94 protein-coding genes, 3 tRNA genes, 3 rRNA genes and 2 pseudogenes (1 of these 102 cut by a window edge) are annotated in these 115,343 nt (G+C 60.0%); 25 read left to right on the top strand and 77 right to left on the bottom strand.

Features of this window, described 5'->3' with window-relative positions; all coding sequences use genetic code 11:
• Together C1725_RS07470 and C1725_RS07465 are read right to left on the bottom strand one after the other, a co-directional pair.
• On the bottom strand, positions 1–29 hold the 5' end (the start) of the coding sequence (locus tag C1725_RS07470) for an ElyC/SanA/YdcF family protein (RefSeq protein ID WP_102411011.1). It extends 565 nt beyond the left edge of the window; 29 of the gene's 594 nt are visible here — the first part of the coding sequence; the start codon lies at positions 27–29; its stop codon lies off the left edge, out of view.
• Positions 30–49: 20 nt separating this feature from the next.
• Positions 50–232: a hypothetical protein gene (locus C1725_RS07465; RefSeq protein WP_102411010.1), complete on the bottom strand. Its 183-nt coding sequence runs from the start codon at positions 230–232 to the stop codon at positions 50–52.
• Positions 233–673: 441 nt separating this feature from the next.
• Between C1725_RS07465 and C1725_RS07460 the strand changes: the two genes are divergently transcribed.
• From C1725_RS07460 to C1725_RS07425, 8 genes are all read left to right on the top strand, one after another.
• Positions 674–1,732 carry a methionine ABC transporter ATP-binding protein gene (locus tag C1725_RS07460; protein ID WP_346026449.1) on the top strand — a complete coding sequence of 353 codons (1,059 nt, stop codon included), beginning with the start codon at positions 674–676 and terminating at the stop codon, positions 1,730–1,732.
• Entirely contained in the window at positions 1,698–2,360 is a 663-nt protein-coding gene (locus C1725_RS07455; RefSeq protein WP_102411008.1) for a methionine ABC transporter permease MetI, read from the top strand. Before C1725_RS07460 ends, C1725_RS07455 begins: the two co-directional genes overlap by 35 nt.
• 53 nt (positions 2,361–2,413) lie before the next feature.
• Positions 2,414–3,202, top strand: coding sequence for a MetQ/NlpA family ABC transporter substrate-binding protein (locus C1725_RS07450; RefSeq protein ID WP_102411007.1), 789 nt, complete (start codon positions 2,414–2,416; stop codon positions 3,200–3,202).
• Between the two features lie 225 nt (positions 3,203–3,427).
• Positions 3,428–3,871, top strand: a complete 444-nt coding sequence (locus tag C1725_RS07445) for a LytTR family transcriptional regulator DNA-binding domain-containing protein (protein WP_102411006.1) — start codon at positions 3,428–3,430, stop codon at positions 3,869–3,871.
• 6 nt (positions 3,872–3,877) lie between these two features.
• On the top strand, positions 3,878–4,303 hold the full coding sequence (locus tag C1725_RS07440) for a DUF3021 family protein (protein ID WP_102411005.1): 426 nt from the start codon (positions 3,878–3,880) through the stop codon (positions 4,301–4,303).
• Positions 4,290–5,225, top strand: coding sequence for an ATP-binding cassette domain-containing protein (locus tag C1725_RS07435; protein WP_102411004.1), 936 nt, complete (start codon positions 4,290–4,292; stop codon positions 5,223–5,225). Before C1725_RS07440 ends, C1725_RS07435 begins: the two co-directional genes overlap by 14 nt.
• Positions 5,203–6,051 carry an ABC transporter permease gene (locus C1725_RS07430; protein WP_102411003.1) on the top strand — a complete coding sequence of 283 codons (849 nt, stop codon included), beginning with the start codon at positions 5,203–5,205 and terminating at the stop codon, positions 6,049–6,051. Before C1725_RS07435 ends, C1725_RS07430 begins: the two co-directional genes overlap by 23 nt.
• Positions 6,052–6,128: 77 nt before the next feature.
• Positions 6,129–7,439: a glycoside hydrolase family 125 protein gene (locus tag C1725_RS07425; RefSeq protein WP_102411002.1), complete on the top strand. Its 1,311-nt coding sequence runs from the start codon at positions 6,129–6,131 to the stop codon at positions 7,437–7,439.
• Between the two features lie 86 nt (positions 7,440–7,525).
• Here C1725_RS07425 and C1725_RS07420 read toward each other — a convergent pair whose 3' ends face one another.
• The 3 genes from C1725_RS07420 to C1725_RS07410 are packed head-to-tail and all read right to left on the bottom strand — an operon-like array spanning position 7,526 to position 9,990.
• On the bottom strand, positions 7,526–8,002 hold the full coding sequence (locus C1725_RS07420; RefSeq protein ID WP_102411001.1) for a YbaK/EbsC family protein: 477 nt from the start codon (positions 8,000–8,002) through the stop codon (positions 7,526–7,528).
• 3 nt (positions 8,003–8,005) lie between these two features.
• Entirely contained in the window at positions 8,006–9,025 is a 1,020-nt protein-coding gene (locus tag C1725_RS07415) for a glycosyltransferase (protein WP_102411000.1), read from the bottom strand.
• Complete coding sequence (locus tag C1725_RS07410; protein ID WP_346026448.1) at positions 9,022–9,990, bottom strand: glycosyltransferase family 2 protein; 969 nt, start codon at positions 9,988–9,990, stop codon at positions 9,022–9,024. Before C1725_RS07410 ends, C1725_RS07415 begins: the two co-directional genes overlap by 4 nt.
• A gap of 178 nt (positions 9,991–10,168) precedes the next feature.
• On the opposite strand from C1725_RS07410, the gene C1725_RS07405 reads away from it, so the two are divergent.
• Genes C1725_RS07405 through C1725_RS07395 form a run of 3 tightly spaced genes read left to right on the top strand, consistent with a single transcriptional unit; the run spans position 10,169 to position 15,226 of the window.
• A complete protein-coding gene (locus C1725_RS07405; RefSeq protein ID WP_102410999.1) occupies positions 10,169–13,237 on the top strand; it encodes a UvrD-helicase domain-containing protein in 3,069 nt (1,022 codons plus the stop codon).
• A gap of 13 nt (positions 13,238–13,250) precedes the next feature.
• A complete protein-coding gene (locus C1725_RS07400) occupies positions 13,251–14,234 on the top strand; it encodes a glycosyltransferase (RefSeq protein WP_102410998.1) in 984 nt (327 codons plus the stop codon).
• Positions 14,235–14,275: 41 nt separating this feature from the next.
• The gene (locus C1725_RS07395; RefSeq protein WP_102410997.1) at positions 14,276–15,226 is read left to right on the top strand and encodes an AEC family transporter; all 951 of its coding nucleotides are present in this window, start codon (positions 14,276–14,278) and stop codon (positions 15,224–15,226) included.
• 55 nt (positions 15,227–15,281) lie between these two features.
• Here C1725_RS07395 and C1725_RS07390 read toward each other — a convergent pair whose 3' ends face one another.
• The 10 genes from C1725_RS07390 to C1725_RS07345 are packed head-to-tail and all read right to left on the bottom strand — an operon-like array spanning position 15,282 to position 25,027.
• Positions 15,282–15,764, bottom strand: coding sequence for a GNAT family N-acetyltransferase (locus tag C1725_RS07390; RefSeq protein ID WP_102410996.1), 483 nt, complete (start codon positions 15,762–15,764; stop codon positions 15,282–15,284).
• Positions 15,765–15,823: 59 nt separating this feature from the next.
• Positions 15,824–16,639 carry a SagB family peptide dehydrogenase gene (locus tag C1725_RS07385; RefSeq protein ID WP_102410995.1) on the bottom strand — a complete coding sequence of 272 codons (816 nt, stop codon included), beginning with the start codon at positions 16,637–16,639 and terminating at the stop codon, positions 15,824–15,826.
• Between the two features lie 4 nt (positions 16,640–16,643).
• Positions 16,644–17,174, bottom strand: a complete 531-nt coding sequence (locus tag C1725_RS07380) for a restriction endonuclease (protein WP_102410994.1) — start codon at positions 17,172–17,174, stop codon at positions 16,644–16,646.
• Entirely contained in the window at positions 17,171–18,355 is a 1,185-nt protein-coding gene (locus tag C1725_RS07375) for a Coenzyme F420 hydrogenase/dehydrogenase, beta subunit C-terminal domain (RefSeq protein WP_102410993.1), read from the bottom strand. The genes C1725_RS07380 and C1725_RS07375 overlap by 4 nt, the downstream gene beginning before the upstream one ends.
• Positions 18,352–19,875 carry an oligosaccharide flippase family protein gene (locus C1725_RS07370; protein ID WP_102410992.1) on the bottom strand — a complete coding sequence of 508 codons (1,524 nt, stop codon included), beginning with the start codon at positions 19,873–19,875 and terminating at the stop codon, positions 18,352–18,354. The genes C1725_RS07375 and C1725_RS07370 overlap by 4 nt, the downstream gene beginning before the upstream one ends.
• A gap of 3 nt (positions 19,876–19,878) precedes the next feature.
• Positions 19,879–21,075: a polysaccharide pyruvyl transferase family protein gene (locus C1725_RS07365; protein WP_102410991.1), complete on the bottom strand. Its 1,197-nt coding sequence runs from the start codon at positions 21,073–21,075 to the stop codon at positions 19,879–19,881.
• A complete protein-coding gene (locus tag C1725_RS07360) occupies positions 21,075–22,043 on the bottom strand; it encodes a glycosyltransferase (RefSeq protein WP_102410990.1) in 969 nt (322 codons plus the stop codon). Before C1725_RS07360 ends, C1725_RS07365 begins: the two co-directional genes overlap by 1 nt.
• 26 nt (positions 22,044–22,069) lie before the next feature.
• Entirely contained in the window at positions 22,070–22,999 is a 930-nt protein-coding gene (locus tag C1725_RS07355) for a glycosyltransferase (protein ID WP_102410989.1), read from the bottom strand.
• Positions 22,989–23,987 (bottom strand): glycosyltransferase, encoded by a 999-nt coding sequence (locus C1725_RS07350; protein WP_102410988.1) that lies wholly within the window; start codon positions 23,985–23,987, stop codon positions 22,989–22,991. Before C1725_RS07350 ends, C1725_RS07355 begins: the two co-directional genes overlap by 11 nt.
• Complete coding sequence (locus tag C1725_RS07345) at positions 23,984–25,027, bottom strand: glycosyltransferase family 2 protein (protein ID WP_346026447.1); 1,044 nt, start codon at positions 25,025–25,027, stop codon at positions 23,984–23,986. Before C1725_RS07345 ends, C1725_RS07350 begins: the two co-directional genes overlap by 4 nt.
• Before the next feature lie 202 nt (positions 25,028–25,229).
• Between C1725_RS07345 and C1725_RS07340 the strand changes: the two genes are divergently transcribed.
• Genes C1725_RS07340 through C1725_RS07330 form a run of 3 tightly spaced genes read left to right on the top strand, consistent with a single transcriptional unit; the run spans position 25,230 to position 31,116 of the window.
• Positions 25,230–28,250 carry a glycoside hydrolase family 2 TIM barrel-domain containing protein gene (locus C1725_RS07340; protein ID WP_102410986.1) on the top strand — a complete coding sequence of 1,007 codons (3,021 nt, stop codon included), beginning with the start codon at positions 25,230–25,232 and terminating at the stop codon, positions 28,248–28,250.
• 3 nt (positions 28,251–28,253) lie between these two features.
• On the top strand, positions 28,254–29,483 hold the full coding sequence (locus tag C1725_RS07335; RefSeq protein WP_102410985.1) for an aminoacetone oxidase family FAD-binding enzyme: 1,230 nt from the start codon (positions 28,254–28,256) through the stop codon (positions 29,481–29,483).
• Between the two features lie 25 nt (positions 29,484–29,508).
• Positions 29,509–31,116: an FAD-dependent protein gene (locus C1725_RS07330; protein WP_102410984.1), complete on the top strand. Its 1,608-nt coding sequence runs from the start codon at positions 29,509–29,511 to the stop codon at positions 31,114–31,116.
• A 71-nt stretch (positions 31,117–31,187) separates the two neighbouring features.
• Here the strand turns inward: C1725_RS07330 and C1725_RS07325 are convergent, their stop codons facing one another.
• Positions 31,188–32,057, bottom strand: a complete 870-nt coding sequence (locus C1725_RS07325; protein WP_346026446.1) for a DegV family protein — start codon at positions 32,055–32,057, stop codon at positions 31,188–31,190.
• 222 nt (positions 32,058–32,279) lie between these two features.
• Between C1725_RS07325 and C1725_RS07320 the strand changes: the two genes are divergently transcribed.
• Positions 32,280–32,663, top strand: coding sequence for a DUF1622 domain-containing protein (locus C1725_RS07320; RefSeq protein WP_346026445.1), 384 nt, complete (start codon positions 32,280–32,282; stop codon positions 32,661–32,663).
• A gap of 129 nt (positions 32,664–32,792) precedes the next feature.
• On the opposite strand, the gene C1725_RS18970 is transcribed toward C1725_RS07320, so the two are convergent.
• The 14 genes from C1725_RS18970 to C1725_RS07250 form a co-directional block, all read right to left on the bottom strand.
• Positions 32,793–33,704 carry a GNAT family N-acetyltransferase gene (locus C1725_RS18970; protein WP_346026444.1) on the bottom strand — a complete coding sequence of 304 codons (912 nt, stop codon included), beginning with the start codon at positions 33,702–33,704 and terminating at the stop codon, positions 32,793–32,795.
• Between the two features lie 59 nt (positions 33,705–33,763).
• Entirely contained in the window at positions 33,764–34,675 is a 912-nt protein-coding gene (locus tag C1725_RS07310) for a WYL domain-containing protein (protein ID WP_102410982.1), read from the bottom strand.
• A 130-nt stretch (positions 34,676–34,805) separates the two neighbouring features.
• On the bottom strand, positions 34,806–35,972 hold the full coding sequence (locus C1725_RS07305; RefSeq protein WP_102410981.1) for an amidohydrolase family protein: 1,167 nt from the start codon (positions 35,970–35,972) through the stop codon (positions 34,806–34,808).
• Positions 35,973–35,986: 14 nt separating this feature from the next.
• Positions 35,987–37,996, bottom strand: coding sequence for a prolyl oligopeptidase family serine peptidase (locus tag C1725_RS07300; protein WP_102410980.1), 2,010 nt, complete (start codon positions 37,994–37,996; stop codon positions 35,987–35,989).
• Between the two features lie 36 nt (positions 37,997–38,032).
• Positions 38,033–38,818: a tetratricopeptide repeat protein gene (locus C1725_RS07295; RefSeq protein WP_102410979.1), complete on the bottom strand. Its 786-nt coding sequence runs from the start codon at positions 38,816–38,818 to the stop codon at positions 38,033–38,035.
• 14 nt (positions 38,819–38,832) lie between these two features.
• Positions 38,833–39,672 carry a tetratricopeptide repeat protein gene (locus tag C1725_RS07290; RefSeq protein ID WP_346026443.1) on the bottom strand — a complete coding sequence of 280 codons (840 nt, stop codon included), beginning with the start codon at positions 39,670–39,672 and terminating at the stop codon, positions 38,833–38,835.
• Positions 39,673–39,691: 19 nt separating this feature from the next.
• Positions 39,692–40,477: a tetratricopeptide repeat protein gene (locus C1725_RS07285; protein ID WP_102410977.1), complete on the bottom strand. Its 786-nt coding sequence runs from the start codon at positions 40,475–40,477 to the stop codon at positions 39,692–39,694.
• Between the two features lie 13 nt (positions 40,478–40,490).
• The gene (locus C1725_RS07280) at positions 40,491–41,573 is read right to left on the bottom strand and encodes a Rid family hydrolase (RefSeq protein WP_102410976.1); all 1,083 of its coding nucleotides are present in this window, start codon (positions 41,571–41,573) and stop codon (positions 40,491–40,493) included.
• Positions 41,574–41,596: 23 nt separating this feature from the next.
• The gene (locus C1725_RS07275) at positions 41,597–42,589 is read right to left on the bottom strand and encodes a dipeptide ABC transporter ATP-binding protein (protein WP_102410975.1); all 993 of its coding nucleotides are present in this window, start codon (positions 42,587–42,589) and stop codon (positions 41,597–41,599) included.
• Positions 42,586–43,572, bottom strand: coding sequence for an oligopeptide/dipeptide ABC transporter ATP-binding protein (locus C1725_RS07270; protein ID WP_102410974.1), 987 nt, complete (start codon positions 43,570–43,572; stop codon positions 42,586–42,588). Before C1725_RS07270 ends, C1725_RS07275 begins: the two co-directional genes overlap by 4 nt.
• A gap of 13 nt (positions 43,573–43,585) precedes the next feature.
• Positions 43,586–44,446: an ABC transporter permease subunit gene (locus C1725_RS07265; protein ID WP_102410973.1), complete on the bottom strand. Its 861-nt coding sequence runs from the start codon at positions 44,444–44,446 to the stop codon at positions 43,586–43,588.
• Positions 44,447–44,461: 15 nt separating this feature from the next.
• The gene (locus C1725_RS07260) at positions 44,462–45,382 is read right to left on the bottom strand and encodes an ABC transporter permease subunit (protein ID WP_102410972.1); all 921 of its coding nucleotides are present in this window, start codon (positions 45,380–45,382) and stop codon (positions 44,462–44,464) included.
• A gap of 127 nt (positions 45,383–45,509) precedes the next feature.
• Positions 45,510–47,081, bottom strand: a complete 1,572-nt coding sequence (locus C1725_RS07255; RefSeq protein WP_346026442.1) for an ABC transporter substrate-binding protein — start codon at positions 47,079–47,081, stop codon at positions 45,510–45,512.
• A gap of 67 nt (positions 47,082–47,148) precedes the next feature.
• A complete protein-coding gene (locus tag C1725_RS07250) occupies positions 47,149–47,904 on the bottom strand; it encodes a tetratricopeptide repeat protein (RefSeq protein ID WP_102410970.1) in 756 nt (251 codons plus the stop codon).
• Positions 47,905–48,335: 431 nt separating this feature from the next.
• Between C1725_RS07250 and C1725_RS07245 the strand changes: the two genes are divergently transcribed.
• Positions 48,336–49,190 carry a helix-turn-helix domain-containing protein gene (locus C1725_RS07245; RefSeq protein WP_102410969.1) on the top strand — a complete coding sequence of 285 codons (855 nt, stop codon included), beginning with the start codon at positions 48,336–48,338 and terminating at the stop codon, positions 49,188–49,190.
• A 158-nt stretch (positions 49,191–49,348) separates the two neighbouring features.
• Here C1725_RS07245 and fba read toward each other — a convergent pair whose 3' ends face one another.
• Entirely contained in the window at positions 49,349–50,293 is a 945-nt protein-coding gene (gene fba / locus C1725_RS07240) for a class II fructose-1,6-bisphosphate aldolase (RefSeq protein WP_102410968.1), read from the bottom strand.
• 209 nt (positions 50,294–50,502) lie between these two features.
• Between fba and C1725_RS07235 the strand changes: the two genes are divergently transcribed.
• Together C1725_RS07235 and C1725_RS07230 are read left to right on the top strand one after the other, a co-directional pair.
• Positions 50,503–51,642: a THUMP domain-containing class I SAM-dependent RNA methyltransferase gene (locus tag C1725_RS07235; RefSeq protein ID WP_346026441.1), complete on the top strand. Its 1,140-nt coding sequence runs from the start codon at positions 50,503–50,505 to the stop codon at positions 51,640–51,642.
• A gap of 4 nt (positions 51,643–51,646) precedes the next feature.
• Complete coding sequence (locus C1725_RS07230) at positions 51,647–51,961, top strand: helix-turn-helix domain-containing protein (protein WP_102410966.1); 315 nt, start codon at positions 51,647–51,649, stop codon at positions 51,959–51,961.
• Here C1725_RS07230 and C1725_RS07225 read toward each other — a convergent pair.
• On the bottom strand, positions 51,940–52,680 hold the full coding sequence (locus tag C1725_RS07225; RefSeq protein WP_102410965.1) for a hypothetical protein: 741 nt from the start codon (positions 52,678–52,680) through the stop codon (positions 51,940–51,942). The genes C1725_RS07230 and C1725_RS07225 overlap by 22 nt on opposite strands.
• A 96-nt stretch (positions 52,681–52,776) precedes the next feature.
• Here C1725_RS07225 and C1725_RS07220 point away from each other — a divergent pair, with 96 nt between their 5' ends.
• Entirely contained in the window at positions 52,777–53,727 is a 951-nt protein-coding gene (locus C1725_RS07220) for an L-lactate dehydrogenase (protein ID WP_102410964.1), read from the top strand.
• Between the two features lie 19 nt (positions 53,728–53,746).
• On the opposite strand, the gene C1725_RS07215 is transcribed toward C1725_RS07220, so the two are convergent.
• The 18 genes and pseudogenes from C1725_RS07215 to C1725_RS07130 form a co-directional block, all read right to left on the bottom strand.
• The gene (locus tag C1725_RS07215) at positions 53,747–54,562 is read right to left on the bottom strand and encodes a CPBP family glutamic-type intramembrane protease (RefSeq protein WP_102410963.1); all 816 of its coding nucleotides are present in this window, start codon (positions 54,560–54,562) and stop codon (positions 53,747–53,749) included.
• A gap of 59 nt (positions 54,563–54,621) precedes the next feature.
• On the bottom strand, positions 54,622–55,314 hold the full coding sequence (gene dapD, locus C1725_RS07210; protein ID WP_102410962.1) for a 2,3,4,5-tetrahydropyridine-2,6-dicarboxylate N-acetyltransferase: 693 nt from the start codon (positions 55,312–55,314) through the stop codon (positions 54,622–54,624).
• Positions 55,315–56,034 carry a 4-hydroxy-tetrahydrodipicolinate reductase gene (gene dapB / locus C1725_RS07205; protein ID WP_102410961.1) on the bottom strand — a complete coding sequence of 240 codons (720 nt, stop codon included), beginning with the start codon at positions 56,032–56,034 and terminating at the stop codon, positions 55,315–55,317.
• Positions 56,031–56,903, bottom strand: a complete 873-nt coding sequence (gene dapA / locus C1725_RS07200) for a 4-hydroxy-tetrahydrodipicolinate synthase (protein WP_102410960.1) — start codon at positions 56,901–56,903, stop codon at positions 56,031–56,033. Before dapA ends, dapB begins: the two co-directional genes overlap by 4 nt.
• A gap of 57 nt (positions 56,904–56,960) precedes the next feature.
• The gene (locus tag C1725_RS07195; RefSeq protein ID WP_102410959.1) at positions 56,961–58,091 is read right to left on the bottom strand and encodes an aminotransferase class I/II-fold pyridoxal phosphate-dependent enzyme; all 1,131 of its coding nucleotides are present in this window, start codon (positions 58,089–58,091) and stop codon (positions 56,961–56,963) included.
• Between the two features lie 465 nt (positions 58,092–58,556).
• Positions 58,557–59,540 (bottom strand): annotated as a pseudogene (gene ftsZ, locus C1725_RS07190) (cell division protein FtsZ); the annotation flags it as partial.
• Positions 59,541–59,573: 33 nt separating this feature from the next.
• Positions 59,574–60,758, bottom strand: a complete 1,185-nt coding sequence (locus C1725_RS07185; protein ID WP_102410957.1) for a cell division FtsA domain-containing protein — start codon at positions 60,756–60,758, stop codon at positions 59,574–59,576.
• Between the two features lie 215 nt (positions 60,759–60,973).
• Positions 60,974–61,900 (bottom strand): cell division protein FtsQ/DivIB, encoded by a 927-nt coding sequence (locus C1725_RS07180; protein ID WP_102410956.1) that lies wholly within the window; start codon positions 61,898–61,900, stop codon positions 60,974–60,976.
• A 15-nt stretch (positions 61,901–61,915) separates the two neighbouring features.
• Positions 61,916–63,181, bottom strand: a complete 1,266-nt coding sequence (gene murA, locus C1725_RS07175; protein WP_102410955.1) for a UDP-N-acetylglucosamine 1-carboxyvinyltransferase — start codon at positions 63,179–63,181, stop codon at positions 61,916–61,918.
• Between the two features lie 65 nt (positions 63,182–63,246).
• Positions 63,247–64,335: a putative lipid II flippase FtsW gene (gene ftsW / locus C1725_RS07170; RefSeq protein ID WP_146009183.1), complete on the bottom strand. Its 1,089-nt coding sequence runs from the start codon at positions 64,333–64,335 to the stop codon at positions 63,247–63,249.
• 75 nt (positions 64,336–64,410) lie between these two features.
• The gene (gene murD, locus C1725_RS07165; protein ID WP_346026440.1) at positions 64,411–65,775 is read right to left on the bottom strand and encodes a UDP-N-acetylmuramoyl-L-alanine--D-glutamate ligase; all 1,365 of its coding nucleotides are present in this window, start codon (positions 65,773–65,775) and stop codon (positions 64,411–64,413) included.
• 63 nt (positions 65,776–65,838) lie between these two features.
• Positions 65,839–66,840: a phospho-N-acetylmuramoyl-pentapeptide-transferase gene (mraY, locus tag C1725_RS07160; RefSeq protein ID WP_102410952.1), complete on the bottom strand. Its 1,002-nt coding sequence runs from the start codon at positions 66,838–66,840 to the stop codon at positions 65,839–65,841.
• 20 nt (positions 66,841–66,860) lie between these two features.
• Positions 66,861–68,318: a UDP-N-acetylmuramoyl-L-alanyl-D-glutamate--2,6-diaminopimelate ligase gene (locus C1725_RS07155; protein ID WP_346026439.1), complete on the bottom strand. Its 1,458-nt coding sequence runs from the start codon at positions 68,316–68,318 to the stop codon at positions 66,861–66,863.
• A gap of 37 nt (positions 68,319–68,355) precedes the next feature.
• A complete protein-coding gene (locus C1725_RS07150; RefSeq protein WP_346026438.1) occupies positions 68,356–70,476 on the bottom strand; it encodes a penicillin-binding transpeptidase domain-containing protein in 2,121 nt (706 codons plus the stop codon).
• Positions 70,477–70,502: 26 nt separating this feature from the next.
• On the bottom strand, positions 70,503–71,042 hold the full coding sequence (locus C1725_RS07145; protein WP_102410949.1) for a septum formation initiator family protein: 540 nt from the start codon (positions 71,040–71,042) through the stop codon (positions 70,503–70,505).
• Between the two features lie 75 nt (positions 71,043–71,117).
• Positions 71,118–71,564: a division/cell wall cluster transcriptional repressor MraZ gene (gene mraZ / locus C1725_RS07140; RefSeq protein WP_102410948.1), complete on the bottom strand. Its 447-nt coding sequence runs from the start codon at positions 71,562–71,564 to the stop codon at positions 71,118–71,120.
• Positions 71,565–71,961: 397 nt separating this feature from the next.
• Positions 71,962–72,657 carry a metallophosphoesterase gene (locus C1725_RS07135; protein WP_102410947.1) on the bottom strand — a complete coding sequence of 232 codons (696 nt, stop codon included), beginning with the start codon at positions 72,655–72,657 and terminating at the stop codon, positions 71,962–71,964.
• A 26-nt stretch (positions 72,658–72,683) separates the two neighbouring features.
• A complete protein-coding gene (locus C1725_RS07130; RefSeq protein WP_102410946.1) occupies positions 72,684–73,100 on the bottom strand; it encodes a hypothetical protein in 417 nt (138 codons plus the stop codon).
• Positions 73,101–73,249: 149 nt separating this feature from the next.
• Here C1725_RS07130 and C1725_RS07125 point away from each other — a divergent pair, with 149 nt between their 5' ends.
• Positions 73,250–74,002 carry a CAP domain-containing protein gene (locus C1725_RS07125; RefSeq protein WP_346026437.1) on the top strand — a complete coding sequence of 251 codons (753 nt, stop codon included), beginning with the start codon at positions 73,250–73,252 and terminating at the stop codon, positions 74,000–74,002.
• A 156-nt stretch (positions 74,003–74,158) separates the two neighbouring features.
• Here the strand turns inward: C1725_RS07125 and C1725_RS07120 are convergent, their stop codons facing one another.
• The 12 genes and pseudogenes from C1725_RS07120 to gnpA all read right to left on the bottom strand — a co-directional run bounded on the left by C1725_RS07120 (position 74,159) and on the right by gnpA (position 86,695).
• Entirely contained in the window at positions 74,159–74,377 is a 219-nt protein-coding gene (locus tag C1725_RS07120; protein ID WP_102410944.1) for a hypothetical protein, read from the bottom strand.
• A gap of 127 nt (positions 74,378–74,504) precedes the next feature.
• Positions 74,505–75,560: a P1 family peptidase gene (locus tag C1725_RS07115; RefSeq protein ID WP_102410943.1), complete on the bottom strand. Its 1,056-nt coding sequence runs from the start codon at positions 75,558–75,560 to the stop codon at positions 74,505–74,507.
• Entirely contained in the window at positions 75,557–75,979 is a 423-nt protein-coding gene (locus tag C1725_RS07110; protein WP_102410942.1) for a helix-hairpin-helix domain-containing protein, read from the bottom strand. Before C1725_RS07110 ends, C1725_RS07115 begins: the two co-directional genes overlap by 4 nt.
• 30 nt (positions 75,980–76,009) lie before the next feature.
• Positions 76,010–77,350, bottom strand: a complete 1,341-nt coding sequence (locus tag C1725_RS07105; RefSeq protein WP_102410941.1) for a CapA family protein — start codon at positions 77,348–77,350, stop codon at positions 76,010–76,012.
• 72 nt (positions 77,351–77,422) lie between these two features.
• Entirely contained in the window at positions 77,423–78,493 is a 1,071-nt protein-coding gene (locus C1725_RS07100; protein WP_146009181.1) for a substrate-binding domain-containing protein, read from the bottom strand.
• A gap of 159 nt (positions 78,494–78,652) precedes the next feature.
• The gene (locus tag C1725_RS07095) at positions 78,653–78,823 is read right to left on the bottom strand and encodes a 4Fe-4S binding protein (protein ID WP_102410939.1); all 171 of its coding nucleotides are present in this window, start codon (positions 78,821–78,823) and stop codon (positions 78,653–78,655) included.
• A gap of 618 nt (positions 78,824–79,441) precedes the next feature.
• Positions 79,442–80,233: pseudogene (locus C1725_RS19260) on the bottom strand (PSP1 domain-containing protein); the annotation flags it as partial.
• Positions 80,234–81,187 carry a DNA polymerase III subunit delta' gene (holB, locus tag C1725_RS07085; protein ID WP_346026436.1) on the bottom strand — a complete coding sequence of 318 codons (954 nt, stop codon included), beginning with the start codon at positions 81,185–81,187 and terminating at the stop codon, positions 80,234–80,236.
• A gap of 39 nt (positions 81,188–81,226) precedes the next feature.
• Positions 81,227–81,556 carry a cyclic-di-AMP receptor gene (locus C1725_RS07080; RefSeq protein WP_102410936.1) on the bottom strand — a complete coding sequence of 110 codons (330 nt, stop codon included), beginning with the start codon at positions 81,554–81,556 and terminating at the stop codon, positions 81,227–81,229.
• Between the two features lie 76 nt (positions 81,557–81,632).
• Positions 81,633–82,598 (bottom strand): cysteine synthase A, encoded by a 966-nt coding sequence (gene cysK, locus C1725_RS07075; RefSeq protein WP_102410935.1) that lies wholly within the window; start codon positions 82,596–82,598, stop codon positions 81,633–81,635.
• Between the two features lie 16 nt (positions 82,599–82,614).
• Positions 82,615–84,405, bottom strand: a complete 1,791-nt coding sequence (locus C1725_RS07070; protein WP_346026435.1) for an aminopeptidase P family protein — start codon at positions 84,403–84,405, stop codon at positions 82,615–82,617.
• 130 nt (positions 84,406–84,535) lie between these two features.
• The gene (gnpA, locus tag C1725_RS07065; protein ID WP_102410933.1) at positions 84,536–86,695 is read right to left on the bottom strand and encodes a 1,3-beta-galactosyl-N-acetylhexosamine phosphorylase; all 2,160 of its coding nucleotides are present in this window, start codon (positions 86,693–86,695) and stop codon (positions 84,536–84,538) included.
• A gap of 181 nt (positions 86,696–86,876) precedes the next feature.
• On the opposite strand from gnpA, the gene C1725_RS07060 reads away from it, so the two are divergent.
• The 3 genes from C1725_RS07060 (at position 86,877) to C1725_RS07050 (ending at position 88,110) form a co-directional block, all read left to right on the top strand.
• Positions 86,877–87,797, top strand: a complete 921-nt coding sequence (locus tag C1725_RS07060) for a nucleotidyltransferase family protein (RefSeq protein ID WP_346026434.1) — start codon at positions 86,877–86,879, stop codon at positions 87,795–87,797.
• A gap of 114 nt (positions 87,798–87,911) precedes the next feature.
• Positions 87,912–88,028 (top strand): 5S ribosomal RNA (gene rrf / locus C1725_RS07055).
• Positions 88,029–88,035: 7 nt separating this feature from the next.
• Positions 88,036–88,110, top strand: a tRNA-Asn gene (locus C1725_RS07050).
• Positions 88,111–88,252: 142 nt separating this feature from the next.
• Here the strand turns inward: C1725_RS07050 and C1725_RS07045 are convergent.
• Both C1725_RS07045 and C1725_RS07040 read right to left on the bottom strand, forming a co-directional pair.
• Positions 88,253–91,045, bottom strand: coding sequence for an ATP-binding protein (locus C1725_RS07045; RefSeq protein WP_102410932.1), 2,793 nt, complete (start codon positions 91,043–91,045; stop codon positions 88,253–88,255).
• 140 nt (positions 91,046–91,185) lie between these two features.
• Positions 91,186–92,661, bottom strand: coding sequence for a glycosyltransferase family 39 protein (locus C1725_RS07040; protein WP_102410931.1), 1,476 nt, complete (start codon positions 92,659–92,661; stop codon positions 91,186–91,188).
• 185 nt (positions 92,662–92,846) lie between these two features.
• Between C1725_RS07040 and C1725_RS07035 the strand changes: the two genes are divergently transcribed.
• A tRNA-Arg gene (locus C1725_RS07035) sits at positions 92,847–92,923 on the top strand.
• A 76-nt stretch (positions 92,924–92,999) separates the two neighbouring features.
• On the opposite strand, the gene C1725_RS07030 is transcribed toward C1725_RS07035, so the two are convergent.
• The 6 genes from C1725_RS07030 to C1725_RS07005 all read right to left on the bottom strand — a co-directional run bounded on the left by C1725_RS07030 (position 93,000) and on the right by C1725_RS07005 (position 101,326).
• Positions 93,000–93,923 carry an ABC transporter permease family protein gene (locus C1725_RS07030; protein ID WP_102410930.1) on the bottom strand — a complete coding sequence of 308 codons (924 nt, stop codon included), beginning with the start codon at positions 93,921–93,923 and terminating at the stop codon, positions 93,000–93,002.
• A gap of 13 nt (positions 93,924–93,936) precedes the next feature.
• Positions 93,937–94,869 (bottom strand): ABC transporter permease, encoded by a 933-nt coding sequence (locus tag C1725_RS07025; RefSeq protein ID WP_428829575.1) that lies wholly within the window; start codon positions 94,867–94,869, stop codon positions 93,937–93,939.
• Positions 94,870–94,932: 63 nt separating this feature from the next.
• Entirely contained in the window at positions 94,933–96,636 is a 1,704-nt protein-coding gene (locus C1725_RS07020; RefSeq protein ID WP_102410929.1) for an extracellular solute-binding protein, read from the bottom strand.
• Positions 96,637–96,776: 140 nt separating this feature from the next.
• Positions 96,777–98,357, bottom strand: a complete 1,581-nt coding sequence (locus C1725_RS07015) for a response regulator (RefSeq protein WP_102410928.1) — start codon at positions 98,355–98,357, stop codon at positions 96,777–96,779.
• Positions 98,329–100,092, bottom strand: coding sequence for a histidine kinase (locus C1725_RS07010; RefSeq protein WP_102410927.1), 1,764 nt, complete (start codon positions 100,090–100,092; stop codon positions 98,329–98,331). The genes C1725_RS07015 and C1725_RS07010 overlap by 29 nt, the downstream gene beginning before the upstream one ends.
• Positions 100,093–100,213: 121 nt before the next feature.
• Complete coding sequence (locus C1725_RS07005; RefSeq protein ID WP_146009180.1) at positions 100,214–101,326, bottom strand: glycoside hydrolase family 2 TIM barrel-domain containing protein; 1,113 nt, start codon at positions 101,324–101,326, stop codon at positions 100,214–100,216.
• A gap of 298 nt (positions 101,327–101,624) precedes the next feature.
• Here C1725_RS07005 and C1725_RS07000 point away from each other — a divergent pair, with 298 nt between their 5' ends.
• Entirely contained in the window at positions 101,625–102,560 is a 936-nt protein-coding gene (locus C1725_RS07000) for an aldose epimerase family protein (protein ID WP_102410925.1), read from the top strand.
• A gap of 62 nt (positions 102,561–102,622) precedes the next feature.
• On the opposite strand, the gene C1725_RS06995 is transcribed toward C1725_RS07000, so the two are convergent.
• The 7 genes from C1725_RS06995 to C1725_RS06965 form a co-directional block, all read right to left on the bottom strand.
• Entirely contained in the window at positions 102,623–103,954 is a 1,332-nt protein-coding gene (locus C1725_RS06995) for an FAD-dependent oxidoreductase (RefSeq protein ID WP_102410924.1), read from the bottom strand.
• Positions 103,955–104,013: 59 nt separating this feature from the next.
• On the bottom strand, positions 104,014–107,187 hold the full coding sequence (locus tag C1725_RS06990) for a DUF5107 domain-containing protein (RefSeq protein WP_102410923.1): 3,174 nt from the start codon (positions 107,185–107,187) through the stop codon (positions 104,014–104,016).
• Between the two features lie 138 nt (positions 107,188–107,325).
• Positions 107,326–108,489 (bottom strand): substrate-binding domain-containing protein, encoded by a 1,164-nt coding sequence (locus C1725_RS06985; RefSeq protein ID WP_346026433.1) that lies wholly within the window; start codon positions 108,487–108,489, stop codon positions 107,326–107,328.
• 91 nt (positions 108,490–108,580) lie between these two features.
• The gene (locus C1725_RS06980) at positions 108,581–111,781 is read right to left on the bottom strand and encodes a DUF5107 domain-containing protein (protein WP_346026432.1); all 3,201 of its coding nucleotides are present in this window, start codon (positions 111,779–111,781) and stop codon (positions 108,581–108,583) included.
• A 193-nt stretch (positions 111,782–111,974) separates the two neighbouring features.
• Positions 111,975–112,049 (bottom strand) — tRNA-Asn (locus C1725_RS06975).
• A gap of 7 nt (positions 112,050–112,056) precedes the next feature.
• Positions 112,057–112,173, bottom strand: a 5S ribosomal RNA gene (rrf, locus tag C1725_RS06970).
• A gap of 150 nt (positions 112,174–112,323) precedes the next feature.
• A 23S ribosomal RNA gene (locus tag C1725_RS06965) occupies positions 112,324–115,226 on the bottom strand.
• Positions 115,227–115,343 lie beyond the last annotated feature (117 nt).

Below are 115,343 nucleotides of genomic sequence, written 5' to 3'. Positions count from 1 at the left end.
AAGTCCGTGATCTCCTGAACATAACGCAAGCGCAATTCTCCTCTCCCCGTCACATTCGGCCCATGCGGCGCATTCGCGCATTCAGGATCACGTTCCCCTCAACGGAGGCGGCGGCCTGCGGGACGAAGCGCCCGTCGAAGAGGCGGCGATCCGCAAAAGCCCGGACATCATCGCACCGGCAGAACAAAAGCCCCGTTAGCGCCAGGAGCAGCGTAATCAGCGGATTCGACATTCGACTCATCCTTTCAATCGGTTCGGGATAAAGAAAAGCCCGCTTCGCACAGTGGCGAAACGGGCTTGAATAATGCATCAAAGCCTATTATGCGTTCCTGTGCAAGCCAAAAAGTGCGTCGGACATCTCCGCGCACATCAGGAACATTCGCATCGAGTGAACGTTAAAGCGCATGGATTCGTCCTCCCTTCGGCTTGCTTTGCTTTAGTTTAGCATCCACCGGCGCGCCTGTCAACCGGGAACGAGCGATTTTAAAATTTTTCTAAAATTTTTATGCGTTTCTTTCTCTGCGCCTTAAATAGAAGCAGGGTTTGCGGAGCGACTAAATCAACGCCTCACGAACCACTTTTTTGCAATTTCAGGGGTTGACAACCCGCAAAGACGTGGTGTAGCATAATGCCCATCCACCGCAGCCGAGCAAAAGCACAGGGAGTTGAGCACATGGCAAGCAAGCAGGAGGCGTCTTTGAGTCCCATCATGATCGAGATTCAGGGCGTCAGAAAGGTCTATCCTTCGCAGGCCGGCGATGTCATCGCGCTGGACGGCATCGACCTTTCGATCCACAAGGGAGATATTTACGGCATCATCGGCATGAGCGGCGCGGGCAAGTCCACGCTGATCCGATGCATCAACCGTCTGGACGCTCCGACGGAGGGCCGCATCCTCATCGACGGCGAGAACATCCTCACCATGAACGAAAAAGAGCTGCGCAAGATGCGCCGGACGGTGGCCATGATCTTTCAGCAGTTCAACCTGCTGATGCAGCGGACGGTCCTTCGCAACGTCTGTTTCCCGATGGAGATCAGCGGCGTGCCTAAGGCGCAGGCCCAAAAACGCGCAAAGGAGCTGCTCGAAATCGTCGGGCTTGCGGAAAAGGCGGATGCCTACCCCGCGCAGCTCTCCGGCGGTCAGCGCCAACGCGTCGCCATCGCCCGCGCGCTCGCTACCGACCCGAAGGTGCTGCTGTGCGACGAAGCCACCAGCGCCCTGGATCCGATGACCACGCAGGCCATCCTCTCGCTTTTGCAGGACATCAACAAGCGCCTGGGCATCACGATCGTCATTATCACGCACGAAATGGCGGTCATCCGCCAGGTCTGCACGCGCGTCGCGATCATCGACGGCGGCCGGATCGCGGAAAAGGGCAACGTCCGCGAGGTGTTCGCCAATCCCCGTACCGCGGCGGCCAAGCGCCTGTTCCGCACGACGAGCGAAGAAGAGCTGCCGCCCGGAAAGCGCTGCCTGCGCCTGATCTTTGACGACAACCGCACGTACGAGCCGGTTATTGCGGGCATGATCCTCGCCTGCGGCGTGCCGGTCAACATTCTCTCGGCAAACATTCAGTCGGTCGCAGGCCAGCAGCGCGGGCAGATGCTCGTGGAACTGCCCACGGACGAGGACGGCGCAAAGCGCGCGGTCGAATACCTGAAGGGCCAGCAAATTACCCTCGAGGAGGTGAGCGCGGATGACTTGGCAGCAACTATTGTCCATGATCGGTAACGGGCTTTGGGAAACGTTTTATATGGTGCTCTTTTCCACGCTGCTCTCCTACCTCATCGGTCTTCCGCTCGGCGTTCTGCTGGTGGCGACCGAAAAGGATCACATCCTGCCGAACGCGCCCTTAAACCACGTTCTGGGCACGATCATCAACGTGCTGCGTTCGGTTCCTTTCCTGATCCTGATGATCGCGGTCATCCCCATCACCCGCGCGATCATGGGTTCGGCCATCGGTTCCAAGGCGACCATCATGCCGCTGACCATCGCTGCCTTTCCCTATGTCGCCCGAACGGTTGAAACTTCGCTTAAGGAGATCGACCGCGGCGTCATCGAAGCGGCGCAGTCCATGGGCGCAACCCGGCTGCACATCGTGCTCAAGGTGATGATCCCGGAGGCCATGCCCTCCCTCATCAGCGGGGCCGCCACCGCGACCACCAACATTTTGGGCTATTCCGCCATGGCCGGTGCGATCGGCGGCGGCGGCCTGGGCGCGCTGGCGATCAATTACGGCTACTATCGCTACAAGACCGACATTCTGCTCATCGTCGTGGTCGTGCTGGTGCTGCTGGTGCAGATCGTCCAGCTGATCGGCACGCGGGGTTCCCGCCTGGTGGATCACCGGTTAAAGTGAGCCATCGGCGTCTCAATACGGCAAAATCGATAGAAAAGAAGGAGTGTACCCCTATGAAAAAGCTGCTTTCGCTCGTCCTCGCCCTTGCGCTCACGTTCAGCCTTTCCAGTTTCGCCTTCGCCGCCGAAAAGATTCGCGTCGGCGCTTCCCCCTCTCCGCATGCCGAAATCCTCACCGCCGCGAAGGCCGCGCTGCTCGAAAAGGGATACGACCTGGAGGTCGTGGAGTTCACCGACTACATTCTGCCTAACACCACCACCGAATCCGGAGAACTCGACGCGAACTACTTCCAGCACCAGCCCTATCTGGACGATTTCAACGCGCAGAACGGCACGCACCTGGTGAGCGCCTTCGGCGTGCACGTGGAGCCGATGGCCGTCTTCGCTGGCAAGGGCGACACCCTTGAAGCCCTGAAGGACGGCGCGACCATCGCCGTGCCCAACGACCCGACCAATGAAGCCCGCGCGCTGCTGCTGCTCGAAAAGCAGGGCGTCCTCACCTTGAAGGAAGAGGCCGGCATCACCGCCACCAAGCTGGACATCGTGGAGAACCCACATAACGTGAACATCCTCGAGGTCGAGGCCGCGCAGCTTCCGCTCATGCTGCCGGACGTGGAGTTTGCGGTCATCAACGGCAACTACGCGCTGGCCGCCGGCCTGAACCCGGTAAGCGACTCCGTCGCCATCGAGGACGGCTCCTCCCCCTACCTGAACGTCGTGGTCGTCAAGGAAGGCAACGAAAACGCTGGCTTTGTCCTCGCGCTGAAGGAAGTTCTGCAAAGCGACGCGATCAAGACCTTCATCGACGAAAACTACAAGGGATCGGTCATCGCCGCCTTTTAATTCAATCTTCTCCACCAGAACGGGTTTACGCCCGTTCTTTTTCTTTTTGTTCTCCATATTTCTCGTTTCTAACCCATATTTTAAAATTTCTTGCTCCACTCTTTTATTTCTTTTCGATTCGTTCAAGGCAGCGCATTGCAGCTTGCCGTAGGTTTCGTGCAGCTTGCCCGCGACCACCTTGCGCTCGCAGGCCGCATATGCTATCCTTTTTCGTGAGGTGAGCGCATGAAGCTGACGGTTGAGCAAAACTTGGATATACGGGAGACGGAAATCATCATACGCTGCGCGCTGATAGACGACAGGCTGAAGGCCCTGCTCGAGCAAATCCGCCTTTACGGCTTTTCCATCACCGCGCGCAGGGAAGGCAATCTGATGCAAATCGCCCTGGAGGACATCTTTTACGTCGAATCGGTGGATGACCGCACATTTCTTTACGTCGAAAGCGATGTCTGGGAATGTGACCTGCGGCTGTACGAGCTTGAAAACCAACTCAAACACACGGCGTTCGTGCGCTGTGCAAAGAATTGCATTCTGAATACGCAGCGCATACAAAGCGTGCGCGCGCTGTACAACGGGCGTCTGGAGGCGACGCTGCAAAACGGCGAGCGCATCGTCGTCACGCGCCACTACGTGCCCGCCGTCAAGCAACGCTTCGGGCTGAAAGGATAGGTCGTTATGTTTAAAGACTATTTTATCCGTGTCTGTGTGTCCTACACGGTGCTCGTCCTCGTGCTTTCGATTGCCTGCCTACTGCCACTGCCCGTGCCTTACCTGCATTTTTCTCCCGCCGCGCTTTTGTACCTGCTGGGCATGAACACAGCCATTCAGTGCGTCATGTTCTTTACCGACCGCCTGCCGGTTAAGAGCATGGCGGGTCAAATCCTGGTCGGATTGGCGGACGTGCTCCTCTGCGTTTTCCTGCTGGGCAGGCTCTTCGGGCTGTTCGAGCTGAACCTGTTTACGCTTTTGATGGTTTTACCGGTCGTTTTGATCGTGACCCTGAGCGTTTACGGCTTCTTTTTCTGGCATGCGAGCCGGGACGCAAAGGCTATCAACGACGAAATTCAGAAAAAGCGGGGGGAAAGCCATGAACGCGATTGACATAAGCGGCCTGCGCGTGCGCTACGGCGCACTGGAGGCTGTACGCGGTATCGACCTGCACGTACCACAAGGAGCGCTCTTCGCATTCTTAGGGCCCAACGGCGCGGGAAAGTCCACGACGCTTTCCGTCCTGTCTACATTGCTCGCCCCGAGCGCAGGTAGCGTCTTCGTGGCGGGGCATGCGCTCGGCCGGGAGGACGACGCTATCCGCCGCGCAATCGGCATCGTCTTTCAGCAGAGCGTGCTCGACGACCTGCTGACCGTCGAGGAAAATCTTCGGTGCCGCGGCGGGCTCTACGGTCTGCACGGCCGGGCGCTCGCGCTCGCCGTACGGGACGCGGCGGCGGCCGTCGGCATCACAGATCTCCTGTCCCGCCGCTACGAGCGCCTCTCCGGCGGGCAGCGGCGGCGCGCGGACATCGCCCGTGCGCTGGTCGCCGCGCCCTCCCTGCTCATCCTCGACGAGCCGACCACCGGTCTCGATCCCCAATCCCGCGGAGCGGTCTGGGAAGCGGTGCGTGCGCTGCAGCGAGAGCGCGGCATGACCGTGCTGCTCACCACGCACTACATGGAGGAGGCCGCGCAGGCAGACGCGGTCAGCGTCATCTGCCGCGGCCGTATCATAGCCGAGGGTACGCCCCAAGCACTTCGTTCGCGCTATGCCAAGGATGCGCTTGTGCTTTACCCGAACGACGGAGAAGCGCTTCAAAGCGTCCTTCGCGAAAGGAATCTGCGCTTTGAGACGTGCGGCCGGGCGCTCCGGCTGGAGCTTTCCAGCACGCTCTGCGCTATTCCGCTGCTTCAAGCGCTACGGCCGCTGCTGTCCGCGTTTGAGGTCAGCTCCGGCACGCTGGACGACGCCTTTGTGCATCTGATCGAGGGAGAGGAGGCGAAGTACGATGCTGCTCCTGCTAAAGCGTAACATCCTGCTCTACCTGCGCGACCGCGTGGGACTCTTCTTCTCCATGCTCTCGCCGCTGATCGTGCTGCTGCTGTACGCGCTGTTCCTCTCCCGCTCGCTGGTGGACAGCCTGCCGCCGCTTCCCGGTGCAAAGGCCCTGATGGACGTATGGATGATCGCCGGTCTGCTGAGCGTTACCAGCGTCACTTCCACCTTCGGCGCGCTCTCGCAGCTCGTAGATGACCGCAAGCGCCGTATCCTTTCGGACTTCGCGGCCTCCCCGCTCACGCGACTGCGCCTGGCGGCGGGGTACGCGGGCGGCGCCTTCGGTGCGGGGCTGCTCATGACGGCGCTGTGCGCGGTCTTTGGAGCGGTCTATCTGTACGCCGCGGATGGACTGCTGCTCAGTCCTTCCACCTGGTTGGCGGCTTTACCGGCTGCGGCGGCCAGCGTCCTATGCAGCGCCGCAGCTGCTCTGTGCTTCGCGCTGTTCCTGCGTACCACCTCTTCCTATGGGGCGCTGCAGACGCTGCTTGGCACGCTGATCGGGTTTTTGATGGGCATGTACGTCCCCATCGGCGTGCTCCCGTCGGGCGTACAGGCGTTTATCCGCTTTTTCCCGCTCTCCCACGGCGCGGTGCTGCTGCGCAAGCTGCTGCTCACCCCGCAACTCGACGGCTGGCCGCAGGCCGTGAAGGACCTGTTCAATCTGGAGTTGGGCTGCGCGTACCGCTACGGGGACTTCGTCATGCCTGCAGCCGGTCACGCGCTCGTGCTGACCGGCTGCGGAGTTGGACTTCTGGCGGTGTGTGCGCTGCTCCTGCGGCGCAGAAACGCCGGCCTATAGAACGCTTGCAATTTAGGCCTCCTTCCGCTATACTGGGCGTAGCAAAAAACGCCGCAGATGCGAACGGAGGTCTTTTTATGGGCATTCACCAGATCGTATCAAAACGTCTTAAACCCGTGGAGACGGCGCTGTCCGCCGTGCCAGGGCTCGACGCCATGTTTCATCAGTGCTTTCTCAACACGCTGGAGACCACCTATCAGGAGAAGGAAGACGGTCTGCCCTTCATCATCACGGGCGATATCCCCGCGATGTGGCTGCGCGATTCCATGGCCCAGGTGATGCACTACGTGCGCTTCGCGGACGAGCCCGAGGTTGCGCGCTTCATCGAGGGCGTCATCGAGCGCCAGATGCGCTGTGTGCTGATCGACCCATACGCCAATGCCTTTAACGGGGAGCCCAACGGCGCGAAGTGGGCCGAGGACGAGCCCCCGCAGGGGCCTTGGATTTGGGAACGCAAGTACGAAATCGACTCGCTCTGCGCGCCGCTGCACCTTGCCCACGTGTACCGTCAGGCGACGGGTTCCACCGCCTTTTTGACCGAGACGTTCCACAAAGGCATGCGCGCCATCGTGGAAACATTCCGCCGGGAGCAGTGCCACGCGGAGAGCCCCTATTATTTTATCCGCACCGACTGCCCGCCCTCCGATACGCTCACGCATGGCGGCCGCGGCACGCCGGTTTCGCGCACAGGCATGACGTGGTCGGGTTTCCGCCCCAGCGACGACGCGTGCGTCTACGGTTACCTCGTGCCCGCCAACCTGTTCGCCGCGGGCGTGATGGACGACGCCGCCTATTTCGCCGCCCTGCTCGAAGACGAGGCGCTTTCCAAGGACGCCTCCGCCCTGCGCGAAGACATTCTTACCGGCATCGCGAAGTACGCGCTGGTCGAGCATCCCAATCACGGTCAGATCTTCGCCTATGAGACCGATGGTCTGGGGCACTACACGCTGATGGACGACGCGAATGTCCCCAGCCTGCTGTCGCTTCCGTATCTCGGCGTCTGCAAGAAGGATGACCCGCTTTACCTGCGCACGCGCAGCTTTGTGCTGAGCCCGGACAACCGCTTTTACTACGAAGGTCCTTACGCCAAGGGCGTCGGCTCTCCGCACACGCCTGCGGGCTACATTTGGCCCATCGCCCTTTGCATGCAAGCGCTGACCTCCACCTCTATTCCCGAGATTGCCGGCCTGCTCGTGCAGCTTTTAAAAACGCACGGAGGGACTCACTTTATGCACGAAAGCTTTGATCCCGCAAAGCCGGAGTCCTTCACCCGCTCGTGGTTCGCATGGGCGAACTCGCTCTTCGGGGAGCTGCTCTACCGTCTGTACGAGGAGGGCACGCTCGACGAAGTGCTGAAGATCGTGAAGGAGCAGGTGCCGCAGGCGTAAGGGGCTTATCGATAAGCAAAGAACCGTTGGAGTGAATCTTCCTCCAGCGGTTCTTTCGCTTTCTGTTGTCTCTCCCTGTGGGCGGCTTACGACTCCTGCCAGCCCTTGCACACATCCACCCAAGCCTGAGCGCCGGAAAAACGTTCCAACTCGTCCAGCGTAAGTTCAATCGCGCTGTTTGAGCTGCCGCAGGCAGGATAGACCGTCTGAAACCGGCGCAGCGATTCGTCCAGATAAACCGGAATTCCCTCGTTGACCGCAAAGGGGCAGACCCCGCCCACCGCATGGCCGACGAGCCGTTCCGCGTCCTCGGGCGACAGCATCTTGGCCTTCATGGAAAAGCACGCCTTGAACTTCGCGTTGTCTACCTTGGCGTCGCCCGCCGCTACGACCAGAATGCAGCTCTCGCCGCTTAGGAACGACAGCGTCTTGGCGATGCGGGCGGGCTCACACCCGAGCGCCTCCGCAGCCAGCGCGACGGTCGCGCTGGAAACCGGGAATTCGAGGATACGATCCTCCGCACCGAATGCCTTTAAATACGCACGAACCCGTTCGATTGCCATGTTTTATTTCCTTCTTTCATGATTTATCCCTTCTCCGACGCACCGCATCGTCAAAAGCCCCCATAGCGTGCCCAGCCCATAGGCGATGTGTACCAGCGGAAAGAGCATCGGAAGCGCCGCGAGGCATAGCGTCCGATCTGCAGGCATGGCTGCCGCGGCCCGGATGCTGAAAAAGATGTCCGCCAACCCGTATACGAGCAGAAGCAAGCCCAGCGGCATCCATGCGCCGCACAGCGCCAGCACAGCGCCCGTCAGCAACGCCAGCACGAACAGTACAGGCACGAAGTGGCGCGGCGCAAAACAGCGCGGCGAAACGCGGATCGTCCGTCCGACCCAAAGTCCGTTTCCCCACTTTTGGCGAAGCTGACCTTTGAGCGAGGGGCGCGCGGTGTGATAGGAACAGATTTCCGGGCAGTAGCGAAAGCGGTATCCCGCCTGACGCATGCGGTAATGCATCTCGTTGTCTTCCGTTCGGCAGAGCCGCTCGTCGTAGCGCCCTACCCGGTCATAAACCGACCGGCGGTACATTGCATAGGCCAGCGTATCCACGTCGCGCGCCTCTCCCGCATTGCGAAAGGGCGCTGCCCCGCCTGCAAAGCGGGAGATGTCCAGCGCGGTCAGCACCGCCTGCCAGGGGGTTTTCGGCGCGCTGCCGTCCACGTGACCGCCGACGATGTCCTCGCCGCGTTCGATCGCGGCGACATTCTTCGAGATAAAGTCCTTGGGGATACGGGCGTGCGCGTCCAGCCGGACGAAGAGCTCGCCGCCCGCAGCGTCCAGCGCGATGTTGATGCCCGGCGCGAGCCATCGCTTTGGGTTGTCCAGCACGCGAACGCGCATGGGCGTGCGCGCCGCGAACGATTCCATGACCGCGCGGGTTCCGTCGGTCGAAGCGCTGTCTATCAACAACGCCTCCAGACGATCCGCAGGATAGTCCTGCTCCGCCAGGTCGCTTAGCAGGCTCGAAAGGCACGCCTGCGCGTTGTAGGCGACCACGGCAAAGCTGACGTAAGGCCTGTTCATGCCGTTTCCTCCCACTCCGCATAGCGTTTATCTCGCCTGCGCAGGGAAAGCATTCCCGCAGGCATGTAAAAGAGGAGCAGCAGCGCAGACACCAGCGTGCGCGCATGCCCCTGACGGCGAAGAAAACCCAGAAGCGCCGCCTGACAGAGCACCGAAAAGATCAAAAACGTAAAAAAACCCGCCGCGCCCCCCACGAGCAGCCCCACGCAAACGGCGCAGACCAACAAGAGAGATTCCAGCAGCCACATGCGCGTCGGCAGATCGCCGAGGACGAGGCAGCGGGCGCTTCCCGCCCCCAGCGCGCAGCGCAGCGCCTGTCCCTGTCCGAGGCGGCGGCGCGTGAATATCGTTCTCCAAAGGCCGCGCGCGTCCCGCACGCGGTCTTCGTGCGTAATCATCGGCACCGGGAGTTCGGCGACCGCTATCCCTCGCGCGCGAAGCCGCGCGTGCAGCTCCGCCTCCTCGCACGTTTCGACGTCAGGATTCCAGTTGCCGGCCTCCAGCAGCGCTTCGCGGGAAAGCATGACCGCCCCGCCGAACTCCGGCGCCGTGCGCTTTTCCGTGCAGCCAAAGTAATTCTCACAGGTTCCCACGACTGCGCCCTCCCGCAGGTATACGTCGCGCCGAATGCCGCAGGCGCCCGCGTATCCCTCCGACATCGCCCGAAGCCCGGCCTCCACGAAGCCCGGCGCCAGTACCATGTCGCCGTCCAGAAAGAGCACCTGCCCGCCGGCAGCCTTAAGCGCGCCGATGTAGCGCCCCAGGGCGGGCGTCGTCCGCCGCTCAAGGGGGAAAAAGCAGCGCGCCCCGAGCGCATGGGCTCGGGCGAGCGAGTCGTCGCCTGAATGGGAATCCACATAGATCAGTTCATAGGGAAGCGATCCTTCGAGGGCGGCGCGCACGCTTTCAAGGCAGCGGCTAATGCCCGCGCCCTCGTCTTTGCCGATCACGACCACGCTGACCACGCGCATCCTCCTCTCCCGTCGCTTCATAACATGTTCTTTATTATCGCACATCCGGCCATGCCGTGCAAGCCTCTTTTCCTTTCGCGCCGATCCCCCCTTGCATCCTCGTCCAAAAGAGGGTATCATGAAGCTATATGGGTCTCTAATCGCGTACCGATGAAGGATAGAGGGAAAAAACATGCTCATCGCCGACCTACACATACATTCCAAATACTCGCGCGCCACCAGCTCCGACTGCGTCCCCGAGCAGCTCGACCTTTGGGCGCGGCGCAAGGGCATCGGCCTGCTCGGGACGGGCGACTTCACGCACCCCGCCTGGCGTCAGGAACTGAAGGAGAAGCTGGTTCCCGCCGAGGACGGCCTCTACCGCTTGAAAGAAGATCTTCGCGTGCAGGCGGGCGCGCCGGACACGCGGCCGCGCTTCGTGCTCTCCGCGGAAATCAGCAACATCTACAAGCAGGACGGACGGACGCGCAAGGTGCACAACGTCATCCTGCTGCCCGGGCTTGAGCAGGCCGAAGCGCTTTCGCGAAAGCTGGAAGCCATCGGCAACGTGCATTCCGACGGCAGGCCGATTCTGGGGCTTTCCAGCCACGATCTGCTCGAAATCACGCTGGACACCTGTCCGGACGCCGTCTTCATCCCCGCACACATCTGGACGCCGCATTTTTCGCTCTTCGGCGCCTTTTCGGGCTTCGACACCATCGAGGCCTGTTTTGACGACCTCACAAGATACATTCACGCGGTGGAAACGGGTCTGTCCTCTGACCCGCCGATGAACTGGCGTCTGTCGGCGCTCGACCGATTCACGCTCGTCTCCAACTCCGACGCACACTCGCCCGCTAAGCTCGGCCGTGAAGCGAACCTGCTCAACATCGCCCCTTCCTACGGCGCGCTGCGCACCGCCATCGAGCGCGGGCGCTCGGGCGGCTTTGCGGGAACGCTCGAATTCTTTCCGGAGGAGGGCAAATACCACTTCGACGGCCACCGCGCCTGTAATCAGTGCCTCTCGCCGGAAGAGGCCGAGCGCGCGGACGGCATCTGTCCGGTCTGCGGAAAACGCCTGACGTTCGGCGTTGCGCACCGCGTGGCGCAGCTTGCCGACCGCGCGGAGGGCTATACCCCGCAGGGCGCGCCGCCCTTTGAAAGCCTCGTGCCCCTGCCGGAGGTAGTGGCCGCCTCCATCGGCGTATCCGCCGCCAGCAAAAAGGCGGTTGCCCGTTATCAGGCGCTCACGGAAGCGCTGGGCGACGAGTTCTTCATCCTGCGCAGCGCGCCGCTGGAGGACATCGAGCGCGCTGCCGGGCCTTGCGTCGCGGAAGGCATCCGCCGCGTGCGCTGCGGTCAGATTGAAGCCGCGCCCGGCTACGATGGCGTCTTCGGTCGCGTGCAGGTGCTCCGACCCGATGAAATCGAGGCGCTATCCGGCCAGCTCTGCTTTCTGCCCTCGGAGGAGACAAGGCGGCAGAATGCAAAGACGGAGGTTTCCGCGCCGCTCGCACCCTCGCCGAAAATCGCGTCCTCGCCGGAGGCCGCGTCCGCAGCAGCATCCCCCGCGCCGGAAGCGCCCAATTCGCGCCAGCAGGAAGCGATCGAGGCGCCGGAACGCGCGGTGGTGGTCATCGCTGGTCCAGGCACGGGCAAGACGAAGACGCTCGTGTCCCGCATCGCGCACCTCGTGGAGAACCTGGGCGTAAGACCCGATCATATCACGGCGGTTACCTTCACGAACAAGGCCGCGGGCGAGATGCGCGAACGCCTCGAAAAGCGGCTGGGCAAGCGCGCAGCCCGCGCCATGACGATCGGCACGTTCCACGCGATCTGCCTGCATCTGCTCTCAAAGGAGGACGCGACCGCGCTCGCGGACGACACACAAGCGCTTTCGGCCGCGCAGGAAGTCGTGAGCGCCCTCGCCCTCAGGACGACGCCCCGCAGGCTGCTTTCGGAAATCTCCCGCCGCAAAAACGGCCTCTCCTCCGAGCTTTCGGACGACGCATACGCGCTTTATGCGAAGCGTCTGGAGGCGCGCGGGCTTCTCGACTTCGACGACCTGCTGTTGCGTGCGCTTTCGCAGGATGTGCCGTCCGCGCACAAGTCCTTTACGCATCTGCTGGTCGACGAGTTCCAGGACATCAACCCCGTTCAGCGAAAGCTGGTGGATGCGTGGAGCCGGAAGAGCGAATCGCTCTTCGTCATCGGCGACCCCGACCAGTCGATCTATGGCTTCCGCGGCGCGGACGCGGGTTGCTTTGATCGCTTTCTCGCGGACCGGCCGGAAGCGCGCGTCGTCCGCCTCCTGGAAAACTACCGCTCTACCCCGGAGATCCTCAAAACCGCGCTGCCCGTCGTGGAGCGCGGCGGCGAGACGCGTACGCTCGTGGCTATGCGCCCCTCCGGCGAGCGCGTGCGGCTTCTGACGGCGGCGGACGAGTTTTCACAGGCGCTGTTCATCGTAAAAGAAATCGGCCGCATGGTCGGCGGCATCGACATGCTGGATGCGCAGGAGCAGGCGCGCGCGGGCTCCGGACGCAGCTTTTCGGACTTCGCCGTGCTCTACCGCACGCACCGTCAGGCCGAGATGCTGGAGATGTGCCTCAAAAAGGAGAGCATTCCCTATGTGGTCACGGGACGCGACGCCACGCTCGAAGACGAACAGGTGCTCGCTTGCATCCACTTTTTCCGCCTTGTGCGAAACCCGCAGCTTTGTACCGAAGAGGAAGCATCCCTTCTGCCGCGCGTAAAGGCCTTCGCGCCGCGCCTCAAGAAGGAAAAGGCGCGGAGGCTGATCGAATTCTGGATGCTGGAAGAGGGCATCGCCGCCTCCCCCGCGCTGGAACGTCTGCTCGGCATCGCCTCGCTGAACGGGGACATGGACGCCCTGCTCGATGCGATCGTCCTCGGCGGCGAGGCCGACGTTTCGCGGAGCGGCTCGAAGGCCTATACGCCGGACGCCGTGCACCTGATGACGCTGCACGGCGCAAAGGGCCTCGAATTTCCCGTCGTCTTTTTGCCAGGCATAAACGACGGCGTGCTGCCGCTCTCCATGCCGGGCCGCGAGAGCGATGAGGCGGAGGAACGCCGTCTGCTCTACGTCGGCATGACGCGCGCAAGGGAAGAACTGCTGCTGCTCACCTACGGGACGCCGTCGCCTTTCCTCAAGGACCTGCCGGGGGTATCCCTGCGCTGCGAGCGGGCGCGCACGGTGAGCCGTCCCTCGGAGGGTAAACAGCTCAGCTTCTTAGGATGAGGGAGGAAAAACCATGCTGCTTTCCGTCATCGTCCCTTTTTACGGCGTGGAGCGCTACATGAAATCGTGCCTCGAGGCGCTCGCTTCCCTGCCCGGGGACGGCGTAGAGATCCTGCTCGTGGACGACTGCGGCCCCGACCGCAGCCGCGCCATCGCGGACGAATTTGCCGCGCGCTATCCCTTCATGCGCGTGCTCGCGCGCAGCGAAAACGGCGGCCTTTCCGCCGCTCGCAACACGGGGCTGGACGCCGCAAGGGGCGACTTCGTCTTTTTTCTGGACAGCGACGACGTGCCGGTCGCACAAAACCTGCTGCCGCTCTGCGAGCGCATGCAAAGGGAACGGCTCGACGTGCTCAAGGCGCGCTTTGAGGCCTTCGACGACGAAACGGGCGCGGTCGTTCCCGGACCTACGCCGCCCGAAACGGATGTGCTCACGGGCGACGCGCTGTTCGCCGCCCAGTGCCGTGCAGACGTCTACGAGCCCATGGTGTGGCAGTGCCTCTACCGGCGCGCTTACCTGATAGAGCGAGGCCTGCGCATGGCCGACGGCCTGCTCTTCGAGGACGAGCTGTTCCAGACCCCCGCGCTGCTGCAATGCGCCCGCGCGGCGATGAGCGTTCTTACGCTGGTGCGCTATCGCCAGCGGCCCGGCAGCATCATGAAGTCCTTTACAAAGAGCGCCGCCTGGTGCGATTCGTACTTCACGATCTGCGAGCGGCTCGACGCGCTCGCGGAGGGTCTGCCCCCAAGCGACGGGCAGCGCATGCTTCGGCGGCGCATCGGCCAGATCGCGCTTTCCGTCGCAAAGAACATCCCGGCCTACGGCCTTACGGGCGAAGTAAAGGCTAAAGCGATCTCCTTTTTAAACCTGCACTACGCGACGCTTGGCGAATACGCGCTCAAGAGCGGCGACAAGCAGGTGCGCCGCCAGGGCATGCTGCTCCTGTTCAGCCGCCGTCTCTTCCTACGGCTCTACGCGCGCCTGAGCGGGCGCTAAGGCGCAAGCGATACGAATACATTCAGAAAGAAGGCCGCCCCGTGCTTCAAAACTTTCTCTTCAGCCTGAACGTCTCCCTGCCGATCTTTCTCCTGCTGGCCCTGGGCTGGGTCATCAAGCGCTCCAACATGCTGGACGACTCCTTCTTTTCCAGCGCGAGCACGCTCGTCTTCAACGTAGCGCTGCCCGCCAAGCTGTTTTACGACACGGCGACCAGCGATTTTTCCCAGTTCAGCCCGACGTTCATCCTCGTGTGCATGCTGGGCACTACGGCCTTCTTCCTGTTTTCATGGGCCATGGGCGCGCTTCTGCTCAAAAAACATCCCGAAAAGGTGGGGGCGTTCGCGCACGGCGCCTTCCGCGGCAACTACGTGTACATCGGTTTTGCCCTGATGCAAAACATCCTGGGCACCAGCGTCATCCCCCTCTCGGCGACGCTCGCCAGCGCGTTCGTGCTGCCGCTCTACAACGTGTACGCCGTCATCCTGCTGACTGTGACGGGCCGCACGGGGAAAAAAATCGACGTAAAGAACATCCTGCTGCAAATTGTGAAGAACCCCATGATTCTGGGCATCGTCTGCGGCTTCCCCTTCGCGCTGCTGCACGTGGAGCTCCCCTTTGCAATCACCAAGTCGCTGGCCTACATGGGCAACCTGTGCACGCCGCTCGCGCTTCTGGTCATCGGCGCGAGCATCCAGTTTTCCGAAATCGCGCACGACATCGGGCCCATCCTCGGCGCCTGCGCGAACAAGCTGGTGCTCCAGCCCGTGGTCATGGTCGCCATCGGCCTGCTGCTGGGGCTTTCCAATGAGCAGCTGCTCGTGCTCTTCATCCTGTTCGGCGTGCCCGCCGCGGCCAACGTGTACATCGTCACCCGCAAGATGGGCGGCGACGCGGAACTGGCCTCCGGCATCATCGTCGTCTCGGTGCTGCTCTCCCTGCTCACGATGACGGCGGGTATCTTCATCCTCCGCACGATGGGCATCGTGTGACGCCAAGGCAGCGAAACGCCCCGGCAAATTGCATGCCGGGGCGTTTCGTCTGCCCTTACAGTTCCTTTAAGTCGTGTACCATGATGTATTCCTGCTCGTTTTCAGAGACGACGCGAAATCCCACGCTCCTGTACATCCGCAGGGCGTAGTTGTCCTTTTGCACCGCGAGCGATGCGCGCGCGGTGCCTGACTCCTTGAGATGCGCGAGCATCGCGCGCATCAGCGCCGTGCCGATGCCCCTTCCCCGATAAGCGGGCAGCACGGAAATCGCAAATTCCGGCGTATCCCCGTCCACACTGCCATAGCCCTCGATATTCCGAACCCAGACCGCGCCCATCACCGCGTCGCCTTCCTGTGCCACGAGGCAGTAATCATCCTTTTCCCCGCCAAAATCTTCGATGTATACGCGCAGCGCGGGTTCCAGCACGACCTCGCGCGGCAGGCGCGGCTCTCCCGCCCGCTGAAAGATCGCCTCGTACAGGAAGCTTTCCAGCAGCGGTGTTTCATCCGGACGCATCCGACGAATTTGATACTCCATATACACTCCCGGCAAAGCCCGTTCTTCGCAAGAAAACCGCTTTTACATCCTATGCGCTTTTACATCTCTTCTCGTAAGAACGCATAAAAGTCCAGCTCCGCCCGCTTGTCCGCATCCGATATGCCGCCCACCGTAGCGGCATAGAAGACGAACTCCTCCTCGCCGTCCAGCGAAAGCATCTCGTCCACAAAGGGCGTCTCCACCGCAGCGATCGCGCACGCGCCCAGTCCAAGCGCGGTCGCCGCGATGTACAGGTTCTGCGTGATGTGCCCCGCGTCGATCAGCGCTACGCGATGGGCGTGGATGCCGTAGCGCCACTCCGCGCGGTAGGCCACCATGCTGTAGTAGAAGACCACGGCGGCCTTCGCGCCCCAGCGCTGGCCGCAGAGAGACTGTGTCAGCGTCTCTTCCTCCTCCCCGGGGATGGGGCCCAGATACTCCACCGCGTGCTCCAGCGGCAGGTAATGATAAAGCCCCGGCGCAAGGCCGTCCACGAGGCGCACAGCCATGTAACACTCGAATTCGTGGCGCGCGCCGCCGCAGGCCACCGTGCGCAGCGTCGCGTAACGGTTGCCGCGAATGCCCTTCACGCCCTGCTGCGCCCACAGCAGGAAGGACAGCTGCAGCAGCGTCAGCTCTTCCCCCGTATAGACGCGGTGACTCGTGCGCTCAGCAATGACACGGAGCAGGTCGTCCTCGTGCTCCAGATCCCCAAACGTGCGCGGAAGCGCCGTCTTTTTCCCGCCCATCGCCGCCTTGGCAAGCGGCGGCTGCGGCAGACGCTGTTGCTGGTCGGATACAAAATCATCGTCCGGCGGCATCTTCATGAAATTACGCCCTGTTTGAATCAGATCGCGAATTGTTGCTTCGTCCATACGCTCATCCTCCTATAACCTCCTGAATCATCGCGTCCAGCGCCTCACCGTCCACCAATTCGATGCCGTTGCGCTGCGCATAGTCAATCGCCGTGCGCGTAAAGCTGCTGGTCGTCACGAAGATCGCACCGTGCGCCTCGGCGTCGATCATCGCGCCTTGGAGCTTTTGAATCTTCTCCCGTCCCACGTGAAGGCCCGGGCTGTACAGCTTGACCTCCACCACGTAGAGCTTGCCGCCGCGCTTCATTTCGATGTCCCTTCCGCAGTCGCCTGTGCGCTGCGTCACATGCACGCGGTATCCCCTGCGGCGGTAGACCTCCGCGACGTAGCGCTCAAAGTCCGTAGGCCGCCTGCCGTACCGGCGCAGCAGCACGTTCACGTCGTCGCGCGCCGTGATGCGCTCGCGCCGGGGCCAGGTCAGGATCAGCGCACCCACGAGCAGCGCCGCGACGACGCAGGGGAGCAGCCAGTTAAACCGTAAGAACAGCGCCACGGATACCGCCGCGCTGACGATTGCGAGGAGTATGCGAATCATGACTTCTTTACTGCTTCCTTCAGCCGGCGCACGGCGCCCGCCGGCAAATGCAGCGCGCGCCGAAGCGCCCGCTCCGCCCTGCCCGGCGGCGCGAGCAACGCCTCGACCCGCGCGCGGCTGAACCCTTCTCTATCAAATAATTTAAAGAACTTGTCCCGCTTCGGGTGCGGCTTATAGGAACGAACCAGAGGCGGACAGAACGGCACGTTGCGCGCCGGGTCGGTCGCCCGACAGATCACTTCCTTCTCGAGCGCCGCAAAAGCCCGCTCGCCCTTCCCAGTATTCGTGAATACCAGCGAAAGTCCGCGATCGTCGTCCAGGTCGGGCACGATCACCTGGGCGCCCCACATGTCGCCCAAGGTGATGTCCCCCGGGCGGCGCTCGCCTACGTACGGACAGTCGTGACACGAACGGCGCAGGTACAGGTCGCTAAGGAATCCCCTCATGAAAATGTCCTCCGTCTGCCCGGCCGCGTACTCCGTCCCATCCGCGAATGCCGCGACGACCGAAAAGTCCTTCCAGCCTCTGCGCTTGTCCCGAAAGACGTAGCGCGTCACCTTCGCGCCGCGTTCCGCCTCAAGCATTTTGACGTAAGCGGCAAACACCGCAGGCGAGGGCGTCCCGTGACACACGATGTCCACCGTCAGCAGGTTCTCCCGGTCGCCATCTAGCACCGCATATAATCCGGCGATCTCGCAGGGCGTCCCCGAAAAAAGCACCGGCACGCCCGCGTCGAGCAGCCGCGCGGCCTGATGATAGGCGCCGTCCACGTCGCTTTGCACGTATTTGGAGCCGCGCAGGGCGCCGAGCGCCGTCTCGTCCATCACGCCGACGTGGCTGACGCGCAGCTCTTCGTCCATCGCCGCGCCGAATACCACACCGCCGCGGCGGAGCACTCCCCGTGCGAGCTGGGTAAAGATGCCGCCGCTGGAGCTCGCCTCGCGCACGGCCTCGTCGTCCGTGCGCGCCGCGTACGCGGGATGCGCGCCGCGTGCCTGCGCCCTCGTGGCGGGGCATCTGCGCTCGCAGAGCCCGCAGTCCACACACGCTTCCGGATCGATCGCCGGGTACAAAAAGCCCTCCGCGTTGGGCTGCATCGCGATCGCGCCGCGCGGGCAGAGGGCCGCGCACGCGCCGCAGCCGCAGCACCGCTCCATGTCCTTCAGCACAGTGCTTCTCATGCGCGCACCCTCCTCAGCAGCTTTTGCACCGTCTTTTTTTCCTCCGCGTTCATGCCGACGCAGTACATCAGCGGCACGTAGCACGCGCAGATGAGCAGAATCCGCACGAGCAGCGTACCCCAGCCGCCGATGGGCATGAGGAACGTCAGCGCGCCCACGCCGCCCAGCAGCGCCAGCGCAGGCAGGATACCGCGCAGCGTCTCCCTAAAAAAGCGCGGAATGTTCAGCCCGATCATCTTGTAGTAGTACCAGTTGATGATGCCCACGTTGCCGATCAAAAGCGAGAGCACCGTACCCGCAGCCGCGCCGACCGGCCCGTAAAGCTTCGCGAGCACGATGGAGACCGCGACGTTCAGCGCCGCCACACAGACCAGCACCACCGAGCGGAACGCGTGCCTGTTCATCGCCTGCACGATGGAAATGCCGGTGTTTTGAAACAGCGGTATCGTGAGCGCAAGGATCAGCATCGTCGCGATCGCGTAGGACTGGTCGACGTCCGCGCCCATGGAATCCCCCACCCAGCAGGCGAGAAACTGATGCCCCACGGAGACGAAGCCGACCACCAGTAGGCCGATGATCATCAGCTGAATGCGGCCGATGCGGATCATCATGTCGGTCAATTCCTCCATCGAAGCCCCACGCACCACCATCTGCGTCGCCTTGGGCAGGAACAGGCCTGAGAGCGAGCTTGAAAACTGCATGAAGTACTCGGCGATCATCGTGCCGATGGTGGTGACCGTCACCGTCGTGGTCGTATAGAGGATGCCGATGATCGTAGAATCCACCTTCCAGTACATCTGCTCCATCAGCATGTTGAGAAAGATGAACGCGGAATAAGTGGTGATTTCCCGGAGAAGGGGCTTGTCGAAGTCGAAGAAGCGGATGCGCACCCTGAGCTTTATCAGGGCATATCCGAACTGGATGAGCGTGAAGAGAAGATTGAGCGCCGTGTCCAGGATCACCATGTGCAGCACGTTGGCCCCCAGCGGCAGCATGACGACCAGAATGATCGCGCGCAGCACGACGCGCACGATGGAAAGCGTGCGCATCAGCACAAAGCGCTCAAAACCGGCCAGCACGCCTGGGAAGACGTTCATCACCAGCGAGAGCGTCATGTTGAACACGAGCAGCAGGAACATGGGCTTGGCGAGCGCCATGTTCTCCGGGGTGAAATTGGGGAAGATGCTGGGCAGGAACGCGTAGCACACGCCGCCGGCGAGCAGCACCACCGCGCCGATCGCCAGGTACAGCGACATCGCCATCCCCAGGAATCCCTCCATCTTGCGCTTTTTGCCCTCGGCGCGGTACTTTGCCACGTACCGGATGATGGCGTTGCCCAGGCCGAAGTCCATGACGCTGATGTAGGAGACAAAGTTGCCGATCACCTGATAGAGCCCCGCCTGATCGCGCCCCAGCACCGTCATGATATACGGGGTAAAAAAGAGGCTGATGACGATGTTGAGCGCGATAAGGACGTAGGAAAGCACCGCGCCCAACCGGTATTGCTTGTTTTCGTTCATTCGTTATCTCCCGCCGTGCGCTCTGCCGCCCGCTGCGGCGCCAAAGAGCGCGGATATCATATCTTCCTTGCAGGCAGTGTACGAAGGCAGGCGTCTTTGAAGGGCCCTTCGCTCCTCATCCGCCCGCTTTTCCAGTTCATCGTAAGCGCCGATCAGCTGCGCCGCGCTTTTCAGCTCCTGCACCGGCAAAAGGTGGCCCGTTTCCCCGCCGTACAGGTCGCGCGCGATGCCCCGCGCCTTGATCGAGTAGCCGATCGTCAGCGTCGGCACGGCGCTTGAATAGGCCGCGATGGTCGCGTGCGTGCGCGCGCCGATGAACAGCCGCATGCGCGCGATGTATCCCTTGATCTGGCAGGCGTTCAGCCCGTCCGGCAGCATGAAGACGCGTGGTTCCTGCGGGAAACTCTCCTTGAGCCTTGAAAGCGCCTGCCGGTCGTCGTCGTGCGCCCAGAGGACGTGCGGCACGAGGCAAACGGCGCTTTCCGTGGTGTCCAGTATTCGCCGCACCAACGCGCGGAAGGACTCAAAAACCGCGTCCGCGTCCTCAGCGCATTTCAAAATCAGCGGGCTCACGTTTACGCCCACCGTATCGCCCGCCTTCCAGGCCTGCGGCAGGGGCAGCTCCTCTTTTTGCAGGAAGAAAGCCGGGTCCACGCCCAGCACCGCGTCAAGGCCCGCGCCCCGCATCGCCTCGTAGGTGATGGTCTCGCGGCAGACGATCACGCTGTAGCCGCACAGATCGTCCAGCAGTTCCCCCCTTAGCAGCTCCGGCTCCACCGAGCAGCCCCACAGCGCCGTGGGCGTGCCCTGCGCCCGCAGCCGTTTGTTCACCGCGAGCAGCAGCTCCGGCCGTCCATAGCAATAGGTGTCGCCGCCGATGGAGACGCAAAGATCCGCCCGCTTTGCCGCGCGCAGGAAGGGCATGTTGTTGCGGGCGATCTGCTCCTCGCGCGGCGCGCCCATGCGCGAGCGCACCGCGTTGACCGCCCTGTCCCAGCTTATGGGCCTTACGCCGTGCGCGATGATGCGCTCGACGCAAGGTAAGCAGAGCGCGCGGTCGCTCTGCGCCTCCAGGGAGCACAGGGTAATCCGCGCCTGCGGCTCGCGCGCCTTCACAAGCGCCGACGTCGAGCGCACGATGGCCTCGCAGCCGTGATTGAGACAGCCGCCGTGATTGTAAAAGATGACGCGCTTTTCCATCACAGACGCTCCTTTTTCATCGTCTTTTGCATCATATGGCGCAGGACGTACCACGCGGGAAACACGTGCAGCCGGATTCGCCGGTAGGTTCGCCGGTTCTCGCCCTTCAGCCTGTCAGGGTCAATCCCCTGCAGCGCGAGATCCCGCACGCCGGAACCGAAGGCCAGCGCCGCGCTGCGCACGCCATGCTCCTTCTCGTGTGTCCACATCGCACTCATGACGAACGCCTGAAAGAAGCGCTCCTTGAGCCCCACGTCCAGCAGCGCCTTGCTGATCCCTGCCAGCATCGGCTGGTGCTGGCGGCAGTAATCCCTCGCCGCCTCGGACATGGCGGAGCGCTCGTGCACGCGGTAGGTATACAGCAGTTCCCCCACGTGGGCGATGCGCCTTGCGCGCGCGTACAGCCGGACGTTCAGCACCGCGTCCTCGCCGATGCGGATGCCCGGATCGAGTCTGCACCCGGCGTCCTCGAAGAGCGCGCGCCGGTACAGCTTGTTCCACAGGTTGTTGTAGATGGGGTGCATCGAGACGATTTTGCCCACCACCTCCTCCGGCGTTGCGGCCGCGGCGCCAAGCCGGACCTCGCGCTGCGAGCCGTCGTCCCAGAGCACGCGGTGATCGGCGGAGACGATGTCCGCATCCTGCTCCGCGGCCGCCTTAAGCAGCCGGGACAGCGCCCCCTTTTCCAGCATGTCGTCCGCATCCAGAAAGGCGATGTAGCGGCCGCGCGCCATGTCGATGGCGATGTTGCGCGCACGGGAGACGCCGCCGTTTTCCAGGTGCAGTACGCGGGTGCGGCGGTCCTCCTCCGCGAACTCGTCGAGCATCGCGTCGCTCCCGTCCGTGGAACCGTCGTCCACGAAGATAAACTCCGCGCGCGAAAGCGCCTGCCCCTGCAGGCTGCTCAGACAGGCGGGCAAATAGCGGCCCGCGTTGAAACAGGGAATGATGACGCTTAAATCGTACATGCTGACTCCTTTTGCGCTCCTTTGCTCTACGGGATGAAAAACGTCAGCGCCGGCAAATAGCGCGCTGCGAAATAATAGATCTTTTCCTTGCCGGCAAGGCTGCCCGGCGAAACGCCCGCGCAGACGGCGCGCGATGCCTCGCGCCCGAACGACCGCGCGGCCTGTGCCCGGCCGCGGTCGCGGCGAAGCTGACGCAGATAGGCGTCCAGATGCGCGCGAAAGTGCTCCGTTTCCAGCCCATGGCGGGCCAGGAAACAGGCGATCCCCGCAAGCATGTCGGCCTGCGCGGCATAGTGGCTGCCCCGGATGGAACCCATCGCCCCGTCGCCGCGAAGCAGATAGGTATATACGCTGCGCGGAACGACGTTCCAGGCCCGGGCTGCGTAAAAGGCCTCCAAATTGAACAGCACGTCCTCGCCGATGCGCACGTCCGGCGGCGCCTTAACGTCCGCGTCCACCAGGAAGGAACGCCGGTACAGCCGCGCGCACATCGAGGGCAGCGCGCTGTCGCCGCGGAGCAGGCTGTCGATCGCCTCTTTTTTCCCGCCCGGCGCGGGGTCAAACCGCTGCATGCGGCCGTCCTCGTAGACCACCGTGTAGCTGCCCAGCACCATGTCCACGGCGTCGTCCGTCCTCGCCAGCAGGTCCGCCAGCGCATCCTCCTCCAGCTTGTCGTCGCAGTCCAGAAAGGAAACCCACTCCCCTTGCGCCGCCTCGACGCCCGCGTTTCGCGCGCGCGAAACGCCGCCGTTTTCCTGGTGCAGCGCGCGCACGCGAGCGTCCCGTCGCTCCCAGGCGCGCATCTGCGAAAGCGTCGCGTCGGTCGAGCCGTCGTCCACGAGCAGCAGCTCGAGCGCCGCTTCCTGCGATAGCGCGCTCTTCACCGCACGGTCCAACCGCGCGCCCGCCGCGTTGTAGCAGGGCACGACGACGCTGACGTCGATTTTACCGTCCATGCAGCCACCTCCATATCGCGAGGCTCTTCCTTCGTAAAACCTGGCAGGGAAAGATCAGCACATAGGCGGCCGGGTACGCGCCCGTCCGTACGAGGGTGTATACGCATTCCGTGCCCGCGCGGTCCCCGATCTTCATCGCTTCCAGATGAAGCAGCGGGCGAAGGTCGCTGTTGAACCGGCGCAGCACGCCCGCGAACCCGCTTTCCTTGTACAGCCTGAGCACCATGCTGTTTACGACCGGCACGAAATACTTTTCCAGCCTGCCGTTCTCTTCGAGCAAACGCTGCAGCGCCTCAAAGAAGGGCTTTTGCCGTTCAAATTCGCCCGCCTCTACGCTGCGCATGGCGGACTTCCCGTGCACGCGGTATAAATACGTCACCTCGTCCACGTATACGAACCCCGTCGCCGCCGCGAACGCCTGCAGGTTGAACAGCGCGTCCTCGCCGATGCGCACGCCCTCGTTCAGCCGAATGTTCGCGCGACGCAGCATCTCGCGCCTATGCAGCTTGTTGCACATGATGTTGTACACGCTGTCGCCCTCGATCAGGCGGCGCGCGACCGTCTCGCGGGCGCGGCAGGTGTCCAGTCCGCGAATGTCCGCCTCCGGGCGAAAGCGCATGCGCGCGCCGTCCTCGCTAAATTCCTCGTGCGCGCCTACGATTAGCTCGACGCCTGGCCTCGCCGCCGCCAGCAGCGTGTTAAAGGCCCCCTCGGGCAGCAGGTCGTCCGCATCCACAAAGGCGATCCACTCCCCCTCCGCGCGCTCGAGCGCGAAATTGCGCGCGTGCGATACGCCGCCGTTCTTTGAAAGGGCGTAAGCCCGAACGCGCGGGTCTTCTCTGAACTGGCCGATGACTTCGGGGGTTTCGTCCTGCGAACCGTCGTCCACGAGCAGAATTTCCAGCTCTGTGCGCTGGGCGAGGATGGATTCGACGCATGCGCGCAGATAGCGCGCGCTGTTGTAGCAGGGCACGATCACGCTAATCATGCCTTTTCCTCCCTGCGCGCGACGAGCGCCGCGGCCCCTTCCACGTCGCCTCGCAGCCAGCGCACCGCGAACAGCCGGGCGCGCACCTGCGTGCGCAGGCCCTTGCCCGTGTGCAGCGTGTACTGCAAAAGCGGCTCCACGCCCCGAAGGGCGCGCAACAACTGCACGATCTCCGGGTCATACAGCGCTTCCCGCATCGCACCGTGCACGTCCGTGAGGGAGGGATCCTGCGAAATCCCCTTGGTGATGAGCTTGTCGTAGCAGAGCACCGGCAGAACGTCTTTAAGCGTCCTTTCCAGGCCGCAAGCGCGGGCATAGGCGTTCAGGCGCGAGGAAAGCGCGATCAGCCTTTGCGCGAGCCTCGGCTTGGGACGGTCCATGATGCTGCCGGGCCGTTGGCGGTAGTAAAGATAAGGCTCCTTGAGCACGGCCAGACGCTCCGTATGGAAGAGCAGCATCGCGCTCATCAGCGTGTCCTCCGCGAACACCTCGTCGTTGGGCGCAAAGCGCAGGTGGTTTTCCTCGACCACGCTGCGCCGGTACAGCCGCGCCCAGGCCTCCTGTCCGTGCACGTAAGGCATCCAGTAGCGGTAAAAGTACGTTGGAAGACCCAGGCTCCTCAGGTCGACGACCTCATCCTTGAGGGGCAGGTAGGCGTCCTCCACGCGCTCCTCAAAGGCGCGGCGATAGTTGAAATGCACCTGTTCCGCCCCGCTCTCCCGGGCTGCCCGCAGCGTATCCTCGACGAGGTTGGGCGCGATCCAGTCATCCGCGTCCACGAAGAGCAGGTAATCCCCCGCCGCCTCGTCCATGCCCGCGTTCCGCGCGGAGGACAGCCCCCCGTTCTCCTTGCAGAGCACCCGAAAGCGCGGGTCCGCCTTCGCCCAACGCGCCATAATCGCGGGGCTTCCGTCCCGCGTTCCGTCGTTGACCATGATGACCTCAAAATCGCCGCAGGTCTGCGCCGCAATGGAGGAAAGACATGCCTCCAGATACGCTTCCACGCCGTACACCGGCACGATGACGCTCACGCTCGGCACGCGCGTCCCCCCTTCCCCCGCAGGCATGACGCCCCGTATAATCAGTTCATTATACCATATTTCAGGCCGCGCGGGTAGAGCCCAAACGTGCGGGCGATTTGACTGGCGCAATTTCCCTCGCAGGCCCAAATTCCGTTGCATATTCGTCCCCCTGCTGATACAATACAGGTAACGCATCTACGCATATGAAGGAGGTACTTTTATGCGGGAATACGAAGACCCCAGTCAGCTCTCGCGCGGCAGACTCGTGACCGGCGCGACGCTCTTCCCCTATCCCGACCGGGCGCAGGCGCTGCGCGGCTCCGGCAGGCTGCAGAAGACCTATAAGCTGCTGAACGGCACGTGGGACTTCTGCCTCTACCCTTCGCCCGACGCGGTAGACGCGGACTTCATGCTTGCGGAGGCCGACCTCTCTGAGGAATGGGCCGCGCTGCCCGTGCCCTCGAACTGGCAGATGTACGGCTGCGGCGCGCCGCAGTACACCAACGTCCGCTATCCGATCCCGTACGAACCGCCCTTCGTGCCGGACGACAATCCGACCGGCTGTTACCGGCGCGCCTTCACCCTCAGCGAAGAGTGGTGTGAAGGCCGTACGCTGATCACATTCGACGGGGTGGACAGCTGCTACGTCGTCTACATCAACGGCAAAGAGGCCGGCATGTCCAAGGTGCCCCACATGCCCGCGACGTTCGACCTCACATCGCTCGTATCGCCTGGCGAAAACCTGCTCGCGGTCAAGGTCTATCAGTGGTCGGACGGCACCTATCTGGAAGATCAGGACTGCTGGCGGCTTTCCGGCATCTTCCGCGACGTGTACCTGGAAAACGCGCCCCACCTGCGCATATCGGACGTGCGCGCGACCGGCGATCTGGTAAACGGCTTCAAGGACGGCGCGCTGCACGTCGAGGTAGACGTGGAAGGCGGCGGCGCGTACACGTTGAGTTACGAACTTCTGCTGGACGGAAAGGCCGTCGCCTCCGGCAATGCGTCCCCGTCGTTCGACGTCTCCGTGCCCGGCGCGGCGGGGTGGACGGCGGAAACGCCGGTGCTCTATACCCTGCTCGTCACGCTCAGTCTGGAAGGGGAACCCGTGCAGGTGCAGCGCGTAGATACGGGCTTTAAGCACGTCGAGGTCAGCGAAAAGGGCCTCTTCGTCAACGGCCGTTCCGTCAAGCTGCGCGGCGTCAATCGCCATGACACGCACGCCGAACTGGGGCACGTCTCCCCCATCGACGACATGATCCGCGACGTGGAGACGATGAAGCGGCTCAACGTCAACTGCGTGCGCACGAGCCACTACCCCAACGACCCGCGCTGGCTCGACCTGTGCGACCGCTACGGCCTGTACGTCGTGGACGAGGCGGATCTGGAGTGCCACGGCGTTCAGCCCGCGACGGGCAACTTCAACGCCATCGCGGAGGATCCGGCATGGCGCGAGGCGTTCGTCGACCGCGCGGTGCGCATGGTGCGGCGCGACCGCAACCATCCCTCCATCCTCTTCTGGTCGCTGGGCAATGAGTCCGGCTACGGCGAGAACCACGCCGCGATGAAGGAAGCGATTCTCGCGCTGGATACGTCGCGCCCCATCCACTACGAGGGCGACCACGGCCTCTTGACCACGGACATCGAGAGCGAGATGTACACCGCCATCCCCCGTCTGATCGAAAAGGGGCAGAACCGGGCGCATGTGAAAAAGCCCTTCTACCTGTGCGAATACGCGCACGCCATGGGAAACGGCCCCGGAAATCTGAAGGATTACTGGGACGTCATCGACCGCTACCCGCGCCTCATCGGCGGCTGTATCTGGGAATGGGTCGATCACGGCATGCTCGTGGACGTAAAGGACGGCAAGCCCTGCTACGCCTACGGCGGCGACTTCGGCGAGCAGCCCCACGACGGGTGCTTCTGCGTGGACGCGCTGCTCTACCCTGACCGCACACCCCATACCGGCGCTCTGGAGATGAAGCAGGTCTACGCGCCCGTGCGCGCGTTGTGGGCGGACGAAAAAGAAGGCGTCGTGCGCGTGGAAAACCGCTATGCCTTCAGAACCCTCGACCATCTGAGCGCGCATTACCGCCTCCTCGAAGACGGCGTGCCGGTCTATCAGGGATCGCTCTCTCTGAAAGGTATTCGTCCGGGCACCAGCCGCCGCGTGCGTCTCGACCTGCCGGAGCGCCGTGAAGGACGCGAATCGATCCTCGAGATCGCCTTTATGCAGTCGCAGGACGAGCTGTGGGCGCCCGCCGGTTACGAGATCGCGGTTTCTCAGCTTCTGCCCGAGCCCATGGAGGTGACCGCAGAGGTGACCCTCGCCTACGACCGCCCCCTCTGCGTCACAAAGGACGGCCTCATCACCACCGTTTCCGGCGAAGATTTCAGCTATTCCTTCGACGCGCACGCAGGCGCCCTTTGCTCCTTTGTATCGGACGGCACGGAGATGCTGCTGTCCCCGCTCCGCGTGAACCTGTGGCGCGCCCCGACGGACAACGACCTGGGCTTTAAAAACGCCGCGGACGCCTGGCGCAGGGAGGGACTCGACCGCCTGCTCACCCGCGTAGAGCGCTTTGAAGTCAGCGACCCCGGCAGCGCCGTGTTCGTGGAGACCTCGCTCGTGCTCGCGGGCAAGTCGCTCCGCCCGGTCGTTCGGGCGCTGGTGAACTACACCATCCTGCCCGACGGCAAGATGATCGTGGAAACCACGTTCGAGCCGCTGCGCGAGCTGCCCTATCTGCCGCGCCTGGGTCTGCAGATGGCGCTTACCCACGATCTGAGCCATGCGGGCTGGTATGGCCGCGGCCCGCACGAGAGCTACCCTGACAAGAAGGAAAGCGCGCGCTTTGGCATCTGGCGCAGCCGGGTTACGGATCTGCACGAGCCGTACGTGCGCCCGCAGGAAAACGGCGCGCATCAGGATACCCGCTGGGTATCCCTAACGGACGACGTGGGCCAGGGCCTGTTGGTCAGCGGAGACGGCTTCTCCTTCACCGCCCATCACTACACCGACGAGGCGCTGACCGCGTCTGAACACGATTTCGAGCTCGTGGAGGAAGATCTCACCGTCCTCTCGCTGGACGCGCGCATGGGCGCGCTCGGCTCCAACTCCTGCGGGCCGGAGCCGTTGGAGGCGGATCGCCTGTACCTCTCCGAGCCGCTCTCCTTCACGCTGCTGGTGCAGCCGTACAACCGCCAGCTCGGCGGCGAAAACGCCATTTTGGAGTCTTAAGCGATGCAGAATATCCTGATTTTAGGCGGTGGGGCCAGTGGCCTCACCGCCGCCGTCGCGGCAGCGCGCGCGGGCGCGCGGGTGACGCTGCTGGAGCGCGGCGACCGCGTGGGGCGAAAGCTCCTTTCCACCGGCAACGGGCGCTGCAACCTGACGAACACGCGGCTCTCGCCTGAGGACTACAACGGCGACGGCGAGCTGCTGCACGCCGTGCTGGAGGCCGTTCCCCTTCGGGAAGTGCTCGCTTTCTTTTCCTCCCTCGGCCTCATGACCCGCACGGAGGACGAGGGCCGGGTCTATCCCCGCAGCGGGCAGGCCGCCGCCGTGCTCGACGTGCTGCGCCGCGCCGTCTCACGCCTCGGCGTGGACGTGCGCACCGGCGTACAGGCAGACGCGGTCACGCCTTCCCGCAAGGGCGGTTTCACCGTCACCTCGACAGACGGCCAGCACTTCCGCGCCGATCGCGTGATCTGCGCCTGCGGCGGAAAGGCCGCGCCGAACCTCGGCACGGACGGCAGCGCCTACGCGCTGCTCACGAGACTTGGCCACAGCGTGACCCCGCTGTTCCCCGCACTCACGCAGCTTCGCTGCCGCCACCGGGCGCTGCGCAGCCTCAAAGGCATCCGCGCTCAGGCGGAGGCGACCCTGCTTTCGGACGGCGTGCCCGTCGCACAGGAAGGCGGAGAATGCCTCTTCACGGACTACGGCCTCTCCGGCTACCCCATCTTTCAGCTTTCCGGCTTTGCGGCGCGTCTGATGGGAGACGGACGGGACGTGCGCGTTCACCTCAACCTTCTGCCTGAACTGCCTGCAGAGGCCCGCGCGCTCTTTCTCGGCAGCCGACTCTCGTCCTGGGGAGAGGACACCGCCGCAACGCTCTTCACCGGCGTGCTGCACCGCCGTCTGGGCGAGGCCGTTCTTTCGGACGCCTCTATCCCGCCGGACATCCCCTGTGCCTCCCTCTCTGAAACGCAGCGCCTCGACCTGCTGCGCGCTCTGTTTGCGATGGAATTTCCCGTCAGCGGTCTGCAGGGCTTTGAACAAGCGCAGGTCACCGCGGGCGGCATCCCGGCCGACGAGATTTATCCCCATTCGCTCGAATCCCGCCTCGCAGACGGCCTCTACATCATCGGGGAGACGCTCGACGTGGACGGCCGCTGCGGCGGCTACAATCTGCATTTCGCGTGGGCGACCGGGCTGATCGCCGGGCGCTGCGCCGCGAGGGAATCCTAAATATCACCGCCGAAAGGAAATCCGCATGATCCGAATCGCCAACGTCAAGGTTCCGCTGGACTACACCGAAGAAGCGCTGCTCAAGAGCGCGGCGAAAAAGCTGTCCATAGCGCAGAGCGCCGTCGTCTCCGTCCGCGTCAGCAAAAAGAGCGTGGACGCGCGGGATAAGCGCGACGTACACTTCGTCCTCTCGCTCGACGTCTCGCTGCGCGACGACGAACAGAAGGTTTTCTCCCGCCTGCCTTCCGGCACGCAGGCCAGCCTTTTGCAGCGCGAGGCGGCGCCTCAGTCCCCGCGCCTCCAAAGCGTTCCCCGGCTTCGGCCCGTCGTCGTGGGCACGGGCCCCGCAGGGCTCTTCGCTGCCCTGACGCTCGCGCAGGCGGGCGCGCGCCCGCTCGTGCTCGAGCGGGGCGAAGACGTGCAGGCGCGCACGCGGCGCGTCCAGGCGTTCTTTGACGGCGGCGCATTTTCCCCGCGCTGCAACGTGCAGTTCGGCGAGGGCGGCGCGGGCACGTTCTCGGACGGGAAGCTCACGACCGGCGTCAAGGACCCGCGCTGCCGCGCGGTGCTGGAAACCTTCGCGGCCCACGGCGCGCCGGAGGAAATCCTTTATCAGCAAAAGCCGCACATCGGAACCGACCATCTGGCGGTGGTCGTGCGTCGCATGCGGGAACACATCGTCCGTCTTGGCGGCGAGGTTCGGTTTTCCGCACGCCTGTGCGCGCTGCACACGGAGAGCGGACGCGTGACCGGCGCCGCCTACGCGTCGGAGGACGGCCTGCACGAAGTCGAGACGGACAGCGTCGTGCTCGCCATCGGCCATAGCGCGCGCGACACGTTCGAGATGCTCTACGACCTGGGCGTCCCGATGCAGCAAAAGCCCTTTTCCCTCGGCGCGCGCATCGAGCACCCGCAATCGCTCATCGACCGTTCGCAGTACGGCGCCTTTGCCGGGCACCCCGCGCTCGGGGCCGCGGACTACAAGCTGGCTGTACACCTGCCCTCCGGCCGCGACGTGTACACGTTCTGCATGTGCCCCGGCGGCGTGGTCGTCGCCGCCGCGAGCGAGGAGGGCAGCGTCGTCACCAACGGCATGAGCGCCTTTGCGCGCGACGGCGAAAACGCAAACAGCGCGCTGCTGGTGGGCGTGTCGCCCGCGGACTTTCCCTCCGAACACCCGCTTGCGGGCATGCATCTGCAAAGAGAATGGGAGCGCCGCGCGTTCGTCGCGGGCGGCGGAGACTACCACGCGCCCGCCCAGCTGGTGGGCGACTTCCTCGCGGGGCGCGAAAGCCGCGTGCTCGGCAGCGTCCGGGCGACCTACCGCCCCGGCGTCACGCCCGGCACGCTCTGCGAATGCCTCCCAGCCTTCGTCACGCAGGCAATGCGCGAGGCCATTCCCCTGCTCGACCGCCGTCTGCGCGGCTTTGCCCTGCCGGACGCGGTCCTGACGGGCCCCGAAACGCGTTCTTCCTCGCCCGTTCGCATCCTGCGCGGCGAGGACGGTCAGTCCGTTGGCCTGCGCGGGCTCTTCCCCGCCGGAGAAGGCGCGGGCTACGCCGGGGGCATCACCTCCGCAGGCGCGGACGGCATCCGCATCGCGGAAAAGGTGATCGCATCCTATAGCGGCTGAAGGGCCTGCAGCCCGGGCTCGGAGACAAAAGAAAGGCCTGCGAAAGCGTCGTGCTTCGCAGGCCTTTTTGCTTATCTGTCTCTCTTTTGTCCCATGTAGATGAGGCCGACCGCCTCGGGGCCCGTGTTGGAGCAAATCGCCGCGCCGAGCTGGAACACGCCGACCGGCGGATAGCCGATGGCCTTTTCACACGCCGCCGCGTAGGCTTCGCTGTAGCGCTCGTCCGTCACGGCGATGCCGTACGGGCTGCCCTCTGCGATGCGCGCTTTCATTTGCGACGCCATGTTCACGACGACCGCCTTTTCCCCGCGCACCTTCTTGACGACCTCGGATACGCCGTCGATAAGCGTGAAGATCGGGTGCAGCCCCAGCAGCTCGCCCGCAATGGCCGCCGCCGCCGAGATGCGCCCGGACTTGCGAATTACCTTCAGCGTATACGCGGTCAGCAGAATTTCCATGCGGGAAAACGCGTCGTCCAGCTTGTCCACCACCGTCTGCATGGGTGTGCCCGCACGCAGCGCCCTGGCCGCCTCGGCGACGGGATAACCGTAGGCCATGGAGTAGCAATGGCTGTCCACGATGAAGATCTCCATCCCGCTCTGCGAACGCTCCTCCCGGAACTGCTCCGCCGCCTGATGCGCGGACGCGTTCGTCGCAGAGCCCGTGCCGTTGATGCTGACGTACAGCACCTGCTCTACGCCCGCGTCGTCGTACGCCTTGAACTTTTCGAGGAACTCGTAGGCCGTAACCTGCGAGGTCGTCGGCATCCCCTGAGCGCCGCGCAGCATTTCGCAGTATTCAAGCGGGGTAAAATCCACACGCTCCGTGTAGGCGTTGCCGTCGAGCGCAATCTTAAAGTTCATGATATCGATGTCGTTTTCTTTTCGCATCTCCTCCGGCAGGTCGCAGGCTGAATCAGTCAAAACTGCGATCTTGGGCATGTAATCATCCTTTCTTCCGTTCAGGTTGTCCCAGGTTCGAATAAGTCCAAATAAATAAAAAATAGATAACCTTCCCCATTTTACACCCAAGCGCATGATTTTGCAATCTTCCGCTCCAGTTGATATATGCGTCCCCGCGTCTCTTTATGTTTCAGTTTGCAAAAAAACAGGAAATACGCTATACTCTAAGGCGATGAATTACGTAAGGTAGGGGGACTTCTCATGGAGTGGATGGAACAACTGGAATTTTACTTTAACGCCGGCATAACGCTTACGATTCACCTGCTCGAGCTGATGGGCGTCATCATCATCATCATCGGCGCAGTGCGCGACTTTTTCTGCTTTTTTGCCGGCCGCGGCTCCAACATCCGTCTGGATCTCGCACAGTCCATGGCGCTCGGCCTGGAATTCAAGCTGGGCGGCGAAATCCTGCGCACCGTCATCGCGCGCGACTGGAACGAAATCCTCATCGTCGGCGCCATTATCGCCCTTCGCAGCGCGCTGAACTTCCTGATCCACTGGGAAATCCGCCACATCCAGCACGACGACGAAATCCTGCACGATACCGTGCTGCACGACGCGCCCAAGGACGCCGCCAAGGAATAAAGTCCGTCGCCAGCAAAGAAAATATACCCTTTGGAAAAAAGTAAAAAGGCGGTGTTGCAGATTAAAAAAATCTGCGGCACCGCCTTCCTTTTATGCTTCTCCGCCGGCCTTCCTATGCGCCGCAGCGCTTTATCGATCCCTCCGGGCCTCGTCCGGCTCTTCCAGAAGGCGGAAGACCGCCTGCTCGTCCGCGCATGCGTCGTAATCGCCGGTCAGCTTTCCCATCTCGTGATAGCGAACGCCATGGCGCGCGCCCCGCGCAAGGCAGCCGATCAGCGCCCGCTCGCCCCGTTCCCGTGCAAACCGGCAAAAGGCGCGCACCCGCATCTTCCCAAGCATCGGCTCGCCGCAGGGGAATTCTGCGCACGCCCAGCAGCCGTCCAGCCCGCGCGCAAGGCAGCACGCGCGAATCGCGCAAGACGCCCCGTCCTTGCACCCCTCGGTCTTGCAGCCCCCGCAAGCGGCATTTTCGTCGCACAGAAAGCAGCAGAGGCCGCAAAAGGCCATGCCCTTTTGAACGTCCGTTCCGAAGGCAAAGTAATCGCCGTAGCCCTTAAACGACTCAATCTCCCGAAAACCGCTGGCGCGGAGCGCAGCGCGGCGCTCCTTCGCCGCGGGCACGGCCTTTGTCAGCAGCCTGCATGCGTCAAAGTCGTCCAGGAAGCGCGACTTTGCCAGCTCCAAGATCTCCGCGACGACGTCCCGCCGCTCGTAATCCCGCCGAAGGTCGATGCGCAGCACGCCGCTCTCCCCGCCGAAAACCTCGACCGTGCCGACGGCTTCGGACGTCTCCCGATCCAGCACAGTCAGCCGCACATAGGCGCCCTGTTCGCACTCCGCCATCCAAAACGCGATGCACGCTTCCATCTCTGCCTGTGTCCGATACAAAAAATCGCTCGTGCAGTCGTCCGCGTTCATCAGCGCAACCGCCCGCCTGTCGCCATAGCAGGCGAGCAGCGCGGGCGCATCCTCAATGCACACCCGGCGCAGCCGCAGCCGGGGCGTCTCGTAATCTCGGCAGCTCGCATAGGGATTTTTCATGGGCATTCGCCTCCCGTTTTTCCCCATTATACCGCCGCATTCCCGACAGCCTGCTGTCGTCATTCCCCGCAGGCCTTCAAGATTTCCCTTCCCTTTTGCGCCACCCGTTCCCGCAGCGCTTTGGGCGCGATCACGCGCACGCCATCCCCCAGTGCGAGCAGCACGCCAAACCATACCAGCTCGTCCTCCGGCAGGTGCAGGCGCATGCGGCACGCGCCGTCCTCCTCCTCCGCGACGATCCGGCCGCGCAGGTATTCCATCGCCTTTGCACGCACGCGCCCTTCACAGCGAATTTCCGCGTCGATGTACGTTCGCCCTGCCTCCCCGCGCGCCAGCAGCTCGCGCACCGGCGGATGTACATGCGCCGAACGCTCCGTCAGCGCCCTCAGGCCGCGCATGCGCGCCAGCTTGAACGTGCGGTAATCCGCGCGCTCCGGGGCGTAAGCCAGCAGATACCACGCGTACCAGCGATACACGAGCGATACGGGTTCCGCCCTGCGCGCGCTCTCCACGCCCCGCGCGTCGGTATAGTCAAACGAAACAGTGCGTTTCCCCGCGATCGCCTCTTCGAGCAGCGACATCCGCTCGCACAGCTCGCCGTTCTCGTGCAGCACGCCAAAGTCCAGCATTAGCGTCTGATCCGGCTCCCGCGAAAGCAGGGACACCTTTTCCAGCGCCGTGCGCACCCGCGCGTTTGGGTGCGCGCTGTGCAATCCCTCCAGCGCCGTTTGGATGAGCGCGACGTCCGCAGCGCTGGCAGCGATGTGCTCAAGGCGGTATTCCTCCATGATGCCGTAGCCGCCGCCTGCGCCGGGGCGCGAATAGATGGGAATGCCCGCGCGCGAAAGCGATTCCGCGTCCCGCTGAATCGTGCGGAGCGATACCTCGAACCGCTCCGCCAGCGCGTTGGCGCTCGTCAGGCCATGGCGCAAGAGGTATACCGTAATGCCGAGCAGGCGATCCGTCTTCATATATGTTCCCCCTACGCAAAAGACGGCGCATTCAGCGCCGCCCGAGATTGCCGACGTCCCCAGTATACCACAGGGCCCGTGGACATACAATTCCCTTTGCAGTATGTTTGAGGGGAAGGCCCTCTTGTGTTCACCCGACGGTCAGAACCGGCTGCCCGCCCACGAAAACCTGCCTGGCCCGCGCGCAGATTTCGCGCAGCGGATCGCCCCGGAACACGGCGATGTCCGCGTCCTTGCCGGGCTCCAAAGAGCCCACACGCGCCTCGATGCCCGCCACGCGCGCAGGATTGATCGTGATCGCGCGCCAGGCCTCCGCCTCATCCAGCCCCTCCCGTACCGCAAGGCCCGCGCACAGCGGCAGGTAGTAGAGCGGAATTACGGGCGCGTCCGTGATGATGCAGATTTCAAGGCCCGCCCTGTGCAGGATGCCGGGCGTCTCAAACGTCTTTTCCCGCAGCTCAAACTTGCTCTTGGATCCAAAGGAGGGGCCGACGAGCACGGGACGGTTCTCCTTCGCGAGCCTGCCCGCGATGAGGTGTCCCTCCGTCACGTGATCCAGCGTGATGTCGATGTCAAACTCCCGCGCAATGCGCAGCGCGGTCAGAATGTCGTCCGCGCGGTGCGCGTGCGCTTTGAGCGGAATTTCCCTGCGGAGCACCGGCAGCAGCGCCTCCATCTGCATGTCAAACGGCCTGCGCTTGGACGGATCCATCTCCGCCGCGGCGATTTCTTCTTCGTAGCGCTTGGCCTTCGTCAGCGTTTCCCGCAGGATTGCGGCCACGGCCATGCGCGTCACGGGGCGCTTCTTGCCGTCGTTTCCGTAGCAGCCCTTCGGGTTTTCGCCAAAGGCGATCTTCATCGCGACGGGATCCCGGATCACCATGTCGTCCACGCAGTCGCCGTACAGCTTGAGCGCGCAGAACGTGCCGCCCAGCACGTTGGCCGATCCGGGGCCCGTGACGGCCGTGGTCACGCCGCCCGCGAGCGCGAGCGCGAACGCTTCGTCGCGCGGGTTGATGCCGTCGATTGCGCGGAGCTCCGGCGTCACGGGGCTTGAGTATTCGTTGGTGTCGTTGCCCTCCCAGCGAATCCCCTCCTCGTGCATGCCGATGTGGCAGTGCGCGTCGATGAGGCCGGGGGTGACGAGGCAGCCGGAGGCGTCGAAAACCTCCGTGCCCGCCGGGACATCCAGCCCTCTTCCGACCGCGACGATCTTGCCGCCGTCCACCAGCACCTCGCCGTCTTCCATATCCTCCCCGGTGATGGGCTTCACGTAGCCTCCCTTGATCAGCAGCATATATCCTCCTTCCATCACCTGTCGGCGGGCTTCAAAAACGTGTCCATCCAGTCGGTGATCTCGCTCAGCCTGCGAATCCGTCCCTTGGGACGGCCTCCGCGGCTCAGCTCGTGGTTCTCGTTGTGAAACAGGCACAGCCGCGTGCGCACGCCGTTGTTGATGAGCGTGGTGTACATTTGCAGCGCCTCGACCATCCAGCAGCGGTAGTCCTGCTCCGCGTGAATGAAGAGCGTGGGCGTGGTGCACTTGTCCGCGTATTTGAGCGGTGAATGCATCCACATCTTCTCCACATTCGTGTGCGTGGTCGCCATCACCTGGCCCTGCGCGAACAGCGTGCCGATGTCGCTCGTGCCCTCCATGCTGACGAAGTTGGAGATGCTGCGCTGGGAGACCGCCGCCGCAAAGCGCCCTGTGTGGCCGATGATCCAGTTCGTCATGAATCCGCCGTAGCTGCCGCCCGTGACGCCCATCCGCGCCGCATCCATGGCCGGGTAAGCCGCCAGCGCCTGGTCGCAGAAGGCTATCAGGTCGTCGTAGTCGATGGTGCCGAAGCGGCCGCTGAGCATGCCGAACTCGTTGCCGCGCCCCTCGCCGCCCCTGGGGTTGCAGTAGATCACGAAATAGCCGCGATAGGCCCAATACTGCATCTCGTGGTAGTAGACCGCGCCGTAGCTGAGGTGCGGGCCGCCGTGGATGTCCAGTATGGCCGGATACTTGCGGTCGGAGCGGTAGCCCACGGGCTTCAGAACGAAGCCATGGATTTCAACGCCGTCCGCATTGACGAAGTTCAGCTTTTCAGGCACGACGGGCGGCCTGCTGAGGTAAAAGTCGTCGTTCCAGCTGGTGCAGCGCGCGGCCTTGCCCTCGCCCGCCTTCATGCAGTACAGCTCCTGCAGCCGCATGTCGTGCATGGCGACCAGACAGATGCGCTCCTGCGCCACGTCGAAGCAGTCTACCGAGCCGTCCTTCTCCAGCACAGGCTCCAGATGGCCCGCACGGTCGATGCGGTACAGGTGTGAGGCGTCCGCGACCCCCATGATAAAATAGAGCCAGTCGCCCGACGCCCGCAGGTCGTAGCCGCCGCCCAGGCGGCAATCGCTGCCCACGGGATTGCCCACGTTGATCTCGCGCGCATAGTCGCAAAGCACGGTGCGCGCGCCGCTCGCGGGATCGATCACCGTCAGGTCAGGGCACTGTGACACGCTGTAATGGTCCATCTTCGAGGAGACGATCACCGCGTCCCCGTTCCACAGCGTTACGCCGTAGATATGGCAGACGCCCTCCTCCTGCACGCAGGTGGTGGTGCTGTTCGCGGCGTCGTAGACGTAGGCGCCCGTGAGATAGTTCTCCACCGGCTCCACCTGGCAGCCGTTGTAGACGATCCGATTCCCCTCGGCGAAGAGGTATTCCGTGCGAAAGCCGAAGGGCGTAACGCGCGTCAGGTCCTCCCCGTTCAGCCCGCAGGTATACACGGCTTTACGCGTCTTGTTGATGACGCCGCGTCCGTTAAACCAGAAGGGATATTCGTCGAACACCGTCGCGATCTCTTCTTTTTCCTTCAGCATCGCGCGCCGGGCAGCGTACGCCTCGCCCGAAAGCCCCTCCAGCTCCTTTTCATGGACGATGTTGTCCACGCGGCTGAGCACCAGCTTTTCGCCTGCGAGCACGCCCTCCAGGGTCATCAGCCCCGTAAAGGCGCAGCGCTCCTCCCGAAGATTTCCGAAGATGTTGGCCGTGTAGACGCGCGTACGGCCGTCCGGCGCGTCGTCTGTGGGCTTTTCGTATTCGGTAAACGCAAGCAGTTCGCGCGAAATCCAGGCGAAGCTCTTCACCTTGCCTGATTCGGTCAGGCGGATGCTGCCACGGCTGTCCTGATGATCGACAAAGTAGACGTCCGTGCTGTACCCGTTTTCCTCCATATCCGCGGAGGATACGAGGTACGCCATGCCCTCGCCGTCCATTTGCAGCTTGACGCCGGAGAGGAAATTGTACATTTGAAAGTCTTCGAGATTCAATCGCTCCATTGCTATCCTTCTCTCATCGGCTGTTTGCCGTGGTGCTCAGCGGGCGGACAATTCCACCTTGGAGGCCAGATAGGCGAAAGCGAAGTAACAGTCGCTCTCGTCCCCCGCCTTGATGACGCGCTCCATGACGGCGTAGCCCTTGTCGGTCTCGCCGTTCATCAGGTAGTAATTGCCGATGCCAAAGCCCATCGTGACGATTTCCAAATCGGTCACCTCGTCAGGGTTGGCGCTGAGCAGCTCTTCCGGCTTCTTCAGGCCCTTGTACATCAAAAGGCGGGCGTAATACGCGGTGTTCTCGCCCGGGTCCATGGAATCGGTAATCCTGTCCAGAACCTTTTGCGCCTCATCCTTTAGCCCCAGGCGCATGAGCGTCATGTAGTACCAGTCGCTGATCGCGATGAGCTCCTGCTCCGCTTCGGTCAGCTCGTAGCAGCGCCGGTAGGCCGCGGCGGCCTTCTCGTAATCGCGCAGCAGGAAGTAGGAGAGTCCCAGGTGGTAAAATACGTTCCAGTCCTTCGGGTTCAGGCGCGACGCGATGACGAAATCCGCCGCCGCGTCCTGAAAGCGCCAGCAGGAGAGGAAGCGATGCGCGCGGTGGCGGTAATACGCCCAGTTAAACGGATCGCAGGTGACGGCCATGGCGTAGCACTCCTCCGCCTCGCGCATCATCGAAAGGCGCGCCAGCGCGTGTCCCTTGCGCATCCATGCGTCGCCGTCGTCGGGGTTCTGCCGCACGGCCTCCGTCGCGGCTGCGATCGTGTCGTCCTGCGGGATGACGCAGCGTTCCCAGCTCGCGACCTCATACTTTTGCTCGATGCTCATCTTGCTTCTCCTCCTTACTTGGCATTGTTGCTCTTGTCCACGTGCGCCGCCAGGCAGGCAAACGCGCTGTACCAGCGGCTGTTCGCCGCGGTCTCGATCACGCGATCCAGCAGCTCTTCGTACTTGGCGGTGTCGCCGTTCAGCTTGTAGTAATTAGCAAGCCCGAAGCCCTGGGTGACCACGGCCAGATCGGCGCCCGCCTTGGGATCGACGTTTTCAAAGAGCGCCTCCGGCTTCACGAGGCCCTTGTAGAGGAGCAGCCGTTGGAAGTAGGAGCCGCTCACCTCGTCGGTCACGTCCATGTCCGGCGTGATCTTCTCCAGCAGCTTCGCCGCGTCCGCGTCGCGGCCAAGGCGCCTGAGCGTCAGGTAATGCCAGTCCGAGACCGCCACCACGTCGTCCGCCGTCCGGCTCAGCGCCTCGCAGCAGGTGTAGGCCCAGTCCGCCTTCTCGTACATGCCCAGCAGGAAGTAGGAGAGTCCCAGGTGGTAAAACACGTTCCAGTCCTTCGGGTTCAGGCGGCTGGCGATGGTGAAATCGGCCGCGCCGTCGGCAAACAGGCCGCAGGAGAGGAAACGGTGCGCGCGGTGGCGGTAATACTCCCAGTTAAACGGATCGATCGAGATGGCCTTCGAGTAGCACTCCGCCGCCTCGCGGTAGTAGCCAAGCCCCGCCAGGCACAGCCCCTTTTCCTTGTACAGCTCGGCGTTTTCGGGGTCCTTTTGAATCTTTGCTTCGATTGCTTCGAGGTTCTGATCCTTCGGCGGCGCGTTGCGCTCCCAGCTCATCACCTGATACGCCTGCACCAGCGTGCTCGCGCGCGCGATGTCAAGGCCCGTCTTCTTTTCGGCCATGTTCATTGCCTCCCCTTCTTCAGTCGTTCCAGCTCTTCAGTCGGTCTGCGGCGGCGTGCTCGGCAAAGCCGCCCCACGTCGCGTCGCGCTGCGCGATGCGGGTCAGGATGCTCTTCGCCTTGTCCTTTTCGCTCGTGACGGTTTCGTAGTACACGGCCAGCCCGTAAGCGCCTGTCGCAAACATGTGGTCGTCCTTCGCCTCCGCCTCCTTGAGCACCTCGTCGGCGTTTCGTGTGCCATTGTAAACCAGCACGCGGTCAAAGTACCCCTCGGAGCCGCCGGGCACCATGTCCGGACGGATGCGCGACGCCACCTCGCGCATTTCATCCATGCGGCCCATCTTCATGTACGTCATGCACAGCCAGTCGGCGGTGCAGATGCGGAATTCGTCCGAGGCCGCAAGGGCATAGCAGCGCTCATAGGCCGCGACCGCGCGCTCGTAGGCGCCCATCAGGTGATAGGAAAGCCCCAGGTGATACCAGCAATCCCAGTTCTTCGGATCGATGCGCAGCCCCGTTTCAAAGTCCGCCGCCGCTTGATGATAAAGCCCGAGGTTCACGTAAGCATGGCCGCGGTGGCGGTACAGCAGGCTCCTGAACGGATCGTAGGAAAGGCCGATGGAATAAGCCTCCACGGCCTCGCGGAAGAACATCTGCCGGCGCAGGCAGAGGCCCAGCTCCATGTACTTCTCCGGGTTTTCCGGGTCGGCCTTCACCGCCTCGAGCGCCCTTTGCGTCTCCTCGCTCGGGGTCAGCGGTTCTCTGCTTTCAAAGATTTCGTTTGCCTTGGACGCGATCTTGCTCATGCTCCATTCCTCCTCAGTCGTCGAGCGATACGATCAGCTGCAGCTCCAACTGGTTGTTTTCCCCGGAGGGAATCGCCTGCACCAAAACGCCCGCAGGCGGATGCTCCGTGTCGCGCCATGCCTTCATCGGCTCCTCAAACTGCTCGTACTGCTCAATGTCACGCACGAAGCCGTAGGCCATGACGAGGTTTTCCTTTTTATAGCCGAACTTCTCAAGCAGCTCGTCGTAGCGCGATAGCACGGCCTGCGTCTGCTCCCTTAGCGTCGCGAAGCCGGGGCGCGCGCTGTGGCCGGTAAACCAAGCGAGACCGTTGTATTCCACCACGCGGCTCATGCCGGGCGCCACGTCCCTGCGCACGATCTTCGGAGAATCGCCTGTCGCCACGAACATCGCCAGCTCAATTTCGAGCTTCGGGCCCAGCGCGGTATTCTGGTTCGGGCACGCCTGAACGACCACGCCCGCAGGCGGATTTTCGCCAAAATACTCCGCCATCGGCTTTGCGATCTCCGCGTAGCTGTCGATGTTCTTGATAAATCCATACTGTGCGACCACATTTTCCTTCTTCAGGCCGAACTTCTCAAACAGCTCGTCGTAGCGGCGCAGCACGCCCGCTGTCTGTTCGCCTAACGTGTCCGCCTTGGGATAGACGTGCCCCGTAAAATACGCCATGCCGTCGTAGACCACCATGCGGCTGCCCTGCGTGACGTCGTGGCGCTCGATCTTGGCGTCCGGATCGGTAGCGACGATGAGCTGCAGCTCGATCAGGATGTTGTCGCCCACGGGGCTGTGCTGAATCGGAATGCCCGTCACGGTGTAACCCGCGGGCGGATTTTCCGGATCGATCCATTGAAAGTACGCGTCCGTGTAATCCTTCTCGTCGTCGGCGTTCTTGAGAAAGCAGGCGGAATAGACGATGTTCTTCTTCTTGAGGCCGAACTGCTCAAACAGCTCGTCGTAGCGGCGCAGCACGGCCGCAGCCTGCTCGCGCAGCGTGGAATACTGCGGCGCGGCATGCCCCGTAAAGAAGGCCAGGTTGCGGCTGAAGACCACGCGCGCCGCCCCGCCGGGCTTCACATCCAGATACTGATTTCCCATCTTTGCGCTCCTCCTGAACGAATTTATTCTGCGTCGCCGCTTCTCCAGCAGGCGACCTGATGGCCGTTTCCGCAATCCGCAAGCTTCGGGCGCTCCTTCCGGCACTTATCGCACGCATACTTGCAGCGCGTGTGAAAGCAGCAGCCCTGCGGCGGGTTCATCGGGCTGGGCACGTCCCCCTCCAGCATGCCGTTCATGCTGGATACGTCGGGATCGGGAATGGGGATCGCGTCCAGCAGCGCCTGCGTGTAGGGATGGCGCGGGTTCGCAAACAGCTCCTTCTTGTCGGCGATCTCCATGATATTGCCCAGGTACATCACCGCGATCCGGTCGCAGACGTGCCTGACCACGGAGAGATTGTGCGAAATGAAGATATAGGTGAGGTTGTACTTGTGCTGAAGCTCCTGCATGAGGTTGAGGATCTGCGCCTGAATCGATACGTCCAGCGCGCTTACCGGCTCGTCGCAGACGATCAGCGAAGGGTTGAGGGCAAGCGCGCGGGCCACGCCGATGCGCTGGCGTTGGCCGCCGGAGAACTCATGCGGATACCTTGTATACTGCTCCTCCCGCAAGCCCACGTCGTGCATCAGCTGAAGCACGCGCGCCCTCCGCTCCGCCGCGTTGCCCATCTTATGGACGATCAGCGGTTCCTCGATGCAGTGTCCGATGGTAAAGCGCGGGTCGAGCGAGGAATAAGGGTCCTGAAAGATGATCTGAATCTTCTGCGTCAGCTCCATCACGTCCCGCCTGCCCGCGTGCAGGCTCAGGTCGCGCCCGTCGAACAGCACCGTTCCCTCCGTGGGCTTGTTCAGGCGCACAAGCGTCTTGCCGGTCGTGGACTTGCCGCAGCCGGACTCGCCCACGAGGCCGAACGTCTCGCCCTCGTAGACGTCGAAGCTGATGTCGTCCACAGCCTTGACGCAGCTCGCGGCGCCCGAAAACGGCGTCTTCTTTCGGATGGGGTAATACACCTTGAGGTTTTTGACCTCGAGCAGCTTCTTGCGCGTCTGCGTCATGCGTCCACACCTCCGTCGTACAGGAAGCAGCGCACCTTGTGGCCGCCTTCCATCGTGACCAGCTCCGGCTTCTGCTTGCGACAGCGCGGGCCGCACTTTTCGCAGCGCGGCGCAAACCGGCAGCCCGCGGGCAGTTCGCTCGGCGAAGGCACCATGCCCGGAATGCTCGGCAGCGCGCCGGTGGCGTCGTCGGTCAGCTTGGGCACCGAGGCCAGCAGGCCCACGGTGTAGGGGTGCAGCGGATTTTTATAGACCGAGCGCGCGTCACAGCACTCCACCGCCTCCCCGCAGTACATGACCATCACCCGCTGGGCGATCTGCGCCACGACGCCCAGGTCATGGGTGATCAGGATGATGGACGTGCCCATCTTTTCCTTGAGATCCTTGAGCAGTTTCATGATCTGCGCCTGAATCGTCACATCCAGCGCTGTCGTGGGTTCGTCGGCGATCAGCACCTTGGGGTTGCAGGCCAGGGCCATGGCGATCATGACGCGCTGGCGCATGCCGCCGGAAAGCTGATGCGGGTAGTCGTTCACGACCTTTTCCGGCGAGGGAATGCCTACCACGCGCAGCATGTCGACCGCGCGCTCGTGCATTTCGTTCTTGCCCATCTGCTGGTGGTACTTGAAGGATTCGCCGATCTGTCGTCCAACGGTGAACACAGGGTTCAGGCTGGTCATGGGCTCCTGAAAGATCATGGAAATCTCGTTGCCGCGGATCGCGCGCATCTGCTTTTCGCTTTTTTTCAGCAGGTCCTCGCCGTTGTAGAGGATTTCGCCGCCTACGATCCTGCCCGGCGGGCTCGGAATCAAGCCGAGGATCGAGAGGGACGTGACGGACTTGCCGCAGCCGGATTCTCCGACGATGGCGAACGTCTCGCCCTGCTCCACCTCAAAATCCAGCCCATCCACGGCGGGCACGACGCCTTCCTCCGTATAGTAATAGGTCTTAAGCCCTTTTACCTGAAGCATGCAGTTTGCCATTGCGTCCGCCTCCTCAGTTATTCTTCAGCTTCGGGTCCAGCGCGTCGCGAAGGCCGTCGCCCACGAGGCTGAAGCTCATCACTACGAGCGTGATCGTAATGCCCGGCACCAGCACACCCAGGGGATACGTGCGAACCACCTCGCGCATGCCGGAGAGCATCGCGCCCCACTCCGCCTCAGGCGGGGTTACGCCCAGCCCCAGGAACGACAGCGAGGAGGCCGTCAGAATCGCTGTGCCGAGGCTCAGCGTGACGTTGACGATGATCTGCGACATGGCGTTGGGGATGATGTGCGTAAAGATGATGCGCATGTCGCCCTCCCCCATCGTATAGCAGGCCTGCACGTATTCGGAGCTCTTCAGGCTGATGACGCAGCCGCGCACCATGCGCGTCAGGCCCGGAACGGTGAAGATCGTGATCGCGATGACCGTATTGATCGAGCCTGCGCCGAGGATGGCTACGATCGTGATCGCCAGCAGCAGTCCCGGGAAGGCGAGCAGGATATCGACCAGCCGGCTGATCAGGGTATCGACCCAGCCGCCGAAATAACCCGCGAACACACCCAGGATCACCCCGATCAGCGCGCCGGACAGCACGCCCGCGAAGCTGATCGCAAGCGACGTGCGCGCGCCGTAGATCATGCGCGCCAGCGTATCGCGGCCCAGGTTGTCCGTACCCAGCGGATGCTCCCAGCAGATGGGACCGTACTTCTTCATGACGCTCTGCTTGAGCGGGTCTACGCGGTAGACCAGCGGGCCGAAGATCGCGATCAGCACGAACAGGAGCAGCACCACCGCCGCGACGACGGAAACCTTGCGCCGCATGAAGCGTCTGAGAATGGGATTTTTGATCTTGCGCTTTTTCTTTGCCTGCATGGTATGGCGCCTCCCTTAATCGTACTTGATGCGGGGATCGACCGCCGCATACAGCAGGTCCACCGCCGTGTTAACCACGACGAAGGTGACCGCGAGTATCAGCACCGCGCCCTGCACCGCCGGGTAGTCGCGGTTGCTCACGGAGTCCACCACGAACCGTCCGACGCCCGGGATGGAGAAGACCGTCTCCACCAGGGTAGCGCCCGCCAGGAGGCCGCCGAAGCGAAGGCCCACTGCCGTCAGAATCGGGATCAGCGCATTCTTAAACGCGTGCACGTAGATGACCACCCGCTCCGGGACGCCGCGGGAGCGGGATGTGCGGATGTAATCCTGATGGATGACGTCCAGCATGGCGCTGCGCGTCGTGCGGGCAATCGAACCGATGGCCTGCGCGCCCAGCGTCGCAATCGGAAGAATCGCCGCCTTCCACGTGTCCATGCCGATGCTCGGAAGCCAGCGGAACTGGAGGCAGAAGATCAGCATCAAAATCAGCGCCAGGAAGAAAGAGGGCGTGGAAACCGTCAGAAGTGAGGCGACCATGATGATGTTGTCCGCCGCCTTGTTGCGCTTGACCGCGGCGATAATGCCCAGGATGATGCCGATGACGGAGCCGAAGAGCGTTCCGCCCACGGCCAGCACCAGCGTCTTGGGAAAGCGCTTGGCGAGCTCCTTGATGACCGGTTCGCCCGAAAAAATAGAGGTTCCCAGATCGCCCTTCAGCGCATTCCCGACGAAGCGAAAGTACTGTTCATAGAGCGGATCGTTCAGACCAAGGCGCTCTCGCTCAAATTCCTTGGTGTCCTTGGGCACGTCGAAGCCCAGCATGATGTCCACCGGGTCGCCTGGAATCATGCGCACCATCAGGAATACGATCAGTGAAAGGATCAGCAGCATGGGGATCATCTGCAAAATCCGCTTCACAGCATATTTAAACACCGGGAATTCCCCCTTTATCAGGCTTCTGGAAAAAATCGCGCTTGCGGGGATAAAGTGCGGCGGCGGAAATCCTTATGGAGATTCCCGCCGCCCATTCATGCCATCCTCGCGTCAGCTTAATACATCGTTATTCGGCTTTGCAGACGAGGTGTGTCAGATCCATGGTGTTGGAGGGGCTCACCGCGAAGCCTTCGATGCCGTCGGACAGCGCGTAGACGTTCTTGCGCAGGTTCATGTAGCATCCGAAGGGATCTTCAAAGATGGTGATTTCGGCGATGCGCTTGTAGCAGGCGTCGCGCTCGGCTTCGTCCATGGTGATGGCGCCCTTCTCAAGCAGCTCATCCACCTCGGCGTTGGAATAGAAGCCATAGTTGTTGACGTTCGTATCAGCCGTGTGCATGATGCGGTAAAGCAGGGTGTCGGAGTCCGCGTTTCCGCCGGATCCCATGATGAACATGTCCCAGCCGAACTTTTCGTTGAACTCCTCCGCCGTGAAGCTGCCCCAGGCAGAGCTGAACACCGCCTTTTCCACGACATCCAGTTTCACTTTGATGCCGACCTCGCCGAGCATCTCGACCAGAATCTCGCCCATTTCCACGCCGCGGTTGTAAACGGAGGTGGTCATGACGGTCATCTCGAATCCGTCGGGGTATCCGGCCTCTGCCAGCAGGGCCTTGGCCTTTTCCACGTCGTAGGGCAGCACGCCCGCCTCGTAATAGCCCGCCACAGACGGTCCCATGATCGAGGGCATCGGAACCTCGCCCAAGCCGCTGTACAGGTATTCGCAGATGGCCTCACGGTCGATCGCATAGCAGATTGCCAGGCGTACCTTCGGATCGGCCATGGGTGCCTTGTCGGACGCGCAGTTGAACTGGAACAGGTGGCAGCCGTTTCCGTCCGTCTTGCTGACGTTGATGCCGTCCAGCCCGTCGAGCCGAACCGCGTCGTCAGGGGAAATGCCGTCGGCGATGTCCGCCTGATTGGTCTCGATGGCAATGGCGCGCGAGGTCTGTTCGGGCACGATCTTCATGACGATGTTCGGGGTCAGCGCCACGTCGCCGTAGTACGCGTCAAAGCGCTCAAAGCGCATTTCCTCGCCCTTTGCCCAACCGGTGCAGCGGAACGGGCCGCAGCCGTCGACGCTCTCCGCGTTGTCGCCCAGGGAATTGCCGTACTTTTCGATATAGTCCGGGTTCAGAACCGCCGTCGCCTGGGAAGCGATGGAGTACAGGAAGAAGGACTTCGGTTCCGCCAGCGTGATGACGAACGTGTAGTCGTCCGTCGCGACCGCGGACTCGATGTAGTTGTAGTTGGTGGTGTAACGAACCGGGTTCTCCTTGTCCAGCAGGCGCTTAAAGGTCGCCTCAAAGTCGTACGCCGTGCAGTGGCGTCCCGAATGGAAGTAGACGTCGTCGCGCAGATGGAAGGTCCAGACCATCTTGTCCTCGCTGGATTCGTAGCTCTCCGCGATCTTGCACACGACCTGGTTGTTCACGTCAAACCCCATCAGGCCGTCGTAGAACTGGGGAATCACCTTGGAGTTAGAGACGTTCATCTGAGGATCGAGATAATCCTGGTCGTTGCCGATCACCCAGATAATGGTGTCCTTGTACGCCCCTTCCGCCCCTGCAGGAACGCAGGCAAGCGTCATGGAAAGCGTCAGAACCAGTGCCAGCAACAACGTAACGAGCTTTTTCATGAAAGACTTCCTCCTTTTGTTGTGGACTCCCATCTATGCACAGCCCGGCAGATCGGACGGCATATCATCACGCCTTGGCAGGAACCTCGTAGCTTACCCCCAGCGCATCCAAATCCTGCATCGCCTGCTTTACCGCAAACAAGCTGCGGTTGTCCGGCGTCTCCGCCAGCTTTTTCAGGAGGGCAACCGCCTCGTCTCCCCGCCCCTGATAGTGCAGGTAGTTCGCCAGGCCATAGGTGAGCATCAACTCGTAGATGCGCGGACGTTCCGGATTGGCGATTTCCTTCATGCGGTCTTCGACGAAGTTTTCCGGCTTGTAATATCCCTTGTAGAGCAGCGTGCGCGCCAGATAATCGCCGTCCTCCGTCTCCATGCCCGGATAGACGTTTTCGAGCACCGCCTGCGCCTCTTCGGGCTGCCCCAGCTTCATGCAGATCATCCAGTACCAGTCGCAGGTCGCCGGAATGGCCTTCACGCCGTACTTGAGCATCAGCTCCCTGGCCTTTCCGTGCGCGGCTTTCGCCTCCTCGTACATCCCGCCCAGATAACAGGCGACGCCCAGGTAATACCAGCACTCCCAGTCCTCTGGATTGATCGACGCGGCCAGCTTCAGGTCGCTCGCGGAGAGCGCGTATTCCTCGCGGCCGATGAACTTGCGCCCGCGCCAGAAGCGCATCACCGCATCAAAGGGATTGTAAACGAGCCCCTTGGAAAAAACCTCCACGGCCTCCTCTACGCGGTTGTCCTTCAGCAGCGCCAGACCCGTTTCGCGGTACAAATTGGGGTTCGCGGGATCCTTCTCCAGCTTTTCATAAAAATTCATATGCTTTTCCCCTTTCCGACATTTCGAAAAACGAAATGCAAGTTCTGTTAATATTTACATTACCGGGTTTTCCTTGCCAACATTCCGCACACAATCGGTTTAATTTGCATGGATTATATTTCATTAATTCATTTTTGTCAACTTCGTTTTTGCAAAAATCCCGTTTGCGATGTGTTTATTCATGCTTTTTGCGAGCCCCAAACCGGCCAATTCTTGCATCTGCCCTTAAATTGGCCCTTTCCGAATACCTGACCCGGAAATACAGCAGATTCTTCGCCTATCCAATAAAAAAAGGCTCGTAGTTTTGTCTATGTGAACGAGAGATTTTAGCGCGTTAATTCGCCAACTTCTGCATCTCAACTTGACAATTCTTGTCGAATGCTATTATACTGTTACACATTGAGTGTTCCGACTGCAGGGGAGGTGGCTGAATGCTTAATAAAGAGCTTTTCTACCCGAATGTATATACGCACGGCTACACCTACAGCCGTATCGAAAATCTATCCTACATTCAGCATGTCCACATGGGGGTGGAGGGCGTTTATGTACTTTCGGGCAACGTGCAGGTCACCATCGACAAAAAGAGCTACAACCTGCGCGCCGGGGATATCAGCATCGTCATGCCCTATCACCGCCACAGCTATATGACGCGAAATTCCTCCGACATCTTCGCGTTTGCGCTGCTCTCCGACGACGTGCTCGTGCAGAACCCTTTTTTCTCCGGCAGATACAACCTGCCCAACCCGATCTTCCGCAAGGGGCAGTATTCCGACAGCGTCGACAGGGTGCTCGGTCTGCTGCTGGACGAACAGACGCGCCAATCCAACATGATCACCCATATTGGCCTGCTCAACACCATGCTGGGGTATCTTTTCGACGCCAACCCGCCCCATCCGATCGAGCAGAAGGAACCCACCATCGAGGATCGGGTGCTCCTCTACCTGCACGAGTACCTCTACAAGCCCATCACGCTCAGCCAGGCCGCCGAAGATCTCAACATCTCGCAGTTCAAGTTGTCCCGCATCTGCAATCAGCAGATCGGCATCGGCTTCAATTCCTACCTGAAGTCCATGCGCGTGGCCGCAGCTAAGCGCCGCCTCGCCTTTACGGAATTCTCCATGGCCGAAATCGCGGAACAATGCGGCTTTGAAAGCCTGCGCACGTTCAACCGCGCCTTCAGCGAGGAAACGGGGACGACCCCCCGCGCCTATCGTTCGACCCATAAGGACAAAACCTCCCTGAACTTTCGGATTGCAGAGAAAAAACGCGACATCGAGACGCCCTGAACCTTCGCAGAAACGCCAGCCAACGACTCGCCCCGTGCGGCGGATAACCCATGCGTCTCTATAAAATAAAAACGCGCGGGATATCCCTTCGCGCGTTTAAAAAAAGATACGGCACGGTGCGCCTTGACGCTTCCGTGCCGTATTGGTTTTAAGGGGGATCAGGCCTTGCCGTTGCAGCCCATCACATTGACGATTTTGTGGCGCACCATGTCGCGAAGCGCCGTACGGGCGGGCGACAGATACTGGCGCGGGTCAAACTGATCCGGATGCTCCGCGAACTGCTTGCGGATTACGCCGGTCATGGCCAGACGCAGGTCGGAATCCACGTTGATCTTGCAGACCGCCATGGAAGCCGCCTTGCGCAGCATCTCTTCCGGCACACCCTGCGCGCCCGGCATATTTCCGCCGAACTTGTTGATCATCTCCACGTACTCCGGCATGACGGAGGACGCGCCGTGCAGCACGATCGGGAAGCCCGGCAGACGGCGTGAGACTTCCTCCAGGATATCAAAGCGCAGGTGCGGCTCGCCCTTGAACTTGTAAGCGCCGTGGCTGGTGCCGATGGCGATCGCGAGGGAGTCGACGCCCGTGGAGTTGACAAACTCCTCGACCTCGTTAGGGTCGGTGTAGAGCGCATCGTCCGCCTGAACCTTCACGTCGTCCTCGACGCCGGCCAGACGGCCCAGCTCCGCCTCGACGGTGACGCCGTACTTGTGGGCGTACTCGACCACGCGGCGGGTCTGCTCGATGTTTTCTTCGAGCGGCAGGTGCGAGCCGTCGATCATGACAGAGGTGAATCCGCCGTCAATGCAGCTCTTGCAGGTTTCAAAGTCGGGACCATGGTCCAAGTGCAGCGCGATGGGCAGATCCACGCCGGAATCCTTTGCGTCCTGAAGCGCGGCCTCGACGAGCTTGACGAGGTATACGTGCTTGGCATAAGCGCGCGCTCCCTTGGAAACCTGCAGGATGACCGGCGCCTTCTCCAGAATCGCCGCCTCGGTAATGCCCTGTACGATTTCCATGTTGTTCACGTTGAACGCGCCGATTGCGTAGCCGCCCGCGTACGCCTTCTTGAACATTTCGGTGGTATTCACCAGAGCCACTTCAATCACTCCTTATCTCTCGCGAGAAAGTTTCTCGTGTTTCGTCTTATTATATCAATTTTCCCGGGGTTTGAACAGTCCCGCGCACCTTTTTGTGCCATTTTACCGAGGTTGGTCAATGATTCCCGCACGCCGCCCATAAAATGTTGACGCACACGCCCCGGCGGTTTATACTGGAATCATCCCTACCCGGTGATAAAGGAGACCTTATGACGAACAGTAAACCCTATGAATGGCTGGCGACCGCCGCTTTCGGGCTCGAAGGAATCGTCGCCAATGAACTGAAGCACATGGGCATCGACGCGCGCGCGGAAAACGGCGGCGCGCGCTTTACCGCCGCGCCGGAGCAGGCGTTTATGGCGAACCTCTGGCTGCGCTGCGCGGATCGTGTGCTGCTGGTGGTCGGCCGCTTTCCGGCTACGACGTTCGACCAGCTCTTTGAGGGCGTGCGCGCCCTTCCCTGGGCCGACTACATTCCCGAAGACGGGCGCTTCCCCGTGCGCGGGCGCTGTGCGCGCTCGACGCTCATGAGCGTCAGCGACTGCCAGGCGATCACCAAAAAGGCGATCGTCGAGAAGCTGAAAACGTCTTACCGGCGCACGTGGTTCGACGAAAGCGGCGAAACCTACGCGGTGGATGTCGCGCTGCACGGCGACGTAGCGCAGGTCACGCTCGACGCCAGCGGCACCGCCCTGAACCGACGCGGTTATCGCACGTGGAACGGAGAAGCGCCGCTGCGCGAGACGCTGGCCGCCGCGCTGGTGCAGCTCGCCCCTTGGCGTCCCGGCCAGACGCTCGTGGATCCCATGTGCGGAACCGGAACCCTGCTGATCGAAGCGGCCATGCGCATGGCGGATCGCGCCCCCGGCCTCACCCGTCCGTTCGACTGCGAGCAGTGGCGCTTCATGCCGAAAGCGGAAATGGCGCGCCTTCGCGAGGAGGCGAATGCCCGCTTTGGCCCGGAGAAGGTCGAAGGCATCTATGGCAGCGACATCGATCCGGAGGCCGTCGAGCTCGCACGCCGCCATCTTGCACAGGCCGGGCTTGCGGGACGCGTGCCGCTCGAGGTTTGCGACATGCGGGACATTCAGCCTGACGCGCCGCGGGGCACATTCCTGCTCAACCCGCCATACGGCGAGCGCCTTTCCGACCGAAAGGCCTGCGAGGCGCTGTACCGCGATCTGGGCCTGCTCAGCCGCCGCTATCCAGGCTTCCACCTCGCCTGTATCACCTCGCATCCGGGATTTGAGCGATGCTACGGCCGCAGGGCGGACAAAAAGCGGCGTTTTTACAACGGCCGCCTAGAATGTGAGTTCATGACCTTTTTTGCCCGAAAAAAGGAGGGATAAGCGCATGCCAGTGCTCTGCGCCAGCGCCCTGTGCAAGCGACGTCACGCGCTGGGCATCACGCAAAAGGAGCTCGCCTTTTATTTGGGGCTGCACAAGGCGGACATCGAGCACCTGGAAAGTCAGGACAGCGAGATCAGCGAATCCCTGCTGAGCCGCCTGTGCGGGGCGCTCTCGTGCCAGACGTCCCGCTTGACCGAACCGTCCGGCGATGCGCTGACGCGCGCAGACATGGAGGCCATCCTCGCCTTTTCGCGCCTCACGCCGAAAAAGAGGCGCGCCGTCGCGGAGATCATTCTTCAGTTGTCGCGTCCCTGCTGACGCCGCAGCCGAACCGTCCCGTTTTCCTGAAGCGCAAATGAAATACGTCCTTCCCCGCCTGCCGTGTGCAGGCTTTTTTGCTGCCCATCCGGCAGCAGGAGCGCCGCGGTCGCGGTCTCCCAGCCCTCCGGCAGCGTGACCTGAACGCTCAGCCGATCCAGCAGGGCGGAAGGTACGCCCTCTTCGTTTAGCACCGAAAGCGTGAGCGCAAGCGATCCGTCTTTGTTCGTCAACGCTTCCAGCGTCAATTTGTCTCCCGTCCGGAAGCGCCCCCCGAACGCATAGCGCACCTCCGCCTCTACATCCGCGGCTTCGTCTCTCGCCCAAAGCGCCTCCTCCGCGATGGCCTCACCTACGGCAAGCCGTCCCTCCGGAGCGGACAGCACGCCGTTTACGCGCAGCGCGAAGGCATATTCTCCCGCCTTGGCGTTGGGCCCTACGCGCAGCGTCAGCGTCTTGTCCGTCGGCGCACCGTCGATGCCCGCCATCGAGACGTCCTGCGGCGGCTCAAGCTCCTTTCCGTCCTCCATGAATACCACGTCCACGTCGTGTTCATAGTCGGGGAAACCCGTGAGCGCCACGTCGTACGCGACGAGGCTCTCCACCCCGATCGGTGCGCCGCTCTGCTGCGCCCCGATCGCTATCGTCTGTTCCGCGGCTGCCGCGCCAGTCCATGCCAGCGCAAGCGCAAGGGCGGCCGCGCCAAGTATATTTCGCATCCTGCATCCTCCGAGCACTGTTTGTCCAATAAACGATCATGCATTTTATTTTCTTGCGCATACTAAGGGAGCACTTTAAATAGCGGAGGGAACGCCATGAATCCACAATCCCGCAAGGTCGTGCTCATCGGCACCGGCATGGTCGGCATGAGTTACGCCTACGCGCTTCTCAACCAGAGCGCCTGCGACGAGCTGCTGCTCATCGACATCGACGAGGCGCGCGCCAAAGGCGAAGCGATGGACCTCAACCATGGACTCGCCTTTTCTCCATCCCACATGCGCATCGCCGCCGGGCATTATGAGGACTGCGCGGACGCGGACGTCGTGGTCATCTCCGCCGGCGTCGCGCAAAAGCCCGGCGAATCGCGCCCGGCGCTGCTTTCGCGGAATGCGGCGGTCTTCGGTTCCATCGTGGAGCCCGTACTCCGTTCAGGTTTTTCCGGGCTCTTCCTGGTGGCGACGAACCCCGTGGACGTCATGACCCGCCTGACGCTCGCGCTTTCGGGCTTTGCGCCCGGCCGCGTGATCGGCACGGGCACGGCGCTGGATACCGCTCGATTGCGCTACCTGCTGGGACAATATTTCTCGGTCGATCCCCGCAACGTGCACGCCTACGTGATGGGCGAGCACGGCGACAGCGAGTTCGTCCCCTGGTCGCAGGCGATGCTGGCGACCAAGCCCGTCTCCACCGTCTGTGCCGAATCCGGCGGGCGTTACAAGTACGAGGATATGGAGGGGATCGCCGTCCAGGTACGCGATGCGGCTCAGGAGATCATAAAAGCCAAAAAGGCTACCTATTACGGCATCGGCATGGCCATGGCACGCATCACCAAGGCGCTGTTGGGCGACGAAAACAGCGTACTCACGGTCTCGACGATGCTGCGCGGCTCCTACGGCGTGCGGGACGTCTTCGCGGGCATCCCTTCCGTCGTGGGACGCGCGGGCGTGCGCGAAACGCTCGCCCTGCCGATCACCCCGGAGGAGGAAGAGCGCTTCCGCCGGTCGTGCCAGGTATTGGACGAGTGCTGGAAAGAAATATCGTTTTAAGGAAACGCGCGTCACGTCTCTACAGCGGCAGCCCGAGCAGGCAAAAGCGGATCAGATCCACCGTTCCGTGCGCAATCATGGCGGACGCGAGGTCGCGCCTGCGCTGCAAAAGCGCAAATGGAAGCCCAAAAAGCACGACATAGATCAAGGTTGAAACGAGCCCGCCGATCATTCCTCCCTGCATAAAGGCTTCCGGCGTGTGAATGAGCACGTGCGGCATGACCATCATAAACAGACCTGTGAAACGTTGACTTTTCGTTGCACATTGTCCCTGCATCAGGTGAAGACAAAATGCGAAAAATACGGTTCGCAGGGCGACTTCTTCCATAATGGCGGGGTTCAGTGCGACGAGCAGGGCAGGAACGACGGGGTGGAAGCCCTGCGCAGACCGACCGCCCCCCAGAAAGAGGTTCACCGCCCCCAGCAGCGCGCCGACCGCCACCCCAACGCCGACGCTCAGCGCACACTCGCTCCCTTTTCCGACGCGCAGAAGGGGAATTTTCTGCCCAGCGAAGTGAGAAAAGGTCGAAAAAACCGCCAGCGCGGCCGTCAGGGTCAGCAGGAAACTCCAGATTGCGGACAGGGGAGCCTTGTAAACGAGTGCGTGTCCCAGGCAGGCGAGCAGCGCAAGACTCGCCGAAAGCACGCGCTTCTTCCTATCGGGCATTCCGTACCTTGTAAGCAATGCACCGGAGAGGAGGAGCGACCAGAGCTCCAAAAGCAGCCACATGCGCTGCGTTACCCCTAAAGGTATGCTCACCGCGAAGTTCAGGATGAACAGCGACAGGAAGACCGTGAACATCGACCAGATGGGACGTAAGTTTGATCGCTTCATTTGCTCCTCCAAGGCTCAAGAGCGCCGCCGGTTTCCCGGCGGCGCTCCAATTTTCTCGTTTACAGTTCACGCAGCGCGTCGATGAGCTCGGTCTTCGATGCCGTACGCCCATCCTTGCGCTTGATGACGCGCGCGGGCACGCCCGCGACGACCACGCCCGGCTCCACGTCCGACACGACGACCGCGCCCGCCGCGACGACCGCGCCCGCGCCGACGCGCACGCCCTCGATCACCACCGCGTTCGCGCCGATGACTACGTCGTCCTCGATCACCACCGGCTGCGCGCTCGGCGGCTCCACGACGCCTGCCAGCACCGTGCCCGCGCCGATGTGGCAGCGCCTGCCGACGATCGCGCGCCCGCCGAGCACCGCGCCCATGTCGATCATCGTTCCCTCGCCGATGACCGCGCCGATGTTGACGATCGCCCCCATCATGATCACCGCGTTATCGCCGATTTCCACCTGGTCGCGGATGATTGCGCCCGGCTCGATGCGGGCGTTGAACTTCTTCATGTCCACCATCGGAATCGCGCTGTTGCGCCGGTCGCTTTCGACGACCAGCTCTTCGATCTCCCCGGCATGCGCCGTGAGCACCGGCTCCACGTCCTTCCAATCGCCAAAGACGATCTGGTCGCCCGCGCCGAACACCTTGCAGCCCTCGAAGCAAAGCGGCTGCTTCGCCTTCACAAACGCCCTCACCGGCGTCTGCTTTTTCGATTCCTTGATGATGCGAATGATCTCGTATGCGTCCATTTAGCGACCTCCAAACAATACGTCGTCCATGTCGTAAAGCCCCGCGGGCTGCTGGCGCACAAAGCGCGCCGCCTTTACCGCGCCCGCCGCGAAGATGCGCCGGCTGTCCGCCCGGTGGCGAAGCTCCAACTCCTCCTGCTCCCCAAAAAAGCGCACGCTGTGTTCGCCCGCGACCGTGCCGCCCCGCAGGCTGTGCACGCCGATCTCGCGGCCGCGCGCGCCTACCATGCCCTCGCGGCCGTAGCGCGGCGCGTGCCCGCCCTGAGGATCCACCGCCCTCAGCAGCATCTTCGCCGTGCCGCTGGGGGCGTCCACCTTCTGGCGGTGGTGCGTTTCCGTGATCTCGATGTCAAATTCTTCGCCGAGCGCCGCCGCCATCTCCGCGGCGATGCGGCGCATCACCGTCACGCCCACGGAGAAGTTCTGCGTGCGCACGATCGGGATTTGCCGCGACGCCTCGCGGATGGACTCCTCCTGCGCCGCAGAAAGCCCCGTGGTGCCCAGCACCAGCGGCACCTGCATCTCCAGCGCAGCCGCAAGCAGCGCCAGCAGGTTGTCCGGATGTGAAAAGTCGATGGCAACGTCCGGTGAGGCCACGCGTGAGAGAGAAGGCAAATGCCCCTCGTCCACGATGCCCGCGATCCTGATATCCGTCTGCGCGCGGCAGACGTCCTCCACCATGCGTCCCATTTTTCCATAGCCGATCAGCGCGACGTTCATTCGAGCACCCGCAGCGCGTCTGCCAGCACCTCGCGGTGCGCCTTTTCCATCTCACACAGCGGCAGGCGGAACCCGCCGACGTCCATCCCCAGCATGTTCATCGCTTCCTTGACAGGGATGGGGTTCACCTCGATGAACAGCTTGTTGATGAGATCCAGGTATTCGAGCTGCATCGCGCGCGCGCGGCCCGTATCGCCCGCGAGATAGGCCGCCACCATGTCGTGCGTCTGGCGCGGGCAGATGTTGGCGAAGACCGAGATGACGCCCGTTCCACCCAGGGAGAGCACCGGCACGATCATGTCGTCGTTGCCGGACACGAGGCTGAAGTCCTCGGACACGAAGCGCGCGATCTTGGCCACGTAGGAGATGCTTCCGCTCGCCTCCTTGATGCCCGCGATGCGCGGGTGACGCGAGAGGCGCTCCACCACCGGTACGGAAAGGCTGCATCCCGTGCGTCCCGGCACGTTGTAAAGGATTACCGGCACGTCGACGGCGCCGGCGACCGCCTCGAAATGGCGAATCATGCCCTCGTCGTTGGCCTTGTTGTAATACGGGGTAATCACCAACACGCCGTCCGCGCCCATCGCCGCGTAGCGCCTGCTCTTCATGACGGCCGTCTCCGTGGCGTTTGAGCCGCTGCCCACGATGACGGGGATGCGCCCGGCCACCGTATCCAGCACGCACTGGGCGACCGCGTCGTCCTCCTCGTGCGTCATGGTGCTCGATTCGCCCGTGGTGCCCAGCGCCACGATGCCGTCCGTCCCGCTTTGGATGTGCCACTCGCACAGTTCCTTCAGCTTTTCAAAGTTGACGCTTCCGTCCTGATGAAACGGCGTTACCAGCGCGACGTAGCTGCCTCTCAATTTCATCGTCTGTTCCTCCTTGTCGTCCAGCGTTTTTCGCAGAAATTTTCCTGATCTAAAGCCCTATAGCGTCCTGACAAAGCGCTCCAGTCGGTCCATCCCCTCCTGAAGCTCCCCGTCGCTGTAACAATACGTGATGCGCACAAAGCCCTCCACGCCAAAACAGCTCCCCGGCACCACGGCGACCTTCGCCTCGCGCATCAGGCGAAGCGCAAACTCCTCCGACGGCATTTGAAAGCGCGCGATGGAGGGAAACACGTAAAACGCGCCGTCCGGCCGCACCGTCTCCAGGCCCATCGCCGCAAGCCTGGAAAGCACGTAATCGCGCCGTTCCCTGTAGCGCGCCCGCATGGGCTCGATGTCCGTGCCGAAGATGCCCTCGCAGCCCCGCTGCGAGAATGCCGACACGCCCACCACGAGCGACGCGTGTACCTTGAGCATCTGCGCCGTCACGGGCGCGTCCGCCAGGCTGTAGCCCACGCGCCAGCCCGTCATGGCGAAGGGCTTGGAAAAGCTCTGCAGGGCGATCAGGCGGTCCTTCAGGCTGGTATCGTCCATCAGATGGGGGATGCTCTCCCGGTAGATCAGGCGGTCGTATACGCCGTCCAGCAGCACGAACAAGCCGCGCGCCTTCGCTGCGCGGGAGAGCAGCGATAGCGACGGCTCTTCCAGCACGCAGCCGGTGGGGTTGTTGGGCGTGGTGACGATGATCGCCTTGGTCCTTTCCGTCAGGCAGGCGTTCAGGCGCTTTTCCGTAATCTGAAATCCGTCCTCCTCCGTGTGCAGAGGAACGTATACGCTGCCTGCGATCGCGATCAGCTGCTCGTAAAGCCCGAAGGCAGGCACGGGCACGATCACCTCGTCGCCCGGGTTCAGGATGGCGATCAGCGCGCAGGCGATTGCCTCGGTGGAGCCCGCCGTCACGATGACCTCGTCCTCCGTATAGTCTGTACCATGGCGGCCGTTTTCATAGGCCGCGATCTGTTTTCGCAGCGCCGCATAGCCCGCGTTGGGCGGGTAATGGGTATAGTTTTCGTCGAGCGCCCGCTTCGTACGCGCGCGGATGGGCTCCGGCGTGTCAAAGTCCGGCTCGCCCAGCGTCAGGGAAATACATCCCGGTATTCGCCGTGCCTCCGCCGTGATGCGCCGGATGCCGCTGGGCTGCATCGCCATGACGGCGCGGTTCATTTCCATCGCGCATCGCCTCCTGCCTCTCCATCAAGAATAACCGGATTATAACATGGAAAATCCGTCCGGTCAATCGACCGGACGGACAAGCTGAATCGAAGCTTATTTTTTCGGCTGACGGCGCAGGTACGCTGGCACATCGGACAGATAGGAGCGGCTCGTCTCCTGCGGCGCTTCCTCCGGCGGCTGTTCGCGCACCGGGTTCTGCTGCACGGGCATGCCCTGGAAGGGGGATACGCGCTGCGGCGCGGGCCCGCGGTTCATGCCGCTGTTGACGAAGGAGGGAATCTCCGGCTCGCCGTCGTCCTGGCGCGGGGCGTAAGCACCCTCCGCGCGGGGCGCGTAACCGCCCTCGGCCGGCGTATAGCTCGCGTCGTAACGCGAATACGCGCGCGGCTCTTCCGGCGCGCTGTAGCTCGTCTGCGTCACCGGCACGTAGGGCGCCTGCGAGGGCGCATAGGCCTGACGCTGGCGCTTGACCGGCTCCTTGGGCGGGAAGGGCGTCTTTTCAAAGCCGGTAGCGATGACCGTGATGCGCACCTCGTCCTCCAGCGTCTCGTCGATGCCCGCGCCGAAGATGATGTTGGCCTCGCTGTCCGCCGCCTGCATGACCAGCTGCGCCGCCTCGTTGATATCGATGATGCTGATGTCCGGGCCGCCGGTGATGTTCATCAGCACTGCGCGCGCGCCGTCGATCGAGGTTTCCAGCATCGGGGATTGGATGGCGTTCTTCGCCGCCTCGACCATGCGGTTTTCGCCCTTGCCCACGCCGATGCCCATGTGCGCCATGCCGCCGGACTCCATGACGGTCTTTACGTCCGCAAAGTCCAGGTTGATGAGCGCAGGAACGGCAATCAGGTCGGAAATGCCCTGAATGCCCTGACGAAGCACGTCGTCCGCGATGCGGAAGGCTTCCAACATCGTGGTGCCCTTGCTGACGACCTGCAGCAGCCGGTCGTTGGGGATGACCACGAGGGTATCCACGCGCTGCTTGAGCTCGCTGATGCCCGTCTCCGCGTTCTTCATGCGCTGCTTTCCCTCGAACAGGAAGGGCTTGGTGACGACGGCGATCGTCAAGCATCCCAGCTCGCGCGCGACCTCGGCCACGATAGGCGCGGCGCCCGTGCCGGTTCCGCCGCCCATGCCCGCCGTGACGAACACGAGGTCGGAGCCCTTGAGCGCCTGGGCGATCTCCTCGCGGCTTTCCTCCGCCGCGCGCCGGCCGATGTCCGGCACGGCACCCGCGCCCAGGCCCTTCGTCAGCTTTTCGCCGATCTGGATTTTATGCTGCGCCTGCGATAGATTCAGCGCCTGCTTGTCCGTATTGATGGACACGAACTCCACGCCCCGCAGCCCCGAATCCACCATGCGGTTGACGGCGTTGTTGCCGCCGCCGCCGCATCCGACTACTTTGATGGACGCATAGGAGTTCTGTTCGACTTCAAACTCGAGCACAAGTCATCCCCCTTTTAATTCAAAAGAAATCCTTTATTTCCCCAGCAGGTTCTGGAAGAAAGAAGATATTTTCCCAACGACAGAGCCCTCTTCCTCGCTGGTTTCAATGGTCTCGAAGACCAAATCCACCAGGCCCAGGGCGCTGGAATAGATCGGGCTGTTCAGCTTGGCCGTCTTGGCCGCCGGTTGGCGCACGGCTCGTCCCAGTTGGTTGGATAGGTACACGCGCCCGCCGTTCATCGGCGCGATGCCGCCTCCCGTGAGGTAGATGTTCGACCAGCTGCCCAAGCGTACGCCGCTGTGGTCGATGCATTCCTGAATCATTTCCGCGATCTCGTCCACCCGCGGCTCGAGCACGCGCGCCACCTGTTCGTGGCTGAACGTCTCGCTCTGGCCGTTTTCGGCGATCGCTTCCTGTTTTTCGTCCGCATTTATATTGAACACATAGCTGCGCTTGATCTGCTCGCACTGCGCCATCGGCGCTTCCAGCCCCGTCACCAGGTCCAGCGTGATGTGCGCGCCGCCGACCGGCAGCACCTTGTGGAAGATCAGCGCGTCGCCTTCGACGGCCATGACCTCCGTAGAAAGGTATCCGACGTCCACCAGCACCGCGGTGCGGTCGCGATCCTCCGGCGTCAGGAAGAGCAGCGCCTCGCCCATCGGGGTCGAATAGAACCCCTTGACCGTGAGGCCCATCTGCGCCATGCGGTTGGAAACATCGTTCAGGAAGAACTGGTCCGCGACGATAAAGGAAACCATCGCCCGAAGCGTGCTGCCCTTCATGTCGACCGGTTCCATCGTTTTTTTGCCCTCGTCGACCATGAACCATGCCGGCGAGCGGTGGATAATCGCGCCGCGCAGGGGCTGCACTTCCTCCGTCGCCTGAATGAACACCCGCTCCACGTCCGCAGGGGTCACGCGAGGGTCGGCGCCCTGAAGCTGCACCTGCGTCTCGATGACGTATACGCGGGAAAACTCACCCGGTACGCCGACGTAGACTTCCTTGATCCGCCGGTGGGACTGCGCTTCGGCTTCCGCGACCGAATCGTGGATCGCCTGGCTGACAAGTCCCGGCGCGTTCCACTCGCCGTCCATAAAGCCGTCGTAGGAAACCGTCCCCGCGCCAATGATGTCGCAGCGGTGATAGCTGCCGCTTTCCGCCACCAGGGTCACGATTTTCGACGTTCCGAAGTCGACCACAGCCGCTGTCTTTTTCATCTTCGTTTCTACTCCCCGTTGCGCGCAGCCTGCGCGCCGAATGGTAACTTCTGACGTATATAATGTAAGATACTATATTTTAACCTTTTTACGCGACATATGCAAGAACCATTGCTAAAAACAGTCTGTTTTCGTTCATTTTTTTAGATCAGACCGCCGTTTCGTGGATAAAAAGATGCTTAAAAGGTGAACCGACGGTCTGTTTTCATGCATTTTTACTGAGCGGGCACGAAATCCGCCACCTCCGCGGAGGACACGTCGAGCTTGGCGCCCGCCAGCTCAAAGGTGAGCCGCGGCTCTTTTGCGGTTTCCTTGGCCTGCGCCTCCGCTTCCTCAGGCGTCATGGTTCCGGCCTGCACCGCGCGCTTGCGCTTTTCCGCGGCATCCGCATCGACCTGTTCCTGCTTTAAGCGCACCTGCTCCAGGAACGCCGTGTCGGTCATTTTGCGCAGCACCTCCTGCGCGATCGACAGCTTCAGGTCCATCTTCGAGGCGTCGCCCAGTTCGATCTTCAGCCCCTCCAAAGTCATCAGGTACAGGTTGTCCGAATCCGACACGTTCAATTCGACCGCGCGGTCCGCCATCTCGCTTTCAGACAGCGCGGCCAGCACCGTGCGCACTTCCTCCATCTGCCCCGACATCTCGGTCTGCAGCGTCTCCCCGATCGTGAGGCTCTTGACCTTGAGCCCCGTGACGACGGGAACGTCCACCGTCTTGCTCTCGCTGCCGTACTGCTCCAATACGCGCCCCTCGTCATCCAGCACGAACATGACCCCCAGGTACGTCACCGTCGCGCAGGCCTGGCGTTCCTCCACGCGCAGCACCAGGCTGTCGGGATAGAGGATATCCATGCCCTCAAAGCGCAGGTATCGGTTGCTCTCGACGTTCTTTTTGATCTTTTCCTCATTGAGCGAAAAGATCGGCTGCCCCATCCGCAGGCCCGCGATGTCCGCGATCTGCTGGGCCGTGAAGCGGCCGCCTCCCCCGTCCACCTGTACGCTGTGCAGCACGAAGATCGTGCTTTGCGTCACGAAGAAGCCGATCAGGAGGAGCACGAAGAGTACGAGCGCCGCCGTCCTTCCGGGGTGACGGGCGCTCGCCTCTTCCTGCATTTGAATGTCGTCGTCGTACCTGCCAGCCATGTTGACCTCCCGCTTTCATTCGTCCGTCTGCCGCTCGCGCCGAACGTCGGCGCCCAAGTCCGTAAGCGTCTCTTCCAGCCGCTCGTACCCGCGGTCGATGATCTCCGCGTTTTCCACGACTGTCTCTCCCTGCGCGCAGAGCCCGGCGATCATCAGCGCCGCGCCGCCGCGCAGGTCGCGCGCCGCCACCGTCGCGCCGTGCAGCGTGCCGACGCCGCGGACGACCGCCGTGCGGTCCTTTACCACGATGTCCGCGCCCATGCGTCTAAGGTCGCCCACGTGCGTAAACCTGTTTTCAAACACCGTCTCCGTGATGATGGAGGTTCCGCGCGCCACGCAGGAGAGCGCCAGCATTTGTGCCTGCATGTCGGTCGGAAAACCCGGATACGGCTGCGTGAGGAGCTGCCCCGGCGCGCTCAGGCGCACGGGCGCCGAAAGCCTCATGCGGCCCGGCTGTGAATCCACACGGCAGCCCATGTCCCGCAGTTTCGCCGTGACCGCGCCCAGCTCCTGCACGGGCGCGCCCATCAGTTCGATCTCGCCGCCCGTGATGGCCGCGGCGGCAAGCAGGGTCCCCGCCTCGATGCGGTCCGGCATCGGACGGTAGATCGTGCCGTGCATGCGGCTGACGCCGTCGATCAAGATGGTGGGGCTTCCCGCGCCCTCGATGCGCGCGCCGCAGGCGTTAAGGAAGCGCTGCAGGTCCGCAATTTCCGGCTCGCGGGCGGCGTTGTGGATCACCGTGCGCCCGGGAATGCGCGCCGCCGCCATCATCACGTTTTCCGTCGCGCCCACGCTCGGGTAGTCCAGGTGCACCTCTCCCCCGCGCATGTGCTCGCCGTCGCAGAGCACCAGCCCGCCTTCCTCGCGGATGCGCACGCCCAATGCCGAAAGCCCGGCAAGGTGCAGGTCGATCGGCCGCTGGCCGATCTCGCATCCGCCCGGATAGGGGATCACCGCGCGGCGCATCCGCCCCAGCAACGCGCCCATCATGAATACAGACGAACGCAGGCGCTTGGATAATCCCTCCGGCATCGCGTCGCTTTGAATCGTCGCGGCGTCCACCAGCGTCTCCGAGCCCTCGCCGCGGACCGTGCAGCCCAGCGTATGTAAGATGCGCACCATGTTGTTCACGTCCGCGATGTCGGGGCAGTCCAGCAGCGTCACCGGATCGTCCGCCAGAATAGCCCCCGCCAAGATCGGAAGCACCGCGTTCTTCGCGCAGTGTACGCGCGTCCTGCCTGTAAGCCGTATCCCGCCCTCTACCCGAAACTTTTCCATCCGCACACCTCCAAGACCTTCGTCGCTAATACTCTATGCGACTGAGGCCGGGGTGTGAAAGCGCGTCAGTAGGGGCGCTCACAGCTGCGCGACACAGACAGCAGCACGCCAACGGCTGCCATGATGATGCTGATCGAAGTGCCGCCCGCGCTGAAGAAGGGAAGCGGCAGGCCCGTCGTCGGCAAGATGCCGATGACCACGCCGATGTTGATAAACGCCTGCATGCCGATCATCGTCGTGACGCCCGCCGCCAGCAGGCAGCCGAAGCGGTCGGGGCAGGTGAGCGCCACGCGGACGCCCGCGAACACGAAGGCCGCGAACAGCGCGATCACCGCCGCGCAGCCGACGAGCCCGAAGTCCTCGCCGACGATGGCGAAGATGAAGTCCGATTCCGGGTAGGGCAGGTAGGCGAACTTCTGCCTGCCTGCGCCGAGCCCCTGTCCAAACAGGCCGCCCGAGCCGAAGGCGATGAGCGACTGCGACAGCTGGTATCCCTCGTCGCTCATCTTCGCGAACGGGTCGCGAAAGGAGAGCAGGCGCTCGCGGCGGTATTCCGCGCTCCAGGCATAGGCCGCGCCGACGCAGGCGCCGCCTGCGCCCAGCAGTGCGAGATGACGCCACCTCGCCCCGGCGATAAGCAGCATCAGCACCGCCACGATGAGGATGCTGCCGCCGGTGGACAGGTTGGGCTGCTCGAGGATGAGCAGGAACATGATGCCCGGTACGACGAGCAGGGGCGCGATGCCTGTGACGAGGTTTTGAACCTTATCCCCTCGCTTGGTGAGTGCGCTGGCCATAAAGGCGACCATCGTAAACTTCGCAAATTCGGAGGGCTGAAAGCTCAACCCCCCGAGATTCAGCCAGCGGCGCGAACCGTTTACGTACACGCCGATGCCCGGCACGAGCACCAGCACGAGCAGCACCGCGCTCGCCACCAGCATCGTCAGGATGATCTGCGGCCGGGCGAAGATGTGATAATCGATCCTCGAAAGAAGAAAGCAGGCCGCCGCGCCCAGACCGATGCCGATCAGCTGCTTTTTGACGGCCGCCAGCGCGTCTCCGCTGTCCTGCGCGCTGTAATACGTCGCGCTGAACAGCACGACCAGCCCGAACAGGAGCAGCAGCACCATGCAGACGACCACGGATACGTCCACGCTCCTGCGCGGACCAGAGACTTTTTTCGCCAAAGAGATCAATGCTATCCCCCACTTCTTTTGCAGCGGGGGCGGTCATTCGAGCTCCATGACCAGCCTTTTGAAGACGTCCCCCCGCTGTTCGCAGTTCTTGAACATGTCAAAGCTTGCGCACGCTGGAGAGAGCAGCACGTTGAATCCCTTTTTCGCTTCGCTGCGGCAGCGGGCGACCGCTCTTTCCATCGAGTAGCCTTCGTGCACGTAGCTTTTGTAGCCTACCGCGTCCAGAGCCGCCGCAATCTTCTCCGCCGTCTGCCCGATGAGCACGACCTTTTCGATTACGCCGCTTTCAAGAATCGTCTTAGCCAGAGGAATGAAGTCCACGTTCTTATCGCTTCCGCCCGCGATCAGGAGGGTCGGCGCGCGCATGGCGAGCACCGCCTTCTGCGTAGCGTCCACGTTCGTTCCCTTCGTGTCGTCGATGTAGCGCACGCCCTCGAACTCGCGGACGAACTCGATGCGGTGCTCCACGCCCTTGAACGTGCGGAGCGTGTTTGCGATCGTCTCCGCATCCACGCCCATCAGGCCTGTCATCAGCGCCGCAGCCAGCGCGTTTTCCAGGTTGTGCGGCCCCGGGATGCGGATTTCATCTATGCCGCACACGCGCTGCGGCGCTTCGCCCAGCCTCAGATAAACCGCGCCCTCTTTTGCGTACGCGCCAAACGGAACCTCTCCGCTGCGCGAGAAGAAGGCTGTGCGCGCCCTAAGCCCCTTTGACATCTCGCGGCACGTCGCGTCATCCTGGTTGAAGACCGCGAAATCCTGCTCCGTCTGATTTTGAAAGATGCGGCGCTTCATCGACACGTACGTCCGCATGTCTCCGTGACGGTTCAGGTGGTCCTCCGTGATGTTAAGCACCGCCCCGATATGCGGATGATAGTCCCTCATGCTTTCGCACTGAAACGAGGAAATCTCGCAGACTACGCGATCCTCCGGCCCTGCCTCGTCCGCGATGGCGGCGAAAGGATCGCCGATGTTCCCGACCACGAAGGTTCGGCGTCCGGCATTTTTGAAGATCTCACCGGTCAGCGTCGTCGTCGTCGTCTTGCCGTTTGTGCCCGTAATAGCGATCAGCGGGCTCCTGCTCACGCGGGCGGCCAGCTCTACCTCGCCGATGACCTCGATGCCGAGCGAAAGCGCACGCTGCACGAAGGGCGCCGCATACGGAATGCCGGGGCTGATGACCAGCACGTCCTGCCCAGCGAGCAGCCCCTCCGCCGCCTCGCCCAGGCGCAGGTCGATCGAAAGACCGGAAAGCGCGTCCAACGCGCCGCCCAATTCCGCCTGCGTCTTGGAATCGTTCGCCGTGACCTTCGCGCCTAGCCTGCACAGCAGCGCCGCCGCGGCGACGCCGCTTCGCGCGAGGCCCACGACCAGCACCCGCCGATCCTTAAATTCCAAACACAGCACCTCCTAAAAAAGGCGGGCAATGCCCGCGCTGCAATGGTCTTGGCAGCGTCCGCCTTACGCGACGCTGAGAATGCCGATCAGGCAAAGCACCACCGTCACGATGGTGTACATCGTCACGATCTTCGTTTCCGGAATGCCGCACAATTCAAAGTGATGATGGATCGGCGCCATTTTGAAGATGCGCTTGCCGTGGGTCAGCTTGAAATAGGTGATCTGGATGATATCGGACAGGCTGGAGATCAGCATGCAGAAAGCGATGATGACGAGCAGCAGCGGGAGCCGCAGCAGCAGCGCCGCGCCGACGACCGCACCGCCGATGAACATGGAGCCGGTATCGCCCATGAAGAGGCGCGCGGGGTAGATATTAAAGCGCAGAAACCCCATGCACGCACCCGCCAGCGCGCAGCAGAGCACCGCGAGGTTGGTCAGGTTCGTCGCATCCAGCCCGGACACGGCTGCCGCCGCGAAGAGCGAAAGCAGGCCCAGCGTCGCCATGTCCACGAGCGCTACGGAACCCAGCAGACCGTCAAGGCCGTCGAGCAGGTTCGCGCTATTGGTCGTTCCGACGATGACGAAGACCGCCACCGGGATGTAAAAGAGCCCCAGATCCCATTCGATTCCAAAGAAGGGGACGATGAGCCGCGATCCCACCAGCGGGTGGTAGTAGCAGTACACCGAAAAGGCCACGGCAAGGAGCGTCTGGCAGATCATCTTCTGCGCGGGCGTAAGGCCGCCGTTCTTGCCCCGGCGAATCTTCGTCATGTCGTCCGCAAAGCCGATACAAAGGTTGCCGAGCGAAAGCAGCAGCACGGCGATCATCATATCGGTCTTCACGTCGAAGCTGCCCACGTGCATAAGGAGCGCCACCACGATCGTGACCAGCGCGATCATCAGACCGCCCATCGTCGGCACACCCTGCTTTTTCTGATGGCTTTCCGGGGCGAGCTCGTAGACGTTTTGTCCAAATTTCAGCTTTTTCAGCGCAGGCAGCAGAACCGGCCCCACCGCAAGCGACAGCAGGAAGGCCGCGAGCACCGCCCAGATCATCCTTTGCATGCCCGATTCCTCCTAAACGTTTATTCCATCTCCGTTAGCAGCTCCGCGACGACGATCTTCTCGTCGAACGGGTGCTTGACGCCGCCGATGTCCTGATACGTCTCGTGCCCCTTGCCGCACAGCACGATGACGTCTCCCTCCCGCGCCACGCTCATCGCGTAGCGGATGGCCTCGCGGCGGTTTTCGATGACGACGTACTCCCCGTTCGTCTCGCGAATGCCATCCTCGATCGCGTCCAGAATCTGCATCGGATCCTCACGGCGCGGGTTGTCGCTGGTCAGCACCGAAAGGTCGGCCAGCTGGCCGCTGATGCGGCCCATGACCGGACGCTTCTGGCGGTCTCGGTCACCGCCGCAGCCGAACAGGGCGATCAGGCGTCCCCGCGTGAACGTGCGCACCGTGCGCAGGATGTTGTCCAGCGCGTCCGGCGAGTGCGAGTAGTCCAGAATCATGCGGTAAGGCGTGTTCGTCTCCAGCATCTCGATGCGGCCCGGCGCGCTGCGAACCGCCTCCAGCCCGCGCTTGATCGTCTCCAGGTCGATGCCCAAGATCATCGCAAGCGCGGTCGCTGCCAGGGCGTTGTACACGTTGAACATGCCCGTCATCTTCAGGTGGATCTCCGCGCTGTGCAGCCCGCGCAGGTTCAGCATGAAGGAAACGCCGTTTTCGGTGATCTCGATGTCCCTTGCGTACAGATCCGCGTTTTCGCTGATGCCGAACGTCATGCAGGGCAGCGCAAGTCCCCCCATTACGACCGGGGTCGTCTCCTCATCCGCGTTGAACGCAGCGTTCCGGCACAGCCCGTCCGCAAACAGCATCCGCTTCGCGTCCCTGTAGTGCTCCATCGTGCCGAAGAAGTCCAAGTGATCCAGCGACAGGTTCGTGTAGGCCGCCGCCTCAAACGTCATGCCTACGAGCTTGTGCAGGGCCAGCGCGTGCGCCGAAACCTCCATGCAGACCACCTGCACCCCTTCGTCGGCCATGGTGTGCAGGGTATCGTACAATTCGATGGGGTCCGGGGTGGTCAGCCTGCTTTCCAGCATGCGCGCGCCGATCATGTTGCCCGTCGTGCCGATCAATCCGCACTTCATGCCCGCCGCCTCGCAGATGGACTTGAGCAGGTAGGTCGTGGTCGTCTTTCCCTTGGTGCCCGTGACGCCTACCATGCGCATGCGCTTATCAGGGTGCCCGTGAAAGGCGCTGGCGATGCGTGCCATCGCCGCGCGCCCATCGCTCACGCGCACCTGTACCGCCTGAACGTCCGGCAAGTAGCGCTCCACGACCAGGGCCACGCTGCCGTTTTCAACCGCCTGGCCCGCAAAATCGTGCGCATCGAAGTTCGCGCCGCTGAAGCAGAAGAACATCCCCTGCTCCAGCTGTTTGCGCGAATCCGCGCTCAGCGCCTTGATTTCGATGCCGTCATCCCCGCGCACGTCCAGTACCTCGGGTACGTCTAGGAGCAAATCCTTCAGGTACATCGTCATTCCTCCGGCCTGCCGCTGCCTGCGGCGGTTTTTACGGTATTTCAAAGGTGACGGTCACCTGCGTCCCCGGCTCCACATAGGTACCGGACGCGGGCTTCTGGCTCTTCGCCAGACCGCTTCCCTCTATCAGCATTTCCAGTTCGCGCGCCCGCAGCAGGCGGCTCGCCTCCACGATGGGCTTTCCGAGCACGTCCGGCACCAGCACGAGGTCCTGCGCGTCCATCGGCGTGCCCTCCGTCACGTAGAGCATCACGATGGAGCCTTCGTTCATCGTCGCGCCCGGCAGAGGCATCTGCGAGATCACCGTCTCCGCATCGCCGTCCACCAGCGCATCCAGACCCGCATCCTTAAGCAGCGCCTTCGCCTCTTTGACCGTCATTCCGCGCGTCTCCGGCACCTTCACCGGTTCGCGCTGTTTGGTGTCGTACGGCAGGATTCCCATGTACTCCAGCGTCTCCTGCATGATCTGCGCCGCAAACGGCGCCGCCGTCGTACCGCCGTAATCGACGTACACGGAAGCCTCGTTTACGATCACGATCACCGCGAACTTCGGATCGTCCGCGGGCGCAAAGCCGACGAAGGAACCGATGTGCACGTCGCGCACGATCTTGCCTTCCTTGTACACCTGCGCCGTGCCGGTCTTGCCGCCGATGCGGTAGCCCTCCACCTGCGCGTTCTTGCCGCCGCCCTCCGCCACCACGCTTTCGAGCAGTTCGCGCATGGTCGCGGAGGTCTCCGCGGTAATCGGCGTGGAAACGACGTGCGGCTGCGTGCGCTCCACGACGTTTCCGTCCTCGTCCAGCACTTCCTTGACGATATAAGGACGCATCAGCCGCCCGCCGTTGACCACCGCGCAGGCCGCGGTGATCATCTGAAGCGGTGTCACCGCCACGCTCTGGCCAAAGCCGATGCGCGCGAGGTCCACGTTCTTGACGTACGGCGCGCCGATCAGAATGCCGCTTCCTTCGCCCGGCAGGTCGATGCCGGTGGGTGTTCCCAGCCCGAACGCGCGCAGGTAGCGATACAGCCGGTCCGTACCCAGCCGCAGCGCCAATTCCACGAACACCGGATTACAGGAATTCTGGATGGCCTTCTTCATCGTCTCCGCCCCGTGGGGATTGCCCCAGCAGCGGATGGTGTCGCCGTCCACCTTGATGCGTCCCGAGCAGTAAAAGGAATCGTCCGGGTTGGTCACACCGCTGTCCAGCGCGGCGGATGCGGTCAGCATCTTGAACGTCGATCCCGGCTCGTATACGTCGCTGATCGTGCTGATGCGCATCAGGCTTTGCAGCGTCTGGGCGTCGTTTCGCGGCGGATCGTTCGGGTCGTAATCCGGCTTCATCGCCATGGCCAGCACCTCGCCGGTGTTTACGTCCATCACGATTGCCTGCACCCGGACCGCCTCGTTCACCTCGATGCACTGCCGAAGCGCCTTTTCAACAAAGCTTTGAATTTCCTTATCGATCGTCAGCCGAAGCGTGTTCCCGGCGACTGCCGGGATGTACTGCTGTTCGCCGTCCGCCAGCGTCCGCGCCTTGGCGTCCACTTCGGAAACAATCTTGCCGGGCTGACCGGCCAGATAGTCCTCATAGTATTGCTCCAGGCCCGACTGGCCTACGCTGTCCACGTTGGTAATGCCCAGCGTCTGCGAAAGGTACGCTCCCATAGGATACCATCTTTTCGTATCCTCGTCAAAGGTTAGCCCCTTGAGCGCCCCGGAACGCTGATATTCCTCGCGCTCCTTGAAGTCGCGCAGCGTGTTGACGTCCTCGCGCGACACCTGCCGCTTGAGGATGACGGAAGACTTTGTCTTGTCCGAAACCTTCTTCACAACGGTTTCCTCATCCAAGCCCAGCACTTCGTTCAGCACGCGCGCCATGCCCTCAGGGTTTGTAACCTGCCGCGGGTTCGCGCACACGATGTAGGCCGTCGTGCTCTGAACCAGCAGCTTTCCGTTTCGATCCGTGATGTCCCCGCGCTTTGCGGACACGATGCCGCTGCGCGTCCACTGGTTTACGCCCCGCTGCGTCAATTCCGCCGCCCGCACGACCTGAAGCTGAAAGAGCCTGCCGCACAGCGCAAGAAAAAGGAGGCAGAACCCGACCAGCAACCAGATCAGACGCTTTCGTACAGTCATCCCCGGCGATAACAAGCCGCATTCCCCCTCCGCAGGGGCTGCTACTTCAGCAGTCCCAAGAGCACGCCGAGCCAATCGATCCTATCCTTTTTAGCGTCCTCTTGTGTGCTTGATGGATTATTCACTTGTATTTTCTGCGTAATGCTGATCTCGAAAACTTGCTTGCTCGAGGGCTTCACCATGCCCAGCTTGTTGACGGCGTAATTTCGGATCATTTCGCCGTCCGTCGCCTCGGTGAGCTGCTGGCGCAGCAGCATGTTGTTTTCCTTTTCCTGCTCGATGCTCTTTTGCATGGCGACGATGTCCTTTTGCAGCTTGGATGCATGGGCCATCTGCGAAAGGGACATGAAGCATACCGCGCAGAGCACGCCCGCCATCGCGACGATCAAAACGGCCGACAGCGGAATCTGCTGGCGCCGTCTGTCCTTATCGCCGTGTTTTTGCGGTGTGTGAATCTCCCGCCTGCTTTCATGAGGCGTTTCTTCCGGGGTACGCTCCGGCGCAAGCGCGCTGCTGCCGTCCACGACGGGCATCGCATACGCGTACGCATTCCGGCGCACGCGCCCCACTTGCTCTGCCATCAGTGTATTCCCCTTTCCCCCGATCGAGAACCGCAGCGCCAGGCGCTGCGATCAACCGTTACTTTCCTTCCCGCCTCAGTACTTCTCCTCCATATGGGCCAGCAGGTCCGCGAAGTCGAGCTCCGCCTCCGCCTCCTGCGCCTGATAACGCGCCGCATCCCAGATTTCGACGTGTTCGTTCATACCGACAAATACGAGTTCACGCGTAAGGCCAACCTTGCTGCGCAGCTTCTGCGGCAGCAGGATGCGTCCCTGCGCGTCCATGATATTGCCGGTAAAGGCGTTGCCCATTATGTACCTGACGTACATCATGCCCTTGACATCCGTGCTGCGCACCTGTGACAGACGCGCCTTGATCTCTTCCCACTTCGTCTGCGGATACAGCGCGAGCGCCGTATTTTCGCTGTTGAGGGCAATGGTAAAGTTTTCACCGAGCTGTTCACGGAAGGATACCGGGATGATGACGCGCCCTTTGCTGTCCAGGCTGTGCTCGAAGGAACCCGCAAAGTCCGCCATCGCCATCACGCATCCTCCTTCCCGGCCCCTTGCCCTCTACTTTGTGGAACTATTCTCTTTTATACACCACTCTCCACCACTTTTCAAGTATTTTGAGAAAAAAAGAGTATGACGATACTGTGCGGCGCCGTAATACTTTCTTCACAATTACGAAAAACGCCTTGCCGCATCTCCCCTCTTCGTCAGGATGCGACAAAGCGTTCTCTATTTGTAAAAAACCGTTGCTGCACAACGGTTTTTGCGTCATTTGTCATATTTTACAACTTGACAGGCTCTACGCCCTACATGTAGTATTTGCGTCATTTTTATGAACATACCTGAGGTATATGTTGCGTAATTATTATTTATATATCATAACATATTTTTTATCAAAAAAGAGCCGCTCACGCGGCCCATTTCTCATCTAGTATGCAATTTCGTGCAGTGTAAAGTCAAGCGCATCGCAGGAAACCAGTTGATAGCGCACATTTTCGAGCATTCCGCAAAAGGCCCGGGCAGTGCTCGCCCCATGCAGGTGCCCGTATACCGCGTAGCGCACGCCGTATTCGCTCAACAGTCGCGTTAACGCCGTCGGCGCCCCAGGCTCCAAAAAGGGAGGAAAGTGGAGCATCGCCACAATCGGCGCTTCCTTCGACAACCTTCTGGCGTCCTTCAGCGATAGGCTTAACCGCTGCACTTCGCGCTCGTAGATTTTTCGATCCTGCGCGGTCTCCCCTGGTCCGCCGGGGCATACCCAGCCCCGCGTGCCGGCAAAGAGCACACCCGACAGCAACATCGCATCGTTTTGCAGGGCATAAAATTGTTCTGGAAGCGCCGCACGCAAGCGCGACAGCGAGCTCCACCAGAAGTCGTGGTTGCCGCGCAGAAGAATCTTCCGCCCCGGCAGAGCGCCAATCTGTAAAAGATCGGGCAACGCCGCGTCCAGCTGCATCGCCCAGGAGGTATCCCCCGGGATCAATACCACGTCCTCCGCCTGCACGCGCGCGTGCCAGTCCTCGCAAATGCGCTCGAAGTGGTTCTCCCACTGGGAGCCGAAGACGTCCATCGGCTTGGAGTCCCCGCCAGGAAGGTGCAGGTCGGCGATTGCGAAAATTTTCATGCCTCCCCACGCCCTCCTTTTAAGCCTTACACCGGTTCTTCTTCGTCTTCCTCACGGCGCGCGCTCTCTTCTTCTTCCTCCGCCGTCTCCTCCAGGGAGAGTTCGCGGTCGATCTCGCCCAGCTCGCGATCCGGGATGTCCGTCGCGATGTCTGGCGTGATCTCGTCCATCATGCTCACGTCCTCGAGCTCCAGCTCGGCGCCTGCGGCGACCTCTTCGCCTTCCTCCGCGTCGGGCGTCTCGTCGGACACCTTGCCCATCTCCTTCAGGCAGAAGAGGCACATGTCCTTGCCCGGCAGCGCCGGGTTCTCGTTGCATACGGAGCACAGCTCGTACGGGTCATCCTTCAGTTCGCCCTTCATTTCCCGCTTGCACACGGAGCAATACTGCTCCCCCTCCTGAATGTAATTCAGTTCGCATCGCGGGCACTTGATAAATCCCATTGCAAATCCTCCCTGTGGTGTCGCCGTCTTCCATGGGAAATCATTTCCTTGGAAGCGCGCTTCCATTTAGTTTGAATTCTTGTTTCAAATGTATTACAGTTTTATTACAGCGCCGTCATGAGCGCTGGAATGCAGAAGGAGGTACCCTCATGAAACCCAGCAAAATCGTATCGTGCGCGCTGCTTGGCGCGTTGCTCGCCGTTCCGGCCTCCGCCCTTGGAGACCATGCTTCCCGTAGGCACGGCGGCTATGACCCCCTTTGGTTCGCAACGGCCATTCCGCCCGAGGCGGTTACGACGCCCCAGCCGACTGCAGAACCCCATTATACCGTGAAGCCCACGCAGATTCCGCCGGCGACGCCGCGTCCGACCGCGACCACCGCCGTCACTTTGACGCCGCGCCCCACGGCGACCACCGCCGTCACCTTGGCGCCGCGTCCTACGGCAACCGCCGCCGTCACCGCAACGCCGACTGCACTGGCAACACCTTCCGTAACTGACGGTCATTATACTATAGGTTCGCCTTCAACGCAAGAGCAAGAAGCATTTAATTATCTGACCGAGGACAGAAACAAAAACGGACTTTCCACGCTGACCCTCGATCCGACGCTCTGTTATCTTGCCCGCATGAAATCACAGGATATGCTGTCCAATGGATATTTTGCGCATACCTCGCCGACGCTCGGCAGCGCCTCCGAGATGCTGAAAAATTACGGCTATGCATTCAGCGCCGTGGGCGAAAACATCGCGCATCACGCTTCGGTCGTCAAGTCGCATGCCGCGCTCATGAGCAGCGAAGGCCATCGTCGCAACATGATGGGCACCTCCTGGACGAAGGTCGGCATCGGCATCGCCACCGACAAGAACGGGTACGTCTATATGACGCAGCTGTTCGTCCGCTGACCCACCGGCAAAGGCTGGCCTAAAAAAGCTTATGGCCATCGCCCAGCGCTTCTCCGCGTGAGGCCAAGCCGGCAGTTTCCTGCAAACAGGAGGAGAAGCGGCGCAGCAGCAGCCATAACGCACAGGCACCCGGGGCATTCGCTCCGGGCGCTTTTTTTATCGCGTCTTATGTAGCACGCCGTGGAGCGCCGCCCGCTGCATCGTGATGCTTCGCCCCGCCATACGGCGCGCATAATCGGCCTTTTCTGCGGACGGCGAAAGCGCATAACCCGTACCTTCCTCGCGCGGCCACACGCGCAGAGCTGCGTGCAGCGCTGCCGCCCCGACCGTCTGCGACGGCCTATGTTCCTCTTCCGGCTGCTCGATAAACCGCATGGCGCCTCCCCCTTGCTTTACGCCGTCATCCGGCGGCGCAGTTTTTGCCGCTGACATCCCGGCACTAACAGGCTATGCGGTTTTCGGTGCGCGCGTTCATTGGGATTCTCCCCCACCCGTTTCCCCTTTAGACGCCCGGACTGCGCCAAAGCGCGTCCAGATAGGGCGCGAGGGACTCCTTCACCGCTCCATCCCACCCCACGACCCGCTGCGCGCAAAGCATGGAGCTGAGCACGGCCTCCTCGCAGGCCTCTGCCGCCGCGCGAAACGCCGAACCCAGGCAATCTTCCCGCAGAACCCTGTGCTCCAGAACCGCTGCCCCCGCCATAGGCATGCGGTTTTGCGTCGTAAAGCCGACCATTACCTCGCCGCTGCCGTGGCCGATATACGAACCAAGCCGAGCCAGGCCCACGCTCATGCGCTTGATGATTCTTTGAAGCTGGCGATGACAAACAGGCAGGTCCGTCCCAAGGATCATGATGATCGACCCCCGGTCGCATTCCGCTCTCGCCGCTTCAGAAGCGATTTCTGCCCCGAAGCGGCGTCCGCAGATCGTAAGGTCCGCAAGCCTGCCGTAGTTGGACTGCACGAGAACGCCCAGCGTATAACGCCTGCCGTCCACCGGCACGATGCGCGAGGCGCTGCCGATGCCTCCCTTAAGTCCATGGCAGACGGTTCCCTTGCCCGCGCCGACGTCACCCTCCTCGAAGTCCTCCGCTGCCTGTGCGATCGCCCGGCGGACGTGTCCCTCGCTTACAGCCCGGCGCTGAATGTCGCTCAGCGTCGAATCGTTGCACTCACAGACCAGAGGGTTCACGGAGGTCAGGTGAAGCCCGTCCATCGCGCAGCGCTCTATCATATAGGAAACCATCGCGTCGTGCACGAGGCCGACGTTGAGCGTATTGGTCAGGGCGATGGGCGTCTCCAGCGTGCCCAGTTCGTCGATCTGCATGAGCCCGGCGGTCTTGCCAAAGCCGTTGAGCACAAAGCTCGCCGCCGTCAGCTTCTGCGCAAAGGGGTTGTCCTCGCAGGGCATCACCACCGTGACGCCCGTCCTGCTGTTCGCCTCGTCGATCGTCGCGTGCCCCACGCGCACGCCCGGCACGTCGGTAATCTGGTTTCGCGCGCCGCGCTCCATTTCCCCAATGCGGATGCCGTACTGCTCAAGCGTTCTGTTTTTCATCGCATTTCTTCTCCTATGCAGACGTAAGGCCAGATGGACTCCGCCTTCTTCTGACCGATTCCCTCCACGTTCACTAGCTCCTCGACGCTGCAAAATCCGCCGTGTTCCGTCCTGTAGGCGACGATGCGCTGGGCCGTCTGCTCGCCTACGCCGGGAATCGCAGTCAGCATCCAGGCGTCCGCGAGGTTCAGGTCGAGGCGGGCACGCTGTGTTTCCCGCGGCGCAGGACTCGGGGCAACCGTCGGCAAGTATACGGGCGCGGCACTTTCCGTCTCATGCCGGGTTTCGTTCAGCGCCGGCAGACGGGTAAAGGCGAGCAGCGCGCACAGACATGCCGCATAACAAAGCAGCATCCCCGCGCGGCGCACGCCCGCCTTTCCCATCTTCTTCGCCCGCTTCAGAATGATATCCGCGGACATATGGCATCTCCCTCATCTTTCCCGGCGCGGTCATTCGCTCTGCTGCGCCAGGTTTTTGATTTCTTCATTGGCGACGGCCTCCGCAATGCTCTCCCGCGCGCCCTCGATCGCCTTTTGTGCTGAAGCGTCCTGTTCTGACACGTAGCTTTCATCCCCGCATGCCACGATACGGTAAGTGTAAGCGTCCCCCGCGCGGACGCGCTGGATGTACGTGGGCATGTAGCCCACATCCTCAAAGCTTGCGGTGCGCGTCGCGGGGTCGTAGACGATCTGCATTTGCAGGATCACCCCCGCCGTGTTTTTCGCGTCGCGCGAATCCGTCAGGAAACTGCCCAGCGAATAGGCCACATAGGCGTCGTGCCGCGCGCCGTCCGAGCGCGTAACGGTCATCTTTTCCACCCTTTGCACGACGTTGGGATGCGCGCCGACGATGAGATCCGCCCCCGCCTCCGCCAATGCCCGTGCAAGGCTCCGCGTGGACGAAGCGACGCTCTCCTTGTTCTTGGTGCCCCAATGCGGCATGACGATGACGATGTCCGCGCCTTCCTTGCGCGCATTCGCGATGTCTCGAACCATCCTGCTCTGGTCGATCACCGGCACAGCATAGCGCTCGGAGGCGCGCGTCTTCTTCGTAGAGTTCTCGCTGAGCCCGTACGTGTAAGCCAGCACAGCGATCTGTACGTCGTTGATCTGGAAAATCTGGGCGCTTCCACCCTCTTCCTCGTTCAAATACGCGCCGACGGCGATCATGCCGCGGCTCTCAATCAGAGAAAGCGTCTGGTAAAGCCCTTCCGGCCCCTTTTCAAAGGCGTATTCGGTGGCGAGGGAGAGCAGATCCACCCCGCCGTCCCGAATGGCGCTCAACAGCTCGTCCGGTGCGTTGTAATTGCCATAGCCCGCTTCCTTGCCCGCGAAGTACGTCTCCACCGTGGCAAGCGTCAGATCCGCCTGTGAAATGTAAGGCTTAATCCGCGAAAACACGTCCGAAAAATCGTACGTCTCGCTTTCCTGGTCGTACCCGCTCTGGCGTATGTTCTTGGGTGCGTAAAGCGAGCCCAGCGCGCTGATGGTGACCGTGCGGCTCGTCGGCTGCGGGCTCGGGGTCCTGGCCGGCTCGGGCGTCGGGGTCGTATCCGCCGCCCGCGTTGCGTCAGGCGGTTGGGGCGGCTCGTCGGCCGGTCGCTCCGGCGTACCCGGCATCCGAATCGAACCGGTGATCTCGCTGAAAATCTGGGCCGTCTGGACGCGCAGGTCGTCGCCCGCGAGCCGTACGATGATCACGCCCGCGAGGCACAGCGTTCCGGCGGTCAACGCGATCATCAAAAACGTGCCGAAGGAGACATGCCGCCTTCTCTTTCGCCTTTTCGCCATGACGCTTCCTCCTTCCGCCAGCAGCTTGACGCGCTGCCTTTACCCATTCAACGGCGCGCTCCGCAATATTCTTCAAAAAAAGTTCGGCTGTTCGTTCCCGTGCGCGTTTTCGCGCAGCAAAATCTCCATGCGCGTAAAGTAGCTCGACTGCGAAGGCTCCCACGCCTGCATCAGATGGCGCGCAAGCAGCTTGAGGGAATAATATCCCTGCGAAAAAGGGTCTTGCAGGATGCTCGCGTCGATAACGCCCTCGCGAATAAACTGGGCGATTTCATCGTCCGTATCGAAGCCCACGAGACGCACGCGCTCCTGAAGGCCGTGCTCCACCAGGTAGCCGGCCGCCGCCGAAAGCGCCACGGACGTCGTCCCATAAATGCCCGCGAGGTCAGGATGCGCGCTGAACACCTCGCCCAACAGATCGCGCATCGTAAACTCCTCGTCCTGATACTCATAGGGCCCCACGAGCAGCAGGCCGGGATAGCGCTCGCGCGTCACGCGGATAAATCCGTTCAGCCGCTCCTCATGCCCCCACACGTCGCGGAAGCCGGTGAAGAGCGCCACCTTGCCCTCGCCATGCAGGAACTCGCCCATGATGTTGGCGGCGACGCGCCCGGAACTGAACTGATCCTGCCCTACGAAAAAAAGGCGCTTGCTCGCGACCGCGTCGGAATTGATCGTGATGACCGTCTTCCCCGCTTCCACAAAGGCGTTGATCTGTTCGTTCAGCGCCGTCGGATGTGCGGCCGCGAGGATCAGCGCATCCCAGCTCTCCATCCGTTCCGCAAGCTGCGTCAAAATCTGCTTCTGGCTGAGCAGGCTGTGACGGATGGTGTGCATTCGCTCCAGCGTCACCCCATAATTCGACAGTTCCCGCAGGGCGGCGCTCATACCCGTGGAAATCTCGTTAAAGAAAACCTCGTTTTTCGCCGGATACAGGGCGATCACGTGCACCTTCTGGCTGCGCGAAAGCGTGCTGGCCAGGACGTTTGGCCGGTATCCCAGCTTATCCGCCATTTCCAAAACCTGCTGGCGCGTATTTTCGTTGATGCGTCCGCGGTTCTTCAGCGCGCGGTCGACCGTGCCGATCGAGATGCCCAGCTTGTCCGCGATGGTCTTCATCGTAGGTTTTTCCTGACTGCTCACGGTTTCCCTCCGCCTTTGCGAAAAATCGATACGAGTATCATACCATCCGTCAGGCAGGCTGTCAAATGTCAATCCGCCTTCATCCTGCGCAGCGCAGCTTCCTTTAATCAGCCGCAAAAAAATAAGCGCGCCGAATCGGCACGCCTATTTTATGCTGGATCAGTCCTGCGTAGGGGCAGAAACCGGGCAAACGCCTGCGCAAGCGCCACACTCGATACAGGTATCCGCATCGATCACGTACTTGCCTTCACCCTCGCTGATTGCGCTCACCGGGCACTCCGCGGCACAGGCGCCGCAGCTGATGCATGCGTCGGAAATTTTATAAGCCATCGTATTTCACCTCCCGATCATCAGTAGAAGGATACCGTTTGTATTCTATCACGCAGGCGCTCTAAATGCAACCTTTTTTGTGGCTTGTCAATCGCTTTGCAGCTCGTCGCCTTCATCTTCCAGCGGCAGATCGATCAGCTCCTCCGCTTCGTGCAGTTCGATCTCTTCTTCTGCAAAGAACGCTTCGCCGCTTTCCCTTGCCGCGTCTTCCTGCGCCTCCAAGGCCCCTGCCTCCGCACCGGGAACGGCAGCGGCCTCCACCGCGTTTTCAGGCTCTTGCGCCGGCATGTCCGGCTTCACGGGTTCTTTTTCCGCCTCGGTTTTTTCCTGAGCCGTGGGCGCTTCTTTTATTGGCGCCGGGCGCCGCGCCGGTTCTTCGCCGTGGCGCTTGCCCGTGTCCATCCCGCGATCCGGCCGCTCCGGTCTGTCTGCGCGGCGCTCCGTCTCGACGCCGCTGCGCTCCCTGCGCCCCTTGCCGCGCGCGTCCTGCGGCGGCCGTTCGCTCCGCTCCGCGCGTTCGCGCGCGGGCCGCGGGCGCTTATCCTCCGGGCGTTCCACGGCTCCTTCCACCTTTTCAGGCCTGGGCTTGGGCGCTTCCCCCTGCGGCGGGCGCGAGCAATCGTCAAATGGGTATTCGCGTACCTCGTAAGCGTCTCCCTGCGCGATGCGCACACGCACCACTTCGCCCAGCACGTTGATGTCCTGCACCGTGCCCGGCCCGTCGGGCGTGATGATCTCCTTGCCCACGCGCGGCATGCGCTTACGGCTCTGCTCATAGGTCTCCTGCTCGTACTTGAGGCAGCACATCAGACGGCCGCAAAGCCCCGAAATCTTTGTCGGATTGAGCGACAGGCTCTGTTCTTTGGCCATTTTGATCGAAACAGGCTGAAAGTCACCCAAAAACGCGCGGCAGCAGATCTGCCGTCCGCACGGCCCCAGGCCGCCCAGCATCTTCGCCTCGTCGCGCACGCCGATTTGCCGCAGCTCGATGCGCGTCTTGAACACGGAGGCCAGATCCTTGACGAGCGCGCGGAAGTCCACCCGGCCGTTGGCCGTGAAGTAAAAGATGATTTTGGAGTTGTCAAACGTGTACTCCACGTCGACGAGCTTCATTTCCAGCTTGTGCACCGCGATCTTTTCCTGGCAGATCACGAAGGCGCTTTTTTCGTTCTCCTCGTTTCGCCGCGCGGTGCGCACGTCCTGTTCCGTCGCAACGCGCACCACCTGTTTGAGCGGCTGCACGATCTGCTCGTCCGGAACGTCCCTGGGCGGTGTCACCACCTCGCCGAACTCCACGCCGCGCGCCGTCTCGACCACGACGTTCCCGCCCGCCACGATCTCGTAAGGGCCGGGATCAAAAAAATAAACCTTACCCGCCCGCTTGAAGCGGACGCCGATTACCGTTGCCATCTATAATAACTCCTTTGAAGCCTCCAGCAAGATATGTTCCCACACCGTCGCAAACGGCACGTTACTCGCGCGCATCCTGCGCGCGAGCGCTACCTGCGAAAGAAGCCTTAGCGTCACGGAAAGGTCCGCGCGCTCCGCGAACGCGGCGTAGCCCGCCGACGCCTCTGCAAGGCGCATACCGCCCGCCTGAGCGCGCATCGCATCGCGCAACAGCCTTTCCAATATGTCCAAAATGCGTTCGGCATTTTCCTTGTCATCCTTAAAGCGCGCGCTCATGAGCAGCACGTCCTGCGGACCGCGCAGGTCGAAGACCGCCTGCATCACGCGGGAGCGGAGCTGCAAATAGCTGTCGTCCGCCTCGATCGACAGCGCCTCGCCCACACTTCCCTCGGACAGCTGAGAAAGCAGCGCTGCCCGCTCGGACGCGATGCCGAGCTCCAGCAGCCGTGCCTCCTCCTCCGCCTGCGTCAAGGGGTGGAAGTGCACCGTGCGGCAGCGAGAGACGATGGTGGGCAGCAGCGCGCTGGGCGTATCCGTCATCAGAAAGAAGATCGTCCCGCCCGGCGGCTCCTCCAATGTCTTGAGCAGGCAGTTTTGCGCCTGCGCTGTCATGCGGTCCGCCCGTTCGATCAGGGCGATTTTGGCGCCGCCCTCAAACGCGCGCAGCTGCACCGACGCGATAAGCTCGCGCACCTCGTCCACGCCCAGCGATTTTTCAGGGCGAAGCGTCTTTACGTCGGGGTGGTTGTCCGTCAAAAAACGCACGCAGGGGCCGCAGATGCCGCAGGGCTTGTCCGCCCCCGTACAAAGCGCCGTGCGCGCAAGAAGCCGCGCGACAGAGCGCTTGCCCACGCCCCGCGGCCCGACGAACAGATAGGCATGAACAAACTGCCCCGACCGAAAGTCCCCTTCGAGACGTTCGATCAGGGCAGACTGCCCGTAAAAATCTCGCAATGTTGCTTCCTTCATGACAAGCAGCAGCCCTCGTCCGCCTTACAGCTTGACGAACTGCTCAACCTCCAGCACGAACACGGTCGCGCCGCCGACCATGACCTCGATGGGGTAGGGTACGTACACGCTGGCCGTGCCCGCCACGGGGGACGGGGACGTCGCGATCTGCTTGCGGCTCTTGCAGATCTTTTCGATAATGGCCATCGCGCCCTGGAAACGGTCGTCATCCACGCCGACGAGCAGGGTCGTATTGCCCGCGCGCAGGAAGCCGCCGGTCGTCGCCAGCTTGGTCACACCGTAACCGTCGTTCATAAGCGCACTGACGAGACGGGAAGCGTCCTCATCCTGGACGATCGCAATAATTAATTTCATATAGCAGCCCTCCTGTTCAGAGTCTGTAGGGACTTCACGTTCCCTATCTATATTATACAGGGAATCCGCACAAAAATCAATTCTTTCCTGACAAAGGAAGCGCATTTGTGCCCTCCCGCACAAAGCCGGGCGTGGACAGGTACTTTTCCCCGCCGTCCGGGAGCAGCACAGCGACGTTTCTTCCCTTAAATTCGCCGCGCGCGGCCAGCTTTGCCGCCGCCGCAAGCGCCGCGCCGGAGGAGATGCCGCAGAGCACGCCATCCGTCCTCACCGCGAGGCGCGCGAACGCAAAGGCCTCCTCGTCCGCCACCCGAATCACCTCGTCGAGCACGCTTTTGCAAAGCGCCTTCGGCACAAAGCCTGCGCCGATGCCCTGAATGCCGTGCGCGCCCGCGCAGCCGCCCGAAAGTACGGGCGATCCCGCAGGCTCCACCGCCGCAATATGCGCATGCGTCCCCTTCTCCTTGAGATAGCGCCCCACGCCGGAGATCGTGCCGCCCGTTCCTACGCAGGCGACAAACGCGTCGACCCGCCCGGACAGGTCTTCGTAAATTTCCGGTCCGGTGGTTTCGTAGTGCGCGCGTGGGTTGGCGGGATTTTCAAACTGCCCCGCTACGAACGCACCCGGGAGCGATGCCGCGATCTCATGCGCCCGCTCGATCGCCCCCTGCATGCCGAGGCTGCCCGGCGTCAATATCAGCTCGGCTCCATAAGCTGAAAGCAATTTCCGCCGCTCCACGCTCATGGTTTCCGGCATCGTCAAAATCACGCGGTAGCCGCGCTGCAGCGCGCAAAAAGCGAGCCCAATGCCCGTGTTGCCGCTCGTGGGCTCCACGATCACGCCGCCAGCACGAAGCAGCCCCCGTGCTTCAGCATCCGCAATCATGAAGAGCGCCGCGCGATCCTTGGCGCTTCCCGCCGGATTCATGCATTCCAGCTTCCCATACAGCGCAGCCTGAAGGCCGCGCGCTGCTTCCAGCCCGTGAAGGCGCAAGAGGGGCGTATGCCCGATCAGGTCGATAATGCGTTCGTAGACCGCCATGCGCTCTCCTCCTTCGTCAAATCGCGCGCGTGTAGCGGCGCAGCCATGCGTCTTCGGACGCCGTCATGAAGGGAGAAAGCGTCTCGTACACCCATGCGTGGTAGGCGTTCAGGCGCTCCACATCCTCCGGCTGCAAATACTTTGTATCTACCGCGTCCAGATCGATGGGCGCTGCGGTGATCGTCTCGAAGTACAAGAACTGCCCGTACTCGTTCTTTACGCCCTGCCGGCAGACGAGCTCGTTCTCCGTGCGGATGCCGTAGCGTCCCTCCAGGTAGACGCCGGGCTCGTCGGTCGTCACCATGCCCGCCTCGAGCACGCCGCTGTCGTAGCGTTCCTGTACGCGCTTCCAGCGGATGCCGTTGGGCGCTTCATGCACGCCGGACAGGTAGCCGACGCCGTGCCCCGTGCCGCACTGATAGTCGATGTCGAGATCCCACAGGATGCCGCGCGCGAGGATGTCGAGATTTTGGCCGTTGCATCCGTGGAGGAAGCGCGCGCTTTGCAGGCGAAGCACGGCGCGCAGCACGGCGCAAAAGTGCTTCTTCTCCTCCTCCGTGATCGGCCCCAGGGCCATGGTGCGCGTAATGTCCGTCGTGCCCTCGAAGTACTGTCCGCCGGAATCGACGAGCAGCATGCCCTCCGGCAGGAGCTGCGCATCGCTCGCCTCGGTCGCGCTGTAGTGCATCATCGCCGCGTGCTCCCGGTAGGCGCTGATCGTCGCAAAGCTCGGTTCGATGTAGCCTTCCTGCTCCCGGCGGCGCTCCTCCAGGTATTCCGCGGCGCTTCGCTCGCTCATCGGCATCTTGCCGACGTTCTGCTTGAGCCAATACATGAACTTCGTGAACGCCACGCCGTCCTTCACATGCGAACGGCGCAGATTCTCGATCTCCGTTTCATTCTTGATTGCCTTCTTGTACAGCGTCGGATTCATCGCGTCGATTACCCGCACGCGTTCGCTCAGCCGGCTCGTAATCGCGAAGTTTACCTTGCTCTTGCACAGCAGTACGTTCGTCCCCTCGCCGTAGCGGCGGACAAATTCATACACGCTGTCGTAGGGCAGGATCGTCACGCCGATGCCCTCCAGCTCGCGGCGCACGTCGCCCTCGACCTTCACCGCGTCTACGAACAGATACGCTGCCTGTTCCTCGATCACCGCATAAGAGAGCACGAACGGGTTAAAGGGGATGTCGTTGCCGCGCACATTGAAGAGCCAGGCGATATCCGCAAGCGTCGTCAGGATGTGCACCGTGCTGCCCAGGCGCTTCATCTCGCCGCGCAGCCAGGCGAGCTTGGCGTCCGCCGGGACACCCGCGTACCACACGTCCAGCAAAAAAGCCTTTTCCGTTGGAATTGCCGGACGGTCCGGCCAGAGCGCGTCCGCAAGGTCGCCCGCGTCCTCTACCCCGACGCCGCCCGGCGCGAGGCGCCTGCGCAGCTCATCTCCCATGGCCGCGCTGACCACGCGCCCGTCGAACCCCAGACGGCTGTCCCTGGGAATCGCCTGCACGAGATATGCCTCCAGCGACGGGACGCCCTCCTGCCCCATGCGCATCAGCCGTATGCCTGAACCCTCCAGCTGTGCGGCGGCCTGGATAAAATAGCGCCCGTCCGTCCACAGGCATGCTTCCTCCTGGGTGACGGCAAGCGTTCCAGCAGAACCCGTGAACCCCGAAAGGTAGGCACGCACCTTAAAGTGCTCGCCGACGTACTCGCTTTCGTGGTAATCCGCCGTCGGCACGACGTAGGCAAAAAGTCCTGCTTCGCGCATCCGCGCGCGCAGCGCCTCGATTCTTTCCCGAATCACAGCAAACCCCTCCCCTGCTTCTTTGGTTTTCCCCATTATACACGATCGACGTCCAAAAGAAAACCAACAAGCCTCGCCCTTAAACCGAACCGGCCTTTCCGCGGAAACGGAAAGGCCGGTCTGACTTAGATCAAATTTCGAACCAGCGGATTTCGTTGGCCGCGAGGGCCAGTTCAAAGCTTTCACCGTCTCCGCGGTAAATCGTCGTCTGCTGCGGCTCGTAGGTGTTGTTGACCACGCAGTACTTGCCGTTCTTCACGTAAGCGTGCACGTCCACGTTGTAGTTGCTGCTGGCCCACCGGCGCATGGCCTCCTCCGCATGCGAAGCCCAGAGCACCGCACGCAGCAGCAGCCGGCTGTTTTCAAAGCTATAGGGCAGGCCGCTGACGTACACGCCGCGCCCGGCGCCGCATTCGTTCGCGCAGAGCTGAACGCCCTTGTCCTTCACGCGCAACACCTGCGCGCCGTCAAGCGCATATACGTTCTTCTGCCCTTCGCCAAAGTCGATCTCGCCCGCGCAGTCCTCGGTAATGAAATGCTCCTGCTCCGCCCAGTTGTACTTGTCGTAGCCCAGCGTGTAGCCGTTCTCCAGCTCCGCGCCCAGCACGTCCGCGAGCTGGAAGACGCGCCCCTGATGCACGCAGGCCGTCGGCTGGCCAACGCCGATGAAGCCCCCGCCCTGGTAAACGAAACGGCGCACCGCCTCCACCACAGCCGGATCCTTCCAGTTGTCCCCGCCGCCCTGCGCCGTATCCGCATCGCCCACGTTGATGACCACGTCCACGCCCGAAAGCGCCTGAGGATCCTCGCGCAGATCGTCAAAGCTGATAAAGCGCACGTCGAAGGGATGGCCGCTCAGCGCCTCGATGACGCCGAAGTAGGAGTAGTTCTGCTTGTAGTACAGACCGTGGTGCACCATGTGGTTGCCCCAGCTGCGCAGGCGTCCCCAGCAGTTGAGCACCGCCACCGTGCGCACGCAGTAAGCCGTCGTCCCCTTCGCGTTCTCGTACAGCTTGCGGAACTCGTCGCAGACGTCGCCGACGTAGCGCACGAAGTCCGGAAATTGCAGCGCGAGCTTGAGGTATCCGCCGTAGCCGATGCGGTCGATCGGGCTGCGCAGAATTGCCCGGCGCGCGGTCACCCAGTTGACCTTGGCCTCGCGCACCGGATCACCGCCCTCGTGGAATGTGTCTGGGAAGAAGTACGGCAGCAGACGCCCTTCGGTATACTTTACCCCGCGGATGTCCGAGATCAGGCGAAGCGTCGCGCCGTTGCCCACGCTGCCGACGACCGCGTCCAGTCCGATGGATTCGAAGTAAGGACCGAAGGGTTCCGTCCCGATCCAGTGATCGCCCAGAAACATCATCGCTTCCTTGCCGCAGGCGTGGCAGACATCCACCATTTCCTTTGCCAGCGCTGCGACCTCCTTCATCTGAAAACGCATGAAATCCCTGTATTCCCTGGAGGGCACCCGGTAGGCATTGTTGAAATACCCCTGGTCGACGATGTACTCCGGTCTGAAGGGATACCCCGCCTCCTCTTCAAAGCGCTTGAGGATGTAAGGGCTGACGCTCGCGGAATATCCGTACCAGTCCACATACTTTTCCCGGTGCAGCTCGTCGAACAAAAGCGTGAACTGATGGAAAAACGTCGTAAAGCGAATGACGTTCACGTGCGGGTTGTCCTCGCAAAACCTGCGCAGGCGTTCAAGGCTGTAGGCGTGCGTCTTGGGCTGGCGCACGTCGAACGTCATCTGGTGCTCCACGTCCTTCCAATCGTTGACCACCGCGTTGTACATGTGCACCGGGTCCCAGATGATGTAGCAAAGGAAACTCACCGTGTAGCTGTGGTACGGCGCGGGATTCACGATTTCTACCTCGCCTGTTCCGGCGTCGTAGCGCCACGCCTCTGCGCTGAGCGGCTCACCCGTCGTCCTGTCCACGACCTCCCACCAGCGGCGAATGTCGTCCTGGTCGTTGACCTTGAGGAGTTCCTCGCAGATGCCCTCCATCAAGCGAATGCGAAGCTTCCCCTCCGTCGCGCAGCGCGGCCGGGTCACCACGTACATCTGCTGAACTTCGTCCGGATTGGCCTTGGCCCAGGCGTTGTCTTTGCGCGTGGTATAATACGTCGCGTATACCTTGGCGCCGGTGTTTCTAAGCGCGGCCGGAAATTCGGTCCCATCGCAGTCGCGGATTGCATCCGCGCCCCACACGTCCATCAGGCGCAGGGTGTCCTCCACTACGTCCACATCCGTCGGAATCGTCACGCGTCCCTTTTGCTTTTCCATGCGCTTCGCCTCCTGTATTCCCAATTTTCTACCTGTAAGTATAGCGTATTGGCCGCTGTTTTTCCATCCTTCTGCCAATTCTTTCTCGCCCGCGCCATTTTCATCCCGCTTGGGACTCGCAATCGCCGCGGTTCTTTGATATAATGATTTCATACTCTAGTTATGTGAGGAGGCCTTGACCTTGAACGAACCGATCCTCGTCATCATGGCGGCCGGTATGGGCAGCCGCTACGGCGGGCTGAAACAGATGGACCCTGTTGGCCCCGGCGGCGAATTGATTATCGACTACTCTCTCTTTGACGCCAAACGCGCGGGCTTTAAGCGCGTCGTCTTTCTCATCAAACGCGAAATCGAGGAGGACTTCAAGCAGATCATCGGCAACCGCATCGCAAGGGAGATGGAGGTTTCCTATGCCTTTCAGCAGATCGACGTATTGCCCGAGGGCTTTTCCGTTCCTCAGGGCCGCACCAAGCCTTGGGGAACCGGGCACGCGGTGCTCTGCTGCAAAGAATACATCGACGCTCCCTTCGCGGCCATCAACGCGGACGATTACTACGGCGTGTCCGCCTTCAAGACGATCTACGACTACCTGAAAAGCGCCAGGGACGACGCGCAGTATCGCTACGCGATGGTCGGCTACCCGGTGGAAAACACCCTGACCGACAATGGGTACGTCTCCCGCGGCGTCTGCACGGCGGATGCGGACGGCAACCTCAAGACGATTCACGAGCGTACGCACATCATCAAGACCCTCGAAGGCGCGCTCTACACGGAGGATGGCGAAATCTACCACCGTATTCCGGCCGCCAGCCCTGTTTCCATGAACATGTGGGGCTTTACGCCCAGCTTCGTGCAGGAGCTCGAGCGCGGTTTCCCCGCTTTCCTGCGTGAAACCGCGCACACGAACCCGCTCAAGGGCGAGTACTTCCTTCCCTTTGTCGTGGATTCGCTTTTGCAGGCAGGCAAGGCCACGGTCAAGGTGCTGCATTCTGCCGACCGTTGGTACGGCGTCACGTATCAGGAGGATAAGCCTGTCGTCGTGAATGCCCTGCGCGACCTCACCGCTTCCGGCGTTTACCCGAATCCGCTCTGGAGCGCATAATTTTCTCCCCTTCCCGCCATCCTACGCTGCGGGAAGGGGAGCTTTTTTACAAAATGTGCTTGACAGCGCCGCGCGTCGGGTGTATCATAATATCCGTTCGAAAGAACAACATTTTCCGGTGGCAATGGCGAAGGGGATCCACCTGTTCCCATACCGAACACAGAAGTTAAGCCCTTATGCGCCGATGGTACTTGGCTGGTGACGGCCCGGGAGAGTAGGTCGCTGCCGGATTCCATATTCCTCAGTAGCTCAATGGCAGAGCATTCGGCTGTTAACCGAAGGGTTGTAGGTTCGAGCCCTACCTGGGGAGCCATGATAGGGACGTACGTTTGTACGTCCCTTTTTTGTATCCCTTATAAACTGCATGCCATGGGGACGGATGTATTCCAAAAGCGCGGATGCCTCTTCTTTGAAGATGCATCCGCGTCCTTGAAGCGATCCGCCTCTTTCTCCCTTTAATCGCTATGTCCAGCGCCAATGAGGCTGGCAAGCGTGCGGTCCAATCGCGCCAGGTCGATGGGTTTGGGGACAAATGCGTTCATGCCCGCCTCCATCGCCTGCTCTTCGTCTTCTTTGAAGGCGTTCGCCGTCATCGCGATAATCGGGATGGATTGCGCGTCTGCGCGGGACAGGGCGCGGATGGCGCGCGTCGCCTCCAGCCCGTTCATTTCCGGCATCAGCACGTCCATTAAAATGGCCTGAAACGTCCCTGGCTCGTGCTGCTTATACAGTTCCAACGCGATCCGTCCGTTCTCCGCGCGGGTGATTTGGGCCCCTCGAATTTCCAGCAGTTCCGTGGTAATCGCCGCATTAAGGTCGTTGTCCTCCGCCATCAGAATGTGCGCGCCGGAAAGTTGATTCAGCCCATTGCCCCCGTAATTTCCCTCCGTATTTTCTGACTTTCCCTTGCTCATCGTTAACGTAAAGGTAAACACGCTTCCCTTTCCCGGCTCGCTGCTGATCGTAAGATCGCCGCCCATCGCGCTCACGATACTGCGGCTGATGGCCAGCCCCAAACCGGTTCCCTGGCTCTTGGTGATATTGGCGCCTACCTGCTCAAAGCTTTGAAAAATGCGCTTCTGATCCTCCGGTGCGATGCCTACCCCGTTGTCCGCCACGAGGAACGAATACGTAGCCGTCTGAACAGTAGAAGACTCCTCTTGAACGCGCAGCGTCACCTCGCCGCCGTTCGGTGTAAATTTAAAGGCGTTGGAAAGCAGATTGAGGATGACCTGGCGCAGGCGAAGGGCGTCTCCGACCAGCGCGTCATCTCGGATTTCCGTCTTCAGAATAAAGTGCAGGCGCTTGCGCTCCGCCTCTGCCGTCATCATGCTTTGGATGTTGTCGAGCGTCGCGCTCATCGAAAAAGGTTCGTCGTTCATCTCCATCCTGCCGTTTTCAATGCGGCTCATATCTAAAATGTCGCTGATCAGGTTCAGCATATACTGCGAGGACGACTTGATCTTTTGCAGATTTTCCCGTGCCTTCGGCGGCAGCCCCTCTATCGCCTCCGTGAGGTCCGTCAGGCCGACGATAGCGTTCATAGGCGTCCTGATTTCATGGCTCATTCTGGAAAGGAAGTCGCTCTTTGCGTGGCTGTCCGCCTCCGCCTTTTCCAGTTCTACGCGCATCTGCGCGCTACGAAGGCGCGAACGCGAAATGAGCAGGACCGCTAAAAGGATCAACACGAGAAACGCCGTCACGACGGAAATGACCAGTGCGGGGTTTGCGTAAACGATGCTCGTCAGGCTCATCTGCGGGTTGCCGATCGAGACGATGTTTCGATTGCTGATGGTTGTCTTCTGCTCCTCCGACAGGTTGTTTACAGCCTTGTTGAGGATTGAAAAGAGCTCCGGCTGCACTGGGCTGGGCATCGCAAAGCTAATGCCAAGGCTGTCATTCACCAGGCTGACATGCACCAGGTTCGTGAAGTTTTGCGCCTGAATGGTGTGCTCCAGGCGCGATGAAATCCCGTAATAGAAGTCCGCCTTTCCCCGGTTCACGTCCGACAGGGCGGCTACGTCGTCCGCATAATACCGAACCGTTTCCGCCGCAATGCTGCCGGGCATAACCCGCCCCTCCAGCACGCCGCCAGTGAGACCGCTCGCCGGGTAACTGGACTCTTTATTTCTCACCAGAATGGAGTCCATATCCACGTAAGACGCCGTCCGAGCCAGTCCCTTCTCCAAGGCATTCTCGTCCGTCCCGATAAAAAAGCCCAAGATGTCCGCCTCACCCTGCTCGACAGTATGCAGAGCCTCGGCATAGCTATCGCAATAAACATAGGTAAAGGTCAGCCCCGAATAATCCGAGACCTCTTTCAGCATGTCAGGCACGATTCCCTCATGGGAGTCCTTGCTGTTGCGGCAGAACAGCGGATGCCATTCCAGCGGTACGGCGACCGAAACGCTCCCCTTTTGCGAAACGTACTCACGCTCCCGCTCATTCATACGGATATGACCCGTGCTGACGTCCGGAAAATTTTTGTCGTAGATTCTCCTGGCAAAGTTGGGCTCCGCTTCATAAATCCTTTCGAGCGCCGCGTTGAGGCCATCCAGAATCTCGGTATTCCCCGGCGTCGTCACGATGTAATGAGCCTGCGAATCAAACGTAGCGGCGACATTTAACTGGACCCCTGCGTCTACGCCGCTCCCCAGCAGTAAATCCACGTCGCCATTCTCCAGGAAGCGGTAGAGATTCCCCTCCCCCGACAGATCGTCTATCGTATAATAACGGATAGGACAGTCGAGGCCGTTAATTGCCAGGTATTCCTTCATGCGGCGTACGTTCTCTACTGCGCGGTCGTATACGCCGATCGTCTTGCCGTTCAAAGAATTTATCTCGTGGCTCTTGATGCTGTCGTCGTCCTGGCGTGCCAGCAGAACCCCCTTGCTGTAGCCGCAGTTGTAATCCGGATACGCGAAGTATACTTCATAGCCTTCGGCGTAATAGGTTCCGCCCATCAGGTCGAACTCGCCCGCAAGGAACTGATCGATTATCGATTCGCCGTCTGTTTCGACGTAATCGTATTTCCAGCCCGTATATTTGGCGATCTCGTTGAGGAAGTCGACGATCAGCCCAAACGGCTGACCGTCCGTCCCCACGGCGCTGAAACCTTCCACGTGCGGAAACGCCACGCGAAGGACGGCTCCCTCTGTCTCCGCCTCACAGGGCATCGCAGCCAACATCACCGCCATAAGCAGCATGACCGCGAATGCACGCAGCGTATATCCGGACAGTTTATTCATAAATACACCTTTTCTTCCTGGATTGCCGAGAGCCATCCTATTTCTTCTGCGAAAATGCGCTCCGCCACGACGCTTGATTGTCGCTTCCAAGCTCTAAGCGCTTTGCTGCCCGGCTCTTTTAACCTGAACCAGAAAATGTATTATTCGTCTTTCAGTCGCAGAAGCTGGTTATAGTCGTTCGTGGCCACCTGCTCATACCGGGCTTCGACGATTTCCACCACGCGCGCGTCGTATGGCGGTGAAAAGGGTCTGTTATAAAACATCACCAGCCATTTGGGTGGATCCGTCCGCATCATCTCCACGACTTCATCCATAATGGCGGGATTCGCCTGCCCCAAAATTTCCTGCATGAAGAAAATGCGCCTGGCCGGCACCACATCCGTGACGACGTACCACTTGTGCTCCACGCGGTAACCGAGAATATCGCCGCGTTCATCCTCCGGTACGTGCGATACCAGCTCTAGGCTCTGTTCCTCAAAGCCTTCGCTGGTCCATTCCGCCTCCTCAGCCGCACGAGCGGCAGTCTTTTGCGCGGGCAGACCAATCGACAGCGCATAGGCGCACAGCGCTGCCGCCGCGAGGTTTCCCGTCTGCCGCGGCCCCTTCTCAAACGCGCGCTCCAGCAGCATCGCGCCCATCATGGCAGAAAGCGCGCCGGGCAGCAGATAATGCAAGTAGCCCTTGTGCGATATAAAGGCACTGCCCGCAGAGGCGGCAGCAAAGCCGACGACTGCGATGCAAAGCACGCGCAATGACCGGTTCTTGGGATCCGTTACAGCCGCGCAGACCGCGCCCAAGGTACAAAAGCCCGCGCAGATCATCGCATGATCTCCGTAGGGATCGGAAAGCAGCATGCGCTTGCGGCTATAGTCCTCCACCCCCGCGTAAAGCAGATTGTGCTCAAACGCCGCGTAATAGAACGCCCCCAGCGCGTCATGCAGCCCCAGATAAACTAAAATGGGCCCACAGACGAGCACGCAGCCCGCGAGAAACGACAGTGCATTGCGCGCAAGCCCCTTGCCATCCCCCTTCCAGCCGAGGGCGAGCGCAAAGACGATGGTTAGCGCCGCCACGCCCAGCGCATTGTTCATGCGCGTCATAAAGCACAGCGAAAAGGATATTCCCAGCACGAGTCCATGTACCCAGGAAGCGCTCTCACGTTCTGTAAATGTGTAGTCCACGCAGGTAGAAAGGCCCAGCAGCGTGAAGAAATTGCAGTATTCTTCTGTGTAATTGCCGCCATCAATCAGCAGGCCGAAAAAAGCGAGATAAACAAGCTGAGCGGGCAACGCGAATCGTATCCCCATCTTGCCCGTCATCCGGGCGATCAGCAGCAGCGAGAGAAAAAGCAGCACCACTTCCTGCGCCCAAACAGCGGTTACCGTGCGAGAAAAGAGCTGCGGAAATGCGTTGATGAAGAATATCATCGGCCCCTTGTGGTCGAAGATATCGACGTAAGGCACTTTCCCGCTGAGCAACGCGCGCCCCAGCGTCACAAAAATGGCGCTGTCTCCGCCATAGGTCCGATACAGCGGACTGTTTGAAGTCAAAAACAAGAGCCCAAACGCAATAGACAGAAGGGCCGCAATTCCCACCCTCCAGAGCTTTTTGGTCATGTCGCACCTCTTCCCCACAGGCTGCGCAGGCCCAATGAATCCATAGACCCACAATTTGCGCAATAATGTATTTAGTATATCACAATTCAGCTCATTTGGGAAACCTCCGCGTGCTTTGATGCTGAAATATGAAATAGGGCTAGCCAAATTCACCTAAACGTGGTATACTATATCGGCGTTCATCTGTACCTGTAGCTCAGCTGGATAGAGCGTCAGACTCCGACTCTGAAGGCCGCAGGTTCGACTCCTGTCAGGTACACCACAAGAACCCCGTTGAGAAAGTTGGCTTTCTCAACGGGGTTTCTTTATGTGCAATAGTGAACCGATTAAAAAGCCGTTTACCCTTTCACGCTCCCCAGCACTATGCCACTGACAAAGTAGCGCTGAAGGAATGGATATACGCATAGAATCGGGAGCGTTGCAACGACAATCTGTGCACACTTGACTGTACGGTTCGCCAAAAGCGCATAGAGTTCGTAATCGTCTGCCGTCATATCAGCCACATTCATGTCGATGAGTATGCTGCGCAAATACGTCTGCAGCGGAATTCTGGTCGGCGTTGTAATATATATCATGCCGTCGAACCATGCATTCCAATGGCTGACGATGCAAAACAGCGTGATGGTTGCAATGGACGGCATCGATACCGGCAAATAGATCTGCACCAGCGTGCGCAGATGGCTTGCGCCGTCAATCAACGCCGCCTCTTCCAGCGCAGCGGGTACCTGCCGAAAAAAATTGAGCATCAATACGAGATTAAATATCGGCAGTGCGCCCGGCAGAACGAGTGACCAGATGGTGTTTCTCAATCCTAATTTTGCAATTAAAAGATAATTTGGAATCATGCCGCCGCTGACAAGCATTGTAATGAAGAAGAACCATGTGTAGAAGCCGCGGAAGTGCAGTCTTTCATTGCTCTTGGAGAGAGGGTAAGCCGTCAGGATAATCAGCGTCAGATTGATCACAGTGCCAAGCGCTGCACGCAGCACCGATGTTCCAAATGAATTCCAAAAGCTTCCGCGGGTAACGATATACTGATAAGCGTTGGTTGTAAATCCCTTCGGCCAGAACATGACCTGGTTGCTGTCCACATAGAAACTGTTGCTGAAGGAGACGGCGATAACATTGACAAATGGAAGCAGACATAAAAGCGCCAACAGAATCAGCAAAACCAGGTTCACCGATCGAAATAGCCTGCGCCCATTGCTTTCCTGAATCTTATTACGGGCAGGGATTGCATTCGCACAGCGTTCTTGGCTCATTTTTCTCCCTCCCTCAAAACAGACTGTAGTCAAAAAACTTATACGCGACAAAGTACGAAACTGAAATAAACAACAGCGAAACGATCGACTTGAAAATGCTTACCGCCGCTGCCGGCCCATACTTGGCATTTTCCAAGCCAAGGCGATACACCATCGTATCGATGATATCGCCCGTCTCATAGACGACTGGGCTGTACATGTTGTAAACCTGATCAAAGCCGGCATTGAGCACGTTGCCTAGGCTAAGCACCATCATCAGCACGATGATCATGCGCATACCCGGCAGGGTGATGTGCCAGGTCTGCTTCCAGCGGTTTGCCCCATCAATGGCAGAAGCCTCATACAGCGTAGGATCGATGCCCGTGATGGTGGCCATGTAGACGACCGTTCCATATCCGAAACTTTTCCATACGTCTGTCAAGACGATCGTCTGCTGAAAGTATTTATTATTTCCTAAGAAGTAAATAGAATCAAAGCCCAGCAGGTTCAGCAACTGGTTGACAATGCCGTTTGACGGGGAAAGAAGATCCATGATAATAGAACCGAAGATTATCCAGCTTAAAAAATGCGGGAAGTAAATGATGGTCTGGATTGAGCGCTTTATCTTTCGATGCTGTAGCTCGTTGAGCATGAGCGCTACAACGATCGGAACCAGCAGATTCAATACAATTTTTCCAAAGGCGATCACCACTGTATTGCGCAGCACATTATAGAAGTTGGGCATGGTGAAAATGTACTCAAAATTCTGTAAACCTACCCACTTTTGATCGCCGAACAAACCTTTGGCGGGAATAAACCGCTGAAATGCGATCACCAGGCCAGCCAGGGGAACATAGTGGAACAGCACAGTGAAGATCATACCCGGAATCAGCATCAGATGCAGCGGAATCTCGCTGATTCTGAATTTTCTGTGTTTGTACCTGGCCATCTCTTTTTTGGCAAACACGTTCATTCCCTCCTTAAGCTTGTACCGGCCGCGTTTTGCGGCCGGCACAAGTCAAACCTGCGTTTACTCAGCTTTCTTTTCCTGAGACAGCCGATACCAATCATTGACCTCTTCGGTGATGCGGTCGCCGCCCATCGCAGCAAAAGTCGCCTGCCATGCGGCAAAGCCCTCGTCAATGCCGACGTCGCCGATGATCATCTTTGTGAAGGCAATCAACTGCTCATCCTTGATGGTGCTCCACCGATCCTGCATAAACTCGCTCTGTGCGCCAAGGAACTTGTCATATTCAATGCGATCTTCTTCAATCGCACGCCCGAGTACGCGCATCGGCGTATAGTCTCCATCGCCGAACATGAGATGCCACGCCCAGGAAGAATCGCTGCTCATGTTGCCCCAGTAGGTAACGGCTTTGCCCTTCAGCACAGAGGTATCGCCCGAAGCAAAACACTCCAGCAGGTTCAGGTAAGTATCGTAGTTATCCCAAGAGGAAACGCTCGCCTGGAACGGTTCGAGAATCTGGGCCTGATCGTTGGAGAACCACCAGGTACCGTCCACCACGCCGCCTTGGCTGGCGAAGGTACACAGGGCACGGATTTTTGCCGCAACCTCAGGGTGCTCGTAGTCCTTGTTGATAACGATCCAGCCGCGTTTGACCGGCGTCAGATATTGCTCAACCGGGGAGCCATCCAAAGACGGCAGATCCACGCAAATCCATTCGGCGTTGTCATCCTCGTCATGGAGATTCTGCAGATTATGCGCAATCCAATGACCCGCATAGATCACGCCGGTCTGGCTGTTGAGCATCAGAGAGAGCGCATCGGCGTTGGTCTGGGTGATAAACTCTGGATCCAGCAGGCCTTCATTGTACAGACCATTCAGATACGTCAAAGCAGCTTTGATGTTCTCCTGCGTGCCGCCCCAGGCGATCTCGCCGGTCGCGTCATCCTGAACCCAGAATTCCGGATACGCGCCGAAGCCGGCGAACAGGCCGCGCGTGCTGTAATAGAGATCCTTGTCAATCAACATGCCAAAGCTGTCGTTCTTGCCGTTAAAATCAGCCTCTTTGAACGCGGTCATAATCGTCTTGAGCTCTTCCATCGTCTTTGGCGCCTCAAGTTTCAACGCGTCAAGCCAATCCTTGCGCAGCCAGATGTAGGAGAAGGTGTCCGTATCGGATACGTTGCAAGGAACGCCGTACACCTGTCCTTCATAGGTAGCCATCTCATAGAGCATGCCGCCGTCGGAATTTTGGATCTCCTTATCCTTCGTAGTAAAGTACTGATCGATCACATCCTCCACCGGCATGATGACGCCCGCTTCAGCCAGTTGGATCAAGTCGGTCTGCTCCGTAACGATGAACATATCCGGAATCTCGCCTGCAGCGGTGGATAGACGCAGCTGGTTGATATAGCCCTTATCCGCATCGTTCTTAAGCCACAGGTAGTTGATCTTGATGTTCAGTGCGCGCTCAATCGCCTCCGTGTAGCGGTTTTTCTCAAGCGTCTCACCCCACCATTCGTTCCATGTCGCCATGTTGGTTTCAAGCGTGGTGTTGTAGTAGTTGACGATATTGACCTCAACGGGCTCATCATACGGAGCAACCAACGCGCCCTCTCCATAGTTCTCTTCATACCACTTTTGTAAGTTCTCCGTCAGCAGCTGAATCTGCTGTTCGTAGAATTCCGGTTCGTGCTGGTCTACCGCAAGCCCCGGGACAGCGGCCAGTAGCAGCATAAGCGCCAGGAACAGGGTAACTACTTTTTTCATTTGGGTACCTCCTTTAGTTCTGCATAATGATTTTCTCCCTTGATGCTATTTTCTCAATCAAGGATGCTGACATCATTATAAACTACACAAATTTCACGCAACAAGGTCCAGCTTTTGTCATTGAGCGTCAAAAATTTACGTTAATTTTCGATCGCTTTTTTCAGCATCATCTGTTCGTTGCGATATTGTGCCGCGGAGATACCCGTTTCCTTCTTAAACACGCGATTGAAATATTTAAGGGAGCAGAAACCCGACCGTTCCGCAATCTCATTGGTTTTGAGCGTGGAGTGCGCCAACAGCTCCTTCGCTTTGCTAATGCGCACATTGTACAGCGCACTAATCAAATTTCTGCCCGTTTTGAGCTTATACATTCTGGAAAGATAGGACGGGCTGTAATGCATTACATCGGCAAGCCCGGTGAGGGTAACGTCTTCCATGTAATGCTGCTCGATGTACTGATTGATGCGTGTAATCAGCCACGCCCCCTGTGATTCCCGCGACTGTTCATGGGCGTGGCTGATCTCCACGATGGCGTCCAAGACGTCCTGCACCCACTCGCCTGCTTGATAGCGGATAGATACGATGTGCTTATACGTCGTTCCCTGGATGAACTCAGGTGCATAGAGCCTCGCCGCCTCCCGCAGCAGCAACACAATGCCCGGCGGAATTGGACCGCCCAGCGCCCGTTTATCCGCACCTTTGCGGAGCATCGTCTCAAAGCCGGCCATATCGCCGCATTTGATCATATTCCAGAGCAGCTGTGTTTCTTCGAACCCCGGAAAATCCGCCTCTGGCCGTCTCGCGTCATTTTCCGCTTCCACCAGAATCATCATACCGCTCTCGTTGCGGATACTCTCCAATGCAATCACAGCCCGTTCATACAGATCGTGTGCATTTTCCCATGCTATAAAGTGCTCCGGACAGATCAGAGCAAGCTCCGCCTGGAGCTGCTGTGCAACCATAGACGGCAAGTTTTCAAGCAGCGTATGGATGAAGACCATCTTTCCCTCTACGCTCTCCCGTCTATTCAACTGCACGACAAATATGTTGCAGCTCATTGAAACATATGTCAGGCAGCGCATTCCGAGCGGCCCTAGCCGTGCATTTAAATAAGCATCCAGCTCCTCGGCGATTCGATCCCTGTTTACAAGATCGCCTCCGTTGATTGCCGCGAGCACGGGCACCATCGGTCTGTCCAGCTGCAGCGGCAACCCCAGCGCATTCATCTCGTCCTGCTCAGGCAGCGGCGTACCCTGCACGATAATGCGTTTGAGAAAAAGGCGCAGGGCGGATGTATTCAGGTGGTTCAGATCTTGTTCGTAACGGGCCAGGGTCTCTTCCTCCTGCTTCTCCCGCTCAATCAGCCGCTTCTGCTTTTGCACAACCTCGCAAATTTTTTCATAGCTCTCCAGCTTGAGCACATAATCTACCCGCTCGTATTGCAGCGTCTGATAGGCATACTCGAACTTGCTGAAGCCGGTGAGCAAAATAAAATAGCACTTAGGCCAGAGTTTGCGTGTTTCTTCCAGCAGCTCCAATCCGCTCATCTGCGGCATCGAGATATCGGACAGGATGATATCATACCGCGCAGCACGGACCTCTTGCAGCGCCTGTACGGCCGAATAGCATCGGTGCAATTCAAAATCGAAGTGCTCGTCCATCAGGTTATACATCGAATGAACAATTCGCTCCTCATCGTCCACAATCAGCATACGAAGCATCGCCCTTCACCCCCAGCATCCTAATTTCCACTCGCAAGCCTCCCAGCGGCGAATGACTCACAAACACGCCGCTTCCCTGCATATAGGAAAGCCGAATCCTCTTTTGAATATTCATCAGCGCTACTGAATCTACCGATGGGTCAAAGTCGTCCTGACGAAGGCGCTCCGTCAGTGACGAAATCATCTCATCCGACGCATTGGGGCCATTATCGTCCACAAAGACGGACAATCGTTCATCCTCAAGCTGAATCTGCACGCCGATAATCCCCTGGTCGCGCCTGTCCTTGACGCCGTGCTCAAATGAATTTTCGATCAGAGGCTGAATGATTATGCGTGGCACATGAATGCCCCGCGCCGCCCTGGGGCAGGGCTCTACCTGAACGCCTAGCCGCTCGCCGAAACGGAGCTTCTGAATTTGAAGGTAGGCCAACGCATGGCCCAGCTCTTCCTCGAGCGTCGCTTCATCTTCCACAGACGTGGTGATATAGCGAAGGTAACGCCCCATGAGCCCGCACATCTCCTCCGCAGCCTCGTAATCCTCATCATGGAGCATGGCACGCATATTGAAATACGTATTGTAAAGAAAATGTGGGCTGATTTGATAGCGCATCTGCTTGAGCTCTGCCTTGACAGTGAGCATCTTGAGGGTATACTCCTGATCGATCAGCTGCCCGAGGCGCTCCGTCATTTGATTGAACTGGGAAAAAATCTGTCCGAACTCCGAACTCCACGTCGGCTGAATGCGTACGGACAGATCCCCTTCGCCCACGCCTCTGAGCGCCTCGCTCATGCGCCTGACCGGCCTTTTGACCATTTCGTACAGAAAACAATTTAGCAACACCAACAGCACGGCCACCAACACGCAGATCACCCCTACCATACGGTTATATGCGTCAAGCTGAGCGTCGATCTGCGCCATAGGCATCAGCCGGCATATCCGCAGGGGAATCGGCTCGATATGCTCCCAAATCAGCAGATATCGTATCCCGTCTACGATAACCTGTGTTCTTCCCTGTGCCTCCTGCGTCATAGCCGCCTGTACGCTCTGAGCAAGTTCGTCATCTATTGTCGCGGACGCAGTGAAGAAACCCGCTTCGTCTCCGTTTTCGTACATCACCGCAAGCAGAACGTCTTCGTCTGATATATACTTTTTGAGATACTGTGCCAGCGTTTTTTGGGTCACAGTGGCTGCAATCATCACGGTCTGACGTGGAACCGCTCGACGCACAGCACAGATTTCCAATATATCGCCGCGGCTGATCAACCGGATACCGCGCGTATTATACAGCTCTTCGGGAATCGGCCAGGAGGCCGGCTCGTACCAGATGACGCTCTCCTTTGAAATCACCCGTTCATGCTCCGGCATGTAGATCTTGACCGCATCCAGAAAATACGTCGATTTCTCAATGGTCTCAATTTGGCGCTGAACGATGTGCACCTGCTGCAAATAGTTGTATTTGATGAGTTCGCTGTCCAGATACAGCCACAAGCGCGAGAGCGCTGTATCGCACAGCTCGTCATAAAGCTGTATATTCAGTTTCGTAATATCCGACGAGAACACATCCGCAAATGCGCTCGTCTCCTGTACATGACTTTTGATGATGTACGCTTCAAAGCTCGCCGATGATTCTCGTGCCACCCAGGATACCAGTACACAGACACAGAGCGTCACGGCAATCGTCTCCATCAGCAGAACAGTGAGCAACGAGTGTTCATGCTTATTTCCTTTTTTCACATTTACGCCCCCTTTTATGCCCCTCTGTCCATGCGATTGCAGAAAACATATCAGCGCAATAAGCCGCTGCGGTCTCCGTAGAATCGGAGCCGCAGTGGCTTCTCTTGCGCATGCCAACGCTTTACTTTTTCATCTGCCCTCGGGCAAAGTCTTCATCCGCCAGCTTGCAGTACTGCTGGATCAGCTCAATCTCATGCGGGTCATAGGGCTTGAGGTTCGGACGGTAGAGGTCATGGAACCACACCTTGAAATCGATATGCTCGCCCTTTCCCGCTTCATAGCTCTGCCACATACCGTTCCACGGTTCATAGGTCTGATACAGTCCTGCAACAAATCCCCAATTCAAGCAGCCAATCTTCATCAGATAGAACAGCGGGAACATTTCCTCCACGGTATTGTGGAGCATACGCGCCAGCCATTCCGTGTTGATAATCGGGCGCTCAAACTGTTGAAGGTATCTGATCAGCTTAATATTTTCGTTGTAATCCGAGTAACAGTGATAGGTAATAATATCGCTGTTTTCAGCGATATACTGTTCAACTTCCGTCAGGTAATTTTCCTGTCCTTTGTGACCCAAATGCTTCCACAGGCAAGAGGTGATGGGCTGAGACGGATTGACCTCACGCGCGACCTCAAAGAAACGCTTCACGTTCGGCAGGCTGACGCTCTCACGATTGCTGTTGCCAGCCTCGTTGTACAGATCCCACACACAAATGCGCGGATCATCTTTATACTTTTCCATGATCTCTCGTACCCACACCTCATGGCGTGCCATGATTTCCGGCTCATCCATGATGTGATACCCCATCTCGCCGAAGTGTTGGTGCTGGGAGAACTTGCGTCCACCATGATAGCCCCAGTCGTAGTGCTGCTCGCCAAGCTGAAGCGGCTTCCAGAATTCGTTCTTGGGCGGCATGCAGTCATTGCCGAAGACAACCATCGAAGAGATTCCATACTTCCACGCTGTGGCCAGATAACGGTCAAAGCGCTCCATGAACCCATCGTGATCCTGATCCCAAACGATAAACTCCGGAATGATACGTATGGTGTTGAATCCTGTTTCTGCGGCAAGCTTCAGCTCTCGATCTGCGGTTTCAAGGCGCTTCTCAAAGCCCAGCGCCTGCCACTGGTCGATGCGGTTTGCGCAATCGCTTCCCATAAAATTACAGCCGCGCATCCACGTTCTGTCGTCATACCATTTCCACGCCTTTTCTTTAGACCAAACATCGTTCATCGTGTGTTTCCCCCCTTGCTGCAGTCCGCCTACGGCGGAACCTTAACGTGTTTGATTCATTATACCAAAGCCATCTTTTCGGTAACAAGGTTCAAGTATTGTCAAATCGGCCGTATTTTTGTGCTGATTCTCGCAATCAGCGCATTGCTTCATGGGCACTTTTGCCGAACCCAGCCATGCCTTGTCAATTATAGGGGTAAAAAGACAAGATGTAGGGAATTGAGACAGCCTCACGTTCTGTGTACAATGAAAGCTAAAGGCACATAAGCCACGAAGTGCTCGTCAGGAGGTTTTTACATTGAAAGATACCCTTCTGCTCACCGGCTTTGGCTACGAAGCCGAAATTTGTGCGCAGCGCGGCGCCAATTTGGTAGCGCTCAGAAAACCTGAACTGGGTATGGACGTGCTGCGTACGCCGCGGACGCTGGATACCTTTTTTCAAACCAATCCGTACCTATGGGGGATTCCCATTTTGTTTCCCCCCAACCGTATCTCCGGTGCATGCTTTGAGTTTGAAAGGCGCGAATATCGCTTCCCCATGAATGAACCGGAAATCGGAAACTTTATCCATGGTGTGCTGCACGAAACCGCCCTCCCATGTATCCGAAGCTCACCCACCGAAGCCGAATTCCTTTTTGACGCCGACGAAACGCATCCCTACATGACGTTTCCACATGCGTTTCAAATGCGCGTCCTCTACCGCCTGACGCCGGACGGAATCCAGCAGCGTATCTCTATTACCAATTGCTCCGCAAGCAATATGCCTGTCGCGCTCGGGTTTCACACCACCTTCCGGCTCCCCTTTGTTTCCGAGGGAGACGTGCAGGACGTGCGCCTTTGTCTGGGCGTCGAGCGGGAGTATGTGCGAAATATGGATACCTTTCTGCCGACAGGTGAAGTGCTGTCCGAATTTCCTTTGCGCAGCGCACTGCTGGAAGGCACCGTCGTTCCCGCAAACCATACGCTCAGCCGCCATTATGACATGGACAGCTCGCGCCGGATGATTCTCAAGGACGCCGCCAAGCAGATGCAGATCGTTTACCAGGCAGACGAGTCCTATCGGTTTTGGATGGTTTACAACGGAGGAAGCAAGGATTTCCTATGTGTGGAGCCGCAGACATGGCTGAATAATTGTCCGAATGCGCCGTTTGACCGCAAGGCAATGGGCTTCCGCTTCATTTGTCCAGGGCAGACGCTTACGTATAAAACGTCAATATCCCTGCAGCGTATGTGAGACTTCCGCAGCAGTCCTTGACCTCAAAAGCCGCGTTCCCCGAGGATAGAACCCCATTTTATTCAAATATGATCTGCCTGCACCGCCCTCTCTTCCTCCGCATCCTGCTCAGGCACCCAATCATCCTCAAAGTGTATCGCCACCCCGGCTCTTTCAAGCGCCTCTTGCAATACCTCAATGGACAACTTTGGAAGCGAAACACTATGTTTAACCGCCATCGCTGCGGCAGTCCCCGCCGCCTGTCCGGTCAAAATCGCTGGCGGGATGACGCGGAGCGCATCCCATCCCCATCCAGAAGCGCAAGCGCTTCGGCCGCAGGTAATCAGGTTATCAAAACCCGTTCGCACCAGAGAACCGTACGGCACTTCATACAGGCGGTCGCGGTATTCAAAGTCGCAAATTACACCGACCGATGTGCCGCAATGCCGGTAACATCCTTCTGCGGTGAACGTCTCGTCTCCATCAATACAGCGTGCCGTTCTCAGCTGCGGCATGGTCGGCAACATGTGAATATTACGCGAAAACCGTGGCTTCAACTTTTCCTTTGCCAGCATTTCCAATTGATTGTCTTGCAGATAGCGGTTTACTGTATCAGGATCCGTTCCTTGATAAAGAGGAAGCTCCTCAGGATGATTCCCGCCATGCAGGTCAGACGTTCCGCCATAAGGATGGGTATAGGCCCAGTAAATATTCTGCGTAGCCAGAGCCTTTTCACAGCCCTGGAGCGTAATACCTTCCCCATAATAGGTGTGATAATTTGCGCCTTCCACAGTAGGCACGCCTGCCCGGCAAAGAATCTCTGCGTCCCCCGTAGCATCCACGATCATCTTGGCGCGATAAAACCGTTTTTCTGCGCCGCTTCTTAGAATCACCCCTAGACAAACCGATCCCGCCATGACGGCATCCAGGACCGTTGCGTCGTACAGAATAGTCACCCCCGCATCTCGCAGAAGCTCCAAAAGCTGCAATGCAAACATACCGCCCGAAAACCATCCTGCACATCTGGCCTTTGTGGGCCCTTCGGGCTCTCCGTGTTTCCACTCCGACGGCAGCGTGTCAAATCCGTATCGTATCGAGAGCCGCAGCAGCTCCTCGGCAATGCCGCGAATTATCATGCGCCCGCGCCCATTGCATAGCGGTACCCAAAAGTTCACGATACCGCCAGTCGCTAAACCGCCTAGGCAGCATTGCTTTTCAACCAACAATACCCGTTTCTCGTGGCGGGCTGCCGCCAATGCAGCAGCAACCCCCGCCACGCCGCCGCCCGCCACCAGTACATCGTATTCTCCAAAGAGTTCAATCTCTTCATTCCACTTGATCGTTTCTATAACGTTCCCCTTCCTTTCAGTCCAGGTTGGCTTCAGCTCAACAGCTTCTCGGCAGCAAACCGGCATTCATCTTTGCCCCAAGGGGGAAGGCTCCTCCCTTGGAGCAATTCTTTTCGATCGGCTGATTACAGCCACCCCAACTTTCGGAAAAAATCGATCTTTGTGTTGCAGGGATCCAGTTCGAGCAGAGCATTCATCTCTGCCGTAGCCTCCTGATTTAACCCCTTCTTGCCCAACACGCAAAGCACATAGGCGTCAATCTTGTTCATACGTGTGATATCCAGCTCACTCGGCAGCGGTGCTGCCATCCCCACACCGAAGTATCCAAAACGATGGCAGCTTGCAAGCCCTGCTTTCCCCTGCGCAAGCATTCTGGTAAATTCAGCTTTTGCCTCGTCCACCTTGCCGAGCTTCTCCATCGCCTTGGCAGCAAAGAAGCTCATCTCGGTGATCTGACTCGGTTGAGCAGCAGCCATCCGATATGCTTCTATCGCTTTTTCCGAATGGTGCATCGCATCATACACCAGCCCGGTATAATAGTAGATGTTCCCTTCCTGAGCGCTGTAATGACGGCCTTCGCCGTAGTTTGCCGGGTAAACCAGCCCGGCCTGGAGCCATTCAAGCGCTTTTTCAAGGTCGCCAGCCTTCATTGCTTCGTCTCCCAGCAGGGTATAGAGCCATCCGTGATGCCGGGTCAGCTTGCCTTCGCCGCCTTCATAGATGTTAAATCGCTTGCTGAGCAGCAACTCACGGGCCTTCATGTACTGACCAGCCTGCGTGTACAGGATAATCTCATCGAGGAAGCAGTCGTCACGGCTGCGCGCCAGATCGCCATGCGCCTCAAGCAAATCAATTCTGTCCTCGACGCTGGCCTTCATGTTCTTCTTCATCTGTAAAAGCTCGTACAGAATTCTGGCGTTGTCCGGGGCAAGCGCGAGCGCTTCTTCGAGCAGCCGCAGTGCATGATCCGGCTGTTCCATGTGATCGAAATACGCCTGAGCCAAACAGCGCTTGGAATATGCGTGCTTCGGATTCAGCCGCACCGCCCGTTCCCATGCCTCCACTGCCGCAGCATAGTTCATGCGGTCATAATATAGGCATCCCAGCAAATACTGCGCCTGCCACTCCCAACGGCGGAGCGCCGGGATATCTTCCAGACGGTTCGGAAAACAATAGTCCAGATCGCAATACTTTGGTTCTTCCCCTGTGAGGTTCGCCAGATGGTAGTACAGCATCTGTGTGGGTTTCGTGCAAGCGTTCAGCGCGGCAACCGCCTCCTTCCTGAGTCCAGCGTGAGCCAGATCCAGGGCGATATCCGTCATATCCTCGCTGCGTGAGAGAATAAAGTCGCTCAGGGTTTCTCCCGTCAGCAGATGCAGACAGAAACGGCTTAGGCCATCCTGCGGAGCCTGAGAGAGAATCGCGCGCAACGCCTGCTCATCCTTGGTGATGTAGCCGAGAAGCGCCCGGGCGGCATAGTGACGTGCATTGGTTTCCAGGCACAGATTTAGGTGTTCAATGGCCTGCTCCTGATCCCCACGAATCAGATCAATGCAGGCAATCTCATAGTAGCTTGGGCTACGCCACGCGTACTGCCACGCTGCCTGCCAGAATAGGTCATATGCACGGTCCATATTGCCCGCCAGGCGTTCCAAACGCGCCAGTTGATAGAAAACCTCGGTATCCGCTGGATTGTCGTTGCGCATCTTGACCTTCGCATTCGCTGCTTCTAGACAGACCCGGGCGTTCACGTAATTGCCCTTTTCTATCCAGGATCGGCCCATCGCAAGATTGCTGCGCAGGTCGGTCGGGTCGCGGCGCAGCGCCTCAAGGTAGTAATCCTCTGGTACGTAGGTATGATGTTTATACTGCTCCAGATGTGCGCCATGCAGAACCAGTTCTTCAATGCTCTTTACATCCTTGGGGTCAGGCGGTATCTGACGTGCTTCGGGCGGCTTCTTACCGGAAATGTCTATGGGATGATAGCTGAGCAGCTCCTTTCCGGAGGCGTCCAGCATCGTCAAACACAGGTCAGTTTCCTTTGCACCTTCAGGCATCCTGCGTCTATCAACATATGCTTTATCCGGAGAGATATCGACCCCATTCTCGAGGATGACCTCTCCTTTACAGGTCAGGCGGATCTTTGCCGCACCGCGCTCACGGGTTGTCAGCGCGCCGAGCTGGATGTTTCCTTCCCTTACCGTCAGGCTCAGTGCCCCTTCCTTAGAGGCATTTTTCACTTCCCCAATGGTGTGAATCGGGAACCACACCTGAGAGAATACCTTTGTCTCCCCTGGCATGATATACGTAAAGTCCGGTTGATTGTCGGTGTATACACCGGTCATCAATTCGATATACCGATCGCCGTTATCGGTGAGATTCGCGCACCACGCACGGCCAAAAGCCCCGTCGCCCCACGTCCACATTTTCTTTCCAACGCTGGTGTGGTGGTTGGAAACCGTGACTGTGCCGGCATCCGCTGCAAAATCGTAGCCGCCGATGAAGTTCATGGCGCTCTGTCCACGCATTATCATGACGGAGGTTGGGAGCTTGATATTGCTGAACCACGTCGCATCGGTACCCTCACCGTAATCAAAGGGACGTGCAGTTTTGTATACGCCCTTCATCACCGGAAATGGCACCACTGCACGGCGGTCGTGGTCATTGCCATACGCGACATCCGGCGGAAAGGTCGCCTTATACTGCGAATGGACGCGCACCGCCAGATTGTTCCACCACATGAATGGCAGCGGATTGTCGGTACGGTTGTACACCACAGCCTTGGCTTCCACATAGCTGCATCCAGGATATACCGTAATGCCCACCATGCCACGCATGCGATGAAATGGCTCGGCCTCACCCATCCAGACTGTGATGGAACCATCTTGGTTTTTTTGTGTTGTTACCTCTGTCGGCAGAAAGGTAGTCGGCCGATGATGCTGTGGCCAGTTGAACTCAACGCCGCCGCTGACCCACGGGCCGGCAATACCGACCATCGCAGGCTTGATGACTGTGTTCTGATAGATGAATTCATAGTGATTATGCTTGTTAACAGCCCCATGAATTTTGCCCCCCAGTTCGGGCAGTAGAATGACTTTCACGTGCTCATTTTCAATGGTATAGGCGTCGTAAACCTTGTCCGCCCGCTCGTTTGATAGTTGGTCGGTATAGGGAACGGGATAAATACGGCCCGTAGCGCCTTGATACGCTTTCTTTTCAAGGAAGAACGGCAATGTGTTCGCCGCGTGCGGTTGATAGGTCGGGATATGCATCGGTTCATGCGTTAATTTAACAGACACAAATAACAACCCCCTGTTACACTGATTTCATTAAAATCAGTATAACAGGGGGCTTCTTGTGTCTCAAGCCAAGGTTCTTTCTCTTTTCCGCCGAAAATTATCGTTGACATTTACCGCAAAAGCTTTTATGATTTGAGTTTACTCTTTCGGCAGATCATCGATATTCAGCCGTTCTTGAACCAGCTGAATCATCTCTTCCTTCGTCTCACACTGGGAAAGTTCAACCATGCGCCGTAATCGATACTTAATGGCATTCTCAGAAGTATAGCATTCCTCGGCAATTCGGTGGTATGGCGTTCCATCCATCACCCCCCGTAAAATAGCAAAATCAATCGGAAGGCAATGGGAAATCAAATTCTCCAACATGAAAATCCGACGCACATTTTCATCTGTGTAGAAGCCGCTCTGCCCTGGCATTGCCGGCAGCGTCATGCGCGGGGGTTCTTTCTCATACGGTACGTTGCCGGTCGATTCCCATGCTTCAATTGTACCGCGTACCTTTGCATGAAGCCCTGTGATGGTTTCATTCTTTCTCAGGATGTTGTACAGACGGACGGCATTGTGCCCGATATCCGTAAAATTCAAAGATGCCGTCGTGATGCGCGGATGCACAAGCTGAGAAAGCCGCGTTTCGCCAATGCTGACAAGGTACATTTCCTCCGGAATTCGAATATTGTGTCTTTTCAAATGGTCCTGTAACTGGATCGCAATGATATCATTCGAGCAGATTACCGCATCAAATTCTCGTATTCTGCGATAGAAACGGTCGCATGCTTCTCGCAGATCTCCATCATTATGGAAAATTCCTTCCGCATTTCCGCCGTGGCGAAACACGTATTCACAATAGGTCTGTTGCTTGGTTAAATCATTGATCGAATTGGGATGAATGCCAAACAGGGCCACTCGTCCTCGATTCATCTGCGTCAGATAACGAAACAGATCACAGATACCCTGGTTGTAATCCATAGAGATGGTGCTTACGCTTATGCTTCCATCCGGCGGCGGTGCCGTCATCATGATGCAGTGGATGCCTGTATGGCTTAAACGCTGCACCGTTTCCGTCATCCAATTCACCAAAGAACCCACCAGAATCAAGAGCGGACGTGCTTGGGTAAGCACGCGCTCAAGCGCAGCTTGATCGCCCACAGGCACTTCTACCAGCGTTCCTTTATTGCGGGAGACTTCCTTCCTAATCCCCTGTATGCACTGGTTGCACCAATGCGTTCCGGCAAAGGTGGGTTCCACCATCATATAATAGCGGACAGCTGCCACAACACCACTCTTTTCGCTCCATTTTTGCAAGCAGTATATCATTTCCTTATGGGTTTGTCAAAGCAGGCAGCGCTGCACAACGTCATGCAGCGCTGCCTATCAATATTGAAGAAATTCTGGGTTACAGGTCGAATTTCGCCATCAGCGTGGCATACAGATTCGCAGGATCGCTTCCTGCCAGCAGCCTCTTGCTCTCCTGTTCCTTGCCCTGCAGGTTTTTCAACGCAAAGCCACAATGGTAATTGCACGCCCACGTGCGCATCGTCGGTGCGTCTTCAAGAAACGAGATGAAGAAAGGCGTCGTTTTAAAGAAGCCCGGATCACGGGTCTTTCTGGCTTTTTCCCACTTCTGATAATGCCTGGCAGCATATTCAATCGCAGCTGCTTCCTGTCCCAGTTGGCGATGTGCCATCGCCTTGTAGCAAGGCAGTTCCGGCAGATGCATATCTGAAAAGGAATCCTGCGGATAATCGCACACGAAACGCAAGCAGGTAAATGCCTCTTCCTCGTGCCCCATTTGCTTTAAACAAATTCCCTCGTAGAGGCGATGCGGAACCAGCAATACCTCATTCCACATGCCCGCGCCGAGATTGTCCGGCAAAACCTGCGCGGCACGGAAGTGCGCAAGCGCCTTCTCGACGTTGCCATTGTGCAGCGCTGCGCGTCCGAGCGCATGGCATGCGAACATGTACTGCTCAGCGACGCTATGCTCGCCTCCCTCGCAGGGAATAAACGTGCGCTTCGTCATTAGTTCAAGAACCTCTGTCCACTTGCCCGCCAGATTGAGCGCACGAGCGTGTTCAACAGCGAGATCATCACGGGCATCGCATACAGGAGAAGCATTCAGAAAATCGATGACCTCCTGCGGCGGTAAAGCAAGCTTAATCATCACATGGGCCGTTTCCCAAGTCAGATGTGCGTCGCTGGGATTGAGCGCTAAAGCGCGGCGCAGCAGCGCATAGCCCTCGTGCTTCCTCTCCATATGGCTATAGCACACCATGCCCAGGCACCGCATCGCCTGCCTGTTTTCAGGCTCACGCTGACACAGCGATTTCCACAGTTCATAAGCTTCTTGATAGTTTCTATGATGATAGCAAAGGCAGCCCAGGCCAAACGCCGCCTTGCCGCTTTGCGGCGCATGCTTGATCACGGCACGAAGAACTGCTTCTTCCCCAGCTCGTGTAGGATATGTATGACCAAAGTCCAGCGTTTCCGCCTGCTGCATCGCCGCTTTTCCTCCATCTGTATCCAAGCCAAGAATCGCAGCACGCGTATAGGCTGTCATAACCACAGGTTCATTCAGCGCATCCAGCAAAGCAACGGCGTACTCTTTTTCTCCAAGCTGGAGGAGATCAAAAGCAACATCCAACGCCAGTTGGCAAGGATCGCTCTTTCTGCCATTGATAAAGCGCACGTCGCCTTCATAATAAGACTGGAGCGTTAGGGCAAGCATGTCCTGCGCATCCATCGCAAGCGATGTCTCCAATGCAGCCGCAGCTTCCCCGTCCTTACCCTGATGGCGAAGCGCCACAACAAGCGCAGCGCGGGCAAGCGCGTTATCACTATCGGTACGCAACGCCTCTCGTGCATGTTCCAACATTTTTTCGTAATTCTGCCTGCGCCCATCCAGCGCAGCAATGCGCGTCATCGCGCGGCTTCGCGCATCCAAGTTCCAGTAAGCACGGTAATAAGCGTCGTACGCATCGTCCTCGCGTCCCAGCCCTTCGAGAATCAGGCCAAGCGTATAATCCAGCCGTCCACTTTCAGGATGAAAATTCCAAACGGTCATTTCTGCTCGACAGCGTTGGGCGTACTCAAGCGCCATCTCGTATCGGCCATTTTTCCATTCATATTCTGCCATTGCCAATAAAGTCGGAATGTGCTTGGGGTCACGACAAAGTGCCTCTCGATAATACGCATCAGGCCTGACTGCCGGATCTCGATATTGATCCACGTGCAAACCTTGAATATACAACTCCTGTGCGCTGCCGCCTTCATTTAGGGGAGGCAAAGACGGCAACGGATCGGGTATGATCGTATCATCCGCTGGCATCAGTTTGTCCGCAAGCAGCACTTGGCCTTCCGCTGTCTTCAAAATCACCGCTGCCGCCGGATTGCAGGGAACAAATACAGGCTGACACGGTTGAGCGCTGACGTTATGCGTCTTACCGCCGCAGAGCAGCATACCGTTTTTAAGCGGCCTTGTCGTCTGCAACCATACGCCATTTTCAGCGAACCGAACAGCCGCTCCCTGCTGCGCAGCATCCGGCACCCCCATCGCCCCTATGGGATACCAGCGCTGTGAGAACGTCTTTGTTTCGTATGGCTCAAGCCAGCCGAAGTCCGGCTGATTGGACGAATAGCTGCCCGCCATCAGTTCTGCATATTCGCCATCCGTATCTGTCAGTGCATGTTCCCAACTATGTGAAAGTTGATTATACGCCCAGGTAAACATCTTTTTTCCAATGGACAAGTGGCGATTTGCGACATGAACGACGCCGCGCTGCTTGCCTGCATCGTAGCCGCCGAAGAACTCCCGCTTCGTTTCACCACAGAAATACGAAGTAGGCTGAATCGTATTGCGATGCAGACGGATATCCACGCTGTTATCTCCTATTCTGATACCGTTATACAAACCGGATGCCAGCGGATACGTCGTTACATTTTTGCGATAATGGAACTGCACATAGCGCACATCATGCGGAAAAAAGATGCGGTATTCCTTGTTTACAGGCACCGCCGCATTCTCCCACCACAGGAAAGAATGCCGTTCCGGCGTACGGTTGTATACACGCATCAGCGTATCAATCGCTGCTTCATCCGGCGCCAGACGCACGCCCACCATGCCCTTCATGCGATCAAGGGGCTCGTGCTCGCTCATCCAGACGGTTGCAGCGCCACGTTCATCATACTCAATGGAATAGTCCGTCGGCATGAACGTAGAAGGCCGATGATGACAAGGCCAGTTGAACTCCACGCCCCCAGAAATCCACGAACCGAGCAGGCCGATCAAAGCTGGCTTGATGACATGCTGACGGTAGAAGAAGTAATAGTCGTTTACTTTATCATACGCTTCAAAGATGCGGCCGCCAATCTCCGGCAGAAGCAGCAGACGTAAATAGTCATTCTCCAAACGAACGACCGTATACTCCTTCATCTCGGGCGTGTCTCTATTTACATCACACACCACCTGATTGGGATAGGGATTACCGCTACTACGTTGATGCACACGACTTTCCGCAAATATCGGATGACTCACCGCTTGCGGCGCTGGATAGGTAGACAGCCAGATTTTCTCGACGATTGCCTGGGTTTTGAGCATAAGCTTCCTCCATGTAACGCGGTGATTCGCGTTTGTTATGCTCATTTTACTATGATATCAAAAGACCGAAAAGCAAAATTTGTACCGCCATTTTGCTGTGCATCTTTTCAAACTGTCTTTTTACCTCCGCTATTTGCGCAATTTCCTATTAAAAAAACAAACGCCGACACTGAATCAATGTCGACGTTTGTTTTGGCTCCCCAGGTAGGGCTCGAACCTACAACCCTTCGGTTAACAGCCGAATGCTCTGCCATTGAGCTACTGAGGAATATGGAATCCGGCAGCGACCTACTCTCCCGGGCCGTCACCAGCCAAGTACCATCGGCGCATAAGGGCTTAACTTCTGTGTTCGGTATGGGAACAGGTGGATCCCCTTCGCCATTGCCACCGGAAATCTCTCAAGGTCTTCGTACCTTGAAAACTGCACACCCAGCCTTCCAACATCTCGTGCTCTTCAACCAATCTCGCTTTTCCGTACTCTCGTACGCTCTTTTACGTTGGCCTCTTCTAAGTTTCTCTCGCAGCTCTTTTCAGCCGCTTCTTAGATCAAGCCCTCGACCGATTAGTATCATCAAGCTCCAAACATTACTGCTCTTCCACCGATGACCTATCTCCTGGTAGTCTTCCAGGGGTCTTACTTCTTTCGAATGGGACACTTCTTCTTGAGGGGGGCTTCACGCTTAGATGCCTTCAGCGTTTATCCCGTCCGCACTTCGCTTCCCTGCTGTGCCGTTGGCACGACAACAGTTGCACCAGTGGTGCGTCCACTCCGGTCCTCTCGTACTAGGAGCAGCTCCTCTCATGTGTCCTACGCCCACGATGGATAGGGACCGAACTGTCTCACGACGTTCTGAACCCAGCTCGCGTGCCGCTTTAATTGGCGAACAGCCAAACCCTTGGGACCTCCTTCAGCCCCGGTATGCTACGATCCGACATCACGGTGCCAAACCTCCCCGTCTATGTGGACTCTTGGGGGAGATCAGCCTGTTATCCCCGAGGTAGCTTTTACCCGTTGACCGACGGCAATTCCACTCTATACCGCCGGATCACTAAGTCCTTCTTTCGTACCTGCTCGACTTGTCAGTCTCGCAGTCAAGCACCCTTCTGCCTTTACGCTCTTTGAATGGTTTCCATCCATTCTGAGGGTACCTTTGAGCGCCTCCGTTACTCTTTCGGAGGCGACCGCCCCAGTCAAACTGCCCGCCTGACACTGTCCTTCCGCCGGTTCACGGCTTGAAGTTAGAATTTCAATAACAGAAGAGTGGTATCCCAACGGCCGCTCCACGAAGACTGACGTCCTCGCTTCTTAGCGTCCCACCTATCCTGTACATCCGTTATCAAAATCCAATGTCAGGTTACAGTAAAGCTCTACGGGGTCTTTCCGTCCAGTCGCGGGTAATGTGCATCTTCACACATACTTCAATTTCACCGGGCCCCCTGTTGAGACAGCTCACAAGTCGTTACGCCATTCGTGCGGGTCGGAACTTACCCGACAAGGAATTTCGCTACCTTAGGACCGTTATAGTTACGGCCGCCGTTTACTGGGGCTTCGGTTCTCTGCTTCGGGTTTCCCCTAACACTTCCCCTTAACCTTCCAGCACCGGGCAGGCGTCAGCACCTATACGTCAGCTCTCGCTTTCGCAGATACCTGTGTTTTTGCTAAACAGTCGCTTGTGACTATTCTCTGCGACCTCTTTCGAGGCACCCCTTCTCCCGAAGTTACGGGGTCATTTTGCCGAGTTCCTTAACAGGGGTTCTCCCGTCCGTCTCAGGATTCTCTCCTCGCCCACCTGTGTCGGTTTCCGGTACGGGCACCTTCAGGCTCACTAGCAGCTTTTCTCGCCAGCGTGAACTCAGACGCTTCGCTACTTATTTTCGCTCCCCGTCACGCCTCAGCTTTTAGGACTGCGTACTTCACTACAGCCCAACCTCGACGCTTGGACGCGGTTGACCATCACCGCGCTCGTCTTATCCTTCTGTGTCACTGCTTCGCTCAATCGCCTGTCGGTGGTGCAGGAATCTCAACCTGCTGTCCATCGCCTACGACTTCCGTCCTCGGCTTAGGCCCCGACTTACCCTGGGTGGATGAACCTTCCCCAGGAATCCTTGGGCTTTCGACGCCCATGTTTCTCGCATGGGTCTCGCTACTCATACCGGCATTCTCTCTTCCATGCAGTCCACTGGTGCTCCCGCTCCAGCTTCCGCCCGCATGCAATGCTCCTCTACCGATGCTTACGCATCCCGCCGCTTCGGTGTTACGTTTTAGCCCCGTTACATCTTCGGCGCTGAACCACTCGACCAGTGAGCTATTACGCACTCTTTAAATGTGTGGCTGCTTCTAAGCCAACATCCTGGTTGTCTCTGCAATCCAACATCCTTTTCCACTTAACGTATACTTTGGGACCTTAGCGGACGATCTGGGGTGTTCCCCTTTTGACCGCGGAACTTATCTCTCGCGGCCTGACTCCCGGACATCAATTGTGCGGCATTCGCAGTTTGATAGGGTTCGGTAAGCTTTGTGGCCCCCTAGCCCATTCAGTGCTCTACCTCCGTCAATCTAATCCGAGGCTAGCCCTAAAGCTATTTCGAGGAGAACCAGCTATCTCCGGGTTCGATTGGAATTTCTCCGCTATCCACAGGTCATCCCCGCCTTTTTCAACAGACGTCTGGTTCGGTCCTCCATGAAACTTTACTTCCACTTCAACCTGCCCATGGATAGGTCACCCGGTTTCGGGTCTACGTCATGCAACTCGACGCCCTCTTCAGACTCGCTTTCGCTTCGGCTTCAGACCTTCAGTCCTTAACCTCGCTGCATAACGTAACTCGCCGGTCCGTTCTACAAAAAGTACGAGATCGCACCTTTATCGTGCTCTCTCTGCTTGTAAACACAGGGTTTCAGGTTCTCTTTCACTCCCCTCCCGGGGTTCTTTTCACCTTTCCCTCACGGTACTATGCGCTATCGGTCACTGGATCGTATTTAGCCTTGGAGGGTGGTCCCTCCTGCTTCCCACCGGATTTCTCGTGTCCTGCGGTACTCTGGTACCGGCTAGCCGTGTCCGCCTTTCGCTTACGGGGCTCTTACCCTCTCTGGCGGCGCTTTCCAGCGCTCTTCTTCTAAGCTTTCACGTACATGTCGCCGGCCCACAACCCCAGCCGACCGTAGTCTGCTGGTTTGGGCTCTTTCCCGTTCGCTCTTCGCTACTTAGGAAATCGATGTTTCTTTCTTTTCCTCCGGGTACTTAGATGTTTCAGTTCCCCGTGTGCCCTCTCCCCAGGCTATCTATTCACCTGGGAGTGACGGGACATTGCTCCCGCCGGGTTTCCCCATTCAGATATCCACGGATCTAAGCCTGCTTGCGGCTCCCCGTGGCTTTTCGCAGCTTGCCACGTCTTTCTTCGGCCTCCAGTGCCATGGCATCCACCCTGTGCCCTTAGTATCTTGATCGTCTTTCATACTCTCGTATGTTGAGAATCTTTCCTGAGACCAACTGCAAAATTGTTTCGCAACTGGTTGTTTTCTTCACAAGATGTTTTCCATCTGGTTGTGCAGTTTTCAAGGTGC

It is taken from the genome of Beduinella massiliensis (assembly GCF_900199405.1).
Taxonomy (GTDB): domain Bacteria; phylum Bacillota; class Clostridia; order Christensenellales; family Aristaeellaceae; genus Beduinella; species Beduinella massiliensis.
Note: the sequence above shows the minus strand (reverse complement) of the source record. Positions and strands in the feature narration are given on the sequence as shown.

Bases quoted from the DNA above. Each gene is read 5' to 3' on its own strand.
- C1725_RS07285 (WP_102410977.1), bottom strand. From the start codon at position 40,477: ATGAGCAAGATCGCGTCCAAGGCAAACGAAATCTTTGAAAGCAGAGAA.
- C1725_RS07105 (WP_102410941.1), bottom strand. From the start codon at position 77,350: ATGGCGAAAAGGCGAAAGAGAAGGCGGCATGTCTCCTTCGGCACGTTT.
- C1725_RS07280 (WP_102410976.1), bottom strand. From the start codon at position 41,573: ATGGGAAATCAGTATCTGGATGTGAAGCCCGGCGGGGCGGCGCGCGTG.
- C1725_RS07180 (WP_102410956.1), bottom strand. From the start codon at position 61,900: ATGGCTGGCAGGTACGACGACGACATTCAAATGCAGGAAGAGGCGAGC.
- C1725_RS07330 (WP_102410984.1), top strand. From the start codon at position 29,509: ATGATCCGAATCGCCAACGTCAAGGTTCCGCTGGACTACACCGAAGAA.
- mraZ (WP_102410948.1), bottom strand. From the start codon at position 71,564: ATGGCGATGGCGGACTTTGCGGGTTCCTTCGAGCACAGCCTGGACAGC.
- C1725_RS07420 (WP_102411001.1), bottom strand. From the start codon at position 8,002: ATGGCAATCGAACGGGTTCGTGCGTATTTAAAGGCATTCGGTGCGGAG.
- gnpA (WP_102410933.1), bottom strand. From the start codon at position 86,695: ATGGAAAAGCAAAAGGGACGCGTGACGATTCCGACGGATGTGGACGTA.
- C1725_RS06995 (WP_102410924.1), bottom strand. From the start codon at position 103,954: ATGCCGGTTTGCTGCCGAGAAGCTGTTGAGCTGAAGCCAACCTGGACT.
- C1725_RS07045 (WP_102410932.1), bottom strand. From the start codon at position 91,045: ATGAATAAACTGTCCGGATATACGCTGCGTGCATTCGCGGTCATGCTG.
- C1725_RS07080 (WP_102410936.1), bottom strand. From the start codon at position 81,556: ATGAAATTAATTATTGCGATCGTCCAGGATGAGGACGCTTCCCGTCTC.
- C1725_RS07355 (WP_102410989.1), bottom strand. From the start codon at position 22,999: ATGGACGGTAAAATCGACGTCAGCGTCGTCGTGCCCTGCTACAACGCG.
- C1725_RS07415 (WP_102411000.1), bottom strand. From the start codon at position 9,025: ATGAACAGGCCTTACGTCAGCTTTGCCGTGGTCGCCTACAACGCGCAG.
- dapD (WP_102410962.1), bottom strand. From the start codon at position 55,314: ATGGACGCATACGAGATCATTCGCATCATCAAGGAATCGAAAAAGCAG.
- C1725_RS07445 (WP_102411006.1), top strand. From the start codon at position 3,428: ATGAAGCTGACGGTTGAGCAAAACTTGGATATACGGGAGACGGAAATC.
- C1725_RS07255 (WP_346026442.1), bottom strand. From the start codon at position 47,081: ATGAAAAAGCTCGTTACGTTGTTGCTGGCACTGGTTCTGACGCTTTCC.
- C1725_RS07020 (WP_102410929.1), bottom strand. From the start codon at position 96,636: ATGAAAAAAGTAGTTACCCTGTTCCTGGCGCTTATGCTGCTACTGGCC.
- C1725_RS07405 (WP_102410999.1), top strand. From the start codon at position 10,169: ATGCTCATCGCCGACCTACACATACATTCCAAATACTCGCGCGCCACC.
- C1725_RS07295 (WP_102410979.1), bottom strand. From the start codon at position 38,818: ATGAGCATCGAGCAAAAGTATGAGGTCGCGAGCTGGGAACGCTGCGTC.
- C1725_RS07030 (WP_102410930.1), bottom strand. From the start codon at position 93,923: ATGAGCCAAGAACGCTGTGCGAATGCAATCCCTGCCCGTAATAAGATT.
- C1725_RS07245 (WP_102410969.1), top strand. From the start codon at position 48,336: ATGCTTAATAAAGAGCTTTTCTACCCGAATGTATATACGCACGGCTAC.
- C1725_RS07145 (WP_102410949.1), bottom strand. From the start codon at position 71,042: ATGGCAGAGCAAGTGGGGCGCGTGCGCCGGAATGCGTACGCGTATGCG.
- C1725_RS07430 (WP_102411003.1), top strand. From the start codon at position 5,203: ATGCTGCTCCTGCTAAAGCGTAACATCCTGCTCTACCTGCGCGACCGC.
- murA (WP_102410955.1), bottom strand. From the start codon at position 63,181: ATGGAAAAGTTTCGGGTAGAGGGCGGGATACGGCTTACAGGCAGGACG.
- C1725_RS07270 (WP_102410974.1), bottom strand. From the start codon at position 43,572: ATGGCAAACTGCATGCTTCAGGTAAAAGGGCTTAAGACCTATTACTAT.
- C1725_RS07225 (WP_102410965.1), bottom strand. From the start codon at position 52,680: ATGCGAAATATACTTGGCGCGGCCGCCCTTGCGCTTGCGCTGGCATGG.
- C1725_RS07230 (WP_102410966.1), top strand. From the start codon at position 51,647: ATGCCAGTGCTCTGCGCCAGCGCCCTGTGCAAGCGACGTCACGCGCTG.
- C1725_RS07440 (WP_102411005.1), top strand. From the start codon at position 3,878: ATGTTTAAAGACTATTTTATCCGTGTCTGTGTGTCCTACACGGTGCTC.
- C1725_RS07460 (WP_346026449.1), top strand. From the start codon at position 674: ATGGCAAGCAAGCAGGAGGCGTCTTTGAGTCCCATCATGATCGAGATT.
- C1725_RS07375 (WP_102410993.1), bottom strand. From the start codon at position 18,355: ATGAGAAGCACTGTGCTGAAGGACATGGAGCGGTGCTGCGGCTGCGGC.
- C1725_RS07135 (WP_102410947.1), bottom strand. From the start codon at position 72,657: ATGAAAATTTTCGCAATCGCCGACCTGCACCTTCCTGGCGGGGACTCC.
- C1725_RS07305 (WP_102410981.1), bottom strand. From the start codon at position 35,972: ATGCTGCTGATCAAGGGAGGCTACGTGAAGCCCATCACCGGGGAGGAT.
- C1725_RS07265 (WP_102410973.1), bottom strand. From the start codon at position 44,446: ATGCAGGCAAAGAAAAAGCGCAAGATCAAAAATCCCATTCTCAGACGC.
- C1725_RS07400 (WP_102410998.1), top strand. From the start codon at position 13,251: ATGCTGCTTTCCGTCATCGTCCCTTTTTACGGCGTGGAGCGCTACATG.
- C1725_RS07195 (WP_102410959.1), bottom strand. From the start codon at position 58,091: ATGGAAATGAACCGCGCCGTCATGGCGATGCAGCCCAGCGGCATCCGG.
- C1725_RS07185 (WP_102410957.1), bottom strand. From the start codon at position 60,758: ATGAAAAAGACAGCGGCTGTGGTCGACTTCGGAACGTCGAAAATCGTG.
- C1725_RS07015 (WP_102410928.1), bottom strand. From the start codon at position 98,357: ATGCTTCGTATGCTGATTGTGGACGATGAGGAGCGAATTGTTCATTCG.
- C1725_RS07005 (WP_146009180.1), bottom strand. From the start codon at position 101,326: ATGAACGATGTTTGGTCTAAAGAAAAGGCGTGGAAATGGTATGACGAC.
- C1725_RS07125 (WP_346026437.1), top strand. From the start codon at position 73,250: ATGAAACCCAGCAAAATCGTATCGTGCGCGCTGCTTGGCGCGTTGCTC.
- C1725_RS07455 (WP_102411008.1), top strand. From the start codon at position 1,698: ATGACTTGGCAGCAACTATTGTCCATGATCGGTAACGGGCTTTGGGAA.
- C1725_RS07120 (WP_102410944.1), bottom strand. From the start codon at position 74,377: ATGCGGTTTATCGAGCAGCCGGAAGAGGAACATAGGCCGTCGCAGACG.
- C1725_RS07235 (WP_346026441.1), top strand. From the start codon at position 50,503: ATGACGAACAGTAAACCCTATGAATGGCTGGCGACCGCCGCTTTCGGG.
- C1725_RS07465 (WP_102411010.1), bottom strand. From the start codon at position 232: ATGTCGAATCCGCTGATTACGCTGCTCCTGGCGCTAACGGGGCTTTTG.
- C1725_RS07450 (WP_102411007.1), top strand. From the start codon at position 2,414: ATGAAAAAGCTGCTTTCGCTCGTCCTCGCCCTTGCGCTCACGTTCAGC.
- C1725_RS07340 (WP_102410986.1), top strand. From the start codon at position 25,230: ATGCGGGAATACGAAGACCCCAGTCAGCTCTCGCGCGGCAGACTCGTG.
- C1725_RS07275 (WP_102410975.1), bottom strand. From the start codon at position 42,589: ATGACGCAGACGCGCAAGAAGCTGCTCGAGGTCAAAAACCTCAAGGTG.
- C1725_RS07325 (WP_346026446.1), bottom strand. From the start codon at position 32,057: ATGCCCAAGATCGCAGTTTTGACTGATTCAGCCTGCGACCTGCCGGAG.
- C1725_RS07215 (WP_102410963.1), bottom strand. From the start codon at position 54,562: ATGAAGCGATCAAACTTACGTCCCATCTGGTCGATGTTCACGGTCTTC.
- C1725_RS07040 (WP_102410931.1), bottom strand. From the start codon at position 92,661: ATGACCAAAAAGCTCTGGAGGGTGGGAATTGCGGCCCTTCTGTCTATT.
- C1725_RS07435 (WP_102411004.1), top strand. From the start codon at position 4,290: ATGAACGCGATTGACATAAGCGGCCTGCGCGTGCGCTACGGCGCACTG.
- C1725_RS06980 (WP_346026432.1), bottom strand. From the start codon at position 111,781: ATGCTCAAAACCCAGGCAATCGTCGAGAAAATCTGGCTGTCTACCTAT.
- C1725_RS07350 (WP_102410988.1), bottom strand. From the start codon at position 23,987: ATGATTAGCGTGATCGTGCCCTGCTACAACAGCGCGCGCTATCTGCGC.
- C1725_RS07390 (WP_102410996.1), bottom strand. From the start codon at position 15,764: ATGGAGTATCAAATTCGTCGGATGCGTCCGGATGAAACACCGCTGCTG.
- C1725_RS07300 (WP_102410980.1), bottom strand. From the start codon at position 37,996: ATGGAGCGATTGAATCTCGAAGACTTTCAAATGTACAATTTCCTCTCC.
- C1725_RS07155 (WP_346026439.1), bottom strand. From the start codon at position 68,318: ATGTACCTGAAGGATTTGCTCCTAGACGTACCCGAGGTACTGGACGTG.
- C1725_RS07385 (WP_102410995.1), bottom strand. From the start codon at position 16,639: ATGGACGAAGCAACAATTCGCGATCTGATTCAAACAGGGCGTAATTTC.
- dapA (WP_102410960.1), bottom strand. From the start codon at position 56,903: ATGAAATTGAGAGGCAGCTACGTCGCGCTGGTAACGCCGTTTCATCAG.
- cysK (WP_102410935.1), bottom strand. From the start codon at position 82,598: ATGGCGGTCTACGAACGCATTATCGACCTGATCGGGCATACGCCCCTC.
- C1725_RS07320 (WP_346026445.1), top strand. From the start codon at position 32,280: ATGGAGTGGATGGAACAACTGGAATTTTACTTTAACGCCGGCATAACG.
- C1725_RS07110 (WP_102410942.1), bottom strand. From the start codon at position 75,979: ATGTCCGCGGATATCATTCTGAAGCGGGCGAAGAAGATGGGAAAGGCG.
- C1725_RS07335 (WP_102410985.1), top strand. From the start codon at position 28,254: ATGCAGAATATCCTGATTTTAGGCGGTGGGGCCAGTGGCCTCACCGCC.
- C1725_RS07250 (WP_102410970.1), bottom strand. From the start codon at position 47,904: ATGAATTTTTATGAAAAGCTGGAGAAGGATCCCGCGAACCCCAATTTG.
- C1725_RS07220 (WP_102410964.1), top strand. From the start codon at position 52,777: ATGAATCCACAATCCCGCAAGGTCGTGCTCATCGGCACCGGCATGGTC.
- C1725_RS07130 (WP_102410946.1), bottom strand. From the start codon at position 73,100: ATGGGATTTATCAAGTGCCCGCGATGCGAACTGAATTACATTCAGGAG.
- C1725_RS07290 (WP_346026443.1), bottom strand. From the start codon at position 39,672: ATGGCCGAAAAGAAGACGGGCCTTGACATCGCGCGCGCGAGCACGCTG.
- mraY (WP_102410952.1), bottom strand. From the start codon at position 66,840: ATGCAAAGGATGATCTGGGCGGTGCTCGCGGCCTTCCTGCTGTCGCTT.
- C1725_RS07115 (WP_102410943.1), bottom strand. From the start codon at position 75,560: ATGAAAAACAGAACGCTTGAGCAGTACGGCATCCGCATTGGGGAAATG.
- C1725_RS18970 (WP_346026444.1), bottom strand. From the start codon at position 33,704: ATGAAAAATCCCTATGCGAGCTGCCGAGATTACGAGACGCCCCGGCTG.
- C1725_RS07310 (WP_102410982.1), bottom strand. From the start codon at position 34,675: ATGAAGACGGATCGCCTGCTCGGCATTACGGTATACCTCTTGCGCCAT.
- C1725_RS07370 (WP_102410992.1), bottom strand. From the start codon at position 19,875: ATGAACGAAAACAAGCAATACCGGTTGGGCGCGGTGCTTTCCTACGTC.
- dapB (WP_102410961.1), bottom strand. From the start codon at position 56,034: ATGAACGTCGCGCTGATCGGCTATGGAAAAATGGGACGCATGGTGGAG.
- C1725_RS07360 (WP_102410990.1), bottom strand. From the start codon at position 22,043: ATGTACGATTTAAGCGTCATCATTCCCTGTTTCAACGCGGGCCGCTAT.
- C1725_RS07425 (WP_102411002.1), top strand. From the start codon at position 6,129: ATGGGCATTCACCAGATCGTATCAAAACGTCTTAAACCCGTGGAGACG.
- C1725_RS07365 (WP_102410991.1), bottom strand. From the start codon at position 21,075: ATGGAAAAGCGCGTCATCTTTTACAATCACGGCGGCTGTCTCAATCAC.
- C1725_RS07380 (WP_102410994.1), bottom strand. From the start codon at position 17,174: ATGATTCGCATACTCCTCGCAATCGTCAGCGCGGCGGTATCCGTGGCG.
- C1725_RS07095 (WP_102410939.1), bottom strand. From the start codon at position 78,823: ATGGCTTATAAAATTTCCGACGCATGCATCAGCTGCGGCGCCTGTGCC.